The sequence below is a fragment of the Mesorhizobium sp. B2-1-3 genome, assembly GCF_006442495.1.
GTDB lineage: Bacteria > Pseudomonadota > Alphaproteobacteria > Rhizobiales > Rhizobiaceae > Mesorhizobium.
The window spans coordinates 1-109,971 of sequence record NZ_VFWL01000006.1 but is presented as its reverse complement, the minus strand read 5'-3'; the positions used below and the strand labels follow the sequence as shown (position 1 = coordinate 109,971).

The following is a 109,971-nucleotide window of genomic DNA, read 5'->3' as shown; positions in this document are numbered from 1 at the left end:
GAATCCTGGTGGCGACGCGGCGGACCAATGCCGTCGTCGGCTTCTTCCGTGGCATGTTCGCCAGCAAGATGCAGGAACTGTCGTCCGGCGTGCCGGAACTGGATGCCGCCTATGAGTTCCGCACCGACAATGCCGAGGCGGCTCAGCCATTGGTGAGCGGCCGGCTCGCGCAGGCGCTGAAATGGCTGGGCGAAACCTGGCCGGAGGAACCGGCGCGCGTGGCCCTCAACGGCAGCGACGGTTTTCTGCTCCTGCCGCAGGCGAAGAATTTCTTCGAGCTGCCCGCCATTTCGGTGCCACTGGACCACCAAGCCCATGTCGCGCCGATGATATCGGATATGGGCGCGATGCTGGCGACGGCAGCGCTGGTGCGCAAGATCGGGGTGAGGGACGAAGCGGCTTGACCAGCCGGCGTTCCCGTCAGCAGTCGAAGCCGTACTTTTCGCGCATATTGTCCGCCTCTTCTTTCGACATTCGCTTGAACATCACGCAGATCGTGAAGCTGCCGACCTGATGGCCGTCCCGCGTATATCCCCAGTCGGAAATGTCGTCCCTGGTGAATTCTATGTTCTGGCCGAGCACGACGTTGTGCACCGCCTCCGGCTCATTGGCCAATATGCCGACAAACCCTGTCCCGGCACGGCGGAACGGTATGACCCAGAAGTGCTCGGTGACATGCCCATCCCGCACCTTGACCTTCAACTTGAACCTACCTGTGCCGGAGGGAGGCATTTCGGACAGTGCCAGGAATTCATCGAGGCCGGCGAGCGCCTGCGCGGTCGCCGCCGCCATGTCGGGATCGCCCGGAGCGAAGATGATCCCCTTGTCGTCACCCGGATCCACGCCTTGCGCGCCGACCGATCCCGGAGCAAGCGCCAGCATCAAGGCTGCCGCAGTTCGAACCGCTGGTTTCATGGAAGGCCCCCCTTCATCGTTGCGGTCGACACAATGCTGCATCCCCATCCGGTTTGCAACCTTTGCGCGAGTCTTGTCTCTTCAGGTCCAAGGTGGCGGCGACCGTTGATGACAGACCGGGATGGTGACGCCGGTGAAGAAAGTTTCGTCCCTACAGCTTGCTCGGCACCAGGCCAGCCAGCCAGTTGGCTGACCGCTTGGCCATGTCGGCGGTCGCCGATACAGCGCGGCCAAGATCGGTCTTGACGACGGCATAGCCGTTTTTCGTACGATAGAGCACGCCGGTGCCGCCATCGACCACCTGTTCATAGGCGACCGGCCGCGCGGCGGCCGCTTCCATCGCCGTCGTCGGCGAGCCGACCGGGACCGTCGGCCTGTGGCTCAGCTCGGGCGGCAGCGTCGGTTCAACGGCGCGGCTGGCGGGCCTCAGCTCCGGGCGCGAAGCGGTCGCGGCCAGTTGCGAGGAGGACGCGGAACCTTTCGCGCGGCAGATGCCAGAGACGAGCGGATAGTTGAAATTGCGCTCGTGCAGCATCTGGCTCTTCATCGCCGCTTCGCACTCGGCGATGGTCGACCACTTGGCCGGTGTCTCGCCGATATATTCGCAAAGCTTGGCGTCGCAGTCGCAGCCGACGATGGTCATGGCGACAAGGGCGGTCTTGATCACGGTCTCGTCCCCTCGATGTGCCCCTCGGCAGCCCATTCAGGTGCATGTCGCTGTCCAAACCGGTCCCTGAGCGGAGCCCGCGGGCACGCTTTGGGCGACATGCGACAGTCCATCGCCCGCGAACAAGGCGGGATTTGGCCGCGATTGTGAAATGAGCGTGGCGTGGCGCTCGACACGGCCGTTCTCCGCGCAGCGTGGCCGAAAGGCCTCAGTAGTCGTAGACGTGCTCCAGCCTGGCGCCTGACTTGATCAGCGCCGGCAATACCAGATGCAGCCTGGGTACGGCTACGACCATGCCGGTGCGGCGTGTCGATGGATCGGCCGGCAGCGGATAGCTGAACAGGATGCGCATGCCTTCGGGGATGGCGATCGAATCCGTGGAGAGCACGGTGATCATGATCTCGTCATTGCCGCCGATCTCGACGAATGAGACGCCCTTGTCGATCAGGCGCGGGATCATCTCGGTGAACACCTGGTAGCGCTTGGTGACGAAGACGGTGCCGTCGAGGCCGTAGTCGCGTTCGAGCAAGGTGTCGGCTTCGTTGCGCGTCGCTTCGCCGACCGGTCCCTTGGCCCAGACGTGGATGTCGAGCAAGGCCGGATCGGACGTTGCCGCGAGTGCCTGCCTGATCAGGCTGGCATAGAACTGCTTGATGGTGTCGGCGAGGCCAAAGGCAAGCTTTCGTTCGCTGGAGCGCACGGCGCTGTCGCCCGGCGCCGGCTGGACCGCGAAAAGCCCGGCGCGCTTCTCGGCATAGGGAAACTGGTACCACGGCCCCTGGTCGAGGAAGGCGGCGTATTCGGCCGCCACCTTGCCCTGGTAGATGTCAGTCGCCGTGCGCCTGCCCGCAATCGCCTCGGTGATGCGGCCGATCGTGTTTTCATAAGCCCATTGCAGGGCATGCTCGATCGTGTGGCTGGTGCCGATGACGACCGGCATCTGGTGGTTGGCGTAGTTGAACTTGTAGGCGGAGCTGGCGCGGATCACCATGGCGTAGTCCTGCCAGAAGCGGCCGACATAGGCGAAATAGGGAAAGCCGCTCGGCTGGTCCTTGGCGACGAAGCCGGCATATTCGCGCGCAGCATAGACGATGGCCCATTCCGGGTAGGTGAGGAAGGTCGATTCCTCAGGTCGCTGGTAGCCGGGGATTTCGGCGCGCACCCTGGCGGCGAGCGCCGGCGGCGGTGCACCTTCGGCGATACCCGGCAACGGTGTCTTGTCCAGCGACGGCGTCGTCAGGAAACCGTAGGCCAGCCCGGCGATCGGGATCAGGACAATGATGACGATCAGCCAGAGGATCGTCCTGATGATACACTTCATGAAGCGAAACAGGACCATGGCCGGTCAGGCCAGGGCGGCGGCAAGCTTCTGGATCAATGTCATGAAGTATCCCCCTTCAGCGAACCCGCCTGCGAACGCAAACGGACTCTGACAGGGCGATACTAACCGATTTTGGCGCGCGGTGAAGCGGCGCCCGCAACTTCGCCGGGAAGGCGCTTGAGCGGGAGGGAAAAAGACAGTCGGCGCCGGGATTTCTCCCAGCGCCTCCCTGTCAGACCAGGACACAGTCACGGCAGCAACTCCCCTAAAGTCGTCGCACCAAGCCGGCCTTGATTTTGACGGTCCTGCCAGTCGCCGCCCGAAGGCCGCGCCCGTTCCAGACCACGCCGGTCTCCACCCTTGCGGGCTTTGCCCTGCGGCCATCGAAGGTTTTTGCCGTCCTTCATGGCAGCATCGGTCCGCCGTCGGCGTTGGCACGCTTTCCGCGGCCCCGTAGGTCTCGGCTTCCGTCCCTCGAAGCAGGCGAGCCTGCTCTCGCTTCGGGCCGTACGGGCCTCAGGAAATCCGCCTTTCACTTTCGCCTTTCGGCTGGGCGATTGGTAGCCGCCTGAGATGGGTTGAACTTACGCCGGCCAAGGGTGTTGGGGAATGCCCGCGGGCCTGTGGATAGCGGGATTATCGGGGACCATTGCCAGAAGCCTCGGAATTTCAGGCACCAAGGCCTTAGACAGCCTGCCCTGCTTTTTCGGCACGCGAACCGAGAGCGCCTATTGCTCAGCCGACGGGCGCGGGCTTCAATGCCGGCAAAGGATCGGGCAGTGCGTGCCCGGCGCCTTGCGGGGAGGGATGCGCATTGAAGGTCGGGGTGGTGCTCAATCCGATTGCCGGCGGCGGCTGGCTGAAACGGCACTGGTCCGAGGTCGCCGCCTCGTTGAAAAATCACTTCGGCGATTTCGAACTGCGCGAAACGCAGGCCGAAGGCGATGCCGAAAGGCTGGCGCTCGACCTCGCGGCAAACGGGTTCGACCTGGTGATCGCGGCCGGTGGCGACGGCACGGCCAGCGAGGTGGCCGACGGCCTGTTGCAGGCGTCCAAGGAAAACGGCCGCGCGTCCGAACTCGGTCTGCTGCCGTGCGGCACGGGTATCGATTTCGCGCGCGGGCTCGGCCTGCCGAAGGAGGTGGACGCGACGCTGAAGCGGATCGCCGAGGCGAAGGGCAGGGCGGTCGATGCAGGGCGCATCTGCTATATCGACGACCATGGCGCGCTGGCCAGCCGGCACTTCGTCAACATTGCGAGCCTGGGGCTCTCGGGCGCTACCGATCGCGCCGTCAACGCCGACAAGCGCAAGGGCAACGTTGCGGCCAAGACGCTGTTCCTGTGCCGCACCGTGGTCGAATTCGCCCGCTACCGGTTCCAGGATGTAACGATTTCAGTCGATGACGGCGCGCCGGTCGAGGCGCGCATGGCGCTGGTCGCGGTAGCCAATGGCAAATTCTTCGGCGGCGGCATGATGATCGCGCCGGACGCCGAACTGACCGACGGCCAATTCGACATCGTCATCCTGCGGGCTGCCAGCAAGCTGAAGCTGATCTGGGATATCCGCCTGCTCTATGGCGGCAGGCATCGCAACCATCCGGCCATCACCATCCTGCGCGGCAAGAAAGTGGTTGTCGAACCGCTCGGCGACGTGGAAAAGAACGGCGCGCTGGTCGACATCGACGGCGAGTCGCCCGGGCGCATACCAGCGACCTTCGAGATCCTGCCCGGCGCTCTGACGCTCAGATATTGAATCAAGACGTTGCGGCTTTGATTCAGGTCGCTCCGGTCCTGATTCCAGATGAACGCTCAACCTTTTGAAACCGCTTCAAGTTTCCCGGATTCAGATTTCCAGTTTGGACGGAAAACCGGGCGCGCGCAGGTCGGCGCCGACAGCGTCCTCGAGCAATTTGACGATCTGGGTCGACCAGGCGCCGCCGCCGTAAGCCGCCTTGCCCTGCTCGAAAATCGCATTGACGCGCGATGCCAGTTCCACCGGCACACCGAAATCCCGACCCATGCCCAGCGCGAAGCCGAGGTCCTTCAGCGCCAGGTCCATGGTGAAGCCGATGTCGTAGGAGCCGTTCAGGATGAGTTGGCTTTCGGTTTCGTGGACGAAGCTGTTGCCGGAGGAGGCGACGATGGCGTGATAGGCTTGGGCGAGGTCGAGCCCGCCTTGCCTGGCCAGCATCAGCGCCTCACCGGCGGCGACGAGATGGATGAAGGCCAGCATGTTGGTGATGACCTTGATCACCGCCGCCGAGCCGATCGGGCCCATCAGGAACGACTTCGCGCACATCGCATCGATGGCAGGGCGATGACGCTCGTAGAGGGCGGCATCGCCACCGACCAGCGCGGTGATTTTCCCGGCCGCCGCCAGATGCACGCCACCGGTGACCGGGCATTCCAAGGTCTCGATTCCCCTGGCCGAGGCGAGGCTCGCGAGGCGCACGATCTCGTCGCGGCCATTGGTCGACATCTCAATCCAGGTGCCGCCGGCGGGGAGGCCGTTGAGCAGTCCAACAGGCCCGGCGAGAACCGCCTCGCTGGCCTTCGGCGATGGCAGGCAAGTTATGGCATTGCCCGCCCGCTCAGCCGCCTCGGCGGGGCTGCCGGCAGCAATAGCGCCGAGCGCCACGAGGCGCTGGACGGCGGTGGGCTCCCGGTCGAACACGGTGACGGCAAAACCGTTGCGCACCAGGCTGGCGGCAAGCTTGCCGCCGAGATGGCCAAGGCCGATGAAGGCGTAGCGTTCGCTCACGGCATCAGCGGCGTTTGCATCATCTGCAAATGCAGGTCCTTGCCGGTGTAGGGATAGGCGTCGCAGACGTCTTCATTCAGTTCGACGCCGAGGCCGGGCTCCTTTGACGGGATGACATTGCCGTCCTGCCACTCGATCTTCTTCTTGAGCAGCGTCGCGTGAAAACCGTCCCACTGCTTCAGCGATTCCAGGATCAGGAAGTTGGGTAGCGTTACCGCCAACTGGATGTTGGCGGCGCCGACGATCGGGCCGCAATAGCAGTGCGGCGCGATCTGGATGTGGTAGGCCTCGGCCATGGCGGCAATCTTCTTGGTTTCCAGAATCCCGCCCGAACGGCCGAGGTCCGGCTGCAATATGGTCGCGGCGCGGTTCTCGATGACGCGGGCGAATTCGAACTTGGTCGTCAGCCGTTCGCCGGTGGCGATCGGGATGGAGGTCGCGCGGGCGACCTGCGCCATGACTTCGGGCATATCGGGCGGCACCGGCTCCTCGAACCACAAGGGGTCATAAGGCTCGATGGCGCGCGCCAGGCGCAGGGCGCCGGAGGCGGTGAACTGACCGTGCGTGCCGAACAATATGTCGGCACGCGTGCCGACCGCCTCGCGGATCGCCTTGATCATGCGGGTCGAGACATCAATGTCGAGCAGGCGCGGCTGGTGGCCGTCAAAGGCGGTGTAGGGGCCGGCCGGGTCGAGCTTGACGGCATTGAAACCCTGCTCGACATATTCGAGCGCGCAGGCCGCCGCCATTTCGGGGTCGTTGTAGACATTCCTGCCGTCCGGGGCGTCCTCGGAATGGACGCTGCCGGTATGCGGATAGAGATAGGTGTAGGAGCGCAGCGTCTCGTGCACCTGGCCGCCGAGCAGCTTGTAGACGGGTTTGTCCGCTTCCTTGCCAATAATGTCCCAGCAGGCCATTTCCAGCGCCGAGAAGCAGCCCATGCCGGACACGTCGGGCCGCTGCGTGAAGCCGGAGGAATAGGCGCGGCGAAAGAAATTCTCGATGTCGTGCGGATCGCGGCCGAGGAGATAGCGCTCGGCCATGTCCTCGACCATCCTGGCCGTGACATGGGCGGAGAAGGTGGCGTTGTAGGCCTCGCCGTAACCCACCACGCCGCCATCGGTGGTAAGCTTGACGAAGATGAAATACTTGCCGCCGATGCCGGGCGGCGGATTGCCGACAACCCAGGTCTTGACGTCGGTGATCTTCATTCTTGGTCCTCCAGAACCAGTTCGGCGCCTTTCCATCCGGTCAGGATCGAGGCGGCGTTGGTGTTGCCGGTGATGTTGTCGGGAAAGATCGAGGCGTCGATCACGCGCAAGCCTTCTAGCCCATGTACCTTGAGCCGCGGATCGACCACGGCGCGCGCGGGATCGGGTCCCATGCGGCAGGTCGAAACCGGATGATAGACGGTGCCGGAGCGTTTCCTGAAATCCGTGATCAGGTCGGCGTCCGAAGTGATTGATGGGCCTGGCAAAACCTCCTCCGCGATGATCTCGGCCATAGCCGGCATCGAGGCGATCTTGCGCACGAATTTCACCGCCGCCAGCATCTCCTCGACATCGGCATTGGTCGAATAGGCGTTGGCGACGATCTTGGGATGGTCCAACGGATTGCTGGAGCGGATCATGATCTCGCCGCGGCTCGACGGGCGGCAGTTGGACAAGCCGATGGAGAAGCCAGGCCAAGGGTCCGGCGTCAGGATCGGGCGCTCGCCACTCTTCGGGATGACGGTCGAAAACGCCTGGAAATAGAGCTGCATGTTGGGGCGCGAAAAGGCCGGGTCGGTGCGGAAGAAGCCACCGCCGTGGTTCATCGACAGCGACAGCGGGCCAGAACGCGTCAGGATGTATTGCATGCCGACCATGAGCTTGCCCCACCAGGGACGCAGGATCTGGTTGAGCGTCGGCAGCCTGCCCTTGAAGGTGTAGTTGATGCCGACATGGTCCTGCAGATTGGCGCCGACATTCTCGTTGGCGTGAATGACCGGGATGCCAAACCCGTTGAGCAGCGCCGCCGGGCCAATGCCGGAGAGCTGCAAAAGCTGCGGCGAGTTGATCGAGCCGGCGGACAGGATGATTTCGCGGCCGGCGCGGGCCGTCTTCGTCTGGCCCTTCTGCAGATATTCGATGCCGACCGCACGCTTGCCTTCGAAAAGGATGCGGCTTGCCAGCGCGTTGGTCTCGACACGGACGTTTGCGCGCTTCATCGCCGGGCGCAGGAAGGCGCGCGCGGCCGACATGCGGCGGCCGTTGCGGGTCGAGATCTGGTAGACGCCGACGCCTTCCTGGGCAGCGCCGTTGAAATCGGGATTGAACGGCAGGCCGGCCTGCTGGCCGGCGGCGAGGTAGCGCCTCGTCAGCGGGTGGACGGCATCAGACGTATCGCTGATGTGCAGCGAGCCACCTCTGCCACGCCATCTGTCGGCCCCGGCTTCATTGTCCTCCAGCGCCTTGAAGGCCGGCAGCAGGTCGTCATAGCCCCAGCCGGGATTGCCCGCGTCGCGCCAGTCGTCGAAATCCTCGCGCGCGCCGCGGATCCACACCATGGCGTTGATCGAGCTGGACCCGCCAAGCAACTTGCCGCGCGGCCAGTGGTCGACATTGCCGCCAAGACCGGGATCCGGCTCGGTCTTGTAGTTCCAGTTGACCGTGGGATCGAAGAAGGTCTTGCCGTAGCCGAGCGGCATCTGCACGTAGAAGCGGCGGTCGCTGCCGCCGGCTTCGAGCACAAGCACCGAAAAGCGGCCCGAGGCCGACAATTTATCGGCGAGCACCGAACCGGCCGAGCCGGAGCCGACGATGATGAAGTCGTAGGTCTGCATGATGGGTATGGCCGGCTCCGGAAATCTGGCCGCAGCCTAGACGGGGCGGGCTTGCCGCGTCGCTGGGCCTTCCGGCATGCGTTGTGAAAAAAGCGACCGCGATGCCGGATCCAGTTGCGGGGAACCCTTAACAATCCCGCTTGATACGCATGGGGTCGACAGCTTATGCGAGGACATCGGCCAATCTGCGCAAGGCAGGAGATCCCATGCGTGTCCTGTCGGATGCTTTCATTCCCGAACTGCCGGGTCACTACAAGGGCAAGGTCCGCGAGAATTACGACCTCCCGGACGGGAGGCGCATCATCATCGCCACAGACCGCCTCAGCGCCTTCGACACCATCCTGACCTCGATCCCGTTCAAGGGCGAGGTCCTGACGCAGACGGCGCGCTACTGGTTCGAGGAAACCGCCGATATCTGCCCGAACCATGTTCTCGAATATCCCGACCCGAATGTCGTCGTCGGCACCAGGCTCGACATCCTGCCGGTCGAGATCGTCGTGCGCGGCTATCTGGCGGGCACCACCAGCACCTCGATCCTGACCCGCTATCGTCGCGGCGAACGGGACATGTATGGCATGCGGCTGCCGGACGGCCTGCGCGACAATGAGAAGCTGGCCGAACCGATCATCACGCCGACCAGCAAGGCCGCGCATGGCGGCCATGACGAGCCGCTGTCCAGGACCGAGATCATCGAACAGGGCCTGCTCACCCAGGCGCAGTGGGACACCGTCTCGGATTACGCCTTGAACCTGTTCGCCCGCGGCCAGGCGCGTGCCGCCGAACGCGGCCTGATCCTCGCCGACACGAAATACGAATTCGGCATCGACCAAAACAGGACGATCATCCTGGCCGACGAAATCCACACGCCCGACAGCAGCCGGTACTGGATCGCCGGGAGTTACGAACAGGCCCTGGCGAACGGCACTCGGCCGGAAAGTTTCGACAAGGATTTCATCCGATCGTGGGTGACGGCGCGCTGCGATCCCTACAGGGAGCCTATTCCGGAAATCCCGGATGAGATCGTCGAACAGGCCTCCAAAGTCTATGCGCAGGCTTACGAGGCCATCACCGGCAAGACGTTCGTCCCCGACGTTTCCGGGCATACTGTTCTGGATCGCATTCGAGCGAACCTCGAGCGCTATTTCTAGAAGGCCGCGAGCCCTTGCGGGGGGACTCGAAATGAAGGTCCGAGCCGTGGATCGCGATCGTCTCGCGTTGACGCGTTGGCGCCTTGACGATACGGGATCAGGGCAGTCAATCTCTGGGGATAACTCGCATGGTGCATTACGCGGACGGGCGGCCGATCGGCGATCTGACGCTGCGCACGCTGGCCATGCCTTCGGACGCCAATGCCGCCGGCGACATTTTCGGCGGCTGGGTGATGGCGCAGATGGACCTGGCCTGCGGCATCCGCGCCGCCGAGCGCGCCAAGGGCCGCGTGGTGACGGCGGCGGTCAAGGAGATGTCCTTCGCCAAGCCGATGAAGATCGGCGATACGCTGTGCATCTACACCCATGTCGAGCGCGTCGGCCGCACCTCGATGACGCTCAAGGTCGAGGCCTGGGCGCAGCGCTATCTCTCCGACCTGATGGAAAAGGTCACGCACGCCGATTTCGTCATGGTGGCGCTGGACGGCGAGGGCAAGCCGAAGGCCGTTCCGGCCGAAAGCTAAAGCCTGGGACCGCTGTGAAACTGTCTTTCAGCCCTGCGGCGGCGGTGCGGACACGAAGACAATCAGTCAATGATTGCTGAACGACTGTAGAATTTCAGCCATGCAGGCCATCGAATTTCGCACGTGCGGCCCGCACGCGCGTGGTGTTCCTGCGCGCCCATTCGCCGAGCGCGCTGACGGGGACCAGCAGTTCATGGCCGAGTTCGGTCAGCTCGTAGTCGACGCGCGGCGGAATGGTCGGGAACACGGTGCGGGTGACGAAACCGTCGCGTTCCAGCCCTCGCAAGGTGGTGGTCAGCATCTTCTGCGAGATGCCGCCGACAGCCGCGCGCAGCTCATTGAAGCGCAGCGGTCCGTCGCCGAGCTTGCCGACGACGAGCACGGTCCACTTGTCGCCGACGCGCTGCAGGATTTCCGAAACGGCACGGCAGTCTTCGGTGTTGTGCGGGTTCCTCAGTAACAAAAAGGTGCCTCCTTGCGCATGAAGTTGACAGGAACTCATATAGCCCCGGTATCCAAACGATACCAGTCTTACCTGCCCAGGAATTGCTTACCAGGAGAGCCCCTATGTCCAAACCCAAGATCGCCATCATCGTCGGTTCGACACGCGCCGCGCGCTTCGCCGACGTGCCCACCCAATGGATCGCCAAGATCGCCAAATCGCATGCCGATATCGAGGTCGATGTCGTTGACCTGCGCGATTTCCCGATGCCCTTCTTCGATGAGGTCGCATCCTCCGCCTGGGTGCCATCGACCAACGAGGTGGCGCAGCGCTGGCAGAAGAAGGTCGCCGAATATGACGGCTTCATCTTCACCGCCGCCGAGTACAATCACGGCCCGACGGCCGTGCTGAAGAACGCCATCGACTACGCCGCCAATGAATGGAACAAGAAGCCGGCCGGCTTCGTCGGCTATGGCAGCGTCGGCGGTGCCCGCGCTGTCGAGCAGCTGCGCCTCCACGCGGTCGAATTGCAGATGGCGCCGGTCAAGTCGGCCGTCCATATCGCCTGGGGCGATTTCCTCGCGGTGCGCCAGGGCGAGAAGAAGCTCGAGGAGATCGAGCACCTGAACCAGGCCGCGACCGCGCTCGTCAACGACGTCGCCTGGTGGGCCAAGGCGCTCAAGACCGCGCGCCAGGCCGACGCCATAGACGAGGAAATCAAGGCGGCCTGACCGCCTCGAAATCATCCTCCCAAGGATGTGGGGCGGCGCTTGCGCCGCCCTTTTCAATTGCGAAAGGCTGCTTGCTCGTCCCGCCCTGGTCGTGGCCGGATGACGCAGTCGGCAAGGCGATGCTTTTCGTTCAGTTCGTCGGCGTGGTGCTGGCCCCATTGGCACAGCGCCAGCAGGATGGGCTCGAGGCTGAGGCCGAGCGGCGTGGCGGAATATTCGACGCGCGACGGAACTTCGGCGAAGATTTCGCGGCTGACGAGACCGTGCTCCTCCATTTCGCGGAGCTGCTGGATCAGCACTTTCTGGGTGATGCCCGGCATCAGCGCCTTGAGTGCGGTCAGCCGCCTTGGGCCGTCGAAGAGATGGTAGAGGATGACCGCCTTCCAGCGCCCTGCGATCACTTTCAGGGCGCGCTCCGCCGGCAGCATCGGCAGTCTCTTGGTTATTCCCGCCATGGTCACCACCTGGTCAGCAGGGGACAAATGAGTGTGTAGTCGAGGTCTCGCAGATAGTGGCAAACCGCGGCCGATGCCATAGCGATCGGAGTTTGCCATGAAAGCCGCACAATTCAGCCGTTTCGGCGGCCCCGAGGTGCTGGAGACTGTCGACCTGCCGACACCGGAGCCGCAGGCCGGCGAGGTGCTGATCCGCGTTCATGCCGCCGGCATCAACTTCTTCGAGGTGCTGATGCGCGCGGATCGTTATGCGGTCACGCCGCAATTGCCGATGGTTCCCGGCGTCGAGGCGGCGGGGGTCGTGGAGGCCGTCGGGCAAGGGGCGGACGATACGCTGATCGGGACCCGGATCGCGGCGCCTTTGTTTGCCTCGACACGCCCCTTTGGCGGCTATGCCGAGTATGTGACGATCGACGCAGGCTTGGCAGTGCCCCTGCCGTATCCGCTTTCGTTCGAGGAGGCGACGGCGTTGATGGTGCAGGGGCTGACCGCCTTTCATCTGTTGCGGCAAAGTCCGCCGGCGAACAGGACGGTTTTGGTTCCCGCCGCCGCGGGCGGGGTCGGTTCGTTGCTCGTCCAGTTGGCGAAGCGCCAAGGCGCGCGCCGGGTCATTGGGCTCGCCGGCGGCAAGGCCAAGCTCGACGTCGCCATGTCGCACGGTGCCGACATCGCCATCGATCGTCATTCCGGAGACTGGGTGGCCGAAACCAGAGACGCCGCGCAGGGTGGTCTCGATACGATCTATGACACCGTCGGCGGAACGATGACCGGGGACTTCCTCGATATCCTGGCGCCCGGTGGCGAGCTCGTGTTTGCAGCACTTGGCCGCTATGCGCTTGGCGTTGCCCGGCTTGAGGCGATGATCGGCAGGAATCAGTCGTTGAAGGGCTTCGCGCTGCTCCCGCTGTTGTCCCCTGGGGTGCTGAGAGCGAGCCTTTCGGAGCTTTTCGATCTGGCTGCCAGCGGCGACATTGTCGTCACGACTGGCGGGCGCTTTCCGCTCGACCAAGCCGGCGAGGCGCATCGCCTGCTCGAAGAGCACCGCTCGATCGGCAAGGTCGTGCTGATGCCTTAGTGTCGGGCTGCCGGGCAATCCGCTGGGGATGGAAATAGCCTTCGGCCCAAAATCGTGCGTGTCAAACGCCCGCGATCGCGAACAGCCAGGCGAGGATATCGAACAACAAAAGAACCAGCGCGATCTGCAATGCTACCCGAAGCCGCTGGATGATGCGCCAGTTGCTGGCCATGTCCGCCTTGATGCGAAGGGCAAGCGCGCGCTGCATGGCCGATATCTTCAGCGGCCTGTCGCCATCGACATAGTGATGGAGCAGCTCTTCCGGATCGAAGCGGAACGTGTATTTGTGATAGGGCCAAAGCAGGAAGACGATCAGTCCGCCGATGCCGAACAGCAGGGCCACTGCGATCCAATCCCAGAGCCCGAGCCCGTCGGAAAGCGCCCTTGCGCCAAGCAACGAGTTTACAAACGCGGTGGCGAAGATGAGGCTGCCCGCGCGCGTGTTCATGTTCTCGACGAGATTCTGCTGATGATTGAGGCCTCGCACCGCCTCCTGATAGATAAATGCCAGGCGAGGATCGTCGTCGGCAGGATCGCTTGCGACTGCCGTGTTGCTGTCTCCGGCGCCGGTACGTTCAGTCATGAGAATGCTCTATGCCGTATCGGTGATGCGTCACCTTAGCTCAAAATCCCTTGGCGCTAAAACGTGCTGGAGCATCAGTGGCGAGGTGAAACCACTTGGCGTCGCAGAAAAGCCGAACCGGGCGGGAAACGCCATACACGTTTCCTGGAGTTGTTCTAGCCACCCCATGAAAGCGCGAAGCGCCGATCATTGTAGTCTTTGAGATATCGGGAGTGGATCGGCGCGGCGAGATGCCGGGATTTCATGTAGACGTATGCCGAGACAGGCGGCCCGCCATCGACAGGCTCTGCTTCGATCAGCACGCGCAAATTTCCGGGCTTGCCAACGGATTCGATCCTGTCGAGGTTTGCCAAGGCGCGATCGTCCACGGCGTAGAGTTCGCCGCCGACCTGGAAGCCGACGCCTGGTTCATTGAACATCATCGGAGCGAAGCGAGGTCCAGCGATCAGCATCGGGAAGCGCTCTCGCGTCCTGTAGGCGCCCAGAAATGCGGCTTCGGACAAACCCTCGCCGTGAAGGGGAAAGCCTTTCTTCAAGGTACCAAACACGAAGAGTTTCCGCATCATGCGCGGGGAACGCCGGCCAAGCTTGGAAGTTCATCTGTTTTCATCGGCGTTCGGGGCAGCGGAAGTGAGCAAGACAGCGGATTCAGCATGGTATCTGGGCTGAGGCTTGGAGCTGTGAAGGTTGCTTTCGCGCGATGCCGGACCGATACGGGTTGGCCCTCCATGTGTGCGGAGCTGCCATCTGGCTCGGCCGTTCTGCCCTGATATATCCGGCGCGATCCATCACATGAGCAAAGCCCCGTGAAGTCATCCAGCCTGGCAGGCGTCGTTTCCCCCATGATCCCGGTGCTGGTGTGCGCGCTCGGCATCTTCCTTCTGTCGGGGATGGATGCGGCGATGAAGGTTCTAGTCATTGCCGTGGGCGTCTACAACACGGTGCTATGGCGCAGCATGCTGGCGACCGTGGTCGCGGGCGCCGGCTGGTCGGCAGGGTCGCGTTCATTTCCCGCCCTTTCCGTGTTGAGGCTGCATGCGCTGCGTGCCGTTGTTGTCGGCATTGTCTTGCTGTCGTTCTTCTGGGGGCTTGCCAGGCTGCCGCTGGCGGAGGCGATCGGCCTCAGTTTCGTGGCGCCGCTGTTTGCGCTCCTGCTGGCCGCGCTGTTGTTGGGCGAACGGATACAACGGCAGGCGATCTGGGCATCGCTGGCCGGCATTGCCGGTGTCGCAATCATAATAGCCGGGCAGTTCGGGCATGCGACCTATGCCGAGGATGCCCTGCTCGGCACGGCCGCCGTGCTGGTATCGACGGTGTTCTACGCCTACAACCTGATCCTTGCGCGGCAACAGGCGCTGCTGGCCAAGCCGATCGAAATCATGCTGTTCCAAAACCTTTGCGTTGCCATCATCCTCGGTCTCGCGGCACCCTGGCTTGCCATTGCGCTGCCAAGCGAGCTCTGGCTTCCTCTCGCCGGGGTGACGGCGCTTTCGCTCGCCGGCCAATTCCTGATGAGCTGGGCCTACGCGCGCGCCGAAGCGCAATATCTGATCCCGACCGAATACTCCGCCTTTATCTGGGCGATCGCGCTTGGGTGGTTCTTCTTCGACGAGGCGGTGACCTGGACCACGCTGGCGGGAGCGGGCCTCATCGTGGCCAGCTGCCTGATCGCCTCGCGCTCGAACCCGAAGCTTTCCGAACCGATCGAAGCCGCGGTTTGACGGTGTTCCCCTGCGACAAATAGCAGGCACTGCGCCGCCGGCCCGAGGCCTGTTCCCTCGCTCGATGCGCCAGCCCTCGAATTCGCCCATCGCTCCAGAGCGGCAATGTTACGGCCCGCCAGAAAGCCGGAATCGCTTTTTTGTGACCTACGCCAGGCGTGGCAGCAAGTATATCGCCGTTTTCTCGGTATAAGCGAAAATTTTATTAAAAGTTTTACTGACTTCATTACGATTTATAGACCATTTCTTGGCCTCTAGTGCTTTCGTTTCGAAAAATGTCACCCAACAGTCGATGTAATGCTGAACTGTGTGGCAAGCTCCTGGAACGACATCGTGCATGGCAACGTTGCTCCTTAAGCGGTTGCCGTTTCGAATGACCTGAACAGGCGCGAGGAAAGGATTTCCTGATGAGCACCGTCGTGAACGCCAAAGGCATCCCTCTCCCCTACACGGGCACGTCCACCCATTGGTTCTCGGCGACCGGATCCGGGCCGGAATTGCACGGCACCTCCGGCAACGACTCCTTCTGGGGGGACGCCAGCGTCAACGTCACCATCTATGGCGGCGCGGGCGGCGACTACTATCACCTCTATTCCACCAACAACAAGGTGGTGGAGGATCCCGGGGCTGGCATCGACACGATCGACACATGGATGAGCTACAAGCTCCCCGACAATTTCGAGAATCTCGTCGTCACCGGCAACAATCGCTATGCGTTCGGAAATGCGTTGGACAACATCATCAAGGGCGGCTCGGGCCATCAGACGCTGGATGGCGGTCAGGGCAACGACGTGCTGATCGGCGGCAGCGGCGCCGACACTTTCATCATCACCAAGGGCAATGGAAGCGACCTGATCACCGATTTCGGCGCGGACGACACGGTCCGCCTCAATGGCTACGACTTCATGTCTTTCGACGACGTCAAGGCACATATGACCCAGGCAGGAGCGAACCTTCTGCTGAACCTCGGATCCGACGAGGTGCTGGTCTTCAACAACACGACGGTGGACAAGCTGGCGCCCAGCCAGTTCGAACTGCCGATCGACAAGTCCGGAATGACGCTGTCCTTTTCCGACGACTTCAACACGCTCAGCCTTTGGAACGGCCATAACGGCACCTGGAATTCCAATTTCTGGTGGGGAGCGCCGAACGGAAGCACGTTGAGCAGCAATGGGGAGTTGCAATGGTACATCGACGCCAATTACGGCCCGACCAGTTCCGTCCACCCGTTCAGCGTGGAAAACGGGGTCCTCACCATCACCGCGGCGCAAGCGCCGGCAGACATCAAGCCACTGATCAACAATTACGAATACACTTCGGGCATCCTGACGACCCACGAAAGCTTCTCGCAAACCTACGGCTATTTCGAAATGCGGGCGGACCTGCCCGAAACGGCCGGAGCCTGGCCGGCCTTCTGGCTGCTGCCGGAAGACGGCTCGTGGCCGCCGGAACTGGACGTCCTGGAAGCGCGCGGGCAGGATCCGAACACGCTCATCATGACGGCGCACACGAACGAGACGGGACAGCACACCAAGGTCTCTTCCTCGGTGAATGTTTCGGACACCGACGGCTTCCATACCTATGGCCTGCTGTGGACACCGGATACGCTCGTCTGGACCTATGACGGCGTAAAGGTCGCCGAAGCCGCGGCGCCGTCCGACATGCACACGCCCATGTACATGCTGGCCGATCTAGCCGTCGGCGGTTTTGCCGGCGCGCCTCCCGACCATCTCGCCACGCCGGCGGAGATGAAGATCGACTATATCCGCGCCTATACGCTGGATGACCTGCAGCACCACCCCCTGGACGTTGCGGGCGACCACTCGGTCTGAGCGCCGATGTCTCGGGACATGAGCCGCCAAGGGAGCGCGGGAACGATGGGACAGTCAGGTCTGCGGGCGGTCTTGTGGCGCGCCATCGCCGATGTCGGCGTTTTCTCGTTGCTGATCAACGTCCTGCTGCTGGTGATCCCGCTCTATCTGTTGCAGGTGTATGATCGGGTCCTGCCTTCCTCCAATGTCGAGACGCTTGTCTACCTGTCGGTCATCGCGGTTCTCGCGCTGGTCTTTCTGGGCTTTCTGGACGCGGTGCGCTCCATTTACACGCAGCGCGTCGCGGCCAGCATCGACAGCAAGCTCGGGGCGGAGACGTTCGCCGCTTCGCTTGGCGCCGACCACGCCTCCGCAGGCCTGTCGCCATTGCGTGATCTCGCCTCGGTATGCGCCTTCATCAGGTCGCGCGGCGTGGCGGTCCTGTTCGACCTGCCGTTTGCTCCGTTCTTCCTCGGACTGCTCTACCTGATCCATCCCGTGCTGTTCTGGCTCACCCTGGCTGGCGTGGCGATGCTGCTTGCACTGGTCCTGGCAACCCAGCTTGCCATCGGCAGGAACGACGCCTTGTTTTCACGACGTTCGGCGGTCGCCAGCCAGTCGGAGCAGGCCTTTGCCCGCGACGCCGAGACGCTGCGCGCCATGGGCATGGTCCAGAACGCCGCGCGGGCGTGGGGAAAGCACGTCGCCGAAGCGCTGATCGTTCACGACCGCGCGTCGACGGCTAATGCGATCTTCAGCGGAACGTCGCGGGCGGTGCGGATGATGCTGCAGCTGGCGATACTGGGCGTGGGTGCGTGGCTGGTCCTGCAAGGCAAGATGACGGCCGGGATGATATTCGCGTCTTCCCTGGTATCGTCGCGCGCGCTGCAGCCGCTCGACCAACTGATCGGCTCGTGGCGGCAGATCGTCGACGCCAGACGATCGTGGAAACGGCTGGAGGCAACCCTTTCGGCACGTCCGTCCGCGGTGCAAAAACTGGCCTTGCCTGATCCGTCAGGCGCGATTTCGGCGCAGGATCTGATCTACGTCGCGCCGAATACGCCCGGCGGTCCGCCCATCGTCAAGAGGCTGAATTTCCACATCGGGGCCTGCGAGGCGGTGGCGATCGTCGGCCCGAGCGGAGCCGGCAAATCGACGCTCGCCAGATTGCTTGTCGGTGCGCTCCAACCGGTCAGCGGCTCGGTCAGGATCGACGGTGCCGATCTCAGGACCTGGGACGAAAAGCAGCTTGGAAGGCATATCGGCTATCTCGCGCAGGAGGTGGAACTGTTCCCGGGATCGATCGCGGAGAACGTCGGCCGCTTCGACCCCGACGCGGATGACGCCTCGATCGTCGAGGCGGCAAAGCGTGCCCAGGCCCATGAACTGATTTTGACGCAGCGCGACGGCTACCAGACGATGATCGGTCTCTCTGACAGGGCGCTGTCGGGCGGCGAGCGCCAAAGGATCGGGCTGGCGCGCGCCCTGTACGGCAACCCCAGAATTCTCGTCCTGGACGAGCCCAACGCTCATCTCGACGGCGCCGGCGAGGCGGCGCTCGAAGCGGTGCTCTCGGCTGCGCGCGCGGCAGGGACTACCTTGATCGTGATCACGCACCGCCCTTCGATCGCAGCGGCCTGCGACCGCGTGATGCTGCTGCGCGACGGCGTGATCGAAGCCTTCGGCCCGAGCGGCGATTTGCTGCGACAGCCGCTCGCCGGCAATTCTCCCCAGCAGAATACGGTGGTGACGGGGTCGTTCGCCACGACGATCCGCAGTGCCCCGCAAAAAACCCGCTTTGGATCGTAGATGATGGCAGTGCACAGCCTCGCCGGGGAACGCAGCCCGCGCACCGACACAGGGCGCGTGGCATTGGCCGGCTATGCGGCGATAGCGATATTTGCAGGTTGCTTCGGTTATTGGGCGGCCTATGCCCCCTTGTCCGGTGCGGTGATCACGCAAGGCACGATCTCGGCGATGGGCGGGAACATCCTCATCCAGCACCCCGAGGGCGGCATCGTCCAAGAGTTGCTGGTCCACGAAGGCGATCGCGTGCGGCAGGCGCAGGATCTGATCGTGCTGGATCCAACCGCCGCGCAGGCCGAGCTCAACCGGCTGACGAGGCAGTCGATCGCGCTCAGGGCAAGTGCGGCGCGGCTAGAGGCGGAGCGGGACGGGCTGGACAGGCTGGCGCCGATCACAACAGCGGCGCCGGCGCCGCTTCAGCACGATTTCGAAATGCTGGTTCGCGAACAGCAGAAGGAATTCGACGCCAGGCTCGCCCGGTTCCGGTCGGAACGATCCATCCTCGCGCAGCGGGTCGCCATGCATCGCCAGTCCGTGGTGGGATTGAACGCCCAGAAACAAGCCATCCAGCAGCAGGTAGACGTGGTGAAAAAGGAGCTCGGCATCAAGACCAGCCTTTTGGACAAAGGCCTGACCAACCGCACCGAATACTCCCAGCTTCTGCGCAGCGAAGCCGACCTCGTCGGCCAGGCGGGAGCGCTGGAGGCCAGTCTTGCATCGGCCAGCACCCAGATCGTCGAGGCGCAGGAGCAGACCGAGCGCTTGACCACGCAACGGGTGGAGGAGGCGCTGACGAAGTTGGACGAGGTTCGCTCCAACCTGGCCGACGTCGAGGAACAGATCAGGGCGGCCGCGGCGGTGCTGCGGCGCACGACAATCAAGGCGCCGGCAGCGGGCATCGTGGTGTCGTCGACCTACAATTCCAAGGGCAGCGTAGTTGCCCCGGGCGAAAAGATCATGGAGATCCTGCCGACGGCATCGGGATTGGTCGTCGACGCGAAGCTGCGGCCGAAGGACATCGATCAGGTGCGCGTCGGCCAGCCGGCGAAACTGCGATTGTCCGCCTTGAACACGCGGCTCACGCCCGAGGTTCCAGCCACCGTGACACAGGTTTCCGCGGATCGGCTGATCGACGAGGCTACGCGTGAACCCTATTTCCGGGCGAAGCTGAAGATCGACGCCCTGCCATCCCGCGTGAAGCCCGAACAGCTCTATCCCGGGACGCCGGTCGAGGCGTTCATCAGCACTGGCGACCGGACTTTCCTGGAATATCTCGCGCGGCCGATGCTCGATTCGTTCGCCCGCGCCTTCACGGAGCAGTAGGCGCGGACCGGTAGATCGATCGGCCGATGCCCATGGCCGCTCTTGGCCCGAGGCAACGTTGGAAAAGTCAGCGCACCACTTCGCGGTGGCCGCTGGGCAGGCGCGTGGCGATCAGCTTGTCGATGCGGCGGCCGTCGAGATCGACCACCTCGAAGCGCCACCCTTGCGCGTCGACGCATTCGCCGGTCGCCGGCAGATGGTGCATGTGTGACAGCACATAGCCGGCGACGGTCTCGTAGTCGCGGTTTTCCGGCAGGTCGATGCCCAGCACCTCGGCCATCTCGTCGGCCTGCATATAGCCGGCAAGCAGCCATGAGCCGTCGTCGCGCTTGACGGCATTCTCCTCCTCGCCGGCTTCGAGGTCGGAACGGAAGACACCGGTGATGGCCTCCAGGATGTCGGCGGGGGTGACGATGCCTTCGAAATGGCCGTATTCGTCGTGCACCAGCGCCATCGGCACGTCGGATTCCTTCAGCGTCTGCAGCACGTCGAGCGCGTCGGCCTGATCGTGCACGATGGGCGCGGTGCGCACGTGCCGACGCGGGTCGAGCGCGCGGCCGCCCAGCAATGCCGCCAGCACATCACGTGTCTGGACGACACCGATCATGGCGTCGACGCCGCCGTCGCCGGCGGGCAAGCGCGAATGCTGCGTATCCATCAGGAGCTTGCGGATGGTGGCATCGTCGGACTGGAGGTTCATCCAGTCGACCTCGGTGCGCGGCGTCATGACGGCGCGCACGGCGCGGTCGCCAAGCCGCATGACGCCGGCGATCATGCGGCGCTCGTCGGATTCGATGGTGCCGTGATGCTCGGCCTCGGCGACCAGCATCTTGATCTCCTCGTCGGTGACCTTCTCCTCGCTTTCGCCGCGCTGGCCGAGCAACCAAAGCACGGCCCGGCCCGAAATATCGAGCAGGAAGACCAGCGGCGCCGAGACGGTGGCGAGGACGGTCATGGCCGGGGCAGCCCGCACGGCGACCCGCTCGGGATCGCGCAGTGCGATCTGCTTGGGCACGAGCTCACCGATGATCAGCGAGGCATAGGTGATGACGGCCACGACGATGCCGACGCCGAGCGGATCGGCGATGTTTTCGCGGATGCCGTTCGAGGCCAGGAACTGCGCCAGCCTTTCGCCGAGCGTGGCGCCGGAAAAGGCGCCGGACAGCACGCCGACCAGGGTGATGCCGATCTGCACCGAGGACAGGAACTTGCCGGGGTTGGAGCCAAGCGCAAGCGCCCGGCCGGCGCCCTTGACCTCGCGATCGATCATTGCCTTGAGGCGGGCCGGCCGCGACGAGACGATGGCAAGCTCGGACATTGCCAGAAGGCCGTTCACGCAGATGAGGACGACCACGGTGGCGATTTCAACATATAGCATCAGGGGTCAATAGCATTGCCGTGCTGGATTGGAAAATAGTCAGCAGCCGTTTTCAGGAAGATGACAGCGCATGCGGCCCCGTCAGGCGGCATCCCAGGGCGGCGCCGAAAAATGCTCGACCAGCGCATCGACGACGACGCGGACCTTCGGCGTCACTGCTCGCGTCACCGGCCAAACGGCGTGGACGGCAATGTTTTCGACGAGGCGGTCCGACAGCACCATTTCGAGCGCACCGCTCCTGAGGCTGTCCGCCGCCAACCATGTCGGCAGGAAGGTGATGCCGCAGCCGGCAAGGGCGGCGTCGAGCATCGGCTCGCCATTGTCGAGGACCAGCCTTGCCCGCGGTGTGAACTTTCCGATTTGGCCGTCGGCGTGCCTTATGGTCCAGGGATGGGCGACGCCGTTACGGGTGTAGCCGATCAGCTTATGAGCGGCGAGCTCCTCGATCGTTCGCGGCCTGCCGTGCTCCTCGAGGTAGGCGGGGGCGGCCAATACGCACGAGCGTTGGACATAGAGCCGCCGCGCCGCGAGCGACAGGCTGTCGTCGAGCTCGCCCATGCGAACTGCCAGGTCGATGCCTTCTTCGATGAGATCGACGCGACGGTCGTTGAAGGAGATCTCCATCGCCAGATCGGGGAAGCGCTTGGAAATGTCGAACAAAACTGGGGCAACGCAGCGCTGGCCGAAGGCCGACGGCAAATCGACCCGAAGCCGGCCCGAGGGCACCTGCCGGTGCGAGGCAAGCAGCGACTGGGCGGCTTCGATTTCGGACAGCGCCCTGACGCAGGCTTCGTAATAGCTGAGGCCTTCGCTTGTCGGGCTCAGGCTGCGGGTGGTGCGATTGAGCAGACGCACCCCAAGCCGATGCTCCAGCTGTGCGATCGATTTGCCGACCGCCGATTTCGTCACGCGCAGCCGTTCTCCCGCACTGGTGAAGCTGCCGGCTTCGATCGTTTGAACGAAGGCGACAATGCCCTGCAGATCGGCGGATTCCATGGCTGTGCCCCTATTGTAGAATAATGATCTTCAATTCGTTTCCAATTATGCCGCATAGAAGCGCTTTTTTCCATAGTGGAATGACGTAAAGATCTCGCCAGCAACTCAATCCGGAGCAGACGAGATGAACAGAGACATCAACAGATCCTGGCAAATGACCGGTTTTGGCCTGTCCAAGCTGCAACCGGCGCAGGGAAAGGTACCCGCCCCCAGGCCTCATGAGCTGCTGGTGCGGATCAAGGCCATATCGCTGAATTACAAGGATCGAATGATCCTAGACGGGGTGCTGATCCCGGACCTCGTCTTTCCCTTCGTGCCGACATCGGATGCGGTGGGCGAGGTCGTGGCGGTCGGCGGCGGCGTCAGCCGCTTCCAGGCCGGGCAACGCGTGCTGGGCCAAGTGATCGCCGACTGGCCTGACGGCGATGCGCCGCCGGTGCTTCACCAGCACACGCTGGGATTGTCACTGCCCGGCACCTTGTCCGATTACGTGCTGCTTCACGAGGATGCCGTCGTGCTGGCGCCGCCTTCGCTCAGCGACGCCGAGGCATCGACGCTGCCGATCGCGGCGCTGACGGCGTGGTTTGCCTTGGCGGAGGCGACGAAGCCGGTGCCCGGCCAGACCATTCTTATCCAGGGTACCGGCGGCGTGTCGCTGTTTGCACTGCAATTCGCGGCCGCTTTCGGCCTGCGCGCCATCGTCACCTCGAGCAGCGACGACAAGCTCGAACGGGCCAGGAAACTCGGCGCCTGGCAAGTGATCAACTACCGCACCCAGCCGGCATGGGACGAAGCCGCGCGTGACCTGACGGGTGGAACCGGCGTCAACCATATCCTGGAGATGGTCGGCGGCGACAATGCGCGGCGATCGCTCGATGCCCTGGCCGCCGACGGCCGCCTGTCGGTCATCGGCCTGCTGGGCTCGATGGAACTCAGCTTTCCGATCGTGCCGTTCCTGCGCAATCGCATCGTCGTGCAAGGGATATCGATCGGTCATCGCCGCGCCTTCGAGCGGATGAACCAGGCGATCGAGGTGCTCGGTATCCGGCCGGTGGTCGACAAGGTCTTCGGCTTCGAGGAGGTGGAGCAGGCCTTCCAGCATCTGGAGAAGGGACCGTTCGGCAAGGTCGTGGTCGCCACGAGCTGACTTCAGGCATCACGGCAGTTGCTTCAGCACGCCGAGCACGGCCTTGCCGTCGGTGAAATAGGGGTCGCCGCCGCCATTGCGCCCGTGCGTGGTGGCGCCGATGCCTTCCAGGTCGCTGGTTGAGATCAGCATTCCGGCGGCGGTCAAATCCTGCATAAGAAAGTCGCGTTCGGCGTCGATGTCGGGGCCGATATGATGGGTGATGGCGCCGGTGTCGTGGCTCAGGCCCACGCCACGGTCGAAACTGGCCGAGCCCAGCCACAGCGGACGGCCATCGTCGCCGGTGGCATCAGTCTGCCAGAAGCGCACATGGTGACGGCGGTCGGCGCTGCCACCTACCGGCTTCTCGAAGGCAAGATCCTGGGCGCGACCTTCGAACAGCAGCCGGCTCACCGGCGCGTCCGGATAGGGGCGCGAAAACAAGACGCTTTCGCCGATGTCGATCGCTGTCCTCAATGTGATGGCGTCGGCCGTGTCCCAGCCAGCGACGGCGAAGGCATGGACAACCTCCTTTTGCGTGCCGATCAGGCCGACATTGATCGGGTCGCCCGGAATGCCTTGCGGGGTGTGCGTCACCATCTCGAAGCTTTGGCTGCGAAAGCCGCGATCGCGAAACGTCCAGAATTCCGGCGCGGCGACATAGGCCAGCACCAGATAGGTCGCCAGGAGCAACACCAGCCAGGTCGCAGCGCGTCGTCGGAAGCTTCTTTGGCTCATCGATGCCGCTCGAGTTCTACGACGTCACTGTAGGCGGCGAAGCCGCCGCCAGGCAAAGGGATCAGCGGCAGGCGCGATAGCCGCTCTTGCGGTTCTTGATGTCGAAGTGGAAATGGTTGCGGTGGTCGTAGTTGTAGCCGGGGCCGAGCACGGTGGTGAAATACTGGCAGCCGTCGGCGCGCACATTGTTGAGGAAGCCGCGGGTGCGGAAGGCGAACAGGCCGGGCTTGCGCACGTCGATGTCGTCGCCATTGTTGAGTTCGATGCTCATCACGTCGAGCGCGTTGCCCTTGCCGTGTTCCGACAGCACGCCTTCGCCGGCGATGTTGCGGCAGGAATAGCTGGAACCCTGGTGGATGGTCCTGACGCCGGAGAAGTAGCGCCAGCGGGCGGAAGGAACGAGCTCGTTCTTCGTCCACGCGGCGAAGCTGGCGGCCATGTCGCAGGTCAGCGTCGCGGCGGGCTTCATCTCGACGCTGCCGATGGCCGAAACCTTCACCGGATAGTCGATGCCGCACTGGCCTTCATGGATCGGCGCCAGGTCGGTGAAGGTGACGCCAAGGCGCCTCAGCTGCTGACGGCAGTCGGTCTCGCTGGCCGGCATCTGCTCGACCGGCGACATCGGCTCGTCCATGCGTGGATAGGCGGCCTGCGTCATGTAGGGATTGGAAGGAACCAGCCGCTGCATGCCTGAATATTGCGGCACGGCCGCGGTCTGCGCGCCGACATCGACGGCTGGCTCCAGTGCCAGCACGTTGCCGGTGTTGCAGGCCGACACCGCGGCCAGCGCAAGCAGGGCGGCCAGCCCGCCGGCCGCGGCGCGCGCGCGTTTCGATTGCCGCGCAAGCGCCAGCGCGGCACGAAATATCCCGTCCATCGGCAGTCCCTTTCCCGATAGGCGGGATTTTAACGATCAACGGTAAAGGAAAAATCAGCGCCGGCGTTCATGCCTGCGGCCGAATTGCGGCATCGCTTCTGAGCCGGCCCTACTGGCAGAAGGTACCGCCGTGGCGGCGCGGCTCGAGGTCGAGGTGCAAATGCAGCGAATGATCGGCATCGCTGCCCGGGCCCAGCACGGTCTTGAACGGCCCGCAGGCGGCCTTGCGCACCGCGTCGAGGAATTTGGCGTCCTTGTCCGGTGGCGCCGGGCCGACCTCGATCGTCCTGCCGTCCGCAAGTGTGAAGCTGGCAATATCGAGCGCATTGCCGAAGGCATGTTCGGACAGTTTGCGCGTGCCGTTGCGTGGCCGGCACACAAAGGCCGATGCCTGGCCGATCGATTTCAGGTCGGCGCCGAATTCGGCTTTCGCCGTCGGCTGGATGACGTTGCCGGCAAAGCGTGCCGCCGCCTCGGCCATTGCGCAATTGAGCTCGGCGCCCGGGGTAATGGCGATCGACTTGCCAAGGCTCTTCAGCACCAGGGGATAGGGGATCGAACAGCCGATATCGCGATCGCTTTCAGCCTTGTGCTCCTCGAATTCGACACCGAGACCCCTCAGCCGCTCGCGGCAGGCGACTTCCTCGGCAGGCATTTTCGCCTCTGGCAGGTCAGCCGAACGCGGATCGGGAAGCATCTCCTTTTTGTCCGCGTCCGCCGGCTTTGGCGGCGGTGGCGGGGCGAGGGCCGGCGGCTCAACCTCCGGTTCCGCAGTCTCAGGCCTTTGTGTCGGCGTCGGCGCCACGGCTGGCGGCTCCGGTTCGCCTTTCGCATCGGCTGGCGGCTCGGGCCGGGCTTGTTGCTTCCGAGGGGATCCTTCCTCCTGAAACCGGTCGGATGTTGCGGCTGGATTTTGCGTGTTCGGTTCTGGCGCGTCAGCGGGGCGCGGTTCAGGCATGGGGACATCCGCACGTACCGGCTTCGGATTTTGCGTCCTCTGCCGTGCCGGCTTCGGCTTGCGATGCCTTTCGCCGCGCGGTTTCAGCTGCCGGTCAACCCGCGGCGTCAGCGGCTGTTCCACCCGTGGTGAAAGCGGCTCGTGATGCCTGTGACGATGCCTGGCATCGGCCGGCGTCACCAGCAGTGCTGTCACGACCATGACCAATGCAATCCTGTATTTTCGGGAAAAGCTCAGTGTTGCCATCGCCTCGAAACGGTGCCGGGATGCTCGAAGTTGCCTGGAAGGCGCTTAGGCCCGATCACAATCGATTACCGGCGCGTTACGCACCGATCGCTTCCAGCCCTTCCTCCAGCCAATCGGCGAGCAACGGCAAGCCGAGCAGGTATTTGGCCGTGTGCTTGTTGGCGCGCTCGCGCGCGGCGGCGACGGCGTCGGCCCATTCCGAGGCATCGTAGTCGCCACGGCCGACCCAAGCGAGTGCGACGAGCTCGGCCGCCTCGTCGACATTGAGGTCGTTGATCAGCTCGCGCAGTTCCTCTTCGGTCAGGTTTTCCGAGCTTTCCTCGGCGAGTCCGTCATGATGATGATTGTCACGGGTGTTTCCATCGAACTCGATTTCGTGTTCGGCGCCGTCGGCATAGTCTTCATTGATCGCGGCGCTCAACGCCTTGCATTTGAGGATGAACAGCCGCACGGTGTCGGGCCCGATCGTCAAATCCCAGTTCTTTTCAAGCCGTCGCTGCACTGGCGGTCTCCGCTGGCTCAGCTTTCATCGCCGCCGATGATAGCGGATTTCGAGCATCCGTCACCTCATGTTAGCCCCTTGCTTTTTTCCGGGATGAAACCGCCGACACGCTGCGTTAGTGTTGCATTCTCACCCTCCAGGAGGCTCCGATGCATAAAAGAGTGCTGATCCAGGCGGCGAGCGCGCTTCTCGCTCTGCAGTTCCTTGCCGTTCCGGTGTTTGCCGCAGGCAGCGGTGACGACACCAGTACGACCACCAAATGCAAGAAAGGCATGGTCTGGGACAAGAAGAAGAACAAGTGCGTCGCACCCCAGGAAGGCATGCTGGACGACGACAGCATCTATGATGCCGGGCATGACCTGGCGATGGCCGGCCGCTATGACGAGGCGATCGCCGTGCTCAGCCTCGCCGCCAACAAGCAGGACCCGCGCATCCTCAACTATCTCGGCTATTCGCACCGCCATTCCGGCCGCGTCGCCGTTGGCCTCGGCTATTACGAGGAAGCGCTGCGCATCGATCCCAACTACACGCTGGTGCGCGAATATCTCGGCGAAGCCCATCTCCAGATCGGCGACCTGGCCGGCGCCCAGCAACAGCTGATGGAGATCGAAAAGCGAACCGGCAAGGGTTCACGCGAATACGGCATGCTGGCCGAACAGATCGACCATTTCATGAGGAGCTGACCCCCCTCAATGCCTTTTCGAACCGGCCGCGAGCAATCACGGCCGGTTTTTTGTTGCCATGCCGGCTCCTGCGACGGCGCGCGCGAAAACGGTGATGATTTCTTCAGAAACCGATTTTTGGGCGTGAAAAGCCCGCAAAGATTGCTATATTCAGGGAAATTGCGGTGAACGGTTCCGTTAGCCCGAGGCTGCCGGACCGTTTTCTTTTTGCACCATCGATAAGGCTTTCCCCGAAATGCGGGGGTGGCGGCAGGAAAGGTCAGGTATCATGAACAAGGTCCCGATGACAGGCGAGGGGTTCGCGTCATTGAAGGAAGAACTGCGCTGGCGCCAGCAGGAGGAGCGGCCGCGCATCATCGAGGCGATCTCCGAAGCGCGCTCGCACGGCGACCTATCCGAAAATGCCGAATACCATGCCGCCAAAGAGGCACAGAGCCTCAATGAGGGCCGTGTCAACGAGCTCGAGGATCTCATCGCCCGGGCCGAAGTCATCGATGTCACCAAGCTCAGCGGCGACAAGGTCAAGTTCGGCGCCACCGTGGTGCTGGTCGACGAGGACACCGAGGAGAAGAAGACCTACCAGATCGTCGGCGATCAGGAGGCGGACGTGAAGTCCGGCCGCATCTCGATCTCCTCGCCGATCGCGCGGGCGCTCATCGGCAAGGAAGTCGGCGACGCCATCGAGGTCAACGCGCCGGGTGGTGCAAGGGGATACGAGATCGTCCAGGTGCAGTTTATCTAAGGGGTTCGAGGGGCGCTGATCTGCGCGTTTTTAGCCAAGGTTGGCGCCGCCCCTCATCCGCCTGCCGGCACCTTCTCCCCGTATAGTGACGGGGAGAAGACGGCTGAACGCGAAGTCGGCGTCTATTCTGCAAACGCTTAAAATTGGCGCAGTCATCGGTGAAGGTGTCCTTCTCCCCGGCAGGGCGATGAGGGGCAGCGCCAGCTTTCCGATTGAATAGATCAGTTCTTGCCAGCGCCGGCCTGACCATGCGTCTGGTGCTCCAGCAGCCTCTCAGCCTCAGCCACCACCCTCGCGGAAGACACTCGCTCACCGGGCGCGGCCTGCAGCGTCGATGCATAGGGGCCGCGCGGGCCGGTCAAACCCGGCTCCGTGGCTAAAAACACCGCGACCGTCGGCAGGCCGAAGGCGCTGGCGAGATGCGTGAGCCCCGTATCGGCGCCGATTACCAGCCTCGAGCTGCCCAGGATCGCCGCGATGTCGGCCAATGGTGATTTTGGCACGATGCTCGTCGATGGAACTGCCCGGGCGATCGCTTCAGCCACCGCCTGTTCGCGCTCGTCCGACCAGGTCGTGACCGGCGTCATGCCGCGCTCAACCAGCAGGCGGCCGGTTTCGATCCAGTCTTCAACAGGCCACTTCTTGTCCTCGCGGCTGGTGCCGTGCAGCAGGAAGGCCGTGTTGCCGGCTATGCCGGTCAGATTGCCGGGCGGCGGCACAATGCCCGAATCCAGTATCGAAAGATCGGGCCGGTAGCCCAACGCCTGCCCGAAAAGCCGTCGCGTCCGCTCGATGGCGTGCAGGTTGCGGGGGACGGCGTGGCCGACGTCGTAAAGCAGCGTTGCCGAAGGCTCGCGCGCGCTTGAGCGGTCGAAGCCGGCGATCGGCGCCTTCGCCTGCCTGGCCACCAGCGCCGATTTCAACAGGCCTTGCGCATCGATGACCAGATCATAGCGGCACGCACGCAAGGCGCGTCGCAAGGCGGTCGCCTCGCGCCAGGTGGCCTTGTCGAAGAGATGTTTTCGCCAACGCCGGATGGCGACCGTGTGGATGGTTCCGACTGCGGGGTGCAGCGCGACGATGCCGGCGAAAGCCTCCTCGACGCACCAGTCGAAGGCAATATCGGGCCGTGCGCGGCGCGCATCCTGGAGCGCCGGAAAAGTGTGGATGACATCGCCCATCGACGAGGTCTTGACGATCAGCACCTTCATGCGGAGGCCGGGATGTCCAGCAGGCGGTCCGCCGCCGCCATGACCCGTGCGACCTCGAGCGTCTTCAGGCAATTGAGGTGGCCGAGCGGACAGATCTTGCGGTGGCAAGGCGAGCAGGAGAGGCCGAGCCAGACCAGTTCGCGCCGTTCGGCCAGCGGCGGCGTATTCTGTGGCGAGGTCGAACCATAGACGGCGACAACCGGCGTGCCGACCGCCGCCGCAACATGCATCAGCCCGCTGTCGTTGGAGACCGCCAGCCCGGCGGCCGCGATCAGGTCGATGGCGTCCTCCAGCCGCGTCTGGCCGGCCAGGTCGACCACGCCAGGAGCGAGGGCTGCGATCTCCGCGGTCACGTCGCGGTCGTTCTTCGACCCGAACAGCGCGACCTTGAACCTTCTGGCCATGAACTCCCGGGCAAGCCCGGCATAGTGTTCGCTCGGCCAGCGCTTGGCCGGGCCGAACTCGGCACCTGGCATCAGCGCCACGAATTTCTGCGGCCCCAGGCCGAAAAGGTCGAGCAGGGTGGCCTGGTTATTGGCGTCCACCGTCAGATGAGGTGCCCGGAAATCGCCACCCTGTGCAAGGCCGAAATAGGCCTGCGCCGTGCGCCGTTTCACGGCCTCCGGCAGCGGAACGATGTCGGTCAACAGGCCGTAGCGCATTTCCCTGAGATGGCCGAAACGCCGCGGAATGCGGGCAAAGAACGGGATCAGCGCCGACTTCCAACTGCCCGGCAGGATATAGGCGCTGTCGTAACGGCCGCGCAGCAGGCGGCCGAAGCGGCGCCGATGTGCGAATTCGAGCGCGCCGGGTTTCAGCGGGAAATCGATCTGCTGGCGGACCTCAGGCATACGCTTGACCAAAGGGGCCGCCCAGGCTGGCGCCAGCACGTCGATCGCCGCATTTGGATGAAGCTCCTTCAGCGCCGAGAACAGGCACTGCGCCATCACCATATCGCCCACCCAGCGTGGGCCGATCACGAGGATCGCTGGGCTTTCAGCCATTCGACATAGTCTCTGACGCCGGTTTCGACGCTGCGGAATTGCCCGTTGTAACCGGCCGCGCGCAGACGCGACATATCAGCTTGCGTGAAGCTCTGGTAGCTGCCCTTGAGGTGGTCGGGAAAGGGGATGTACTCGATCTCGCCCTTGCCCAGCGTGTCGATGACGGTTTCGGCAATGGCGCGGAAGGGTTGCGCCCGGCCGGTGCCGCAGTTGAAGATGCCGCTCGCGCCGCGCTTCCACAGCCACAGATTGACATCGGCGACATCGCCGACATGAATGAAGTCGCGGCTTTGCTCGCCGGGGCCAAAGCCGTCATGGGCGCCGAACAGCTTTGGATTCTCGCCACGCCCGACCTGGTTGAACAGATGAAAGGCGACCGAGGCCATGGCGTCCTTGTGCGCCTCGCGCGGCCCATAGACGTTGAAGTAGCGCAGGCCCGCGACCTGCGAATGATCGGTATCGAAGACATTGCGCCTGACATAGTCATCGAACAGCTTTTTTGAATAGGCGTAGACGTTGAGCGGCCGCTCAAGCTCCGCGTCCTCGCGGAACTCGGAGCCGCCGCCATAGACCGATGCCGAGGAGGCGTAGAGGAAGGGCACGCGCAGCGCCAGGCAGGCATGCAGCAGCCGCTTCGAATAGGCGTAGTTCACCTCCATCATGAACTTGCCGTTCCATTCGGTGGTGGTCGAGCAGGCGCCCTGATGGAAGACGGCCTCGATGCGGCCGAGCCCGCCGTCCTCGAGGCGGGCCAGGAAATCGTCCTTGTCGAGATAGTCGGCGATCCGCAAGTCAGCAAGGTTGGCGATCTTGTGGCCATCGCTCAGGTCGTCGACGACCAAAATGTCGTCGTGGCCCTCCGAATTGAGCGCGGCGACGATGTTGGAGCCGATCATGCCGGCGCCGCCCGTGACGATGATCATGAACGCCTCTGGTTGCTCGCGATTCCGGTCCTTATAAGGGAGGCTTGCGAAGCTGTCGACAAAGCAGCGTTGCCGGGCGGCACTGGGATCCGCAAGAACAATCGAGGGGTGGACCCGTCCGCGATTGCCCTGCGCGGGGCAGCGCGCCACAGTGGCGCCGCAAAGCTGCCGCTTCAGTCGGCTCGCGCCGCCGGGCGCGATCATGAGGGACCAGGAATGCCGTCGACAGAGCTGCTCGTCGCGTTTTTCGCCACCACGGCGATCTTCGCCTATATTCCAGGCCCGGCCATGCTCTATGCCGCCGCGCAGACGATGGCGCGCGGCCGCTGGTCCGGCCTGACTGCGGCGCTCGGCATTCATCTGGGCGGCTATGTTCACGTCTTTGCCGCTGCCGCCGGCCTGTCCGTGCTTTTCCACGCCGTGCCGCCGCTCTACATGGCGGTCAAGCTCGTCGGCGCGCTCTACCTAATCTGGCTCGGTGTGGCGCTGTTCCGCAAACGCGCGGAAGGCGACATGGCACTGCCGGCGATCGAGCGGAAATCGGCTTGCCGCGCCTTTTTCGAGAGCATCGCCGTCGAGGTGCTCAATCCGAAGACCGCGATCTTCTTCATGGCCTTCCTGCCCCAGTTCATCGATGCCTCTGCCGCATTCCCGGTCTGGCTGCAATTCGTCGTGCTGGGCACGACAGTCAACCTGATGTTCTCCTCGGCCGATATCGTCTGCGTGTTCCTGGCTGGTGCCGTGATCGGCAGGCTGCGCCGCTCCAGCAGCGCCCAGCGCATGATGCAGCGAGCCGGCGGCGCGGTGCTGGTCGGGCTTGGCGTCCATGTCGCCTTGCAGAAGAGTTGACGAGGCCAGCCGGCGTTGCGCTGGCTCGAATTGCGGTATATCGGCATCGCCATGAACGACCGATCCCGGCCAATTTGTCCTCCATGCATCTTCAAAACCGGTTTTTGCGCGTTGCCAGTGACATGACCAAGCACGACCCACTTTCCCCCGAGCCCTTGCACCGCGCCATCGCGCACTTCGGCCAGGCCACCGTGCTGGTGGTCGGCGATCTCATCCTTGACCGGTTCGTCAACGGCATCATCGAGCGGATTTCGCCTGAAGCGCCGATCCCGGTGCTCCATGGGCGCGGCGAGAGCCTGGCGATGGGCGGCGCCGGCAATGTCGTGGCCAACATCATCTCGCTCGGCGCCGCCGCCATTCCGGTCTCGGTGATCGGCTCTGATACGGCAGGCGACAGCCTGGTGCGCATGCTCGGCGAGCTTGGCGCCGACACGACAGGCCTGGCGCGGGAGCGCGGCCGCATGACGTCGTCCAAGAGCCGCTTCAGCGCGCTCAACCAGCAGGTGCTGCGCTTCGACGAGGAAGAGATCAAGCCGCTCGGCGCGGCGGAGCGCGCGGCGCTGGTCCGGCATTTCCGCGCCGCGCTGGCGCACGCCGACATCGTCATCCTGTCGGATTACGGCAAGGGCATCCTGCTCGACGGCGTCGCCGGCGAATTGATCGCGATCTGCCGCGAGGCGGGAAAGCCGGTGCTGGTCGATCCGAAGGGCCGGGATTATGCACGCTATGCCGGCGCGACCGCCATCACGCCCAACCGCAAGGAACTCGGCGAAGCGGTCGAACGGCCGGTGTTCAGCGATGACGAGATCGTGGCCGCGGCGCGCGAGCTGCTTGCGGCGCATGGCTTCGACTTCGTCGTCGCCACGCGCAGCGAAAAGGGCATGAGCGTCGTCGGTCCGACGGAGGCGCGCCACATCGCCACGCAGGCGCGCGAAGTGTTCGATGTGTCGGGCGCCGGCGATACGGTGATCGCGACCTTCGCGCTGGCGCTTGCCGCCGGCGCCGATCCGGCCGCGGCCGCCTCGATCGCCAATGCAGCCGGCGGCGTTGTGGTGGGCAAGCGAGGCACGGCGCGGCTGACGGTCGAGGAACTCAACGGCGCGCTGTTTCGATCGCACGGTCCGAGCGTCCACAGGGATGCCATCCTCGACGCCAAATCGGCCGCACGGCTGGTGTCGGCGTGGAAGGAGGAGGGCCTCAGCGTCGGCTTCACCAATGGCTGTTTCGACATCCTGCATGCCGGCCATGTCAGCCTGCTGCACGCGGCGCGCAGCCAGTGCGACCGGCTGGTGCTCGGCCTCAACAGCGACGCTTCGGTGCGCCGGCTGAAGGGGCCGGAACGGCCTGTCAACGACCAGCATGACCGCGCCTGCGTGTTGGCGGCACTCGCGTCTGTCGACGCGGTGGTGGTCTTCGACGAGGACACGCCGCTGGCGCTGATCGAGGCGCTTCTGCCCGACATACTGGTCAAGGGCGCCGACTACACTGTCGACACCGTGGTCGGCGCGGACGTGGTGCAGAAAGCCGGCGGGCGCGTGGTCCTGGTCGATCTCGTCGCCGGCAAGAGCACGACCGGCACCATCGGCAGGCTGCGCTCGGCCGGTAATAAGAATTGAGGGTTTCATGTCCGAACTGAACGATTACCTGGTCCGCTCGGCGGCCGCGATCACGGCGCTGGTCGAGCGCGATCTCACAGGCGCGATGGAACGTGCGGCGAGCGCGATCGTCGCCGCCCTTTCGTCGGGCAAGGCGCTGCTGATCTGCGGCAATGGGGGTTCGGCCAGCGACGCCATTCACATCGCCGGCGAACTGGTCGGCCGCTTTCTCAAGGAGCGCAAGGGCTACAATGTCATCGCGCTGCCGGCCAATGCCGCGGTGCTGACCGCCTGGGGTAATGATTACGGCTTCGACACCGTTTTTTCGCGCCAGGTCGAGGCGCATGGCGCGGCCGGCGGCGTGCTTCTGGCGATCTCGACCAGCGGCAATTCGCCGAGCATCCTGGCGGCCGCCGAACAGGCACGGACCATGGGCATGACGGTGATCAGCCTGACAGGCGACACAGGCGGCAAGCTCGCGCCGCTCACCGACATCCTGCTCAACGTGCCCTCGACCTCGACGCCGATCATCCAGCAAGGGCATCTGTGCCTCTACCATCACCTGTGCGAGGTGGTGGAAGCGCGCCTCAGCAATGGCTGACAAGGCGCCGCACCCGTTGGCCGAGCCGGGCCTGTGGGTGGAGCGGATAGGCGGCAGGGTTTTTCCCGCCGGCCAGCCGGCGCTGTTCCTCGATCGCGACGGCACCATCAATGTCGATACCGACTATCCCAGCGATCCGGCCGAGATCGAGCTCCGGCCGCAGATGCTGCCGGCGATCGCCGCCGCCAACAATGCCGGCATCCCGGTCGTGGTGGTGACCAACCAGTCCGGCATCGCGCGCGGCTATTTCGGCTGGAGTGCCTTCGCCGATGTGAACCGCCGCGTGCTCGAGCTGTTGCGCGATCAGGGCGTTGTCGTGGACATGGTGCTGGCCTGCGCCTACCACGAGGCTGGCGTGGGGCCGCTGGGCATATCGGATCACCCGATGCGCAAACCCAATCCCGGCATGCTCTTCGAGGCGGCGAAACGCCTCGATCTCGATCTCCGGCGGTCGGTGATCGTCGGCGACAAGCTGGCCGACATGGAGGCAGGCCTGGGCGCCGGCCTGCCGCAGGGCTGGCTCGTCGACGGCGAGGCGCAGCTTCGCTCCGGCTTCGTCATCAGGCCCTTGCGGGACAGCAGCGACCTCGACGGCCTGCTCGCCGCCATAGGGCGGCTCGATGGCCGGGATAAGCGGTCTTGATCCGGACCTGACCGCTCACGCCGGTTCGCTGCCTTGCGAGGCCTCATACAGTTTGGCCTCGGTGGCGAAGGAATAGATCATCACCGACATCGAATAGACGAAGCCGTGCCGGCCGCACAGGAAGTAGCGCTTGGCCAGATAGAATTTCAGGAAGTTGCCGAGCGGCGAAAGCACCAGCCGCACCAGGCCCGGCTTCTTGCCTTTCTCGACCAGGGTGGCCGCCTTGAGGCTGGAATAGGCATTTGCCCGGGCCAGATCCTCCTCGACCGATATTTCGCGGCGATGCAGCAGCACGCCGCTTTCGATCGTGCTGGTCTCGCCGGAAACGCCGAAGGATTCATGGACCCGCGCGGTCACGTCCATGGTCGCACCTTCCCGGCGGAAAAGCCGCAACAGCCTGTTGTGCAGCACCCAGCGATGGGCATAGCCGTAGCCCTTCAGCCAGTCGCGGCGGCGGATGTACCATCCGCTGATGCCGGCATTCGCCGTCTCGACCGCCGCCACGATCGACTGCCGCAGCCGGTCGTCGACGCGTTCGTCCGGGTCGATCGAAAGACACCAGGGCTGCGTGGCGTGGTCGAGCGCGAATTGCCGCTGATGCGGAAAACCCGGCCAGCCATTGTGCAGCAGCTTTATCGGATAGCCCTCAGCGACAAACTGCCGAACGATGTCCAACGTGGCGTCGGTGGAGCCTGAATCGACGATGACGATCTCGGCGCAAAAATCGATGCTTTCGAGGCACGGGCCGATCATATCGGCCTCGTTCATGCAGATGATGAGCGCCGAAATCGGGCTTGCAAACCTGGTCATGGTCCCTTCCACGGCGGATTGTCCTTGGAACTTACGCTGCTTGGGCAAGGAAACCAATCAGGCGCCAAATCGCACAGGACGATCCGGCTGCCTGCGCCTGTCCGTTATCAACGCGGCGGCGATGTGGCGAAATTCCGGAATTCGCTTTGGCCGGGCGCCGCAATCGATCGGCGTCACGGCCGCTCGAACGAGACCAACCCTTCATCCTTGACCCGGCGGATGGTGAGGGCTGTGCGCACCGTGTCGACGTTCGGCGTGGAGGTCAGTTCCTCGATGACAAAGGTCTGGAAGGCGCCGAGGTCGCTTGCCACGCAGTGCAGGAGGAAATCGGATTCGCCCGACACCATCCAGGCATCGCGTACGACCGGCCAGCCGCGCGTGCGCTCAGCGAAGATGCGAAGCTCGGCATCGGCCTGATGGTGCAGGCCGACTAGGCAGAAGGCGACCACGTCGAGACCGAGCGCCGGCGCGTTGAGCAGCGCCCGATAGCCGCGAATGATGCCGGCTTCCTCCAGTCGCTTGACGCGGCGCAGGCAAGGCGGTGCCGAAATGCCGACGCGGTTCGACAGTTCGACATTGGTCATGCGCCCATCTGCCTGCAATTCGCGAAGGATCTTCCAGTCGATTGCGTCGAGGTCGGCCTTGAGCGGCATTTCGGGGCTTTCGATGGTTACGGGTGGCGAAAGAATCTTGCGGGATTTTGTAATTAAACGACTTTGCTGTCCACGCCATCCCCCACGCGGAAATCCACGCAGCACCAGAGCGGTTCGCCCGGTGCGACAAAGCTTTCCGGGGACGAGCGCCAACTTGCCTTGCTGGCGTCGTGGGCAACACTTACATTACGCGCGACATCGACGAGTTTTCCATGCCGCAAACGCCGGCAGCCCTCCGCAGAGGCTTTTCATGACCACCAAGCACGCGCCTGTCCTCATCATCGGTTCCGGCCCGGCCGGTTATACCGCGGCGATCTATGCCGCCCGCGCCATGCTGAAGCCGATGCTGGTCGCCGGCCTGCAGCAGGGGGGCCAGCTGATGATCACCACCGACGTCGAGAACTATCCCGGTTTCGGCGAACCCATCCAGGGTCCGTGGCTGATGAGCGAGATGCTCAGGCAGGCAGAACATGTCGGCACCGACATCATCGCCGACATCATCACCGAGGTCGATCTCAACGTGCGGCCGTTCCGCGCAACGGGCGATTCCGGCACCGTCTACACGGCCGATGCCCTGATCATCGCCACCGGCGCGCAGGCCAAATGGCTTGGCATTCCGACCGAACAGACGTTCATGGGCTTCGGCGTATCGGCTTGCGCCACATGCGACGGCTTCTTCTACCGCGGCAAGGATGTCGCGGTGGTCGGCGGCGGCAATTCGGCGGTGGAAGAAGCACTCTATCTGTCGAACCTCGCCAAGAGCGTGACGGTCATCCACAGGCGCTCGGACTTCCGCGCCGAACGCATCCTGCGCGAGCGGCTCTTGAAGAAGGACAATGTCCGCGTCATCTGGGACACGGTTGTCGACGAGATCACCGGCCGTCCGGGCAAGACGCCACTGCCGCCTTCGGTCGAAGGGTTGAAGCTGCGCAACGTGGTGACGGGTGTCGAGACGCAGCTCGAGGTCGACGGCGTGTTCGTCGCGATCGGCCATGCGCCGGCGGTCGAGCTGTTCGTCGGCAAGCTGAAGCAGAAGCCGAACGGCTATCTGTGGACGGCGCCGGATTCGACCCGCACCGACGTGCCCGGCGTGTTCGCCGCCGGCGACGTGACCGACGATATCTATCGCCAGGCGGTGACTGCGGCGGGGCTGGGCTGCATGGCGGCGCTCGAGGCGGAGAAGTACCTGGCCGGCATCGAGGTGCATCGCGAGGCGGCCGAATAGCGGTTCGCAAACTGTTGAAAGAACGGCTTAGAAACGCCGTGTAAAAGCCTGATTTTTCATTCAGACGCCAAACAGGAACGAGGGGAATCATGGCGTTGGACTGGGACAAGCTACGCGTGTTTCACGCTGCGGCGGAAGCAGGGTCGTTTACACATGCGGCCGAGACGCTGCACCTGTCGCAATCGGCGATTTCGCGCCAGGTCAGCGCGCTCGAGCATGATGTCGGCGTGCCGCTGTTCAACCGCCACGCCCGCGGCCTGGTGCTGACCGAACAGGGCGAGATGCTGTTCCGCACGGCGCATGACGTGCTGATGAAGCTCGAGACCATCAAATCGCGGCTGACCGAGACCAAGGACCGCCCCTCCGGCGTGCTCAGGGTCACGACCACGGTCGGGCTCGGCGCCGGCTGGCTGACCGAACGCGTGCAGGAGTTCATCGAGCTCTATCCTGAAATCAGCCTGCAGCTGATCCTCGCCAACGAGGAGCTCGACCTGACCATGCGCCAGGCCGATTGCGCCATCCGGCTGCGCCAGCCGCAGCAGCCGGACCTTATCCAGCGCCGCCTGTTCACGGTGCATTTCCACCTCTATGCTTCGCCAGGCTATATCGCCAAGCATGGCAGGCCGGCTTCGGTGGCCGAGCTCAAGGCGCATCGCATCGTCACTTTCGGCGTGCCGGTGCCGGCGCATCTGTCGGAGCTGAACTGGCTGGAGACGGTCGGCGATTTCGAGGGCGGCCAGCGCGTGCCGACGCTGCAGATCAACGATATATTGTCGATCAAGCGCGCGGTCCAGGGCGGCGCCGGCATCGCCATGCTGCCCGACTATGTCATCTCCAAGGATTCCGGCCTGGTGCAGCTCCTGCCGGAAACGGAGGTGCCTTCCTTCGACACCTATTTCGCCTACCCCGACGCGATGAAGAACCAGGCGAAGCTGCACGTGTTTCGCGACTTCATCATCGCCAAGGCGCGGAGCTGGTCGTATTGACCCCGGAGATCGCGCAGACTCTCACCTCCGCCAGCGCGTCAGGCGGGGCAGCCAGGCGGGCACGTTGCGGCGGTAGGTTTCGTATTCATCGCCATAGCGGCGTGCGAGCGTCGGCTCCTCGTACAGCTTGACGAAGGTGGCCATGGCCGCGGCTGCCATGGCGGCGTAGGCGACAAGCGTCCAGCTTGAAAACAGCAGTGCCTGGCCGATGATGATCGACAGCACCGCCACATACATCGGATTGCGGACATGGCGGTAGAGCCCGCCGACCACCAGTCTCTCGGTCGGAGCGACCGGAGCAGGCGTGCCGAGGCCTTCAAGCGCAAAGCAGGCGAATGCATGCAGCAGCGCCGCCACGGCGACCGCGATGAGGATCCAGCCAAGAGGGGCAAGACCCGGCAGGCTCGACCATGGCCGGTCCCAGCGATCCGTCAGCAGCCACGGCACGAGGCCGGCGACGATACAGGGTGCCGCGATGAAGAACGCAGCACTGCCGGCGATCGCCGAAAAGGTCCGCATTGCTTGTCTCCCGCCTGAAGCATGTCACGCCCAAACCGATTCCCGCGACGCGCTCAAGTCTTTGTTGTTCACGTCGCTGCCGAACCGAGGACACTTTGCGCGACATGCATTAGTTGCCTCGGAAATAAACGCCTGCTGCCTCATTCCACGCCATTGCGCATTTTTGACATTTCGGGATGAAAACCGAGCGTGATTCGCGATTCCGCCGTGACAATTGTCTCATTGCGGGTTCCGCTTCGGTGATTCTGCTGGTCCTATTGGGTCCAGAAATGGCTTAGACCACAGCCTGCGTCTTTTTGCATGCGTGTGTTGCAAAATAGATGCTTGTTTCTTGGGCATGATGAGCACATATATAGTTCATCTCCTGGGCGCGTTCTCCTCCCATTAGCGCCCTCGAGTGTTCCCCTCTGGAGGTTAGCCTTAACAGGCACTTCCAATCAAACTCAGCCGGATCTTCATTGATCCGGCTTTTTTGTTGCCCGGAGGCTGCCGGAAGGGCGGGAAAATCCACCGAAATAGCCACGTAACAGTGACATGTAACCTCTGGTAACATGTCAAAGGCGTTCGGCTCCTGCTAAGCAGACCATAGGACGCGGTGTGGTCGGACGGGAGATGGGGGCATCACTCGGACGATCCGGGCTCAGGCGGCTACCGCGTCCGAACCTTCTTCCGCCGAAGCGGCGACTTCAAGATGCGGCGGACCTGCCGTTTCTCCTCCCAAGAAAACGGTCCGCAAACAAAACGGCGTCCGGCCCCCCGGGCGTCGTTTTTTGTTTGCGCCCCCTCGAACAAGGTTCGAGAGGGCACTCACCCAAATCTTTGTGGATGTCGATGTCCCAAAGCCGAGATCACTTTAGACGACATGCATCAGAATCAGGCTGCCTTGCCGTTGGCATTCATCGCTTCGTCGGCGAGCCGGCCGGTGAGTTCGGCCATGTGGTCGAAGACGGCGCGGTAGCTGGCGACGCCTGAGGTGGCCGAGCGCAGCTCGATGATCAGATCGCCGATCTCGGATTGCGGCATGGTCGCCTCGACGACATCCCATCCTGGCCAGCCGGGTCGCGCGTCGTAGCCGAGGATCTGGCCGCGCCGCTGCGGGATCAGCGCGATGATCTTCGAGGTCGCATCGGAGGGCGTCACGATCTCGACCTTCATCACTGGCTCCAGGAGCACGGGCGAACAGCCCGCCATGCCTTCCTTCATGGCAAGCTTGGCCGCCATCTGGAAGGCCATGTCGGAGGAATCGACCGCGTGGTAGGAGCCGTCCGACAGGTTGACGGCGACGTCGACGACGGGAAAGCCGAGCGGGCCCGACTTCAGGTAATCGCGTATACCGCTTTCGACCGACTGGATGTAGGTCTTGGGCACCACGCCGCCGGTGATGGTATCGGTGAACTGGAAACCTGCGCCGCGCGGCAGCGGCTTTATCTCGATCACCACATCGCCGAACTGGCCGTGGCCGCCGGACTGCTTCTTGTGGCGGCCGCGTTGCTGCGCCGATTTGCGGATAGTCTCGCGGTAGGGCACCGCCGGCGGATGGCCTTCGACCGGAATCTGGTTCTTGCCCTCGAGCCGTTCGCGTACGACGCGCAGGTGCATTTCTCCATGGCCCGACAGCACGGTCTCGGCCGAGTCCTGGTTATGATGCAGGCTGAGCGAGGGATCTTCTTCGGCCAGCCGTTGGATGGCGGCTGACATCTTCACCTCGTCCTTGCGCTCCTTCGGCCGCAAGGCGAAAGCGAAGACAGGCTGCGGCGGCTCGAACTGGAGCAGCGGCTTCATGCCGCCCTTGGCCGAGGTCAGCGTCTGGCCGGTCTTGACCGCGTCCAGCTTGCCGAGCGCGACCGTGTCGCCGGTCTTCGCCGCGGTGAGCTTCGACTGGTCCTTGCCAAGCATCCTGTAGATGCCGGACACCTTTGCCATGTCGCCGCCGGGCAGCCAGAGCTCGGAGCCATCGGCGACCTGTCCCGAAAGGATGCGCGACACCGACAATTTGCCTCCATGCGGCGTATGGATGGTCTTCATCACCTGAACCACGGTTGCGTTGCCTTCGGGGGCGCCGAGCCGTTTGCGGGTCGCGTCGATGTCGGGCGCATCATGGCGGATCGCCTTCAGGAGACGCAGCACGCCATTGCCTTTCTCTGCGGTGCCGATCAGCACCGGCGTGACGGCGCCGTCGCGCAGATCCGCGGCAAGATCGTCGAAGACCGCGTCCTTGGGCGGCTCGATCTCCTCGAGCAGCTGTTCCATCAACTGGTCGTCATGGTCGGCCAGCCGTTCCAGCATCGAAAAACGGGCTTCCAGCTCACGCGCCTTTTCGTCGCCGGGTATCTGGGCCACCTCGCTCTCGGCATATTCGCGGTAGATGTAGGCGCGTTCCAGCGCCAGGTCGATCGAGCCAATGACGACGCCGTCCTTGCGCAGCGGTATCTGGCGCAGAAGCAACGGCACCGCACTTGCCGGCTGCAGCATCTTCAGCGTGTCGCGCACGCCCGCGATCGCCTTGTCGACCTTGTTGAGAAACAGGATGCGCGGCACGCCGAGATCGTCGAGCTTGCGCATGATGAGCTGGAGGGCGGGGATCTTCTTCTCGTCGGCCTCGGCGACGACCACCGCGAGGTCGCAGGCGGCCAGTACCGGTTCGGCCTCGAAGGAGAATTCGATCGATCCGGGACAGTCGACGAAGGTGAACTGCTCGCCCATGAATTCCGTGGTGGCGAAGGTCGCCTCGACGCTCATGGCGTGGGCGCGCGCCTCGGGCGAATGATCTGAAACGGTGTTTCCCGAGGAAACCGGGTTCTGGCGGGGAATGGCGCCCGTGCGGGCCAATATGGCTTCGAGAAGTGTCGTCTTACCGCTTGCGAAGGGACCGACTATGGCAATGCATTTCGGTCCCGTGCGTCTTCCTCCGGCGCGATTACCCATGACTGACCTCCACTCAGGCGTTTCCCTGGAGACCGACTGGCATTCATGGTTCAGGCCAAGGTCAGTCGGTCCTGAGCGGCGGCCGGCCTGTTCGACCGTCGCGGGCGGGCTTGTCTTCAACCGGCCCAAAGGTATCGTCCCACTTGTTTGCCGGCAGGGCAAGGAAAATAGGTAGCCTCAAGGGCCGAGCGCGGTGCGGTTGCCGCTGATTTGCAAGCCGAACAGACCGGTTGCGTCGACGGCCATATCGGCCGAAACTAGGGTCTCGAAAGAAGAGCGGCGTCGCCGCCGCCCGCATCGCCACCAGTTCCAGGGATCGAACGATGAAGATCATTGCTTGCGGCAGCACGCCGACCGTCATCGCGCCGGAAAAGTACTTCACCGGCCGGGTGCTGCAGACGCCGATCATCGAGAAGGAGGCTCCGGCACGGCTGCGGGCGACATTGGTCAGCTTCGAACCGGGCGCGCGGACCCACTGGCACACGCATCCGCTTGGCCAGACGCTGTACGTCACGTCGGGCGCCGGCCTCGCCCAGACCTGGGGCGGTCTCATCCAGGAGATCAGGGCAGGGGACGTCATCTCGTTCGCGCCAGGCGAAAAGCACTGGCATGGCGCCGGGCCGAAAACGGCCATGACGCATATAGCCATGCAGGAAGCGCTCGAGGGCGTGCATGCCGACTGGCTGGAAGCGGTGACGCCGGCCCAATATGGCGGCTGAGTACCGTGTCGAGCCGATCTAAAAACCCGGCGTTTGGCCGGGTTTTGTTTTCACGATCAGGTTAGTGATGCCGTAAAGCGCTGGATGCGCGTGCACGCCTCCTCCAGCAGCGTCTCCGACGTGGCGTAGGAGATGCGGAAGTTCGGACCGAGGCCGAAGGCCGAACCGAATACCACCGCCACGCCCTCGGCCTCGAGCAGCTCCGAGCAGAAGGCCTCGTCAGTGTCGATCACCTTGCCGGCCTTGGTCTTCTTGCCGATCAGCTGGGCGCAGGACGGATAGACGTAGAAGGCGCCTTCCGGCGACGGACAAGAGATGCCGCGCGCCTGGTTGAGCATCGAGACGACGAGATCGCGGCGCCCCTGGAAGATCGCCTTGTTCTTGGCGATGAAGTCCTGCGGGCCGTTCAGCGCTTCGACCGAGGCCCATTGCGCGATGGTGCAGGCGCCCGACGTCTGCTGGCCCTGGATCATGTCCATCGCCTTGATCAGCTGGACGGGACCCGCGGCGTAGCCAATGCGCCAGCCGGTCATGGCATAGGCTTTCGACACGCCGTTCATGGTCAGCGTGCGCTCATAGAGCTTCGGCTCGACCTCGGCGATGGTCTTGAAGACGAAGTCGCCGTAGGTCAGATGCTCGTACATGTCGTCGGTCAGCGTCCAAACATGCGGATGCCTGAGCAGCACGTCGGCGAGCGACCGAAGCTCGGCCTCGGTGTAGGCGGCGCCCGACGGGTTCGACGGCGAGTTCATCAGCAGCCACTTTGTGCGCGGCGTGATGGCCTTTTCCAGCACAGCGGCAGTGAGCTTGAAGCCATTGTCGATCGAAGTGTCGGCGAACACCGAGGTGCCGCCGCAGATCGCCACCATCTCGGGATAGCTGACCCAATAGGGGCGTGGGATGATGACCTCGTCGCCGGGATTCAGCGTCGCCATGAAGGCGTTGAACAGGATCTGCTTGCCGCCAGTGCCGACGATGGTCTGCTCCGGCTTGTAGTCGAGATTGTTCTCGCGCTTGAATTTCTTCGCGATCGCTTCGCGCAGCGGCGCGATGCCCGACACCGGCGGATATTTGGTCTCACCACGGCGGATGGCCTCGATCGCCGCATTCTTGATGTTGTCGGGCGTATCGAAATCCGGTTCGCCGGCACCCAAGCCAATGACGTCGCGGCCGGCATTTTTCAGCTCGCGGGCTTTCTGCGTCACTGCGATGGTGGCGGAAGGCTTCACGCGGGAAAGGGTGTCGGCAAGGAAGGCCATGACCTTTTTTCTCTCCAGAAAGGATCAGCGCGGCCAGGAGCGGCCGCGGCGCTTCTCATGTCGCATCATTCCCGTGAGTGCAAGCATTGTCGGCTGGGCCAGTGCCGCAAGGAGGTCAATGAGCCGTGATCGGCAACAGAAAGTTCATTAACGGGCGGTAGAGGCTTGCGTGGCAGGATCGTAACCCAATTGCGCCAGTTCGCGGAGCGAGGAACCTTGTCGCGCAGCATCGGGCTTGCCCATATCATCCGTCATGATGACGGCACCTCGTCAGGTGTCTGGGGCATTTATACGTTGCAAAGCGCCTTCCAGCCGATCTTCGCCTTCAGGGAAGGCAAGCTGTCGGTTGCCGCCTTCGAGGGCTTGATCCGGCCGTTCCGCGACGGCGAGCCGCAATCGCCAATGAGCTTCTTCAGCACCTGCCCGGCCGCCGACCGGCTTCATGTCGAGGCGCTGACCAGGACGCTGCATCTGCTGAATGCCGGCGCCTGCCTGCCGCAGGAAGCGTCGATCTTTGTCAATTTCGATCCGTCGGTGTTCACCGAGCGCGCCGTTGCCGACAATGCCTTGCGCGAAATGCGCCTGGTGCTGCACGAGGCCGGCATCGATCCGGGCCGTGTCGTGTGCGAGGTGACCGAGCAGCGTCCAGCCTCGCAGGAGACCCTGCACGGTTTCGTCGCGGCGTTGAAGGGCAACGGCTTTCGCATTGCCGTCGATGACTATGGCGCCGACGATTCCGACATCAACCGCATCAAGGAGTTGAAACCCGACATCGTCAAGTTCGATGCCCACTGGATCACGCAGTTGATGGAGTCCGGCGCCGGCTTCGCGCTGCTGACGTCCATGGTGAAAAGCTTCGAGGCACAAGGCATCCGCACCGTGTTCGAGGGCATCGAGGAAGGCTGGCAGCTGGAGCTGGCCGAGAAATCCGGGGCTTCGATGGTCCAGGGTTTCGTGCTGGCACGGCCGGAACTGGCGCCGACCAGCTTCCGCGTCTTCGGCGAGGACGGGCCATCGCCTGCCGCCGACAGTGCATCTTCCGTCCCGGCAGCCGCGCCGCATACCGCGCGGGCGGCGAAAGCCTTTGGGCGCAGGGGCACACGATGAGGCCCGAGCGACGGCGCGATGTCGGCGATGCGATCTTCATGGACGAGGTCGGTATCGAATATGGCGTTTATGGCGACTTCCGCCTGCGCAGCGCCTACCAGCCGATCTTCGCGCCGCGCGGCCGCTTCCTGCACGCAATCGCGGTCGAGGGCCTGATAGAGCCGCATCGCGCCGGCCGGCCGGGCGCCGCACGGGCGTTCTTCGAAGGCGTCGCGGCCGAGGACCGGCTGTTCGTCGAAACCATGTGCCGCGTGCTGCATCTCAGGAACTTCCGCAACATCGGCGTCGACGGGCTCGATCTGTTCTTCAACTACAATCCATTGGTCAACGCCCATCGGGGCCGGGCCTTGGCCGAAATCCGGCTGATGAGCAGGCATCTCGGCGAGCTCGGCCTGGCCCCCGGCATGCTGGTCTGCGAAATCACCGAACAGGCGGCCGACGACACGCTGCTGGCCAGGCTGGTGCGCGAGATGCGCCGCGACGGCATCCGCATCGCCATCGACGATTTCGGCACCGGCCACTCGACCGAGGAGCGGGTCAGCCTGCTCAAGCCCGATATCGTCAAGATCGACGGTGGCTGGTTCGCGCAATTCTGCCGCCACGCCGCCGCCGAGCGGTTCTTCCGCCCGCTGGTCTCCAGCCTGCACGACCGCGGCGCCAAGGTCCTGGTCGAGGGCATCGAACAGCCCACCCATCTGCGCGTCGCGCTCGATGGCGGCGTCGACCTGCTGCAAGGTTTTCTACTCGCCCGGCCGGCGCTGGCCGGGGTGATCGTCGACGAGCGACCGCTCGCCATCGACGCGCTGCTGGGCAGGGACAGCAAGGTGGTGCCGCTGTTCGGGTAGCGCCGTGTGCTACACATCAGCGGCGCTGATCGTCGCGCCAAAACTAATCATTGGTGAGGACGGCGCGGCTACGATAATCGCGTCTGCACATGGCAGCGCTCGGGGACCAGCGATGATACTTTACAGCATGATCGATAGCGGCAACTGCTACAAGCCGCGCCTGCTGATGGCCAAGCTCGGCCTCCCTTTCACCACTGTCGAGGTGAGTTCGCACACGGGCGATACGCGAAAAGCGGATTTCGTCGCCAAGAATCCGAACGCCATGGTGCCGCTGCTGGAGCTCGACGACGGAAGGCGGATCGCTGAATCCAACGCCATCCTGCTCTACCTCGCCGAGGGCACGCGCTTCCTGCCCGCGGACAAGTATGAGCGCGGGCTCGCCTATCAATGGCTGTTCTTCGAACAGTACAGCCACGAGCCCTATATCGCCGTGCGCAAGGCGCTGCTGACCTTTCCCGAAAGGGCCAAGGACGCGACGCCGGAGCGGCTGGCGGTGACACTGGAGCGCGGCAACAAGGCGCTCGGTGTCATGAATAAATACCTGGAGAACAACGCGTTCTTCGCCGGAAGCGCCTACAGCGTCGCCGACATTGCGCTCTACGCTTATACGCATACGGCGGAGCAGGGCGGCTTCCAGCTCGACGCCTACCCGGCGGTGGCTGCGTGGCTAAAACGAGTGGAAGCGGATCCGGGGCATGTGCCGATGGAGTGGGTGGGGTAGCTTTATCCTCAACCTCGTCGCCGCCTCGCGGCTCTTTGGGGGCGGGGCACGCGTCAACAGGCGCGAGGCCCGGCCGCCCATCGTCCGGGAAGCTGCGCGGGAGCTATTTCAACAGATGGTCGTAGTCGGCATAGGGTGCCGATCCAGAACCAGATCACATCTTCATTGTTGCGTATGGCAACAGCCGGTAGTTTCGTCGACCCGCGCCGACCAATAGCAACCGACCTGCTTGAAATGTAAGGAGGGATGAAAAGGATCGGAACGCAGTCTGAGAAAACTCCCTGTCCGCCTTTGCTTTGATCGACGATGACAGTTTTTCATAAGCCTTCCAGAATGATGGAGAGGCGCCGTGATTCACAGAGGGCGAGTCCGGCCGGCGCGATGGTCAGCCAATGCCTGTTCGGCAAGCTTGTCCAATCGCCCCGCCCTCACGTCGGTCTCGATCTGCCGATCCCACAGGTCCGCCTGGAGCGCCTCGAACCATGCGGCAAACGCCTTCAGCTCCTCGGGGCTCAGTTCGGTGATGGACTTTTCGATTTGCTCAAGCTTGGTCATGGCCGGATAATACCACTCTAGTGGTACCACAGGTGGGACTCCAGGTTCGGCTTTACATGCCTGGAATCCAGGCAAATAAAAAGGCGGGACAATGCCCGCCTTCCCATTTCGGTAGCCTGATCGGGAGCGTCCGGTCCGGGCTGGCAGCTATCTGCTGATCCGGCTTGTCGGGTCTTTCCGCTCCGGCGCGCTTCTCGCGCGACCGTCAGTACATCCGTGACTTGCCGCGCGCCCCGGGCTGTCGCCCGGCGCGCGCCATTTTCAAAATCAGGCTGCCTTGCTCAGAGATCCAGCGGACGACTTGCCAGTGCGGCGGTCCTGCTCGATCTCGAAGTTGATCTTCTGGCCTTCGACCAGGGTCGACAGCCCAGCGCGCTCGACAGCGGAGATGTGGACGAAAACGTCCGCGCCGCCCGCGTCAGGCTGGATGAAGCCGAAGCCCTTGGTGGCGTTGAACCACTTGACCGTTCCAGTTGCCATAAAAATAGTCCTTCACATTTGCTTTGGTTTGACCGAACCGAGGTCCAGCCGGTGTGCATCGAGATTTTGGAGATAGACGTCAGCAAACGCGAAGATCGCGAGGCCCGGATCGATCGGCCGAAATATCAATGGGGCTGATATAGGCTGCTTTCGCACGAAATACAAGACTGCGTGAGAAAGCCGTGATCGAGGGACCGCCCAATGGCCGCCCCAATCCGGTGAAACCGTTGCGTCAGATGGCGCTGTCCGTGAGCCGCGCATCAGGGGAGAGGACCATGAAGACCATTCTGCTGGCAGCATGCCTGACGCTGATTGCCGCCGAGGCGCAGGCGATCTCGCGCTACGATCCGACGCGGATGGAGTGTGGCCGCGTGCAGGCGACGATCGCGCGGCAGGGCGCCGTCATCCTGCGTTACCAGTCGAGGCGGGTACCGGGACTGCCACTCTACGACCGCTATGTGCAGAGCCAGCAATTCTGCACAACGGGCGAGGTGAGGACACGCGCCTATGTGCCGAGCGCCGATACGAAATCCTGCCCGGTCTATAATTGCAAGCGCCCGGACAACGATCGGCATTTCCGCCGGCGGTTTTTTCATAACGACTAGGCCATAGCCTGGCGCGGCGGCTATCGTTTCAAAATCCGAATGAGACCTGCGCGGGCGGCGGCGGGCCGACGCGCACGCCTTCCATGGCCAGCATCTTTTCCTTGGTGGTCGAACCGCCGGGCGCCGAAAAGCCGCCGATCTTGCCGCCGGCCGCGAGGATACGGTGGCAGGGAATGACCAGCGGCACCGGATTGGCGCCAAGCGCGGCACCGGTTTCGCGCGGCAGGCCGGCATGGCCGGCGCGCTTGGCCAGTTCTCCATAGGTGGTGGTTTCGCCATAGGCTAGCTTTCGCGCCGCGCCATAGATGGCGAGGCGGAAATCGTCGATGCCGTCGAGATCGACCGGCACGCCGGAGAAATCGATATCCTCGCCCGCCGCATAGGCCTTGATCGAGGCGATCAGCTCGACCACCCACGGCGGCTGCACGGTAGCGGCCGAAACGCCGGCGTGGCGCATCAGCCGCCGCTCGACCGCCTCGCGGCTGCGTTCGGGCAGGCAGAGCCGGATCAGGCCCTTTTCGCTCCAGGCAATACCCATGAAGCCGATCACTGTTTCTAACACTGCGTGGCCGGCTGTGATCTGCGACGGCGTTTGCATGGCGTGCTCCTTTCGCAAAATAGCCAGAAACCGGCATTCGTGCCGGTACATATCAGGAACAATATGGCATTTCGGCCCGAGTCTCGCCACCCGAAAACCACCTGAGCGCCCCGATTGCTCGCCAGGAATCGCTGGTGTAAGGGATTTCTTAACATCCGACGAACCGGACCCGAACGCGGCTTGCCAGCAAAACAAACCCTTATCGCGCTCGGCGTGATCGCGGCCATGGCCTGCGTCAGCGGTTGCACGTCGACATCGCAGATGAAATCCGCGTCTTCCCTCACCGAAACAGCGACCGTCGCCGGCACCGATGCCGGCTTCACCATACCGTTGCCGGAGACGGTTTCGGTGCTGCCGGAACCGTCGGGGATTACGCCCGTTCAAACCGCTGAATTGCCCGCCGGCCCGACCACACAGGCGGCCGTGGCAACCGCGGCCTTTGCCGGAGCGACCCCAACCGCGCCGGCCGTGATGACCGCCAATGCGTGGCAGGCGCCGCCGCCGGCTGGCGCCGGCGCACCAATCAAGGCGGCAGCCACCTACGCCACCGCCGGGCTCATCGTGCCGGCGATCGCCAGGAACGATCAGAAAGCCATGCCCGGCGTGCAGCAGGCGGCCTATGTTGTGCCGCAGAATCCAGCTGCCCTCGTCCAGTTTCCTGCCGCTCCGGTGCAGGAAGAGCATGCGACCGGCGTGCGCGGCGATATCGACCGGCTGATCGTAAAGTACGCCGCGTTCTATCAGGTGCCGGTCGACCTTGTGCGCCATGTCGTCAACCGCGAAAGCACCTTCAATCCCAAGGCCTACAACAACGGCCATTGGGGGCTGATGCAGATCAAGCACGCGACGGCGCGCGGCATGGGCTATGACGGACCGGCCAGGGGCCTGTTCGATGCCGAAACCAACCTGAAATACGCCGTCAAATACCTGCGTGGCGCCTGGCTGGTGTCGGACGGTAACGCCAAGCGCGCCGACTGGCTCTATCAGACCGGCTACTATTTCGACGCCAAGCGCAAAGGCCTGCTCGAGGCGACCGGCCTCGGCGTCGACCGCAAGCGGCGCCGCCTGCTGCCCGACGCCTGAGCGAAATGCCCGAACCGCGCCCGCCGGCTCCGAACGACATCCGGCTGCGCAAGATCCTCAACGAGACGCTGGTTCCCGCGCACTGGTCGGATGGCTTTGTCATGCGCACCCTCGAGCCCGGCGATGCGCCGGCCTTGCATGCGCTGCTGACCGAAGTGTTCGACGATGGCGCCGACGGCCCGTTCGACGAATGGTGGCCACGCATCTCAGGCGACCCCGAATTCGATTCTGCGCTCTGTTTCCTCGTCATCGACGCCAAGGGCCTGCTGGTGGCGGCGGCGCTGTGCTGGACGAGCGCCTTCGTCAGGGATCTCGCCGTGCATCCGCAGGCGCGCGGCAGGGGCATCGGCGAGGCGCTGATGTGGCACGCCTTCGCCGTCTTTCGCGAACGCGGCGCAGACCATGTCGACCTCAAGACCAACACGGTGGAAAACGCCGCCGCTGTCAGGCTCTATCAGCGGCTTGGGATGAGCCCTGTCGCCTGGGAAGGCTGAAGCCGCGGCCCGGCCCACCGCCGCTCGCGGGCATCGCTCGGGAACCCAGAGCGCCGCTCCGCATTCAAAGAATGGTGGAGGGGTCCGACGAGCTTCCGGAGCCTCGAAGGCTTGCGTCGCCGTTCCGAAAGGAGATCCTCCGCCGCCATGAGGCTCTTTCACGCATTTGCCACGTTGGTCGCTGCAGCGATGATTGCGGCTGTGCCTGCGCGAGCCGTCGAATTGTCGATCGTATCGGGCGACACAGGAATCGGCATCAAGGTGCTGCGTGAAATCCTCGACCGCTATGAGAAGGACAGCGGCAACAAGGTCAGCATCGTCGTCATGCCGGCATCCGGGACCGACCAGTTCGGCCAGTACAGGCTGTGGCTTGCCGCCGGCAATAGCGATATCGACGTCTACCAGACCGATGTGATCTGGGCGCCGCAGCTCGCCAGCCAGCTTGTCGACCTGACCGCGGCGACCAAGGATGTCGTCGGCGCCCATTTCCCCTCGATCATCCAGTCGCAGACCGTCAACGGAAGGCTGGTGGCGCTGCCGATCTTCACCGATGCGCCGGCGCTCTATTACCGCAAGGACCTGCTCGACAAATACGGCGCCCAGGTGCCTGCCACCTGGAAGCAGCTGGCCGACACCGCCAGGCTGGTCATGGACAAGGAACGGGCTGCCGGCAACAAGGATATCTGGGGCTTCGTCTTCCAGGGCAATGCCTATGAGGGGCTGACCTGCGACGCGCTGGAATGGGTGATGTCGAACGGCGGTGGCCAGATCATCGAGCCGGACGGCACCATCTCGATCAATAATCCAAAAGCGGCGGCAGCGCTCGACACGGCCAAAGGCTGGGTCGGAACCATCGCGCCACCCGGCGTGCTGGCCTATCAGGAAGAGGAATCGCGCGGCGTGTGGCAGACCGGCAATGCGGTCTTCATGCGCAACTGGCCCTACGCCTATGCACTCGGCAATTCCGAAGGCTCGCCGATCAAGGGCAAGTTCGACGTAGCGCCGCTGCCGGCCGGCACCGGCGAAGGCGCGCGTCCGGCGGCGGTGCTGGGTGGCTGGAATCTTGCCGTGTCCAAATATTCCAAGCACCCGGACGCGGCGATCGGGCTCGTCAAATTCATCGCCTCGCCCGCGATGCAGAAATACCGCGCGCTGAGGAACTCCAGCCTGCCGACCATCCAGGCGCTCTATGACGATACCGACATCGCCAGACAACAGCCGATCGTTCCGCGCTGGAAGCAGATCTTCCTCAATGCGGTGCCGCGTCCCTCGGCCGCGGCCAGGATCAAGTACAACGAGGCGTCGAGCCAATTCTGGAACGCCGTCCACAAGACGCTGTCGGGCGATGGCGCCGCGGGCGACAATCTGGCCGACCTCGAAGCCATGCTGACCAGGCTGAAGGGGCGTGGCTGGTGACGCCACAACGCGCCTCCATGTCCCGCCCGGCGCGAGGGATGACAGAAGCGGAGCCGAGGACTGAAGCCGTCGCGACCCGCCGCCCGCGCTCGCGCCTGATGCGCCAGCGCGTGCGTTCGGCCTGGCTGTTCCTGGCGCCGATGCTCCTGGTGCTCGCCGCCGCTGCCGGCTGGCCGCTCGCCCGCACCATCTATTTCAGTTTCACCGACGCTTCGCTGGCCGATCTCGACGCCCGCCAGTGGGCAGGTTTCGCCAATTACTTCTCGGTGCTGCGCATGCCGAGCGGCCGGGTGCTCTATGATGGCGTGCTGGCCGATCCGGTCTGGTGGAGCGCCGTCTGGAACACGGTGCGCTTCGCGGTGATTTCGGTGACTTGCGAGACGATCCTCGGCATGGTCGTCGCGCTGGTGCTCAATGCCGAATTCCCGGGCCGCGGCATCGTCAGGGCGGCGATCCTCATCCCCTGGGCGATCCCGACCATCGTCTCGGCCAAGATGTGGCAGTGGATGCTCAACGACCAGTTCGGCATCATCAATGTGGTTCTGCTCAATCTCGGCCTGATCGACACCAAGATCGCCTGGACGGCCAACGCCGACACGGCGATGGCGGCCGTGCTGGTCGTCGACATCTGGAAGACGACGCCGTTCATGGCGCTGCTCATCCTTGCCGCGCTGCAGATGCTGCCGCGCGAGATCATCGAGGTCGCCAGGCTCGACGGCGCCAATCCGTGGCAGATCTTCTGGCGGGTGACCTTGCCGCTGATCCGGCCTGCGGTGATGGTGGCGGTGATCTTCCGCGCGCTCGACGCGCTGCGCATCTTCGACCTAATCTATGTGCTGACGCCCAACAATGTGCACACCAAGTCGATGTCGGTGTTCACCCGCGAGAACCTGTTCGAGTTCGACAAGTTCGCCTACGGCTCGGCCGCCTCGACGCTGCTGTTCCTCATTCTTGCCCTTCTCACCATGGCCTATATCCGGATCGGCCGGATCAGCCTCGAGGGGGGCCGCTGAGATGTGGATCCTGAAGCGGACGGCTCTCTACCTGCTGGTCGGGATCATCGTGCTGGTCGCGGTATTCCCCTTCTATTACGCCATCGTCACCAGCCTGAAATCGGGGACCGAACTGTTCCAGGCCGACCTCTGGCCGAAGACGTTCAGCCTCGGCAATTACAGGAATGTGCTGACAGAAGGCGCTTTCGTGCGCAATCTCATCAACTCGCTGGTGGTCTCCGGCGCGGTCGTCGCGCTCTCGCTGTTGCTCGGTGTCACCGCGGCTTACGCGCTGGCGCGCGTGCGCTTCCGTGGCCGCTCGGCACTGATGCTCGCCATCCTGTCGGTGTCGATGTTTCCGCAGGTGGCGGTGCTGGCCGGGCTGTTCGAACTGGTGCGGATGTTCGGCCTCTACAATTCGCTTCTCGCGCTGATCTTCTCCTACATGATCTTCACCTTGCCGTTCACCGTCTGGGTGCTCACCGCCTCCGTGCGCGACCTGCCGGTCGAGGTCGAGGAGGCGGCGATCCTTGACGGCGCGACGCCGTGGATCATCATCACGCGCATCTTCCTGCCGCTGATGTGGCCGGCGCTGGCGACCACCGGGCTTTTGGCGTTCATCGGCGCGTGGAACGAGTTCCTGTTTGCGCTCACCTTCACCTCCAACAACGCCCAGCGCACCGTGCCGGTGGCGATCGCGCTGCTGTCGGGCAATTCGCAGTTCGAGATCCCGTGGGGCAACATCATGGCCGCATCGGTGATCGTCACCGTGCCGCTGGTGCTGCTGGTGCTGATCTTCCAGCGCAAGATCGTCTCCGGCCTCACCGCCGGCGGCGTGAAGGGGTGAGGAGAAAATGTCGGAACCGGCCGCAGCGGCGCGTCCTTAGGTCTTAGAGCAACCGCGCCGGGACGCCGGCGCTGTGACCAAGGAGCCGATCATGATCACCTTCCCCAACGAATCCGCCAGATACCGCGCCGCCCGCGAAAAGCTGCTGAAGAAGGAAATCGAGCTGCGCCGTGCCATGGAGGATGTGGCCGTGGCGCGCCGCGCGTTGCCGCCGGGCGGGCTGGTGCCACAGGATTACGTGTTTGATGGGCTGGATGCCGAGGGCAGGGCGGCTGAGATAAAGCTGTCGCAACTGTTCGCACCCGGCAAGGACACGCTGATCCTCTACCAGATGATGTTTCCGCGCCATCCGCAGGAGACGCGCGACGTGGCAATGACGGGCGGCACGGCGAAGCTGGCTCGGCCGGACCAGCCATGCCCGTCCTGCACGGCGCTGCTCGACCAGTTCGACGGCGCCGTCGGCCATCTCCAGGCGGCCGGCTTCAACTTCGCCGTGGTGGCGAAAACGGCGCTCGAAAACCTCGTCACGCTCGGCCGCGACCGTGGCTGGAAGAACATGCGGCTGGTGTCGTCGGCCTCCAACAGCTTCAAGCGCGACTACAACGCCGAGGATGCCGACGGTGCGCAGATCCCGCTGCTCTCGGTGTTCCACCGCGACGCTGACGGCATCAGGCATTTCTGGTCGTCCGAACTCGGCTTCGCGCCGCCCGAACCCGGCCAGGACCCGCGCGCCATCGGCACCTGCGAGATCCTGTGGAACCTGATGGATTTCACCCCGGAGGGCCGGTCGAACTGGCACGAGCAGCTGCAATATGGCGAGGCATGCTGCCATTGACGGCAAGGCGCCCGGCGCAACTTCCGTGCATCTGCGGCGTTGGAATCCCGAGGGAACCATTCCGATCGGAGATTGCAGATGAAAACGCTTCTGACCATGACCGCCGCGGCCTTGCTCGCCGCCGCGCCCGCCGCGCTTGCCCAATCCACCGCCCAAACGACGCCGTTGGCGGCCGACAGCAAGGTCGACACGCAGACCTTCATCAAGACGGTGCCCGGCGCCAACGAGTTCGAGATCCAGTCGAGCAAGCTCGCCGAGCAGAAATCGGCGTCGGCCGACGTCAAGGCCTTCGCCAAACAGATGATCGAGGACCACACCAAGGCCGGCGAGGACTTCAAGGCGGCGCTCGCGCAGGGCCAGACCACCGCCTCGACCAAGCCGGCCGGCCCCGCGCTGCAGCCGAAAGAACAGGGCCAGCTCGACGAGCTCAAGGCCGCCAGCGGCAAGGACTTCGACACCAAATACATCATGATGCAGACAGCCGCTCACAAGGACGCCGTCGCGCTCTTCAGCACCTACGCCCAATCGGGCGACGACCCGGCGATGAAGGAATTCGCCAAGAAGACGCTGCCGACGCTGAAGATGCACGAGAAGCACGTGAAGGAACTGGGCGCCGCGCATCAGGGGTGAGGGCGGTCGAGAGGGAGCTGAACCGCAGACGATAGCACTCTACGGCGCCCCCCTCTGTCCTGCCGGACATCTCCCCCACAGGTGGGGAGATTGGCTGTCGCGAATGCTTTCGCTAATCTTCAGCGCTGGAAGAAAGAGCGCCGTCGCCGAAGCTGCCAATCTCCCCCCTTGAGGGGGAGATGTCCGGCAGGACAGAGGGGGGCGCCGTAGGGCGCGACGGCTCACATCTCGCCACAGGGTTCTTCCCATGCCTGCGTGGGACTACACTGCCGCACCACCCACCCGGGGAAGTACCCATGCCCAAACTCGACCTCGCATCCCTGCCCCTCCGCAAGGGCTCGGGCTATCCCGCGCCCTTCGATGGCCCTTGCGCCGGCCGCAGGCGCCGCAGGCTTGGCGATGCCGGCGGGCTCACCGATTTCGGCGTCAACCTGATGACATTGCCGCCCGGCGGCTGGTCCAGCCAGCGCCACTGGCACAGCCATGAGGACGAGTTCGTCTATGTGCTGGAAGGCGAACTGACGCTGGTCGAGGATGGCGGCGAGACGCTGCTCAGCGCCGGCGACTGCGCCACCTTCGCCAAGAACAGCGGCAATGGCCACCATTTGATCAACCGCTCGTCCACGCCGGCGCTCTACCTCGAGGTCGGCTCGCGCAACCCTGACGATGTCATCACCTGCTCCGACATCGACATGATGAGCCCGAGTTCGGACGGACGCTTCCTGCACAAGGACGGCACGCCTTATCCGGGGCAAGGGTGAAGGCTGGACAACGCGTCGGCGCCAGGGGGAGCGCCCTACGAGATTTCGCAGGCGAGGGACGAGTTCCGGCTCTGGACTGCGGGTCGGCGCTGGCGTTCCCCGGCCGGCACTATAAGCTCCCCCAAACCCAGGGAGCATCACCATGAAAAAAGAAATCATCGAAGTGCCCGTCATGTCGGACAAGGTGCGGGCGCTCGGCCTGCCCTGTTCGACGGCGGTGAAGGCCAACGGATTCGTGTTCATCTCGGCGACGCCGCCGGTGGACATGGTGACCGGCGAGATGGTGCGCGGCGACATCGAGGTGCAGACCGAGGCGTCGCTGAAGGCGCTGAAACACTGCCTGGAAGCGGCCGGCACCTCGCTGGACAATGTGGTGATGGTGCGCATCTACGCCGTCAATTCCGGCTTCTACAACGCGATTAACCGGGTTTATGCCAGGTACTTCTCGACCAACCCGCCGGCGCGGAGTTTCGTGCCGGTGGCTTCGTGGCCGATGGAGTTTGATATTGAGATTGAGTGTGTGGCGGTGGCGTGAGTGGGCTCCAATGGCCTGCATCCAAGTGAAGAGTAACCCCACTCCTCTACCTCGCCAAGGGGGAGAGGTTTTCTCTGTCACAGATACAGCAGATTCTAGATACGCTCGGTCAATGGTCGAAGCAAATTGAAGGTGTTTCTAAAACGAACCGGAATAAACGTTTGCAAAGAACAGTGTCGATTCGTCTGCCGACTATTTGATAGCGCTTAAGAATCCGAGGAGAAAGTGACCTTTGATTTCTCGTGGGTGTCATCGTCTCGGAATTTTTCACTGATTGGCTGTCGCCTTAAGCAAAATACTCCTGCAGCGGCCGCACCTCCAAGCTCCCAGCCTTCAGCGCCGCGATCGCTTCGGCCACCGCGGCGGCACCCGACAGAGTCGTGTAATACGGCACCTTCTGCATCAGCGTCGCTCGCCGCAACGACTTCGAGTCCGACACCGCCTTCTGGCCATCCGTGGTGTTGAAGACGATCTGGACCTGACGGTTGCGGATGGCGTCTTCGATGTGGGGGCGGCCTTCGAGCACCTTGTTGATTTTCTCGGCGACGACGCCGTTTTCGGCGAGGAAGCGGGCGGTGCCTGACGTGGCCATCACCTTGAAGCCGAGGCCGGCGAGGCGCTTGACCGCCGGCAATATGCCTTTCTTGTCCTCGTCGCGCACCGAGACGAACAGCGTGCCGGAGCGCGGCAGGTCGACGCCGGCGCCCAACTGGCTCTTGGCGAAGGCAAGCGCGAAATCGCGGTCGAGGCCCATGACCTCGCCGGTCGAGCGCATTTCCGGGCCGAGCAGGATGTCGACGCCGGGGAAGCGGGCGAAGGGGAAGACGGCTTCCTTGACCGCGATGTGGCCGGGATTGCGCGGGTCGGGCATGGCGCCGTAATGGGCGAAGGCGTCTTCCAGGCTCTCGCCGGCCATGATGCGGGCGGCGATCTTGGCAATGGGGCGGCCGATGGTCTTGGCGACGAAGGGCACGGTGCGGGATGCGCGCGGGTTGACCTCCAGCACATAGACCGTGCCGTCCTTGATCGCGTACTGCACGTTCATCAACCCGCCGACATTGAGCGCGCGGGCAAGGGCTGCCGTCTGGCGCTCCAACTCGTCGACCAGCTCCGAAGGCAGCGAGTGCACCGGGAGCGAGCAGGCCGAGTCGCCCGAATGGATGCCGGCCTCCTCGATGTGCTCCAATATGCCCGACACGAAGGTCGCCTTGCCGTCGCAGAGGCAGTCGACATCGACCTCGATGGCGCCACTGAGATAGGTGTCGAACAGCAGCGGGTTCTTGCCCAGCAGCGTGTTGATCTGGCCAGTCTTGTCGTTGGGGTATTTCTGCTTGATGTCCTCCGGCACCAGGCCGGGCACGGTGTCGAGCAAATAGGATTGCAGCATGCCCTCGTCATGGATGATCTGCATGGCGCGGCCGCCCAGCACATAGGAGGGGCGCACCACCAGGGGGAAGCCGAGCTCGCCGGCGACGAGGCGGGCCTGCTCGACCGAATAGGCAATGCCGTTCTTCGGCTGGCTGAGATTGAGCTTGTGCAGCAGCTTCTGGAAGCGGTCGCGGTCCTCCGCCAGATCGATCATGTCGGGCGAGGTGCCGAGGATCGGGATGCCGGCCTTCTCCAGCGCATCGGCGAGCTTCAGCGGCGTCTGGCCGCCGAACTGGACGATGACGCCGACCAGCTCGCCCGAGACCTGCTCGGCGCGCAGGATCTCCAGCACGTCCTCCGCCGTCAGGGGATCGAAATAGAGCCGGTCCGACGTGTCGTAGTCGGTCGACACGGTCTCCGGGTTGCAGTTGATCATGATCGCTTCATAGCCGGCGTCGCGCAGCGCAAACGCGGCATGGCAGCAGCAATAGTCGAATTCGATGCCCTGGCCGATGCGGTTCGGACCGCCGCCGAGGATAACCACCTTCTTGCGCGACGACACCTGCGCCTCGTTGGCGAGCGCGCCGGCGAAGGGCACTTCATAAGTGGAGTACATGTAGGCGGTGGGCGACGCGAACTCGGCCGCACAGGTGTCGATGCGCTTATAAACTGGATGAACGTCGAGCTTTTCGCGAATCTTCTGAACGACTTCCACGTCGGTCCTCGTCAGTGACGCGAGGCGGGCGTCCGAAAAGCCCATGGCCTTCAACATGCGCAGATTGGCGGCATCCTCAGGCAGGCCGTGCTCGCGGATGCGGGCTTCCATGGCGAGGATGCCCGCGATCTGCTCTAGGAACCAGGGGTCGATCTTGCACATTGCGTGCACGTCTTCGAGCGAGGTGCCCATGCGGATCGCCTGCGCCACCATGCGCAGCCGGTCGGGCGTCGGCGTGCCGAGTGCTGCACGGATGGCGTTGCGGTCGTCAGTGCTGTTGGCCGAGCCGAGGCCGGGGATCTCGATCTCGTCGAGACCGGTGAGGCCGGTTTCCAGCCCGCGCAGCGCCTTCTGCAGGGATTCCTGGAAGGTGCGGCCGATGGCCATGACTTCGCCGACCGACTTCATGGCGGTGGTCAGCACAGGCTCGGCGCCGGGGAATTTTTCGAAGGCAAAGCGCGGGATCTTGGTGACGACGTAATCGATAGACGGCTCGAACGAGGCCGGTGTCGCGCCGCCGGTGATATCGTTCTCCAGCTCGTCCAGCGTGTAGCCGACGGCAAGCTTGGCGGCGATCTTGGCGATCGGGAAGCCGGTCGCCTTCGAGGCCAGCGCCGAGGAGCGGGAGACGCGCGGGTTCATCTCGATGACGACAAGGCGGCCATCGGCCGGGTTGACGGCGAACTGAACGTTGGAGCCGCCGGTCTCGACGCCGATCTCGCGCAGCACCGCGATCGAGGCGTTGCGCATCATCTGGTATTCCTTGTCGGTCAAGGTCAGCGCCGGGGCGACGGTGATCGAATCGCCCGTGTGCACGCCCATCGGGTCGATGTTCTCGATCGAGCAGACGATGATGCAATTGTCCGCTCTGTCGCGGACGACCTCCATCTCGTATTCCTTCCAGCCGAGCACGCTCTCCTCGATCAGCACTTCGGTGGTCGGCGAGGCGTCGAGGCCGGACTGGACGATGTCGAAGAATTCGGCCCTGTTGTAGGCGATGCCGCCGCCGGTGCCGCCCATGGTGAAGGAGGGGCGGATGATGGCGGGCAGGCCGACATGGTCGAGCGCCTGGGCGGCGATCGCCATGGCGTGACTGATGTAGCGCTGCTTGCGGTCGCCTTCGCCGAGGTTCCAGCTTGTCTCCAGCGCGTCGAGCGCGGCGTCGAGGTTGTCGGGCTTTTCGGCCTTCAGTGCCGCGCGTTCGGCCTCATGCGTCTTGCGGTCGGCGTTCTTGACGTCGGTGGCGTTGGCCAGCATCGACTTCGGCGTTTCCAGGCCGATCTTCTTCATCGCCTCGCGGAACAGCGCCCGGTCCTCGGCCTTGTCGATGGCCGTGGCGTCGGCGCCGATCATCTCGACATTATAGCGCTCCAGCACGCCCATGCGGCGCAGCGACAGGGCGGTGTTGAGCGCGGTCTGGCCGCCCATGGTCGGCAGCAGCGCATCGGGCCGTTCCTTGGCGATGATCTTGGCCACGACCTCGGGGGTGATCGGCTCGATATAGGTGGCATCGGCCAGTTCCGGGTCGGTCATGATGGTGGCCGGGTTGGAATTGACCAGGATGACGCGGAAACCTTCTTCCTTCAGCGCCTTGCAGGCCTGGGTGCCGGAATAGTCGAACTCGCAGGCCTGGCCGATGACGATGGGGCCGGCCCCGATGATCAGGATCGACTTGATGTCGGTGCGTCTTGGCATCTTTATGAATTCCGTTCGGCGAGCGGCTTGCACGAAAAACCGGGACGGGAGACCCGGCCGGTTGTGCTTGCGATTCTGGTATCAGGCTAGGAGGGCCTTATAGGGAAGAGTTTTGCGGGATGTAACCCCGAAAATGAGGGCAGTAGGGCAGTAGGGCAGTAGGGCAGTAGGGCAGTAGGGCAGTAGGGCAGTAGGGCAGTCACTCCAGGCACTTCACATATTGCCTTACTGCCCTACTGCCCCATTGCCTTCCAAACTAATGCCCAAACGCCACGGCATCCGTAATCTCGAATCGCTCCGAGATGCCGACGCGGATCATGCTGAGGCTGCCTTCGCGGGTGAAGCGGAAATCGCTGTCGCCGTCGGAGCCGGCGGGCAGTCCGCCATAGAAGGAGATGACGCGGCTGCCGCCGTCCGGCCAGGTCACGGTGACGTCGGCCTTGTCGCTGCCCTTGTGCTCGACGCTTGCCGCGCAAAGGGTCATCGGCTGGCCGACATTGCGCGCACAGGGAATTTCAATGGCGGCGCCTCCGGCGGTGGCCTCCGCCTGTGCCGGATTCTCCCCAGTGCGCGGTTCATTCGCCACCAGCGCCAGGCCGTAAGCATCCTGCATGGCGATCACCGCGGCGGATTTCGGCGTGGTTGCGGGGGCAGCCGCATTGTCGGCTCCGCCTAGCCGCGCCGTCAGGTCGGGCGGCTGAGCGGCCGCGGGGCTGGCGGCGCCGAGCGCCTGGCCTGCATTGTTGGTCGCGGCAGCGGCCGCATCCGCCTGATCCGGATCGGGCGGCGAAGCCGGATTGACGGGGTTCAGGTAGCGGGCAGGGGTCCAGCCGCTGATTTTCGGGTTCTCGGCCTCGACCTTGCACCATTGCCGGCCGTCTACGTCGATGCAGCCGAGATTGTTCACGCTGGCGCCATTGGCCAGACGCGCCTCGGTCTTGCCGATCGGCGATGGCTGGGCGCGGACGTTGAGGAGATCGTCGGGGGCGAGGCCGGTGACGATGGAGATGAACGGCCCCTCTTCGGCATGGGCCACCGTCAGAAGCACAGGAGCGGCGATCAGCGCGAAGAGCGTCGTTCGGAGCGTAGACCAGCGCTTCATCACTTCGCCGTGGCCGATAGATTGCATTACCAAAGGCACCGCCAGATACGAAAACGCCGCCACACGCGAAGCCGATTTTATAGGCGACGACGCTGCGCCATGTCCAGAAGCGAGATTTTCTTCCGGCAGGGACGGAGCTGCGTGAGGGCGATGATCGGAGAGCGGGGAGAGAGCTCAGCCTGGCATGCGCTTGCTCGCGGCATGAATGCAAAAAGCATTCAGCCGGGCGGCATGAATGCAAAAAGCATTCAGCCTGACATGAAGCCGGTTCGCAGCGCATGGGCCCATTCGGGCCGTCCCGCCTGTTCGGCCTGGCCAGCGGCCGCCTCGTGATCGTAATCGACGGCGATGGCCTCGAAACGGTCGGGCCGGCCGGGCTCGCCTGAAGTGACGATGCCATAGCGCGCATGCGGCGCGCCCTGCTCGGAGGAATGCGCCGGCGGCGTCGAGTCTTCATAGGCGGGACAGCCGACGCTGCCCGGGTTGAAGATCACCGGACCGCCGGGCAAGCGGATCAGTTCGGCCCGGTGGCTATGGCCGCACAGGGCCAGGCGGCAGGCCGGATCGAGCGCCTTCAACCGCCGCCGGATCGCCGCCAGCGGCGCACGCACCAGCCGGCCGTCGGCGATCGCATCGAGCAGGTATTTCTCGTCGTGATCGGGCCTGGCATGAAAAGCGATCACGCCGGGCGCGATCTCCAGCGTCAGAGGCTGGGCGAACAGCACCTCGCGCTGCGCCCCGGTCAGCCGTTCCTGCGCGTAGATGTCGGAGGCCCACATGGTCTCATCGGCCGGATCGGCGGCGACGCGGCGGTCATGATTGCCGCGCACGGTCGGCAGGTCCAGCGCTTCCAGCCGCGCAAACGTCTCGCGCGGCCAGAGCGGACCCGAAACGCTGTCGCCGAGATTGACCGTGATATCCGCGCCGCCGCGCCGCTCGAGGTCGGCGAGCACGGCGTCAAGCGCCAGCACATTGCCGTGGATATCGGCGAGGACAGCAATGCGCATGGGGAGCTCCGGTTGTGAGGCAGCGTTTCCTCTCCCCACTTCCGTGGGGGCGAGAACCCAGATCCCGCGAGTCAGGCCGTCACTTCGATATCATGGCCGCCGACCGCCGGCAGCGCCGGATCGTCGCCTGCGGCGGCAATAATGCTGTCGAGCAGGCCGGGGAAGCGGGCATCGAGATCGGCGCGGCGCAGCGTGATCATGCGGTTGGTGCCGGCCACTTCTGCGCGAGTCACGCCGGCCTCGCGCAGCTTTGCCAGGTGGTAGCTCAGATTGGTCTTGGAGGCGAGATCGAGGAATTTGCTGCAGTTCAGCGGCACGCCTTCCTTGCTGGCGAGATAACGCACGATCGCCAGCCGCGTCGGGTCGCCGAGCACGGCGAGCACGATCGGCAGGCTGATCTGGTCCGTATTAGGATGTGGCAGGCTCATGGCTGCAACCTAAGCACAGTTCCGGCCGATTTCAACGCACCCGCTCCGCGTCTGCCGTGCACACCGCTCTCCCTTTCACGACCGTGCTGACACAGGGCTGTCAGGATGGTTGTGCTATTTTTCCCTGGCTTCATTGACATCCTGCCGGGTTATGTCCAATTGTTCAATAACTTTTGAACTAAGGACACATCGCCATGGACAAGCGGATCTTCTGGCTTGCGCTCGGATCGTTTGCGATCTCGACCGAAGGCTTCGTCATCTCCAGCCTTCTGCCCGACATCGCCTGGGATGCCGGCATCTCCGTTCCGCTCGCCGGCACGCTGATCACCGCCTTCGCGCTCGCTTATGCGGTCGGCACGCCGATCCTGGCGACGCTGACCGGCGAATGGGACCGGCGCCGCGTCATCCTGTGGACGCTGGTGTTCTTCGTCATCGGCAATGTTGCCGCGGCCTTGAGCTCCTCCTTCGAAGTGCTGCTCGCCGCGCGCATCATCATGGCGCTGTCGTCTGGCCTGTTCGCGGCGACCGCGCAAGGCACGGCGGTGGCGCTGGTCGATGACCATCACCGGGCCCGCGCCATTGCCGTCGTCGTCGGCGGCACCACGGTGGCGGTGGCGGTGGGCGCCCCGCTCGGTGCGCTGGTCGCGGCGATAGCCGGCTGGCGCGGCACGTTCTATGCCATCGCAGGCCTCGGCGCGCTCGCCGGCGTCATCCTCTGGTATCGGCTGCCGCGCGGCATCATCGGCACCAAGCTGCCGCTGAAGCGCCGGCTGGCGGCGGCAATGCGTCCCGGCGTGATGCCGATCCTGGTGACGACCACGCTTGCCCTCATTGGCGCCTTCACCGTGTTCAGCTTCATCGCGCCGCTGGCCATCGAAGCCAGCGGGCTCTCCCCGATAGCGCTGCCCGGCATGCTGCTCGCTTTCGGCGTTGGCGCCGTCATCGGCAACATCGCCGGCGGCCAGGCCGCGGACCGCTTCGGCGCTACGCGCACCGTCGGCTGGTCGCTGGCGCTGAGCGCTGCCATGCTCGTCACCTTCTCGCTGATCCCGGCCTTCCTGCCACATCATCTCGCCGGGCCGGCGCTGATGGGCATGATGGTGCCATGGGGCATCGTCGGCTGGGCCTTCCCGCCGGCGCAGGCGAGCCGCATCATCAAGCTCGCCCCCGACGCTGCCCCGATCGTGCTGTCGCTCAACGCCTCGGCGCTCTATCTCGGCGTGGCGCTCGGCGCGGTGGTTGGCGGCGCCGTGCTGCGCTATGGCGGTCCGGCCGATCTGGGCCTCATCGCGGCCGTCTTCCCCGTCGTCGGGCTCGGCATCGTGCTGGCCGGCCGGATGCTGGCGCGGCCGGTCGCCATGCCGGCGGAGTAGAGGGCGCCGAGCTTTTCGTCACTGGTTCTTACGCGGCCGCTTCAACTGGAGGGAGCGGCCGCCGGCGTTTCGAGGTCCAGAGAGGCCACATCATCCAGCGTCGCACGCAGCTTCGCGGCTTGCTCCGCGCCGATCATCTCCTCGAAGCGCTGCTGGGCGACACTCCACAGCCTGATCGCCTCTTCGAGCTTGGCCTGGCCGTGCGGCGTCAGCCGGACGCGCTTGACGCGGCGATCGTCCTTATCGGGGAAGGTTTCGACATAGCCGTCGCGGACCAGCGGCTTCAGCGTATGGCCGAGCGCCGAGAGATCCATGATCAGCGCCTCGGCAACGGTCCCCATCGCCGGTTCGCTGCTGGCACTGATCTGAAAGAGCAGGCCAAATTGCGTGCCTTTCAGCCCGGAAGGCGCAAGCGCGTCGTCGTAGAAGCGGCCGAGCCTGCGCGCGGTGCGCCGCAAGGTGGCATTGTTGCACCGGCTGAATCCCGGTTGCTGAAGATCGGTCATGTCAACTCCTCGCTGGCAAAGCCTGTGCCAGCCTGCCGCAGAAATAGTTTTCGCGGCCGCCGTTGACAAGATAGTGGCATATACCTACTTCGCCGAAAGTGGCATATGCCACCAATTGACGATCGAGAAGCTCGGCAGCCGGCGCATCCGTCGAAGCCGAACCAGAGCGAAGAGCGCGAAAGGAACAGGACAATGAGCAAGAATGAGAAGAAGGGCACCGCCGTCATCACCGGCGCTTCCTCCGGCATCGGCGCTGTCTATGCCGACCGGCTGGCGGGGCAGGGATATGATCTGGTGCTGGTGGCGCGCCGCGCCGACCGGCTCGAGGAATTGGCTGAAAGGCTGCGCTATGCCTATAGCCGCAAGGTCAGCGTGATCAGTGCCGATCTGGCCGACGACGATGATGTGCGGCGGGTGGAGCGGGCGGTATCGACGGATGACAGCGTCACGCTGTTGGTCAACAATGCCGGGCTTGGCGGTGCGCAGGTGGTTGCGACGGCGGACGCCGATGCGGCTGAACGCATGATCAAGGTCAATGTGATCGCCCTGACGCGGTTGACGCGTGCTGTGCTGCCGGGATTTCTCGCGCGCAACCGCGGCGCTATCGTCAACATCGCCTCGGTGCTGGCCTTCGACACCTCATTCGGCGGCATCTACAGCGGCACCAAGGCCTATGTCGTCAACTTCACCGAAGCCCTGCAGCGCGAGGTCGCCGGCACCGACGTCCAGGCGCAGGTGGTGCTGCCGGGGGCGACCCGGACCGATTTCTGGGAAGCCGCGGGAAGCGATATCGACCAGCTTCCGAAGGAAATCATCATGACCGCCGACGATATGGTCGATGCTGCCCTTGTCGGCCTGGCCAGGGGCGAAGCCGTCACCGTGCCCGCGCTTGCCGATACGGCCAAGCTGGACGCCTTCCTTGGCGCCCGGCAGACCTTCTACGGCAGCCTGCACGCCGACAAGCCAGCCGCACGCTACGCGGCTTGACAGGATTCGGGTTCCTCGCCTCGCCTTGCGGGGGCGAGGAACCCAGGTTCTGCAGGCCCATCTTACGCCTGCCGCCACATCGGAATGATCGATGCCGCCAGCACCAGGCCGAGCAGGATATTGAGCGCGCGCCATTGCTGCTCGGTCTTCAGCAGCCGGGCGAGCAGCATGCCGGCCACACACCATAGCGACAGCGAGAAGGCGGCGGTGAGGCCGAAGGTGGAGCCGAGCAGCAGGGCCAGCCGCGCCGGCCCGTCGGCGAGTGCGGCGAAGGATGCCGCGGCTCCAAGCCCCATCGCCCAGCCCTTGGGGTTCAGCCACTGAATGCCGGCACCGCCGAGAAAACTGTTCGGTTTGATCATCGTCACATCGAGCTTGGGCGCCCCCGCACGGCCAATCTTGAGCGCCAGCCAGACGAGGTAGAGTGAGCCGGCGATCTTCATGGCAAGCTGCAAGGACGGCATGGCGAGAAGCAGGCCGGCCAGTCCGGCGGCCGCCGCCCCGGTGACTGTGGCCAGGCCGGCCGCGCTGCCAACCACCAGCGGGATGGAGCGGCGAAAGCCGAACTGCGCGCCCGACGCCGTTGACAAGGTGGTGGCGATGCCGGGCGTGCTGGTCGCCACCAGGGCGAACAGGATCAGCGGGATGACGGGTTGGAGCATGCGGCGTCCTCTGTCGGAGGCCTCATGTTAGATGCAGCCGCATATCAGTAAATGCAATGTTTACGATGACAAGCATTAGCATCTATAATGCAGGACATGATCCGCAACCTCGATACGACGCTCATGCGCACCTTCGTCACCGTCGCCGACAAGGCCAGCATGACGGCGGCGGCCAATGCGCTGCACCTGACGCAAGGCGCCGTCAGCCAGCAAGTCCGGCGGCTGGAGGAGGCGCTCGGCCGCAGCCTGTTCGAGCGCGACCGGCGCGGCTTGCGGCTGACCTCTGCCGGCGAGCGGCTGTTCGGCAAGGCAAAGCGGCTGCTCAGCCTCAACGACGAGATCTGGGCCGAAATGGCTGCCAATGCCGTGGCCGGCCAGGTGCGGTTCGGCGTGCCTTACGACCTCGTCGGCACGACGCTGGCGCCGGTGCTGAAGGCCTATGCGCAAACCTATCCGCAGGTCGAGATATCGCTGGTCTGCGCCTCCTCGCCGGAACTGGCCGCGGCGCTCGCGGCCGGCACCATCGACCTGGCGGTCATCGAGGAACGGGTGGGGGCGTCGGATGGCGAGTGCCTCGCCATCGATCGGCTGGTGTGGGTCGGCGCCAAGGGCGGTCTCGCGCGCGCCAAGCGTCCCCTACCGGTCTCGATGGTCGCCGACAGCTGCGCCTTCCGGCCGGTGGTGCTTTCGGCGCTCCACGAGCATGGGCTGGAATGGCGCACCGTGTTCGAGAACGGCAATATTGACGCGACGACCGCAACGGTGCGTTCCGATCTGGCCGTCACAACCTGGCTGGCCTCCACGGTGCCGGCCGATCTCGACATATTGCCGTCCGAATCCGGCCTGCCGCCGCTGCCGAATTTCTCGATCAACCTGCATCTGCCGAGGCACGGCGTCGGCCCGGCGGCGCAAGCGTTCGCACGGCACATACGCGACGGGCTGGCGCGCCGGCCGCAGGCGGCTTGAGGGACTTCTCAGAACCTGGTTTCTCTCCTCCACGAACGTGGAGGAGAGGAAAAGAAGCGTTTACTTCCAGGTCCTGCGCCGCTCGAGCTCGGCGTCGGATGGCTCCCCCGTGACAAAGGAACCGGTCTTGATTTCGCCGGCGCGCTCGTAGATCGCCATGATGACGCCGGTGCTGGAAGTCTGCGAGCGGGTCAGCTTGAAGGCAGCCGGCATCGCGTCATCGCCGAACAGCCGCTTGCCCTTGCCCAGCAACAGCGGGAAGATCATCAGCCGAATCTCGTCGATCAGCCCGTTGGCGAGCAAGGTCTGGATCAGATTGGCCGATCCCTGGATGAGCAGGTCAGGTCCATCTTCCTGTTTGAGGCGGCGCAACGCCGGGACGATATCAGGCCCAAGCGATTGCGTGTTCTGCCAGGTGAGCGAGTCCGGACGATGCGTCGCCACATATTTGTTCGCAGGGTTGAAGGCATCCGCGATCGGATCTTTCTGATACGGCCAGTACGCGGCGAATATGTCGTAGGTTCTGCGGCCGAGCAAGAGGGCGAAGGGCTTGGAGAATAGTTCATCCATCGCCGCGCCCGCCACTTCGTCAAAATAGTGGAACGTCCAGCCGCCGAACTTGAAGCCGCCGACGGGATCCTCCTCCGGGCCGCCCGGCGCTTGCATGACGCCGTCGAGGCTGACGAATGTCGCCGCTATGATCTTTCTCATGGGATGCTCCTCCTGTTTCGATCCATGCCGTCAGGGCCGGACTTCAGTCCAAGGACGGATGACTGGCTGGCCGTCCGACAGGCCCTGCCGAATTTCGGTTCGTCAGCCCCGAGGCCGCGCATCGAGGCTGCGTGACGAAAACCAGACATGCTCAAAGATCGCGGTGGCGGTGCGGTCCGGCAACTTGTCCGCCGTCAGCCAGATCGAGCGGCTGCGCGCGGCCTGGTCGCGCGTCGGGATTTTTGCCGCGGGGCTTGCAATCGACGCGCCGGAGCAAGGGATGAACCAGGAGCGCATGAAAGGGTCGCAGGCAAAACCTTTTTCGGTGCGGGTCACCAGAACGGCCAGGGGAACGCGCTCGGCCGGGCGCCACGGGAAGATCATGCGGCCGTCCGGCTTCAGCGCCTTGAGCCAGCCGGGTGGAGGTGCCGCGACGCCGGCATTGACATAGATGGCATCCGATGGCGGCAAGTCCGATGTGACGGCATCGCCAGGAATGACAGTGACATTCTCGTAGGCCGCAAGGTTTGCCTTTGCCCGCGAGGCAAGATCGGCGTCCAGTTCGAAGGCGGCAACGGTGCCACCAGGTGAAACCAACCTGGCCAGCAAAGCGGTGTAGTAGCCGGTGCCGGCGCCGATGTGAGTGACAGCCTCGCCGGGCCTGGGCGCGAGTTTCCCGATCCACATGGCGTGCAGGAACGGCTCGCCATTGTTGATGCCCTTGTCGGCATCGAGCACCACCAGCACGTTCTGGTAGATGAAGCGCGGGTCGGCGCTCGGCGTCTCGATAACGCCTTTGCCGGCGACGATCGTCCATGGGCCGGGACCGAGAAACGCCTCGCGCGGCACGGCCGCGAACACCTCTTCAAGACGCGGATCGGCGGAATGCGCCTGGGCAGCCATCAGCTTGGCATAGAAGCTTCGGGATTGGGCTATCGTCGTCATGACAGACCGAAAAATAGCGCGGGTCGCGTCTTTGTCGCGGCCGATCTCAGCCGATCCCGAATAGCGTGTCGTAGAGCAGCTTGAAGTTGAGCACCAGGATGATGGCGGCGACCACCCAGGCGAGCGCCGCAACGCCGCGCGGAATGGCGAGATTGCCCATCTTCTTCCCGTCGGAGACGAACTGGACCAGCGGGATCACCGCGAAGGGCAGCTGCATCGACAGGATCACCTGGCTGAACACCAGCAACTGGCCAGTGCCCTTTTCGCCGTAGAGCGCGGTGACGACCACGACGGGGATGATGGCGAGGCCGCGCGTCAGCAGGCGCCGCGCCCATTGCGGGATGCGCAGGCGCAGGAAGCCTTCCATGATGATCTGGCCGGCAAGCGTGGCGGTCACCGTCGAGTTCAGGCCGGAGGCAAGCAGCGCCACGGCAAACAGGATCGAGGCGATGCTCAGGCCGAGCAGCGGCGACAGCAGTTCGAAAGCCTGGCCGATCTCGGCGACGTCGTGGTGGCCGGTGTTGTGGAAGGCGACCGCCGACACGATCAGGATCGAGGCGTTGACGAACAGGGCCAGCATCAGGGCGATGGTCGAGTCCGTCGTTGCCCATTTGATGGCGTCGCGCTTGCCCTTGTCGGTGCGTTCATAGGCGCGGGTCTGCACGATCGAGGAGTGCAGATAGAGATTGTGCGGCATGACGGTTGCGCCGATGATGCCGATGGCGATGTAGAGCATCGCCGGATTGGTGACGATTTCGGATGACGGCACGAACATCGAATGCAGGATCGTGCCGGCCGGCGGCGCGGCGACGAAGATCTGGATGGCAAAGCAGCTGAAGATGATGATCAGAAGCGCGATGACGAAGGCTTCGAGATAGCGGAAGCCCTTGTTCATCAACAAAAGCACCAGGAAGGCGTCGAGCGCGGTGAGCATGGCGCCGCCGATCAGCGGAATGCCGAACAGGAGCTGCAGCGCGATCGCGGTGCCGATCACTTCGGCGAGGTCGCAGGCGATGATGGCGAGCTCGCAGGCGATCCACAGCACGAAGTTCACCGGACGCGGGTAGTAGGCGCGGCAGGCCTGGGCGAGGTCGCGGTCAGTGGCGATGCCGAGACGCGCGGCCAGCGCCTGCAGCAGGATCGCCATCAGGTTGGACAGCATGATGATGAACAGCAGCGTGTAGCCGAACTGGGCGCCGCCGGCGAGGTCTGTCGCCCAGTTGCCCGGGTCCATATAGCCGACCGAGACCATGTAGCCCGGCCCCATGAAGGCAAACAGGCGACGGAACCAGACGCCCGAATTCGGCACGGCGATCGAGGAATTGACCTCGCGCAGACTCGGCTGCTCGTCGCCTGGCCTGTCGAACCGCCACGCGGGTCTGGCTATGGCGGTGGCGTCGGTCTCGGACATGGCGAATTCCGCTTGATGCAATGGATGATGTCTCCTATCTATGTCGCGGCTCAACATTATGCAATATGCTATATTTCATTGATCATGCTTTTGTGATGTGATCGATCGTGCTCCGACGCGGCGGCGATGCGGTTGCGCCTGGGCCCGAATGCAAATAAACGCCAGGATTGTGGGGGCCCGTGCTATGAATGCGGGCCGATTCAATCTTCGGGCAGCCAAGGAGGAGCGCATATTGGCGCTGAAGAACAGACCGGTCCCGCGTGAGCCGCTGCCCGATGCCGATGTCCATTCGGAAGGGTTCCGGCAGACGCGCGAAGCGCGCCGCAGCGCGCTGGTCGAGGACTATGTCGAGTTGATCGCCGACCTGATCGAGGACGGCAACGAGGCTCGCCAGGTCGACATCGCGGCCAGGCTGGGGGTCGCCCAACCGACAGTGGCCAAGATGCTGACCAGGCTGTGTGCCGACGGGCTGGTCTCCAGAAAGCCTTATCGCGGCGTGTTCTTGACCGAAGCAGGTCGCAAGGTCGCGGAAGAGAGCCGCATTCGCCACCAGACGGTGGAGGCTTTTTTGCGTTCGCTCGGCGTCAGCGCCGAGACGGCGCGCATCGATGCCGAGGGCATAGAGCACCATGTCAGTGCCGAGACACTGGAAGCGTTCCGCAAGGCGATGACGGCGGGCTAGGGACTTTGCCAAGCCGTTGGCTCGTTTCGCCGGCGATGCCATAGACATTCCACAGTCGCGGCCAGAGCAGCGGAGCCAACATGCCAGCACGGCCACGGCTGCGAAAAATGCTGTGACTTGGCGCAACCATTGAGATAATTGTTTATGAGGTGGAGCCGGCCTCGCGCCGGATCGACCAGTAAATTCGCAGCGCGGGGAGTTGCCATGCTCTGGAGAGGCCGTCGTCAGAGTGACAATGTCGAGGACCAGCGCAGCAGCGGCGGCGGCGGATTTGGTGGCGGCGGACCCGGCCAGTTCCGCATTCCGATCGGCGGCAGCAGCGGCGGCGGCATGTCGATCTCGACCATCATCATCCTCGTCGTGCTCTATTTCGGCCTGAAAGCCTTCGGCATCGATCCGATCCAGGTGCTGAGCGGCGGCGGTGGAGGCCTGCTGCCTGGCGGCGGCGAGATAACGGACAACAGCGGCAGCCAGGGCGGGGGCACCGGTGCGCCGGCTTCCGACGAGATGAAGCAGTTCGTGGCAACCGTGCTGGCCGAGACCGAGGACACATGGACAGGCATTTTCAAGGCCAACGGACTGACCTATGAGGACCCCAAGCTGGTGCTGTTCAGCGGGCAGATCCGCTCGGCCTGCGGCTTCGCCTCGTCGGCGGCCGGACCGTTCTATTGCCCCGGCGACCACAAGGTCTATCTCGACATGACATTCTTCCAGCAGCTGGACCAGCAGTTCGGCGCCTCGGGCGAGTTCGCGCGGGCCTATGTGATCGCGCATGAGGTCGGCCATCACGTGCAGAATCTGACCGGCATCATGTCCAAATTCAACCAGATGCGGCAAAGCATGGGCGAGGCCGAAGCCAATCAAATGTCGGTGCGCGTCGAGCTTCAGGCCGACTGCTTCGCCGGCGTCTGGGCGCATTACACGGCGCAGAAGGGCATATTGGAGCAAGGCGATATGGAAAGCGCGCTCAATGCCGCCAGGCAGATCGGCGACGATACGCTGCAGAAGAAGATGCAGGGCTACGTAGTGCCGGAAAGCTTCAACCACGGCACGTCGGCGCAGCGGCAGACCTGGCTGGCGCGCGGCTACAAGAGCGGCAAGCTTTCCGACTGCGATACGTTCAACAACCCGATCTGAGCATCCGGTTCTTTCACGGGTGACCTGACGGCAAGGATGTCGTCAGGGGGTGTCAGGATGCGAACGTCCTGCTTGTTCCCTCATTGTTCCTGACGGCCTGCTCGCCTATAAGTGCCTCCGCCTGCGCGCCAGGCGCCGGGAAGGAGCAGACGAAACCATGATCGATCCCAAAACCGCCAAGCGGGGGCTTGCGCTCGTCTTCACGACGCTGCTCCTCGACATCATCGGATTCGGCATCATCATGCCGGTGCTGCCGGCCTACCTGCAAGAATTGACCGGCGTCGGCGTCTCGGAGGCGGCGATCGAGGGCGGATGGCTGTTCTTCGTCTATGCGGCCATGCAGTTCTTCTTCGCGCCCGTCATGGGCGGGTTGAGCGACCGGTTCGGCCGGCGGCCGATCCTTCTCGCCTCCGTGCTGACGTTTTCCATCGACAATCTGATCTGCGCCATAGCCTGGTCCTACCCGATGCTGTTCATCGGGCGCGTGCTGGCCGGCATTTCGGGCGCCAGCTATTCGACCACATCAGCCTTCATCGCCGACATCTCGAACGATGAGAACCGGGCCAAGAATTTCGGCCTGCTCGGCATCGCCTTCGGCGTCGGCTTCGTCATCGGGCCCGTCCTTGGCGGACTGCTCGGCACCTTCGGGCCGCGCGTGCCGTTCTATTTCGCCGCCGGACTTGCCTTGGTGAACTTCCTGATCGCGCTGTTCCTGCTGCCCGAAACGCTCGATGAAAAGCACCGCCGCCGCTTCGAGTGGAAGCGCGCCAACCCAGTCGGCACGCTTCTGCAGATGCGCCAATATCAAGGCATTGGCTGGATCGGGCTCGTCTTCTTCCTGATGACGCTCGGCCACATGATGTATCCGGCGGTCTGGTCGTTCGTCTCCAACTATCGCTATGGCTGGAACGAGCAGCAGATCGGTTTTTCGCTCGGCGCTTTCGGCCTGTGCGGAGCCATCGTCATGGCAACGGTGCTGCCACGCATCATTCCCAGGCTTGGCGAGTGGAGGACGGCGGTGATCGGTCTGGCGTTCACGGCGCTCAGTGCTTTCGGCTACGCCTTCGCGACGCAGGGTTGGATGATTTATGCGGTGATCGTCGTCGGCTGCCTGGAAGCGCTGGCCGACCCGCCGCTCAGGAGCCTCGCCGCCGCCAAGGTGCCGCCTTCGGCGCAGGGTGAATTACAAGGCGCGATGACGTCGATCTTCTCGATCACATCGATCGTCACGCCGCTGCTCTATACCGCGATCTTTTCCTGGTTCACCGGGCCAAGCGCGCCAGTGACCTTCGGCGGTGCGCCTTACCTGGTTGGCGCGGTTTTCCTAGTGCTGGCGCTCGTTGTCTTCGTTACGAAAGTGGCGAGGCCTGCGGCACTCGGAACCGTCACCAAAGGCGTCGCGGAAGATGGGGCACGAATATGAGGATCTGTCGGAACTAAGCCCGTTCGGCCAGCAGTTCCTCGCCGCGCTTTTCGCGGATCAGGTTGACGAAGCGGCGGAACAGATAATGCGAATCCTGCGGGCCGGGCGAGGCCTCGGGGTGGTGCTGGACCGAGAATACCGGCCGGCCTGTCAGCGCGATGCCGCAATTCGAGCCGTCGAACAGCGAGACATGGGTTTCCTCGACGCCTGACGGCAGCGAGTCGGCGTCGACGGCAAAGCCGTGGTTCATCGAGACGATCTCGACCTTGCCTGTAGTGTGGTCCTTGACCGGATGGTTGGCGCCGTGATGGCCCTGATGCATCTTGGCGGTCTTGCCGCCCAGCGCCAGCGCCAGCATCTGGTGGCCGAGGCAGATACCGAACACCGGAATCTCGGTCCTGAGCAGGTCCTGGATGACCGGCACGGCGTAGGCGCCGGTGGCTTCAGGGTCGCCGGGGCCGTTGGACAGGAAGATGCCGTCCGGCTGCATGGCGAGGATTTCCTCGGCGCCGGTCTTGGCCGGAACCACGGTCACCTTGGCACCAAGCCCCGCAAGCAGGCGCAGGATGTTGCGCTTGACGCCATAGTCGATGGCGACGACATGCATGGAGGGCTCGTCCTGTTCGCCAAAGCCCTCGTCCCACACCCAAGGCGTCTCGCGCCACACCGAGGACTGGCCTGACGTGACCTCCTTGGCGAGGTCGAGGCCGATCAGGCCGGACCACGCGGCGGCGCGGCGTTTCAGGTCGTCAAGATCGAAGACGCCGTCGGGCGCATGCGCGATAACGGCGTTGGGCATGCCCTTTTCGCGGATCAACGCGGTCAACGCGCGGGTGTCGATGCCCGAGAGGGCGACGATGCCGCGCTTCTTCAGCCATTGATCGAGATGGCCGGCAGCGCGGTAGTTGGAGGGATTGGTGACATCGGCCTTGAACACGGCGCCGACGGCACCGGCGCGAGCAGCCGGATTGAGGTCCTCGATGTCTTCGCCGTTGGTGCCGATATTACCGACATGCGGGAAGGTGAAGGTGACGATCTGGCCGGCATAGGACGGATCGGTCAGGATCTCCTGATAGCCGGTAAGCGCGGTGTTGAAGCAGACCTCGGCGACCGCCGAACCCGTTGCGCCGAGACCGCGACCCTCAATGACGGTGCCGTCGGCCAGCACCAGCAATGCCGTCGGTTTCTCGGTGGCCCAAGCGGGGGTGGACGCGGTGTCGGCCATGGCGGCACTCCTATCAGGCCGCGCGCTTCAAACAGGCCCGGCGGGCTATTTGCGCGGCAAACGGCGCGGAGCGGCGAATTCGCTGCCTCCACGCACTCAAGCTTCAGTTCATGCAAGGCCCAGTACATAGGGGAAGGGAGCAGGTCGGTCAATGATGATGGGAAATGCCGCTACGATTTATTTCATTGAGCAATATCATAGGCTTGCCTCGACATATCAGGGTTTGCGTTGGTCCGCACCGGGCGCTATTGTCCGCGCCGACCGAAGGAGAGAGCACGATGCGCGCAAAAATCGCCGAATCCCTGAAGAGCGCGATGAAGGCGCAGGACAAGCACCGGCTGCCGACATTGCGGCTGATCCAAGCCGCCATCCACGATCGCGATATCGCCAATCGCGGTGCCGGCAAGGAACCGGCCAGCGACGAGGCGATCCTGCAGATCCTGGCCAAGATGGTGAAGCAGCGCGAAGAATCGGCCAAGGCCTTCGAAGACGGCAAGCGTCCGGAACTGGCCGCGCAGGAGCGCAGCGAGATGGAGATCATCCGCGATTTCCTGCCGACGCAGCTCGACGATGCCGCCATCACCGCCGCGGCGCGCGAGGCGATCGCGGCGACCGGTGCCGCCAGCCAGAAGGACATGGGCAAGGTGATCGCGGCACTGAAGCAGAAATATGCCGGCCAGATGGATTTCGGCAAGGCAAGCGGCATCATCAAGGGGCTTTTGCAATAGTCGGCGCGTCGAGCGCGAGCGCCAGCGCTCGCCTGCCTATAAAACAACCTTCTGGGGCTCCAACGCGTGGCGCAATGCTGGCGCCTCCTGCTGGATATGATCCCACAAACGGTTGGCGACCGGCCCGTGGGGACGGTCGCGGCGACGCGCAACCACCAGTTCGTCGGTGCGGCCCGGCATATGAGGGCCGGCGATGGACCGCAGGCGTCCATCACGCAGCTCCTCCTCGATCAGGAAGCGTGGCAGGTGGCCCCAGCCGAGGCCCTGCAGGATGATCTCCTTCTTCATGCCCTGGTCGGCGACCAGGCATTGCGGCGCGCCTTCGACCATGAAGTAGTCTTGTTGCGGTGAATGGCGGGCAGTGTCGCGCATCACGCATTGGGTGAGCGCCTGCATCTGGTCGGGTGTGATCGGCGGCTCGATGCGCTCCGGCAGAAAGCCCGGTGCCACCACGGGAATGAACGGCACCTTGCACAAATCGATCCATTCCACCCGCGCATCGCCCTTGTCGATCCAGTGCAGGACCAGATCGGCCTCGTCGTCGAAAAGGCGTTCCCAAGGGCCGCCGACGGCCTCGAAGTGCAGGTGCAGACGCGTGCCGGGACATTGCGCGAAGAACCGCCCGAGCAGGCCCAGCACCTGCGGTCGTGGGCATAGGTCGCCGATCACCACATGAATTTCGCTTTCTTCGCCCATCGAGAGCTGGGCGGCATGCACGCGCAGGCCTTCCAGTTCGCGCAGCAGCGATTGCGCCCGGCGGTGGAACGACAGCCCGGCCTCGGTCGGGCGCACGCGATAGCCGCTGCGGTCCAGGAGAACGAGGTCGAGCTGCCGTTCCAGCTTGGCGACAGCGGCGAATACAGCCGGGTGTGAACGATGCAACAGGGCCGCCGCCGGCTGAAAGCCGCCGGTGCGGATCACGGCGTCGAAGCACTGCAGGTCGTGCAAGGTGAAGTCAGCCATGTCAGCTTTGATTACAGAGATTGTCCTGACTTTGTAATATCAACAAAACAACGACATGGCTACGCTCTGTCTCATTCAACCCTTCCAGAAGGATCTTTCATCATGAATGAGGCGAATTTCGTAACTGTTGGCGATGGCACGCGCATCGCCTACCGCTTCGACGGCGATGCGGCAAACCCGGTGCTGATGCTGTCGAACTCCATCGGCACCACACTGCATATGTGGGATGGACAGGTCGGCGAGCTGTCCAGGCATTTCCATCTTCTGCGCTATGATTTTCGCGGCCATGGCGGATCGAGCGTGCCGGCCGGCGCCTATTCGCTCGATCGGCTCGGCGGCGACGTGATCGAGCTGCTCGACGCGCTCGGCCTTGGCCGCGTGCATTTCCTCGGCCTGTCGCTGGGCGGCTTCGTCGGGCAATGGCTCGGCATCCACGCGCCGGAGCGGATCGACCGGCTGATCCTGAGCAACACCTCGTCGCATCTCGGACCGGCAAGCTATTTCGACGATCGCATTGCCGCCGTCCGGCAGGCGTCCGATATGGCAGATACCGCCGAAACGTTCCTCAACAACTGGTTCCCGGCAAAAATGGTGGCGGCCAACGAGCCCTTCATCGAGGAATTTCGCGCCATGCTGCTCACCATCGACCGACAAGGCCTGGCGGGCCTCTTTGCGGCGGTGCGCGACGCCGACCTTCGCCGCACCGTGGCGCTGATCTCGCGGCCGACGCTGGTGATCGCCGGCGAGCACGACACGGTGACGGCGGCCAGCCACAGCGAACTGATCGCCGCGGCGGTGCCCGGCGCGAAGCTGGTCGTCCTGCCGGCGGTTCACCTGTCGAATGTCGAATATCCATCCGGTTTCATGCAGGCGGTGTTCGATTTTCTGCGCTGAGGGATGCGATCCCGTAGACCCCGCATCCCCGGAGCCGGGACGGACCTCACGGCTCCTTGCAGATCGGCACCGGCTGCGGCGGCGGTGCCGGGTGGTCCTTCCTGTATTGGGCAATGATCGGCTCGAGCGTCTTTCGCGGCCAGAATTTCGGCGTGCCGATTTCCTTCAGGCAGGATGCGTTCCAATAGGGGCCAGCGTCCGACAGCGAACGGCCCGCCGCCACGATTTGCGCAACGGCGGCGATGTCGCGCGATTCAGGGTAGATGTAGAGCGTAGTCGGATTGTCCTTCACCATCGGGATGATCTGCCGCGCATCCGCCGCCGACCAACTGGTGCAGCCATTGCTGCGGCCGCCGGCATAATCCACCAGTTTGCCGAACGGCACGTAGCCGTCATGGTCGGCATGCGAGCTGGCCGGGTCTTTGCGAAGACACATTCCCTTCAGCACTTCCGCCGGATGCCCGCCGATCACGCGCTGCCTGGCGTTCGCGGCCTCGCCCTCGCCATCGAACTGCACGAAGGTACGCATGAAAGCCACGTCCTGCTTCGCTGCGGTGCGATAGTAGCCCTTGAACGAGGTTTTCGCCTCGCCGGTCATATAGGCGCCGCCGGCGGTCAGTGACGAATCCAGCGCATTGCCGAAGTTCTTCGCGCAGCGCTTGCCATTGGCGAAATCTGCGACGCCCTTCAGATTCCGGCCGCTGCCGTGGCCCGCCGAAACGGCGCGAAACGCCTGGCTGGCCTCGCAGATGATGTAATAACGGTGACCCAGTTTGTTGTTGCCCAGATCGCTAGGGCGCGTCGCATCCATGGCGAAGTAGCAGGGATTGTTAACGGCTCCTGCGCCGACTTTCTTCAGGTAAAGCGCTCGGGCCCGCTCCAGGACCACAGTTGAGATCTGGCCATCACCTTCGCCGACATGGGCCTGCAGCCAGGCCGGAATGGCCGAGGGCGCGGCAAAGGACCGTGCCGTCAAAGCGACGACAACGAGGAAGAGGCTGGCGACGACACCCAGCGGGATAGATCTCAACCGCACCAGACCCGTTCTCCTGTCGAAGCGTTTGTGTTTTGGCGGTGAATCACCCCGGCACGATCATAAATCGGCTTACGCCGGCCGGCGAAACACATCTTGTTCAGCATTCCCGGCACGTATGCGCGTTTTCGACCCGCCAGCATTAGGGTATTGTCTGATTCCGGCGCGCCCACGCCTCCTCCCTCCGTCGGGAAAGCATCATTCATGCGGGGCAATCCGATCATCGAACCGACTGTTCGAGCACCAGGCATAAGGAGGGGTTGCGAAGACTGCTCGCACCAGGAGGTTTGCGATGATTGCGCCCATTTACAATCTGAAGCGTCAAGCCAGGCTGTTGTCCCGCGAGGAGAAGATTCCGCTCCATCAGGCGCTTGACCGTATTGCAGCCCGCGAAGGTTTTGCGAGTTGGAGTCTGCTTGCGGCTAAGGCAGCCGAGACGACGGCCGCCGGCAGGCTGTTCTCGCGGCTGATGCCCGGCGACCTGGTTCTGGTCGGTGCGCGACCAGGCCACGGCAAGACGCTGATGAGCCTCGAACTCGCGGTCGAAGCCATGAAGCGTGGCCATCGCGGCGTGTTCTTCTCGTTGGAATACACGCATCGCGATGTGCTGGACCGGTTTCGCGCCATCGGGGCGGACCCCGCCCAGTTCGACCGATTGTTCGCGTTCGACACTTCCGATGGCATCAGCGCCGACTACATCGTCGAGGTGTTGGGATCGGCGGCGCGCGGGACGCTCGCTGTCATCGACTATCTGCAACTGCTCGACCAGAAACGGGACAATCCGGAGCTGATGGATCAGGTCCGCACGCTGAAAGCTTTTGCGCGTGACACGGGCGTGATCCTGGTCTTCATCTCGCAGATCGACCGCTCCTACGATCCGTCGACGAAGCCGCTTCCCGATCTGAATGACGTTCGGCTGCCGAACCCGTTGGATCTGTCGCTGTTCAGCAAGGCATGTTTCCTCAACAGGGGCGCGATCCGGTTCCAGCCCGCTTGAGCGTTCCAGTGGCCATCGCTATGCCTGCTTGCTTGCAAGGAAGCATGGATCATGATCGAAATCATCAAGCCCGGGCTCAAGCATCTGGCGTCCTACAAGGCTGCGCTCGAGCGCGGCTGGTCGCCCGACAATGTACGGCTCATGGAGGCAGCTCGCGAGCAGCTTGCCGCAATCGAGGAGGATCCGGCGGCGTTCCTGGCCAGCCTCGATGATCCCGAGGCCAAGGGGCCGCCGATCACCTTGCCTGACGGCAGACAGGTCCCGCGCCTGCCGGGCTTCAGGCGCTGGATGTGGGACGGCGAGACGTCAGGCTCGATCGGCCTGCGCTGGCAGAAGGGCACGTCGGCGCTGCCGCCGCACGTGCTTGGCCATATCGGCTACGCCGTGGTGCCGTGGAAACAGCGACGCGGCTACGCGACGGAAGCGCTGCGGCTTATGCTGGATGAGGCGAGGGCGGTCGGCCTGGCTCATGTCGACATCACCGCAAAACCTGGCAATCCGGCCTCGCACAAAGTGATCCTGGCCAACGGCGGCAGACTGGTCGAACGTTTCCTCGAAGATGCCGCCTATGGCGGAGCGGAGAGCCTGCGGTTCCGCATCGATCTGTAATGCGTTGGAGCTGCGCAGCCGCCGGGCGAGACATGACTGTTCATCGCGTCGTGCTTGCGCCGGTGGACGCCCGGATCAGGCATGATCGGTGGTGGATGTCCTGACGCGGATAATCTACTCAGCCGCTGCCGTCAGCGGTGGCGTGGCGTTGCTGCGCCACTCCCAGATGTGCGAGGCGAGCGCCACCGCGACTGCGACGAGCATCGCCACAGCGCCAAGCAGCGGCAGGCTGCGATAACCGTAACCGCCATTGAGCATGGCGGCACCGAGCGATGCCGCGAGCGCTATACCGACATTGAAGCCGGATGGGATCAGCGAGGAGGCCAGGTTCGAGGCATCCGCAGTCCAGGACAGGATGCGGGTCTGGATCGGCGTACCGATGGCAAAGTTGAGGCCGCCCCAGATGACGATCGCCACGACCATCGGCACGGGATAGGGGCTGACGGCATAGATCACCGCAAGCGTCACCGCCTGCAGGGCCAGCATGGTGATCAGCGAGGGCATCAGCTTCCAGTCGGCTAGCCTGCCGCCGAGGAAGACGCCAAGCGTGGCGCCGACGCCATTGAGCAAGAGCACCCAGGGCACCAGGTTCTCGTCGAGGCCGGTGATCTCAAGCAATGTCGGGGTGATGTAGGTGAACAGGCCGAACTGGCCGATCATCAGCATCAGCATCAGGATCAGCGAGGTCCAGACCTGCTGGCGGGCAAGCACGCGGACCTCGCGGGCGAGGCCGGCGGGTTTGGCCTGATAGCCTGCGGTGCGCGGCAAAAGGGCTGCCATGGCAAGCGTGGCCGCCACGCCCAATGCGCACATAACCCAGAAGGTCGCGCGCCAGCCCCAGATGTTGCCGATGGCAGTGCCCGCTGGCACGCCGATCACGTTGGAGACAGTGAGGCCCGACAGGATGACGGCCACCGCCATGCCGCGCTGGTCCCCGCGCACCAGCCCGACCGCAACCACCATGGCGACGCCGAAATAAGCGCCATGCGCGACTGCGACGGCAATGCGCAGAAGCAGCATCGAGGTGAAGTCGGGCGCCAGCGCGCAGGCCGCCTGACCGATGGTGAAGGCGACCGCGAGGCCGAGCAGCAAGGTTTTGCGCGGCAAGGACTTGGTGGCAAGTGCCAGAAGCGGACCGCCGATGGCGATGCCGCAGGCATAGCCGGAGACGAGATAGCCCGATGTCGGAACCGAAACGCCAAGCCCTTGCGCCACCTGCGGCAGCACGCCGGCGATGACGAATTCGGTGGTGCCGAAAGCGAAGGCAGCGATGAACAGGGCGATGAGCGGAAGCGACATGGCGGGAATTAAATCCTCGAATGCAGGCCTCAAACCACGGATGCGCGCTGCCGGCAATCCAGAAATTTTTGTCGCCGCTTTAGCTTTTCTTGATCTCCGGGTTCAAAATCTTGACCCCGGGTTCAGAACGGGGTCTTGCGTCCATAAGGAACCTTCAGCCATGCCCGCTCATGAAAATAATAGAGCAGCGACTTGGTGAAGACTTCTGTCACGCCGATGGCGGCCGCCAGCTTGACGCTTCCGGTCACCACCAGCGAGATGATCATCGTATCGATGGTGCCGGTCACGCGCCACGAAAGCGCCTTGGCGAAACTGCGCGAATGGGTGTCCATCGATCTCCTCCGAAAGCTTTGGCTGATATGCCTAGCCCGAGCGATGGAAACGCGGCAATGGCAATTTTGCCGCCGAAGGACCGACGCCATGCAATTCTGCCGCAATACAATTTTTTCGACAGAGTGCGGCGCTCTTCCTTCTGCCCTTGTTTGTTGGGAGGTGGCGTCGCAAAGCGAGGTGGGATGAGGTGTCTCAAAGAAGGGAGAGATGTCGTTGATCAGCTCGCCTTCAACCTGGATCCGCCGAGGAGGCCGCGTTCTTCCAGCACGGGATAGGCCATCGATGCCAGCAGCGAGTTGATCTGTTTGAGATCGCGGATGGTGTCGAGGTGGATCGAACTGGTCTCGACGCTTTTGGCAGTGCCTTCGCGCAGCCGCAGGAAATGGCTGGCGCTGGTCTCTTTTTCGGCGTCGCGCAGCCGTTCCTTCTCCAGCACCAATTGGCGAGCCGTCTCGGCATCGCGCGACACCAGCACGTTGAAGGCAAGCCGCGCATTGGCGAGCACCGAAGCGTGGAAGGCGCACAGCTCGCTCCAACCCTCGTCGGTGAATTCCAGTCCACGGTCGAACTTCTTCTTCACATGTACCAGCATGTTGCGCACGATGATGTCGCCGACCTGCTCCAGCTTGACGCAGGCGCCGATCAGTTCCTGGCAGCGCAACGCCTCGTCCTCGGTCAGCGGGTTCTTGGTGACCTTGGCGAGGTAGAGCTTGATCGCCGCGTGCTTGCGGTCGACGCGGTCGTCAAGGGCGGCCAGCGCCTTGATCTTGTCGGCATCGGCGCTCTCGTAGAGCTCGATGATGCGCTTGAGCATGATCTCGACCGTCTCGCAGACCCGCACCACCTCGCGGGTGGCATTGGCCAGCGCCTGGCTCGGCACGTCGAGCGCGCTTTCGTTGAGCGCCGAGAGTTCGACGACGTCGAGCGTGGCGGCTGGCGTCTTGGTGCCGAGCGCGACGATCTTCTCCGAGGCGCGGTAGACGAGACCCGCCAGCGGCAGGCCGGCGAGCAGGATCAGCACATTGAACAGGATGTGGGCATTGACGATCTGGTCCGCTGCCGTCGCGCCAAGGAACGCGAAATGCGGCCTGAAGATCATGACCAGGATCAGCATGACCAGCGAGCCAAGCCCGCGCATCAAGAGGTTGCCGATCGGCACGACGCGCACTTCGGGGCCGGAGGAGCGGGTCAGCATGGGCGCGATGATCGACGAACCGAGATTGACGCCCAGGATGAGGACGACGCCGAGTTCGGGCGTGATCAGGCCGCGGCCCGCCAGCGTCGCCATCAACAGGACCGCGGCGATGCTCGATTGGAACAGCCAGGTGATCAGCGCCGCCAGCAGATAGGCGGTGATGGAATCGCCGGAGAAGTAATTGATGATGACCGGCATCAACTGGCTGTTGCGCAGCGGCTCGGATGCCTGACCGATCATTTCCAGCGACAGGATCAAAAGGCCGATGCCGACCAGGATGCGACCGGTCTGGCGCCAGTCGCGCCGCTCGGTGGCCATGAACATGACCGTGCCGGTGATCAGGCAAAGCGGCACCAGCAGCGTGAGATCGAAGGTGAGCAGCTTGACCACCAGAGCCGAACCGATCTCGGCGCCGCGCACGGCCAGTTGCCCGGCCGCGCCCGAGACGATGCCGGAGCCCGCGAAGGAGCCGACCAGCAGCGTGACGGCGGTGGAGCTCTGCAGCGCTATAGCGAGGCCGGTGCCGGCCAGCACCGCCATGACAGGATTGCGCATGGTGGCGCGCAGCTTGTGGCGCAGCACGTCGCCATAGGCGCGCTCGACGCCGGTCTTCACCATGCGCGTGGCAAACAGCATCAGCGCCACGGCGCCGGCCAGATGCAGAAGAACCACGGAGCCGCTCATTGCGGCGCACCGATACGGACAAAGCCGGCGACACGGGCAGCGCGGCGGCCGGGGGAAGGACGAGGGGTGCGAATCATGATCATGGCGTTGACCGATAATAGCTCGAATATTTTAGCCGGATAATAAAAATTTGTCGATTTCAAGGGCTGCCGGCGCGCGACGGGGCGTGTCGGAGAATGGACGGATGCTGAAATGGTTGCATGAGCCCCGCCGCCCTGACGCCGCGGATCGGCCGATGTTGCCCCCCGCCCTTCGCCCGGAATTTGCGAGGATGTTCAACCAATCGGCCTAAAGCTTCGGATTTATTACGGAATTGTAATGCTCATGTTCAGTTTCGGTTCATTCTTCGACGGCTATTTCTGCGGCATTGACAACCAAGGAGATTCCTTCATGAAGCGCATTGTTCTTTCCGGTCTTGCTTTCTCGATGCTGGCCGCCACGTCCCTGACGGGCCAGGCCGCACCGCTCAATGCGCCGGTCGCGCCGCAGTCGAACTATACCAATGTCGATTGGCAGAAGCCCACCAACCGGGATGTCAGGAAGCGCGTCATCCAGAAGCGCGTTATCCAGAAGCGTATCATTCAAAAGAAGGTCGTCGTGAAGCGGAACAACTGGCGCAATGGCCAGAAATATTCCGGCTGGCGGCAGCATCACCCGGTCCGCGATTATGGTCGCTACGGCCTGCATCGTCCTGGCCGTGGCCAGGAATGGATCCGCGTCGGCAACGACTATGTGCTGGTCGGCGCCCTCTCCGGCATCATCTTTGGCGCCATCGCCGCGCAGTAAAGTCCCGATAGTGCCAGACTGGAGGAAGGGCGGCCCGCAACGGCCGCCTTTCCTTTTGCCCTGTGGAAACCGGGCATCGTCAGCATTAGGGGTCGCCGGACTTCGCGGGCATGATTATATGGGGGATAAACGAGTTCCCCGATGCGCTTTCCGCCCGCCTTCCTCGACGAGATACGCGACCGCGTGCCGATTTCGCAGGTCATCGGCCAGCGCGTCGCCTGGGATCGCAAGAAGACCAATGCGTCGCGCGGCGATTATTGGGCCTGTTGCCCGTTTCATGGCGAGAAGAGCCCGTCCTTCCATTGCGAGGACAAGAAGGGCCGCTATCATTGTTTCGGCTGCTCGGTCTCGGGCGATCACTTCAAGTTCCTGACCGAACTTGACGGACTGAGCTTTCCCGAGGCGGTCGAGAAGATCGCAGACATGGCCGGCGTGCCGATGCCGGTTCGCGACGTGCAGGAGGAGCGGCGCGAGAAGGAACGCGCCAGCCTTACCGACGTCATGGAAATGGCGACTGCTTTTTTCCAGGAGCGGCTACAGGGCGCGGAGGGCGCCAAGGCCCGTGCGTATCTGCGCGACCGCGGACTGACGCCCGCGACGCAGCATGCGTTCCGGCTGGGCTATGCGCCCGACAGCCGCAATGCGCTGAAGGAGCATCTGGCCGCAAAGGGCGTGCCGAAGGCCGATATCGAGGCCTGTGGGCTGGTGCGCCATGGGGATGACATTCCGGTCTCCTATGACTGGTTCCGCGACCGCATCATGTTCCCGATTCCGGATTCGCGCGGCAAGATCATCGCTTTCGGCGGGCGAGCGCTGGCGCCGGATGCGCTCGCCAAATATATGAACTCGCCCGATACCGAGCTCTTCCACAAGGGCAACGTACTCTACAATTTCGCCCGCGCGCGAAAAGCGCTGGCCAAGGGCGGCACGGTCATCGCCGTCGAAGGCTATATGGATGTCATCGCATTGGCGCAGGCCGGCTTCGAGAATGTCGTGGCGCCACTCGGCACGGCGCTTACCGAAAACCAACTCGAACTGTTGTGGCGTATGGCCGCCGAGCCGGTTCTGTGCTTCGACGGCGACAAGGCCGGGCTGAAGGCCGCATGGCGGGCCGCCGACATGGTGCTGCCCGTAGTCCAAGCCGGGCGCACGGCGCGTTTCGCGCTGCTGCCGGAAGGCAAGGATCCCGACGACCTGGTCAAGGCGGAGGGGCCGGATGCCTTCCGTGCCGTGCTGGCGGAAGCGCGTCCTCTTGCCGATCTGTTATGGATGCGCGAGACGGCGGGCGGCGTCTTCGACACGCCGGAGCGGCGGGCCGAACTGGAGAAGCGGCTGCGCGAACTGACCAGCCGCATCCGTGATGAAAGCCTGCGATATCACTACCAGCAGGAGATGCGCGAGCGCGTGCTGAGCTTCTTCGGTTCTCAGCGCGCAACGCGGCAAGGTCGTCCGGACTGGAAACCGGGGCAGGGCAAGGCGCCCGCTCCCGGCGGACAATTCGCTAAAGCCGGCGGTGGTCGCATCGCCATCACGGAAAGTCTCGGCCAGTCGGCACTGGTCAAGCGCGGCAACGAAGGAATGTCGGTGCGCGAAGCGACGATCATCGTGGCACTGGTCAACCACCCGGCGCTGATCGACGAGAATTTCGCCCATGTCGAGTTCCTTGATCTCGCCAACCCCGAGCTGAGGCGGCTGCACGGTGCCATCCTCGACGCGATGGCACATGACATGGCCAATGACCGCCACGCCGTGGTGGCGACGATCGAGCGCGCCGGCTGCGCCGAGATCTGGGAGCGTGCCGTCAGCCTGATCAGGCGGGCGCGGCAGTGGCCGGCGCTGGAGACGGCGGCGCTCGAGGATGCCCGCGACGCTCTGAACCAGGCGCTGCACTTGCAGCGTAGCGCGCGCACCTTACATAAGGAGCTGAAACAGGCGGAAGCGGCGATGGATGCGGATCCTTCGGACGAGAATTTCCGCCATCTGATCGAAATTCAAGCGCAATTTCGGGATGTACAAGCGACGGAAGCGCTGATCGAAGGCTTCGGTGTTTCGTCGGGCAGGGTTGGTCGGGCCTGAAGCATGGTTCCGAAAAGCGGGACCCGGTTTTCGGGAACGATCCTACTCCAGTAGTAGAAGAAAGGCGGAGCTCATTTCGGCCCGAGGGTTGGGACGGGCTCATGCCAGCAAGTGCAGGAAAGACGGCGTTGTCATGGATCTTCTAGAGCCGGACCGCGCTAAGTCGGGTAATTGATTCGCTTTTTTCATGCGAATCATGCGAGAGGCGCTTGACCTTCCGGCAGAATGGCGGAATCAGGACGATTCGAAACGTTAACCCGCACCCGCGTCGACGGGAAAAGCAGCGATGTGAGGTCTTGGTCACTGGACAGGCAGCCAGCCTGCCACAGATATCAGGGTTAATCTGGACTTAATGCATGTCGCCCAAAAATGGAAACCGGTTTTGGGCGACGACAGGGCACCAACAAAGAGATGATGCAGTTATTGGCCCGGTGAAGCGCGTTGCAAAAGCGAGCCCAGCCGATTTGACCGGTCCGACAGCTTGCGCGGCCTCGATGTCGGGCCGCTAGGAGAAGATAAAGACTATGGCGACAAAGGAAAAGGAAGAGGTCGAGACCGAACGCGAAGGCGCCACCGATGGCCCTCTGCTCGACCTTTCCGATGATGCTGTCAAGAAGATGATCAAGGCCGCCAAGAAGCGCGGCTATGTCACCATGGACGAGCTGAATTCGGTGCTGCCCTCCGAGGAAGTGACCTCCGAGCAGATCGAGGACACGATGGCGATGCTGTCCGACATGGGTATCAACGTCGTCGAGGACGACGAGCAGGGCGAAGAGGCCGAGGCCGGCGACACCGCGGCGGATGCCGAGGAAGACGCCAACGAACTGGCCGAGCAGACCGGCACCGCCGTCGCCGCCACAACCACGAAGAAAGAGCCGACCGACCGCACCGACGATCCGGTCCGCATGTACCTGCGCGAAATGGGTTCGGTCGAGTTGTTGTCGCGCGAGGGCGAAATCGCCATCGCCAAGCGCATCGAGGCCGGCCGCGAGACGATGATCGCGGGCCTGTGCGAAAGCCCGCTGACCTTCCAGGCCATCATCATCTGGCGCGACGAGCTCAACGAATCCAAGATCCTGCTGCGCGAGATCATCGACCTCGAAGCCACCTATGCCGGCCCCGAGGCCAAGCAGGCGCCAGTGGTGGAGCGCGTCGAGGAAGCGCCTAAGGTCGAGGAAAAGCCGCGCCGCGGACGCGACGATGAAGACGACATCACCAATGTCGGCGCTGACACGCGCGGCATCGGGGATGACGACGAGGAGGACGAGGACGAGGCCAGCCTGTCGCTGGCGGCAATGGAAGCCGAGCTGCGCCCGCAGGTCATGGAAACGCTCGACGTCATCGCCGACACCTACAAGAAGCTGCGCAAGCTGCAGGATCAGCAGGTCGAGAACCGGCTGGCCGCGGCCGGCACGCTGTCGCCCAGCCAGGACCGCCGCTTGAAGGAGCTGAAGGACCAGCTCATCAAGGCGGTGAAGTCGCTGTCGCTCAACACGGCGCGTATCGAGGCGCTGGTCGAGCAGCTTTACGACATCAACAAGCGCCTGGTGCAGAACGAGGGCAAGCTATTGCGTCTCGCCGAAAGCTATGGCGTGCGCCGCGAGGAGTTCCTGAAGGAATATCAGGGCTCCGAGCTCGACCCGAACTGGACGCGCTCGATCGCCAATCTGACCTCGCGCGGCTGGAAGGAGTTCACCAAGAACGAGAAGGACGCGATCAGGGATCTGCGCGCCGAGATCCAGAATCTGGCCACGGAAACGGCCATCTCGATCCTGGAATTCCGCAAGATCGTCAACCAGGTGCAGAAGGGCGAGCGCGAAGCGGCGATCGCCAAGAAGGAAATGGTCGAGGCCAATCTGCGCCTCGTCATCTCCATCGCCAAGAAATACACCAATCGCGGCCTGCAGTTCCTCGACCTGATCCAAGAAGGCAATATCGGCCTGATGAAGGCCGTCGACAAATTCGAATATCGCCGCGGCTACAAGTTCTCGACCTACGCGACATGGTGGATCAGGCAGGCGATCACGCGTTCGATCGCCGACCAGGCGCGCACCATCCGCATTCCGGTGCACATGATCGAGACGATCAACAAGATCGTGCGCACCTCGCGCCAGATGCTGCACGAGATCGGCCGCGAGCCGACGCCGGAGGAACTGGCCGAGAAGCTCGCAATGCCGCTCGAAAAAGTGCGCAAGGTGCTGAAGATCGCCAAGGAGCCGATCTCGCTCGAAACGCCGGTCGGCGACGAGGAGGATTCGCATCTGGGCGACTTCATCGAGGACAAGATGGCGATCCTGCCGATCGACGCGGCGATCCAGGCCAATCTGCGCGAGACCACCACGCGCGTGCTCGCCTCGCTGACGCCGCGCGAGGAGCGTGTGCTGCGCATGCGCTTCGGCATCGGCATGAACACCGACCATACGCTCGAGGAAGTCGGCCAGCAGTTCTCGGTCACCCGCGAGCGTATCCGCCAGATCGAAGCCAAGGCATTGCGCAAGCTCAAGCACCCGAGCCGCTCGCGCAAGCTCAGAAGCTTCCTGGATAGCTGAGGCCTACCGATTGCGAAGAGATCAAGGGCGCCCATCGTGGCGCCCTTTTTCTTTGGCGCTCGCCATTGCGGCACGCGCCCTTAGGGAGGATAATTTGGTGTCGGATGCATTTTTCTGGGCGACAACCCGGGAAGCCCGCCCCGGTCAAGGCCGTGTCGACATCTCCATGGCCTGAGTACCGTGCTCCGTGGCCCCGGAGGAGGCGTGCCATGACGACTTACATCATGCTGATGAACTGGACCGAGCAGGGCGCGAAGAACGTGCGCGAATCCCCCAAGCGCCTCGATGCCGCCAAGACGCAACTGGGCGAGATGGGGGGATCGTTCAAGTCGTTCTACCTGACCATGGGGGAATTCGACATGGTGGCGGTGGTCGAAGCGCCCGACGATGCGGTGCTGGCGCGTTTCGCGCTGATGCTGGCCGCGGGCGGCAACGTCAAGTCACGGACCCTGAAGGCTTTCCCGGAGCTTGCTTACCGCGAGATCATCTCGTCGCTTGGATGATGCAAATCGGGACGTTCCGGAGCCGATGAGCAGGTGCCGGCTCGACGGCGCCTTGCGGCAAGACAGTGCGCTTCATCGTGATAGAATGCAGCCAGCGGAGATCGCGATGAAGACAGTTTCGATATTGGCTATCAGCCTTGCCGCGTAGTCGTCGATGCCGATCGATGCCGACACTGCCCCGCAAAAACCGGTCGGCATGTCCAATCCCGCATCGGTTCATTGCGGAGAGATCGGCGGGCGCCTGGTGATCAAGAAGGACAAGGCCGGCAATGAATATGGATTTTGCCGGCTGTCCCACCAGCGGCTATGCGAAGAATGGGCGCTGTTTCGCGACAACAAATGCGTAGGGCCGAAGATGGCGATGGGCCTGAAGTGATCGATAGCAGAACCAGGCCCTTGCTGACCGTCTGGTACAACACGCGCTGCCCGGTCTGCGATGCCGGCATTACCAGGCAGAAGCGGCGGCTGATCGAGGTGGTCAAGGCCGGGCGGATCGAATTTCGCGACATCAATCATGAACCGGAAGCACTGGCCGGATTTGGCGCTTCGCTGGAAGACATCCGCCGCCGGCTGCACGCGACCGATGCTCAGGGCAGGCTACTGGTCGGCGCCGATGTCGCCATCGCCGTGTGGGCGCTGACGCCGGGCGAGGGCTGGCTGGCAAAGTTGCTCGGCAACGCCCTTACCCTGCCGCTCGCTCGCTTCGGCTACGACCGCTTTGCCGACCTGCTCTATGCCTGGAACCGACGCAATGGCCGCTGGTAACGCCGGCTACTCCAACCATGGTGAAGATGTTCGCGCGCGACCGGCGGGTCGGCGTCCGACAGATGCTGTTCGCTTCCGGCCCGATACATCGTAAGATATGTCTTGACTCCATGCTGGCGTGCGCCTAGCTAAGATATATCGTAAGATAGAACTCAAGGAGCAATCAATGCACAGACACAATCATTTTGGCGATCGCGCCGAGCGCGTCTTCATGCACATGGCCGGCAAATTTGGCGGCAGAGGCGGGGGCGGCGGCTTTGGCCCGTTCGGCCATGGCAGGGGCGGCGGACGCGGCGGCCCGGGCGACATGTTCCGCGCCGGGCGCATGCTGGCCGACGGCGACCTCAAGCTGATCACGCTGTCGCTGCTGGCCGAGGCGCCACGCCATGGCTATGACATCATCAAGGCCTTGGAGGAGCGCACCAGCGGCATCTACAGCCCGAGCCCGGGCGTGGTCTACCCGACGCTGACCTTCCTGGAAGAGGCAGGCTATGCCGTGTCCTCGAGCGAAGGCAACAAGAAGGTGTTTTCGATCACCGAGGCCGGGCAGGCGCATCTTGCCGACAACCGTGAGATGATCGACGGCGTGCTAGACCATCTCGAGCGCTTCGGCCGCAAGATGGCCAAGGCGCGCGACTGGTTCGGCTGGAACGACGATAGCGAGGATCGGCGCGACGGCCGAGGCGGCCGTTCGGAAAAGCGCGACGAATTCCGTGCGCTGCGCCACCGGCTGCGCGCCGCGCTGAGCGACATCGTCGATGCGCCGGCGGACAAGCAGGCCGAGGCGATGAGCATCCTCGAAGACGCCGCCGCGGCGCTCGAAGCGCTGTCGCGCAAATAACCCGGCTTCGGTCCAACCGGCACGGCCCTTGCCCGTTCAGGCAAGGAGCGATAGTGAAATTCATCCCGCGCCAGATTATGTGGTGCGGGATGAATGCTGTTGGAGGAAGTCCGATGTCTTTTCTGAAGCGTCTTTTCGGCGGTGGCGGTGATGAAGCGGCCGAGCCAAAGAGCGCCGCACCGGCCAAGCAGGTCGAGCACAAGGGTTTCACGATCAGCGCCACGCCCTACAAGGCCGATGGCCAGTACCAGACCTGCGGCGTCGTCTCCAAGGATGTCGACGGCGTCCTGAAGGAACACAGATTCATCCGCGCCGACCGCTTCGCCGGGTTGGACGATGCCGTCGACATCTCGATCAAGAAGGGCATCCAGCTCGTCGACGAGCAGGGCGAGCGGATGTTCGGGTAGGCGCCGACGAACAGCTCAAGAATTCGACAGACCCGAGGGCCGGCCCAGATCCTGGGCCGGCCCTTTCGTTTGCTCCGCTATGCCGGCTGCAACGCTCTGCGCGGCAGTGGCGGGAAGGCGATGACGATGCCTGCCGCACCCAGCCCGATGAGGGCCGAACCGATGAACAGCCAATGGTAGTTGGCGTAGGCGTCGAACACCATGCCGCCGGCCAGCGGGCCGAGCGCCATGCCGAGGCTGGACAGCATGGTCGCGGCGCCGAACACGGTGCCCAGGATGCGCTGGCCGAAATATTCGCGCGCCAGCACCGCGTAGAGGGGCATGACGCCGCCATAGGTGGCGCCGAAGATGACGGCCAGCATGTAGAACTGGTCGAGCTGGCTGACCGAGAGATAGGCGGCGATCACCACGGCCTGGATCAACAAGCCGGCGATCAGCACCGGCTTGACGCCAAGCCTGTCGGCGAGCACGCCATAGAGCAGACGCCCGCCAAGCCCGGCAAGGCCCTCGACGCTGTAGATCGAGACGGCGGCCATGGGCGCCACGCCGCACAGCATGGCATAGCTGACCATGTGGAAAATCGGCCCCGAATGCGCCGCGCAGCAGGCGAAGAAGGTCAGCCCCAGCACGATGAATTGCGGCGAGCGCAGCGCTTGGCCGACGCTCAGGCCGGCGCCCTCGGCAACCGGCGAGGAGCCGGTGTCGGTCACGACAGGCTTCGGTGGCTGGCGCACCAGAAGCACCGCCGGCAGGAGCAGCACCCAAGCCATGATGCCGATGTCGAACATGGCGGTGCGCCATTCATAGGCCGAGATCAGCCAGCGGGCGAAGGGCGAGATCGTCATCGGCGCGACGCCCATGCCGGCCGAGACCAGCGACACGGCAAGGCCGCGATTGGTGTCGAACCAGCCTGTTGTAAGCGCGATCATCGGTGCGAAGAAGGCGCTGGCCGCGAGCCCGACGAGCACGCCAAAGGTGATCTGGAAGGTGATAAGCGAGCCCGCGCGGCTGGCCAGCACCAAGGCCAGGCCGAGAAGCAACGCGCCGATCGTGACGACGATGCGGGCGCCGAAGCGGTCCGACAGCGCGCCCCAGGCGAAGCCGCCAAGGCCCATGACCAGGAAATTGAGCGTCATCGCGCTCGATATGCCGGCGCGTGACCAACCGGTATCGAGCGCCATCGGCTCGAGGAAGATCGCCAGCGAAAACATGGTGCCGATGGCGACACAGGACATCAGCGCGCCGGCCGCGACAATGACCCAACGATAGGAAAGGTTCATGGTTTTCTCCCATGCCGTAAGGCATTTGTTGTGCGGCACGGCCTGACTTGGCCTGCCGCTTGCGTCCGAAGGACGCCGGCGCCGGCACCAATCCTACAATCCGGTTGCATTTTTTATCCAGTCCGGGATGGGCCATTCCCCGGCGCCTAGATCGGCAGTTCCGATGTGTATTTGATGGTCTGGCTGGGAACGTCGGTCTTGACGTTCTGCACGCCCCTGATGCGGCTGAGATGTTCCGACTGGAAGCGGCGGTAGTCGTCGATGCCGGCCGCCACCACGCGCACCATGGCGTCGCAGTCGCCGAGCATCAGATAACATTCCATCACCTGCGGCAGCTTGGCCACTTCGGTGGCGAAATGCTCGATCGTGTCTTCGTCCTGCGCTTTCAGCCAGATGCGGGTGAAGAAGGTCAGGCCCTTGCCGATGCGGGCCGGATTGAGCACTGCGACGTAGCGGTCGATGACGCCGGCCTCCTCCAGGAGCTTGACGCGACGCAGGCACGGCGACGGCGACAGGCCGACTTCAGCGGCCAGTTCATTGTTGGCCATGCGCCCGTCGCGCTGCAGTGCCCGCAGGATGCGCCTGTCGATCTCGTCAAGTTTCATGGCTCTAAATTCCGTTTATCTGTTGATTCATGGCATAAGATGCCAAAATCTGGTAAAAGACAACAATCTTCGCAACCAAATTGCGAGGCCTGGCGGCTATGGTTGCCCTGACATCAGCGGCATCCGACGGAACCGGCAGAGGCGGCCGCGCGGCGCGGCCGGAGGAAGATCATGAGCATTGCAGAGACCAGATCGGCGGCGGGCGGCGGACTGAACTCCGAGTTCCGGCGCGGCGTGGCCTCCTGCGCGCCCGTGCTGTTCGGCACCATCCCTTATGCGCTGGTGCTTGGTGCACAGGCCACACAAAGGGGGCTCAGCACCGCAGAACTGTCGCTGCTGACGGGACTGAACTTCGCCGGCGGCTCGGAATTCGCGGCGATCCAGCTGTGGACGTCGCCGCCGCATGTCCTGCTCATCGTCGCCATTACCTTCCTGGTCAACAGCCGCCATCTCCTGATGGGGGCGGCACTGGCGCCGTTCCTGCGCGACCTGCCGCGGCGCAAGGCGTTTTCCGCGCTGTTCTTCATGTGCGACGAAAGCTGGGCGCTCGGCCTGGCCGACGCCAAACGGCGCGCCGCCGACGGCGTCGCGCCAGCCTTCAGCCCGCGCTACTATATGGGCGCGGCAGTGGCGATGTACCTGACCTGGGTGGCCTTCACCACAATTGGCGCCTTGCTCGGGCCGGTGCTGGGCGAAGCCGAGACCTACGGCTTCGACATGGCGTTCGCGGCCGTCTTCCTGGTACTGCTGCGCGGCATGTGGAAGGATGTTGCCGCTGCGCGGCCGTGGCTGGTCAGTCTGATCATCGCGGCGCTGACCTACCTTTTCGTTCCCGGCGCCTGGTATGTAGCGGCGGGCGCGCTGGCGGGGCTGGTCTCGGCCTGGCTGTTGTGGAGGGATGAGGCATGATCGACGCGCAGACGCTTCTCACCATCGTGCTGATGGCCGGTGTCACGTACCTCAGCCGCGTCGGCGGCTATGTCGTGCTGCGCAATCGGGTGCTCAGCGCGCGGGCAACGGCCGTGATGGAGGCGGCGCCCGGCTGCGTGCTGATCTCGGTGATCGCGCCTGCCTTCGTCTCGAAAAACCCGGCCGATCTTCTGGCCCTGGCCGTCACGCTGATTGCCGCCACGCGATTTTCGATGCTGCCGACCGTGCTGATCGGGGTCGCTTCGGCGGGACTGCTGCGGCACATCATTGGATAGGCCAAAAAAGGCAGGCGCGGGCGCCTGCCTTCGATCTGGTTGGCAATCAGAGCTTTTACGCGGCTGCCGCGACATCCCGGCTGGCAGCCACCACGGCGTCGACCTTGGCGGTTGCCTTGGCGAGCGCTTCGCTTACTGCATCAGGACCCTTGGCGACGCCTTCGATGCGGATGACGTCGACGTCGGTCATGCCGATGAAGCCGAGCACCGAGCGCAGATAGGGAACGGCGTGATCGAACTGCACGGCCGCGCCTTCCGAGTAGATGCCGCCGGATGCCAGCACGATATAGACCTTCTTGCCGGTGACGAGGCCTTTGGGGCCATTTTCGCCGTAAGCAAAGGTTTTGCCGGAACGGGCGACATGGTCGACCCAGGACTTCAGCGTCGAGGAGATGTTGAAGTTGATGAAGCCTGTCGCCAGGATCACCGTGTCGGCGGCAAACAGTTCGTCGAGCACGGCATCCGAGACTCCGACCACTTCGGCCTGACGCGGCGTGCGGGCTTCGGCAGGCGTATATATGCCGGTCGCATAGTCGGTATCGATATGCGGCAGCGGATTGGCGACAAGGTCGCGCACGACAAGCGTGTTCGACGGGTCGGCTGCGAGCAGCTTCTGAGCGAATTCGGTGGCGATACGGGTCGAGTGCGAGGCAGCGCCGCGCGGGCTCGACGTGACGAGAAGAATGGACATGTTGGGTCTCTCCAGTGGAATTGGACTGTCCCGCTACATATGGGCTATTAACCCATCAGATAAACCGGTATATTTTATATATGATCCATCCATTAATTAGATACGATGATGCAGCCTAATCCGACACTCGACCAGCTTCAGATCCTCGTGGCCGTTGCCGACACCGGCAGTTTTTCCGCCGCCGGCCGCAAGCTCAACCGGGCGCAATCCGTCATCAGCTACGGCATCGCCAATCTCGAGGCGCAACTCGGGCTGAAGCTGTTCGAGCGCGAGGGCACGCGAGAGCCGCAGCTGACCGAGATCGGTCGGGCGATGCTGGAAGACGCGCGGCGGATGATCAGCGTGCTGCACCGCATACGCTCGCGCGTCGATGGTCACCATCGGGGGCTGGAGGCGGAAGTCGCGCTGTCGGTGGATGCGGCGCTGCCTTCGCCAGTGCTGGTGCGGGTGCTCAAGGCGTTCGAGGCGCAATTTCCGACCGTGATGCTGCGCCTGCACATCGGCACACTCGGCGTGATCCCCGACCATGTTGTCGGTGGCCAGGCCGATCTCGGCATTGGCGGCCTGCTGGGCGATGTCGACGTCCACCTGGTGGGCATAGGCTTCATGTCGATAGTGCTGGCGGCCGCGCCCACCCACCCGCTGGCGCTGCTGCCCAAACCGGTCGCGATCGAGGACGCGCGCGAACACACACAACTCGTCGTCACCGACCAGTCCGAGCGTACCAAGGGGCGCGATTTTGGCGTCTTCGCCTACCGAACCTGGCGACTGACGGACCTGCGCACCAAACATATGTTGATGCGTGAGGGGCTGGGCTGGGGCGGGCTGCCGCGTTGGCTGATCGCTGACGATCTGGCTACCGGCCGTCTCGTGGAACTCGACCTCGAGCCTTTCAGAGAGGTGCGTTCGCCGCTTTATGCCATGCACCGCGCCGACCGCAGCCCGAAGCCGGCGGCGGCCTGGCTGATCGACCAGTTCAAGCGCCAACTTGGCTGCTTCAACGAGTTCGAGCCGGGCGAGGTGCCCGACGAAGAGTCGGAAATTTCCAGCGCACAGATTTGATTCCAACCTTTGCCCTGGATCTCATCGGCGGGAAGCCTCGGATCACGCGCGGGACAACCCATCGATCAGTGCCGTGAGAACGGTGCGGTAGTCTTCGGCCGAACCGCCCGCCTCAATGGCAAGTGCCGCGCGGTCGAAGGCGGCGGCGAGCAGGGCGGTCGTCGCTTCGGCCGGAAGCTTCTTTATGGTCCGCGCCCGCATCGCCGCGACCAGCCCTTCGCGCAGCGAGCGATTGCCATGGCGGTTGTCGATGGCGTCCATTTCGGCGCGGCCGAGCACGGCCGGGCCGTCGAGCAGCAGTAGCCGCGTGCGGCCGGGCGCGCGCATGGCGGCAAGATAGGCGTCGGAGCCGGCAATGAGCGCGTCGCGGGCATTGAGCGAAGGCGGCGCTGCGCCCTCGATCTCCCGCGCCACGGCCTCTGCCTCCTGCTCGACGACGGCGCCGAACAGCGCCTGCTTGTCGGAGAAGTGGTGGTAGAGCGCGCCGCGCGTCACGCCGGCCGCGGCGACGATCTCTGGTGTGCCGGTCTCGGCGTAGGATTTTTCGATGAACAGTTTTCGCGCCGCGGCGATCAGATCGGCGCGTGTCGCCTCGGTGCGGTCACGGTTGGAACGGCGCGCTGATCTCTGTTGCATACATGCAGCCTGTATGTTAATTCAATTTACATGCAGACTGTATGTTGCTTGACGGGAGAAGGAAAGTTGAAGACGACCAGCTATTATCCGGTGCTGATGACCGGGGACGTTGCCGGCACAGCGGCGTTCTATGTCGAACATTTCGCCTTCCGGCCGCTGTTTACGAGCGACTGGTACGTGCATCTGCAATCGGTGGAGAGCAAGCGCGTCAATCTCGGTATCGTGCAAGGCGACCATGAGACGATCCCGGAAGAGGGACGGGGTCGGAGCTCGGGCCTGCTGATCAACTTCGAAGTCCGTGATCCCGATGCGGTCTATGAGCGGATCACAGCCGCCGGCCTGTCCATCCTTCGGTCCCTGCGCGACGAGCCTTTTGGCCAGCGCCATTTCATCACCAGGGATCCCAACGGCGTCCTGATCGATGTCATCAAGCCGATCCCGCCAAGCGAGGAATTCCTGGCACAGTATGCGCAGGGTGCAGTGAGCGCCTGAGTGGAAACCCTCAACCAGCCCTTGCCACTGGCGTCACTGTCACCTGGCTGACACCGGTGCGGCGCACCACCGTGCACCGCGTCTCGCGGCCGATCCGCTCGGCGTCGAGCAAACGCACCAGGTCGTCGACGCCGGTGACCGGTCGGCCGTCTATCGCGGCGACGATATCGCCTTCCCTGAGGCCGGCCTTGGCCGCAGGGCCCTCCTTCTCGACGCCGCGCAGCCGAACCGCGGTCTTGCTCGACACTTGCGACAGAAGGGCCGCGCGACGGGGCAGGTTGACGGTGTCGGCCGACACCCCGATGAAGGCGCGGCGTACGCGGCCGAAACGGATGATCTCCGAAATGACGAAGTTGGCGGTGTTGGAGGCGACGGCAAAGGCAATGCCTTGCGCGCCATGGATCATGGCTGTGTTGACGCCGATCACCTCGCCCGCCGAGGATACCAACGGTCCGCCGGAATTGCCGGGGTTGAGCGCGGCGTCGGTCTGGATGACGTCGTCGATCAGCCGCCCGGTGGAAGCGCGCATCGAGCGGCCGAGCGCCGAGACGACGCCCGAGGTGACGGTCCATTCGAAGCCGAGCGGGTTGCCGATGGCTATGGCGATCTGGCCGCGCCGCAGGCGCTTGGAATCGCCCAGCGGAGCGACATCGGCAAAGCTGCCGTCGGCGCGCACCAGCGCTATGTCGGTGTCGGCGTCGCGGCCGAGCACGCGGCCTTCGCTGGAGGCGCCGTCGGGCATCGACACGCGCACCGTTTTGGCATCGCCGACGACGTGGAAGTTGGTGACGACGAGCCCATCATGCGCAATGACGAAGCCCGACCCATGCCCGCCCTGGCCACCGATGCGCTCGATGCGGCAGACAGCCGGGCCGATGCGGTCGACAGCATCGGCCACCGTCGTCGAGTAGGCGTCGAGCAGCGCGTCGTCGGATTGGAATTTGGCGGCAGCAACGGCCATTGGCAGGCTCCATGTTTTCAGGCGCAACGATGACTATATGTGCGGAGCGGCTTCATCCGCCGCGACCTGACCAGATGGCCAGTCGCCCGGCCGACTAGCCGTCAGGCGAGTATCTCCAAGCGCGCTGCCGCGCGATATCTGGGGCATGGATGAACCCAGGAGACTGCTATGAGCGAATTCAATCTAAGTGCCTTTTCGGAAGCCATTGCCGATCTGGCAGCCAAGGCGGCGCCGGCGACCGCGAGCTTCACCACCCACAATCATCGCACAGCGAGCGCTTTCCATTGGCGCGACGGCTACTTCGTTGCCGCCGAGGAAGCCGTCGAGGCCGGCGAGGAGATCGAGCTGACGCTGGCTTCGGGCGAGACGGTGAAGGCCGATCTTGTCGGCCGCGATCCCTCGACCGGCGTCGCCCTGCTCAAGCCGGCCGGTGCTACCAATGCCGAGCCGTTGGCCAGGGCGGATGCGGTGCGGCCCGGCAACATTGCCGTCGCCATCGGCAACAGCCGGGGTTCGGCGTTGGCAGTTTCAGGCTCGGTCGGCGAAGTCGGCCCGGCCTGGCGCTCAATGCGCGGCGGCACCATCGACCGGCGCATCAACCTGGCGGTGGGCGCCGGCGGCCGTTTCGAGGGCGGCCCGGTGCTCGATGCCAAGGGCGCGCTGATCGGCATGCTGTTGTTCGGGCCGCGCGGCCGCGCGCTGGTCATGCCTTACGAGACGATCGAGCGGGCGGTCGCGACGCTGCGAGAGAAAGGCCATGTCGCCCGCGGCTATCTCGGCGCCGGCTTGCATCCGATCCGCGACGGCGAGGCCCGCGGCGCCATCGTCATGAGCCTTGATGACAACGGTCCGGCCAAGGCCGCCGGCCTTTCCCTCGGCGACATCATCGTCGCCTGGAACGGCGAGGCGGTGAGCGGCCCGCGCGAGCTGATCCGCAGGCTCGGGCCCGACAGCGCCGGAGCTTCGGTTACGCTCGGTGTCGTGCGCGGCGGAGAACAGCGAGACGTGGCGCTGACGATCGGCGAAAAGCCGCTCAACTGAGAGGATTGATGGACGCGATCGCGACAGGCGAGATGACAGGAAGCGGCACCGGCGAGCGGCAGCTGGTCGTGCTGGTGGCGCTCGGTGATGCCGCGCGCGCCGAGCGGCTGTCCGCGTCGCTTGCCGCGACCGACGATCTGCTGCCGGTGACGCCGGGCAGCAGCGAAGCGGTCGATGTCGCCATCGTCGACGAGACCGCCGGCCCCACGGGTGCGGGAACAGGGAAGGGCGACGCCGTTCCCGCCGCGACCGCGCGGGTGCTGTTGTCTTCGCAGGCCGGCCTGGCACGGCCGCAGGGGCAGGTGTTCGCCGTGCTGCCGACGGCGGCGGATGCAATGCTGATTGCGGCCGCCGCCAGGCTGGCGGCGGCCGGCTACCGCGTCTTTGGCGACAGCGGATCCGTTCCTGGCCGCCGCGATGATTTCCAAGGCGGCGATATTGGCGGCGACGGCCTTTTCGACGAGGAGCATCCCGACGAGCATGCCGCCCGCCCGACGCTGTCGCCGCGAGAAGCGGAAGTGCTGGCGCTGCTGGCCGAAGGCGCGCCCAACAAGGTGATCGCGCGGCGGCTCGACATTTCCGTTCATACGGCGAAGTTCCATGTCGCCGCGATTCTGATCAAATTGGGCGCTGCCAACCGCACGGATGCCATCGCCATTGCGATGCGGCAGGGGCTGGTGCTGGTCTAGGGTGACGTCTCAGCCAGGATTTGACGATCATCGTCAAAGTCAGCGCTGCCCCTATAGCTCCAGATCATTTACAGCGGCAAGGAACGGACCCTCCGCAGCGTCACCGTCAGCCGCTGCCGCAAGCTCTTGTATCCGGGGACCGCCACAGGCAAGGATCACGCCACCGGACAATGCAAGCGGAGGAAAAATGTCGCTCAAGGGAAAGACGCTGTTCATCTCCGGCGGGTCGCGCGGCATCGGGCTGGCGATCGCTTTGCGCGCCGCGCGCGACGGCGCCAATGTGACGATCGCGGCCAAGACCGCTGAGCCACATCCGAAGCTGCCGGGCACGATCTACACCGCCGCTGAAGAGATCGAGCAAGCCGGCGGCAAGGCGCTGCCGGTCCTGTGCGACATTCGCGAGGAGGCGCAAGTGGCCGAAGCGGTGTCGAAGACGGTCGAAAAATTCGGCGGCATCGATATCTGTGTCAACAATGCCAGCGCTATCCAGCTCACCGGGACCCTGGAAACCGACATGAAGCGTTACGACCTGATGCACCAGATCAACACGCGCGGCACGTTTCTCGTTTCCAAAATGTGCATTCCGCACCTGAAGTTGGCCGGGAATCCTCATATCTTGAATCTGGCGCCGCCGCTCGACACGAAGGCCAAGTGGTTCAAGAACCATGTCGCCTACACCATGGCCAAGTTCGGCATGTCCATGTGCACGCTGGGCATGAGCGCGGAGTTCGCCAAGGACGGCATCGCGGTCAATTCGCTGTGGCCGATCTCGACCATCGATACCGCGGCGGTGCGCAATCTTCTGGGCGGCGCGACGGTGGCCGCGATGAGCCGTTCGCCCGAAATCATGGCCGATGCCGCGCATGCCATCTTCATGCGGCCATCACGCGAAGCGACCGGCAATTTCTACATCGACGAGGAAGTGCTGCGCGCCGAGGGGATCAGCGATTTTTCGGTGTATGCGCCGGGTGCGGCCGGGCCGCTGGCCGGCGACTTTTTTGTCCCGGACGAGGTGTTTGCCAATTCCGACACGAAGATCAGGACGGCTTTCTAAAGATGTATCGAGGCGCAAATTCCGGATGGAACTCGGTTTCAGACATTCCTGGAGTTGCTCTGAGCAAAAAGCCCCGCCGGAGAGGGCCGGCGGGGCTCAGTGCGTCCCGCTGGAGTCGGGACGGGGCAGGGAACGCCCGATCCTGAATCTGGGGTAGGCCATCTCGCGATTCAATGAGCGGGACCCGACGCCAGGACAATTCTTGTTGAACTTGGGCCGTTGCCGCGATCTCGCCCATCCCGGCGAAACCGGGATGGGCTTTTTACCGATCCGATTCCAGAAGCCTGCTCAAGCGCCTGGAAATGCAGACATTTGTGGACCATGATCTTTTCCGAAAGCCGGTTTCCGGCTCCCGGATCGTGGTCAGTTGTTGCTCGCCACCGGCGCCACCAGCGAGGTGATGCGGCGGATGGCGACACGCCGGTTCTCGCGATTGGGGCCTGAGGTGTCGACCTTCAGATATTCCTCGCCATAGCCCTGCGTGGTCAGGTTTTCAGGCGGTATGCCGAAGGCGTTGGTCAGCGCTTCGGCCACCGCTTCGGCGCGGCGGTCCGACAGAGCGAGGTTCGCCTCCGGTGTGCCGACAGCGTCCGTGTGGCCTTCGATAAGGAAGGTCTCGGCCGGGTTCTTCTTCAACAGCTTCTCCATGGCCGTGGCGACACCCTCGAGCTTCTGCACCTCGGCATCGGAGATCGAGGAAGAGCCGAATTCGAAGTTCAGCGTGTCAAGATCGATGCGTCGGGCAATGTCGCGCACCCGTGCGGAACGCTTGACCTCGTTGATCGAATAGAGGCGCTGCACCTTCTCCACCGGCGGTTGCTCGAGGAAGGTGTAGTAGTCGTCCGGGCTTTCGACCTCTTCGGAGTCAAGGATGTAGTCCCGGCGCGGAATGGTCAGCCGCATCGGTGGTAGGTCGTCGCCCGGATCGCGCCAATCGTTATCGTCGTCGTAGCTTCGTTCGTCGACATAGCTCAACACATACTCATGACCGTCGGGCATGATGCGCGACCGCTGGATGATGTCGCCGTAGCGGTTGCGGATGGTGACGATCTGCACGCCGTTGTCGCGCTCGACTGTCTCGCGCGTGCGGCCTTGCGACAGATCCTCATAGTAGACATCCTTGGCGCCGCGGGTCAGGCGCGGCCGGTCACTGCTCTGAACGTATGTCTGATCGTTGAGCTGGATGATGACGCGATCGCCGATCTCCTTGAGCACGTCGACACCCTTGGGGCGGCGGCGGTCGCGGATGTTCTCGTCCGGTGCGCGCTCGAGGCGTTTGCCCTTCTCCTCGGTAACCGGGACGATTTTTTCCGGTTTGATCTCCTGCTGAGCAGCTCTATCGTCGGTCGGGGGCGGACCCTGGTCGACGGGAGCGACCGCGGGTTGGCGGCCCTGAGCACCGCCCTGCCGGGCGTTTTGCCCACCATTCTGCTGCTCGCCATTTTGCTGCTCGCCATTCTGGTTGGCGGGGTTCCTGCTGGCTTGGCCGTTCTCGCCGCGGCCGCGGCGTCTGGCATCCTTCTGGCTGTCGAGAATGGGGGCAGCGTTCTTGTCGGCGGACGTCTCGGCCTGCTCGGGGTTTTGCCCCTGGACAGGCGCGGCCTTGCCGGCACTGGGCTGTTCACCCGTGGCCGGCTGCTCGCCCGTTGCAGGCTGCCTGCCGGTTTGCTGTTGTTCGCCATTGGCCGGCTGCTGTTCGCCATTGGCCGGCTGCTCGCTAGCCGGTTGTCTGGCGTTCTTTTTCCTCTTGTCCTGGGGTTGTTCGCCCTGGGCTGCCGGCCGCTCGCCTGAGGGTGCCGGTTCTGCCTTGGGTGCTTCTGCGGCAGGTGCTTCCTTCGGTGTCGGCACGGCGCTGGGCTCGGCCTGCTGCTCCTGTTTGCGCTTCTTGCGCTGGTTGTCGTTGGCAGGTTCCGTTTGGCCCGCCGGTGCCTGTTCGGTCTGCTGTTGTTGGTCGCGCTTCTTCCTGCGCGGCTGCTGTTCCTCGGTGGCGGGTGCTGCCTCACCGGCTGGCGCCTGCTCGGTCTGCTGCTGCTGGTCGCGCTTCTTCCTGCGCGGCTGCTGTTCCTCGACGGCGGGCGCGGCTTCACCGGCGGGCGCCTGCTCGACCTGCTGCTGGTCGCGCTTCTTCCTGCGTGGCTGTTGTTCCTCGGCAGCTGGTGCGGCCTGCTGCGCGGGGGCCTGTTCGGTCTGCTGTTGCTGATCGCGCTTCTTCCTGCGCGGTTGTTGTTCCTCGACGGCGGGCGCGGCTTCACCAGCGGGCGCCTGTTCGACCTGCTGCTGATCGCGCTTCTTCCTGCGTGGCTGTTGTTCCTCGGCGGCTGGCGCGGGCTGCTGTGCGGGTGCCTGTTCGGTCTGCTGTTGTTGCTGATCGCGCTTCTTCTTGCGTAGCAGTTCCTGGTCGCTCTGCTGTGCATCGTCAGTCTGGGTGTCCTGGGCCAGGACCAGCGGCATTGCGCTGTCTCGCATGGGGCCGAACGCGGCACTTCCCTGAAGCGGGGATGCGCCCAACGGCGCGGATGCCATCAGCAGGCCGAGTGCGGTGCCTGCCAGAATCCGTGGTTGGCGTTTCATCGAAATTCTCCTTGTGGGGTCCCATCCTTGCCGAAACCGATTTTAACGAAATTGGTTCCGGCGGCTCATGGTTAGGGACCGTACGGGGCGATTGGCCGGCCTTTTGAAGGCAACTTCATGTCTTTCGACGGGGGTGCCGCCCCATTCCAGCCTTTGCCCTGCTTGACCTTCGCGGCGGCTGGGGCCACATGCCGGAGATGGAAACGCCGTTCTGGAAAACAAAGACGCTGGAAGCAATGAGCCCGGCCGAGTGGGAATCGCTCTGCGACGGCTGCGGCAAATGCTGCCTGTCGAAGCTCGAGGACGAGGATACTGGCGACATCTACTGGACCAGCGTCGGCTGCCGCCTGTTCGACGCGCAGACATGCCGCTGTTCGGACTATCACAACCGGCTGGCGCGCGTTCCCGATTGCGTCGGGCTGACGCCGCAAAATGTACGCACCATCAGTTGGCTGCCCAGCACCTGCGCCTACCGGCTGGTCGCGGAGGGGCACGATCTCTACTGGTGGCACCGTCTGGTGTCGGGCAGTGCCGAGACGGTGCATGAGGCCGGCATGTCGATGCGCGGCCGGGTCAAGGCCAACGAGACGGATTTGGCCGAGCCGGAGGATTATTTCGACTATATGCTTGACGACGAGCCATAAGCTCGCATCGGGACGAGGAACCATAGCTCGCATCGGGATGACGAGCCCTGAGGCCGGTGTCCGCAAGGGCGCGCAGGAACCAGGAACCATGCGAGACGTTTGGGGCACATTGTTGGAAAACCCGTAGAAGCTTCCTTTTTCCGCCACATGAACCGCCGATGAACGGCAGGTTCGTAAATAGTTCAGACAGGCGGGTGCATTCTCCCATCATCGATTTCAAGAGGACGGGCGAGAGCCCGCAACAAGGAGAGAAGACCATGTTCAACTCGGTGAAAACGGCAGCCCTTTCGGCCCTCGTCGGCCTCGGCACGCTGGCGGCCGTTCCCGCCCATGCCGACAGCCTTTACCTGGGCTTCGGCAACAACAACGATCCGCGCTTCGGCGTCTATGCCGGCGATGACGGCTATCGCCACCGCCGCGATGAACGCCGCGACGACTGGCGCCGCGGCTGTTCGCCCGACTGGGCCCTGAACAAGGCCGAACGCATGGGGCTGCACCGTGCCCGCGTCGTCGACGTCAGCCGCCGCACGGTCAAGGTGATGGGCCGCCAGTATGGCGACCGCGTCGTCATCGTGTTCGCCAATGAGCGTGGTTGCCCGATCATCAACCGCTGAGCCTCTTAAGGCGCGACCTTCTGCGAGGGTTGGTAGCGGCATGATCCTCTGCGGGGTCAGTCGGCAGACACCCACCCTCTGCGAAGATCGATCCTGTCAGGATCAGTCTGGAGACACGACCTTCTGCGAAGGTCGGTCTGGAGTAGTGGAGCCGCTTTCCTTCGGGAAGAATGCGGCTCAAAAAACCCGCGGGAGCGATCCCGCGGGTTTTTCATGCACCACGGCGGACGGTTCAGGGTCGGGCTCGGCCATGGACCATCGAAGACGCTTATTTCAGTTCGAAGGTAACGGTGACCTGGACATTGTAGGCGTTCTCGCCGGCCTGCACCGGAGCAGCACCGACGGCCGCGTCGAAGGCCTTGGCGTTGATCGGCATCGGTGGCGGCGCGATGTTCTGGTCAGTGATTTCGATCACCCGGCCTATACTGACGCCGGCTGCTTCCGCCAGCGTCTTGGCCTTGGCCATGGCATCGGCCACCGCCTTTTTGCGCGCTTCGGTGACGGTGGCAGCCGGATTGTCGTTGGTGAAGACGATGCCGCCGCCCTGGTTGACGCCCAGCGACACCGCCTTGTCGAGGATCTCACCGGTCTTGTCGACGTCGCGCACGCGCACCGACAGTGTGTTGGTTACCTGGTAAGCAATCAATTCGGCCTCCTGGCCGCCGTCGGGCTTGTTTGTGTAGTTATAGCGCGGATTGATCTGGATGCCCGCGGTCTGGAGGTCGCGGTCCTTGATGCCGGCCGACTTCATCGCGGCGATCACGGCCGCCATGGCGTCGTTGTTGGCATCCAGTGCGGCGCGCGCCGTCTTGGCTTCGCGCATGACGCTGAGCGTCAGGACCGCCAGGTCGGGCGCTACAGTCGCCGCCCCTTCGCCCGAAACCACGATACGGGGCGGTGTCGGCGACTCAGCGGCCGCGGCCAGCGTCGGAAAGGCGATGGCGGCGGCGAGTGCGAGGGGCAAAAGAGGTCTGGTCATGAAATCTCCTCGGGTAAGCATATCCGCGCCCAGCGGGCGCACGCGGCTCCTTATGGCGCGATTATGGGCTGATTTGGACGATTGTGACCAGCGGTCCCGGAAAGCCTTGTGCCGCGATGCGAAAAACATTAATCCAGCCCGCGTGGGGCCTGTAGCTCAATGGTTAGAGCCGGCGGCTCATAACCGCTTGGTTGGGGGTTCGAGTCCCTCCGGGCCCACCATCGTCCTCTATGTACGGCCCGGAGACATAGGTAACAGAATGTACCTAAGACATGGGTGACAACCTCGTGCCGAACGGGTTGTCGATGGTCTGCAAGGTCCTCTGTTCCAAGTCGATATACCCCAGATCATAGTGCATGAAGGAGACGAGCCAAATGCCGTCGTCGACTTCGCTGATTCCGAGCCTCTGGCCGGCGAGCACGGTGGAGATGTTGATTTTCTTCCTGTGCATGCAGATGCGGCCGCAGGCGGTGACGAGGATGTCCTTGTCATGGAAGGGATATTCCAGCCCGGGTAGACCTTGATAGGCTCTTGAAGAAGCTGTGTAGAGCTCGGCTGGCACCTTCATGCCGATGGCCTCGTGGGGCCTCTCGTCATTGAATTCGCTCATGAAAGCATCGAACCTGGCCTGCTGCTGGAGGGTGTTCATGCCCGGCGGCCGGGTCGTTTCGGCCTTGAGCGTGCGGTGCATGCGCTCATGGCGAGCGTTCTCGTGCGGGTTGCCAGGCCGGATGCGCTCGATGGCGATGCCGAGCCTCAGCCAGAACACCGACAGCCTCGATAGATTGTAGAGGCCGTTGGGGCTTGCGAAGGGAAGGCCATTGTCGCTTCTAATCGCTTCCGGCAGGCCACGTTCCTTGAAGAGCCGGACGAAAGCCTCGATGACTGGAACCTCCTTTGTCGCTTCAAGGGCTTCGCAGGCCAGCAGATAGCGTGAAGCCTGGTCGGTGACGGTCAGGGGGTAACAGTAGCGGCCGTTGCCGAGCTTGAACTCGCCCTTGAAATCGGCGCACCAGAGATCGTTGGGCTGCATCGCCTGTGACAGTTGCGTGCCCGCGGCCTTGTTCGCCCGGTTCCTCTTGCGGGCCTAGCTCACAAGGCCGTGGCGGTCGAGCACGGCATGAACTGTGCTCTTGGCCGGAATGCGCACGTCGCCGGCCAGTTTCCTGATCAGCAACTCCCTGATCTTCCTGGCGCCCCAGTGCGGCTTCTCTTGCTTGTTTTCCACAATCATCCGCTCGATCTGGACCGGCAGTTGGTTGGCATAGCGCACCGGCCGCCGAGAGCGGTCCGTCAGTGCCTCAAGGCCCTCATCCTTGTAGCGATTGAAGATCTTGTAGCCCGTCTTGCGCGAGATGCCGAACTCCCGGTACACATCGCTCATGCCTTCCCCGTCCAGAAGACGGGCCACGAAGCGTAGACGTTCCTCCATCACCGAACACTCTCTCCACGGCATCAACACCTCCGGCCAAAAGCCAAAAGTGTTACCCATGTGTCCGGTACAAAACGTCACCTATGTCTCGGGTCGCTCAATAGACCCCTTGTAAATCCTACAAACTGCTGTTTCCAAGCGCTTTCCGCCCTGTATGGTTCCAACATTGGCTCCAACATTTGGGTGGTTTTGGGTGGCAAAAGTCGCTGGTCTGATAAGAAAGAAGAGCGCCTATTTTTACGTGCGCAGGATATCCTTGTGTTGAAGCCGCTAACCGCGCGGCGGGAAGGGATCGTTGCCGTAAGAGTTCGAGTCGCGGATCTGCCCGTTGGGGCGATGGATCACCACCTCGCTGTGCTGGTTGATGGCGATGTCTCTTGCCGAGGCGATCGCACCGGCTTGGGTCGGATGAAGCGAAGTGGCGCGGTTATTGCCGGCGCCGAGCACCGCCCACTGACCGTCGCGAGGTACGACATGCTGATTTTTGCCCATGAAAGTCTCCGTTAAGGTTCGTTTGTCCGTCGGCAGGCAGCAGCGGTGCGCCATCATGTGCTCGGAAACGCTTTGGTGGCGCTGCCACAGGAGAATCGTCGCGAATTATCTGATCAGTCGTGGCGAGTCCGCGCCGCCGCGGCATCGGAGACGCGCAAGGTCGGGTGTGTGAGGCGGATGTTCGGCTTGCGCCGGGTTTTGTGCAGTCCTGCATTTGAATAGACGTGCTTTGCCTGCACCAGCCGCCCATCAGGGTGCGGAACTGAGCCAATTCATGAAACCTTGCTGGAAGCGCCGAGGCACTTCGGCCTCTGGCACGTTCCACGAATTGAAGAGACGCTTGCCTGCTTCGGGTCACTGCACGAGCATGCTCGCATCGGTGTGGAGGTCCGATCGACCAGCCGGGCATACTACCAACCGATGCTAGGGATAGCGTCCAAAAAAGCGCCTAAGTTCGAAGTGCTACTGCATCTCTCCACTTCCGCGACTATGTGAGAAGGATTCAATCTCCTCCAAGTCAATCCTGCCATCGCCGTTCTCGTCGACGACGTCAAATATCCTCCCGATCACATCCTGGATCTCGCTCTGCGAAAGTGCTCCATCGCCGTCGGCGTCCATTATCGCAAACATTATTTTCATCCTGGCCGCGTGCATCATGCGAGGCCCCATGCGATCAGGCTTTCGAGCTATCCTGTCCCCATCGTGCGGCCCTTGCCCTATGTCCCGGTGCCAATCTTGCCGATGCGGAGGCCTTTCTTCGGGGCCGCGATCTCCCTGCAGCTTGTCCTGTAACATCTCGTCCATCATCTGCCGCATCATCTCACGCGTCTGGTCTTCTGTCTGTTTGTTAGGGCCTGGCAGTGGTGTGGATCCAGACTGCTGCGGCGGCGGCTTAAGCTCCGGTGTCCCACTCGTCTGGGCCAGCGCCGGCAAGCTTAACATGACCAAAGCAGCGGCAGCTGCCGTCGTCCCACATTGTACTTTCATCGGATTCTCCTTCCTTGAATGGCCATGCCAAACTTCGGCATTCACGGCCAAACTTGCTCCTCAGACTTTGGTTCCGGATGCAAGCTGCACAATAGAAGCTCAAATCGTGAGGTTCGGCAGCTGAAGTACGATGCAGCGATGTCGAGCGACAACATCTTCGGTCATTTGATGGGCCGCCTCGCTCACGGCTGCGGGGTACTCACCGTTTGGCGGGCGCCGACGACGCAAACCGCCGCCGAACTGGAAGCGATTGCATCTTCACACGGCTGGACGCCCGAACCCGTGTTGAGGAACTGTCGGCTTCGGAGACTGTCAGTGGCGCGGCCATCAGACGATTTCCAGACTGCCGACCTTCGCTTGGGTGAGACGCGTAAAGGCTATCGAACGCGCAATCGAGGAACACAAACCACGGTGATCGTTGCTGCCGAAATGGTGAGATAGAGAATGCTCGCAGGCTGCTCCTAAAAAGATGATCGAACGCCGCTTGGAATGGAACATGCGCTCCCACCACTGCTTGGCGCTCCGCCGGCATGCATTGTAGAGCTTGGCACAACGGGAACCTGCGTTGCAGTCGAAAGTTCTTGATGATGGCAAATCGCCCGATCACGAGCGTGCTCACCTCAATTGGCACGTTGACCTCTCGGCCGGCAGCATTCCTGGTGCTGCTGGCTTACGCGGCCCTTTGGCTATTTCTCGACAGGGCGAGTTTGAACTGGCACGGCGCGGCGACCCTGTTCACCTGGGCCATGACA

111 protein-coding genes, 1 tRNA gene and 3 pseudogenes (1 of these 115 only partly in view) are annotated in these 109,971 nt (G+C 63.8%); 63 read left to right on the top strand and 52 right to left on the bottom strand.

The features are described 5' to 3' along the window. Positions 1-404: the 3' portion of a DUF3137 domain-containing protein gene (locus tag FJ973_RS12665; RefSeq protein WP_181170899.1), read on the top strand. The gene continues 547 nt to the left of window position 1, outside the view; 404 of the gene's 951 nt are visible here — the last part of the coding sequence; the start codon falls outside the window, past its left edge; the stop codon is at positions 402-404. A 16-nt stretch (positions 405-420) separates the two neighbouring features. On the opposite strand, the gene FJ973_RS12660 is transcribed toward FJ973_RS12665, so the two are convergent. From FJ973_RS12660 to FJ973_RS12650, 3 genes are all read right to left on the bottom strand, one after another. Further along, positions 421-915 carry a DUF2314 domain-containing protein gene (locus FJ973_RS12660; RefSeq protein ID WP_140495986.1) on the bottom strand — a complete coding sequence of 165 codons (495 nt, stop codon included), beginning with the start codon at positions 913-915 and terminating at the stop codon, positions 421-423. Positions 916-1,066: 151 nt separating this feature from the next. Continuing rightward, positions 1,067-1,582 carry a hypothetical protein gene (locus tag FJ973_RS12655; protein ID WP_140495985.1) on the bottom strand — a complete coding sequence of 172 codons (516 nt, stop codon included), beginning with the start codon at positions 1,580-1,582 and terminating at the stop codon, positions 1,067-1,069. 208 nt (positions 1,583-1,790) lie between these two features. Continuing rightward, a complete protein-coding gene (locus tag FJ973_RS12650) occupies positions 1,791-2,903 on the bottom strand; it encodes a hypothetical protein (RefSeq protein WP_246675872.1) in 1,113 nt (370 codons plus the stop codon). A gap of 814 nt (positions 2,904-3,717) precedes the next feature. On the opposite strand from FJ973_RS12650, the gene FJ973_RS12645 reads away from it, so the two are divergent. After that, entirely contained in the window at positions 3,718-4,656 is a 939-nt protein-coding gene (locus tag FJ973_RS12645) for a diacylglycerol kinase family protein (RefSeq protein ID WP_140556055.1), read from the top strand. A gap of 90 nt (positions 4,657-4,746) precedes the next feature. On the opposite strand, the gene FJ973_RS12640 is transcribed toward FJ973_RS12645, so the two are convergent. The 3 genes from FJ973_RS12640 to FJ973_RS12630 are packed head-to-tail and all read right to left on the bottom strand — an operon-like array spanning position 4,747 to position 8,488. Beyond that, positions 4,747-5,664, bottom strand: a complete 918-nt coding sequence (locus FJ973_RS12640; RefSeq protein WP_140556053.1) for an NAD(P)-dependent oxidoreductase — start codon at positions 5,662-5,664, stop codon at positions 4,747-4,749. Next, positions 5,661-6,875 carry a mandelate racemase/muconate lactonizing enzyme family protein gene (locus FJ973_RS12635; protein WP_140556051.1) on the bottom strand — a complete coding sequence of 405 codons (1,215 nt, stop codon included), beginning with the start codon at positions 6,873-6,875 and terminating at the stop codon, positions 5,661-5,663. Before FJ973_RS12635 ends, FJ973_RS12640 begins: the two co-directional genes overlap by 4 nt. After that, positions 6,872-8,488, bottom strand: a complete 1,617-nt coding sequence (locus FJ973_RS12630; RefSeq protein ID WP_140556049.1) for a GMC family oxidoreductase N-terminal domain-containing protein — start codon at positions 8,486-8,488, stop codon at positions 6,872-6,874. The genes FJ973_RS12635 and FJ973_RS12630 overlap by 4 nt, the downstream gene beginning before the upstream one ends. A 206-nt stretch (positions 8,489-8,694) precedes the next feature. On the opposite strand from FJ973_RS12630, the gene FJ973_RS12625 reads away from it, so the two are divergent. Beyond that, a complete protein-coding gene (locus FJ973_RS12625; protein ID WP_140556048.1) occupies positions 8,695-9,636 on the top strand; it encodes a phosphoribosylaminoimidazolesuccinocarboxamide synthase in 942 nt (313 codons plus the stop codon). A gap of 128 nt (positions 9,637-9,764) precedes the next feature. Next, the gene (locus tag FJ973_RS12620) at positions 9,765-10,160 is read left to right on the top strand and encodes an acyl-CoA thioesterase (protein ID WP_091579483.1); all 396 of its coding nucleotides are present in this window, start codon (positions 9,765-9,767) and stop codon (positions 10,158-10,160) included. A gap of 94 nt (positions 10,161-10,254) precedes the next feature. On the opposite strand, the gene FJ973_RS12615 is transcribed toward FJ973_RS12620, so the two are convergent. After that, a complete protein-coding gene (locus tag FJ973_RS12615; RefSeq protein ID WP_181165214.1) occupies positions 10,255-10,623 on the bottom strand; it encodes a helix-turn-helix domain-containing protein in 369 nt (122 codons plus the stop codon). A gap of 104 nt (positions 10,624-10,727) precedes the next feature. Here FJ973_RS12615 and FJ973_RS12610 point away from each other — a divergent pair, with 104 nt between their 5' ends. Next, the gene (locus FJ973_RS12610; protein ID WP_140495977.1) at positions 10,728-11,333 is read left to right on the top strand and encodes an NADPH-dependent FMN reductase; all 606 of its coding nucleotides are present in this window, start codon (positions 10,728-10,730) and stop codon (positions 11,331-11,333) included. Between the two features lie 53 nt (positions 11,334-11,386). Here FJ973_RS12610 and FJ973_RS12605 read toward each other — a convergent pair whose 3' ends face one another. Beyond that, positions 11,387-11,788: a helix-turn-helix domain-containing protein gene (locus FJ973_RS12605; protein WP_140495976.1), complete on the bottom strand. Its 402-nt coding sequence runs from the start codon at positions 11,786-11,788 to the stop codon at positions 11,387-11,389. A 97-nt stretch (positions 11,789-11,885) separates the two neighbouring features. Here FJ973_RS12605 and FJ973_RS12600 point away from each other — a divergent pair, with 97 nt between their 5' ends. Next, positions 11,886-12,863: a zinc-binding dehydrogenase gene (locus FJ973_RS12600; protein ID WP_140556046.1), complete on the top strand. Its 978-nt coding sequence runs from the start codon at positions 11,886-11,888 to the stop codon at positions 12,861-12,863. A 61-nt stretch (positions 12,864-12,924) separates the two neighbouring features. Here the strand turns inward: FJ973_RS12600 and FJ973_RS12595 are convergent, their stop codons facing one another. Together FJ973_RS12595 and FJ973_RS12590 are read right to left on the bottom strand one after the other, a co-directional pair. Continuing rightward, positions 12,925-13,446 carry a hypothetical protein gene (locus FJ973_RS12595; protein WP_181170898.1) on the bottom strand — a complete coding sequence of 174 codons (522 nt, stop codon included), beginning with the start codon at positions 13,444-13,446 and terminating at the stop codon, positions 12,925-12,927. Between the two features lie 155 nt (positions 13,447-13,601). Beyond that, complete coding sequence (locus FJ973_RS12590) at positions 13,602-13,994, bottom strand: gamma-glutamylcyclotransferase family protein (RefSeq protein ID WP_246674162.1); 393 nt, start codon at positions 13,992-13,994, stop codon at positions 13,602-13,604. Positions 13,995-14,288: 294 nt separating this feature from the next. Between FJ973_RS12590 and FJ973_RS12585 the strand changes: the two genes are divergently transcribed. From FJ973_RS12585 to FJ973_RS12570, 4 genes are all read left to right on the top strand, one after another. Beyond that, a complete protein-coding gene (locus FJ973_RS12585) occupies positions 14,289-15,167 on the top strand; it encodes a DMT family transporter (protein ID WP_140556201.1) in 879 nt (292 codons plus the stop codon). A gap of 407 nt (positions 15,168-15,574) precedes the next feature. Further along, complete coding sequence (locus FJ973_RS12580) at positions 15,575-16,999, top strand: family 16 glycosylhydrolase (protein WP_140556045.1); 1,425 nt, start codon at positions 15,575-15,577, stop codon at positions 16,997-16,999. Positions 17,000-17,044: 45 nt separating this feature from the next. Beyond that, positions 17,045-18,787, top strand: coding sequence for a type I secretion system permease/ATPase (locus FJ973_RS12575; RefSeq protein ID WP_140556043.1), 1,743 nt, complete (start codon positions 17,045-17,047; stop codon positions 18,785-18,787). 3 nt (positions 18,788-18,790) lie between these two features. Then, on the top strand, positions 18,791-20,107 hold the full coding sequence (locus FJ973_RS12570) for an HlyD family type I secretion periplasmic adaptor subunit (protein ID WP_140556041.1): 1,317 nt from the start codon (positions 18,791-18,793) through the stop codon (positions 20,105-20,107). Positions 20,108-20,174: 67 nt separating this feature from the next. Here the strand turns inward: FJ973_RS12570 and FJ973_RS12565 are convergent, their stop codons facing one another. Next, positions 20,175-21,485, bottom strand: coding sequence for a hemolysin family protein (locus tag FJ973_RS12565; protein WP_140556040.1), 1,311 nt, complete (start codon positions 21,483-21,485; stop codon positions 20,175-20,177). 81 nt (positions 21,486-21,566) lie between these two features. Further along, a complete protein-coding gene (locus tag FJ973_RS12560) occupies positions 21,567-22,481 on the bottom strand; it encodes a LysR family transcriptional regulator (protein WP_140556038.1) in 915 nt (304 codons plus the stop codon). A 124-nt stretch (positions 22,482-22,605) separates the two neighbouring features. Between FJ973_RS12560 and FJ973_RS12555 the strand changes: the two genes are divergently transcribed. Next, the gene (locus tag FJ973_RS12555; RefSeq protein WP_140556036.1) at positions 22,606-23,628 is read left to right on the top strand and encodes an NAD(P)-dependent alcohol dehydrogenase; all 1,023 of its coding nucleotides are present in this window, start codon (positions 22,606-22,608) and stop codon (positions 23,626-23,628) included. 9 nt (positions 23,629-23,637) lie between these two features. Here FJ973_RS12555 and FJ973_RS12550 read toward each other — a convergent pair whose 3' ends face one another. From FJ973_RS12550 to FJ973_RS12535, 4 genes are all read right to left on the bottom strand, one after another. After that, a complete protein-coding gene (locus FJ973_RS12550; protein WP_140516822.1) occupies positions 23,638-24,345 on the bottom strand; it encodes an LssY C-terminal domain-containing protein in 708 nt (235 codons plus the stop codon). A 61-nt stretch (positions 24,346-24,406) separates the two neighbouring features. Beyond that, complete coding sequence (locus FJ973_RS12545; RefSeq protein ID WP_140495967.1) at positions 24,407-25,222, bottom strand: extensin family protein; 816 nt, start codon at positions 25,220-25,222, stop codon at positions 24,407-24,409. A 109-nt stretch (positions 25,223-25,331) separates the two neighbouring features. Next, positions 25,332-25,877 carry an extensin family protein gene (locus FJ973_RS31380; protein ID WP_224684619.1) on the bottom strand — a complete coding sequence of 182 codons (546 nt, stop codon included), beginning with the start codon at positions 25,875-25,877 and terminating at the stop codon, positions 25,332-25,334. Positions 25,878-26,502: 625 nt separating this feature from the next. Beyond that, positions 26,503-26,928 (bottom strand): DUF3775 domain-containing protein, encoded by a 426-nt coding sequence (locus FJ973_RS12535; RefSeq protein ID WP_140524880.1) that lies wholly within the window; start codon positions 26,926-26,928, stop codon positions 26,503-26,505. Positions 26,929-27,077: 149 nt separating this feature from the next. On the opposite strand from FJ973_RS12535, the gene FJ973_RS12530 reads away from it, so the two are divergent. Beyond that, on the top strand, positions 27,078-27,611 hold the full coding sequence (locus FJ973_RS12530; protein WP_140495965.1) for a tetratricopeptide repeat protein: 534 nt from the start codon (positions 27,078-27,080) through the stop codon (positions 27,609-27,611). Positions 27,612-27,879: 268 nt separating this feature from the next. Beyond that, positions 27,880-28,353 (top strand): transcription elongation factor GreA, encoded by a 474-nt coding sequence (greA, locus tag FJ973_RS12525; protein ID WP_008877613.1) that lies wholly within the window; start codon positions 27,880-27,882, stop codon positions 28,351-28,353. 221 nt (positions 28,354-28,574) lie between these two features. Here greA and waaC read toward each other — a convergent pair whose 3' ends face one another. Genes waaC through rfaD form a run of 3 tightly spaced genes read right to left on the bottom strand, consistent with a single transcriptional unit; the run spans position 28,575 to position 31,491 of the window. Next, positions 28,575-29,564: a lipopolysaccharide heptosyltransferase I gene (waaC, locus tag FJ973_RS12520; protein WP_140556034.1), complete on the bottom strand. Its 990-nt coding sequence runs from the start codon at positions 29,562-29,564 to the stop codon at positions 28,575-28,577. Next, a complete protein-coding gene (gene waaF, locus FJ973_RS12515; protein ID WP_140556032.1) occupies positions 29,561-30,568 on the bottom strand; it encodes a lipopolysaccharide heptosyltransferase II in 1,008 nt (335 codons plus the stop codon). Before waaF ends, waaC begins: the two co-directional genes overlap by 4 nt. Next, a complete protein-coding gene (gene rfaD / locus FJ973_RS12510; protein WP_140495962.1) occupies positions 30,541-31,491 on the bottom strand; it encodes an ADP-glyceromanno-heptose 6-epimerase in 951 nt (316 codons plus the stop codon). The genes waaF and rfaD overlap by 28 nt, the downstream gene beginning before the upstream one ends. 216 nt (positions 31,492-31,707) lie before the next feature. On the opposite strand from rfaD, the gene FJ973_RS12505 reads away from it, so the two are divergent. From FJ973_RS12505 to gmhB, 4 genes are all read left to right on the top strand, one after another. Then, on the top strand, positions 31,708-32,340 hold the full coding sequence (locus FJ973_RS12505) for a LysE family translocator (RefSeq protein WP_140524876.1): 633 nt from the start codon (positions 31,708-31,710) through the stop codon (positions 32,338-32,340). 122 nt (positions 32,341-32,462) lie between these two features. Next, a complete protein-coding gene (gene rfaE1 / locus FJ973_RS12500) occupies positions 32,463-33,956 on the top strand; it encodes a D-glycero-beta-D-manno-heptose-7-phosphate kinase (protein ID WP_140556030.1) in 1,494 nt (497 codons plus the stop codon). A 7-nt stretch (positions 33,957-33,963) separates the two neighbouring features. Then, positions 33,964-34,536: an SIS domain-containing protein gene (locus FJ973_RS12495; protein ID WP_140556028.1), complete on the top strand. Its 573-nt coding sequence runs from the start codon at positions 33,964-33,966 to the stop codon at positions 34,534-34,536. After that, on the top strand, positions 34,529-35,179 hold the full coding sequence (gmhB, locus tag FJ973_RS12490) for a D-glycero-beta-D-manno-heptose 1,7-bisphosphate 7-phosphatase (protein WP_140556027.1): 651 nt from the start codon (positions 34,529-34,531) through the stop codon (positions 35,177-35,179). Before FJ973_RS12495 ends, gmhB begins: the two co-directional genes overlap by 8 nt. A gap of 15 nt (positions 35,180-35,194) precedes the next feature. Here the strand turns inward: gmhB and FJ973_RS12485 are convergent, their stop codons facing one another. Both FJ973_RS12485 and FJ973_RS12480 read right to left on the bottom strand, forming a co-directional pair. Next, on the bottom strand, positions 35,195-35,989 hold the full coding sequence (locus tag FJ973_RS12485; protein ID WP_140556025.1) for a glycosyltransferase family 2 protein: 795 nt from the start codon (positions 35,987-35,989) through the stop codon (positions 35,195-35,197). A 173-nt stretch (positions 35,990-36,162) separates the two neighbouring features. Then, positions 36,163-36,642, bottom strand: coding sequence for an Lrp/AsnC family transcriptional regulator (locus tag FJ973_RS12480; RefSeq protein WP_140495956.1), 480 nt, complete (start codon positions 36,640-36,642; stop codon positions 36,163-36,165). A 250-nt stretch (positions 36,643-36,892) separates the two neighbouring features. Here FJ973_RS12480 and trxB point away from each other — a divergent pair, with 250 nt between their 5' ends. Together trxB and FJ973_RS12470 are read left to right on the top strand one after the other, a co-directional pair. After that, on the top strand, positions 36,893-37,867 hold the full coding sequence (gene trxB / locus FJ973_RS12475) for a thioredoxin-disulfide reductase (protein WP_140495955.1): 975 nt from the start codon (positions 36,893-36,895) through the stop codon (positions 37,865-37,867). Between the two features lie 89 nt (positions 37,868-37,956). Next, entirely contained in the window at positions 37,957-38,853 is an 897-nt protein-coding gene (locus FJ973_RS12470) for a LysR family transcriptional regulator (RefSeq protein ID WP_140495954.1), read from the top strand. Positions 38,854-38,874: 21 nt separating this feature from the next. On the opposite strand, the gene FJ973_RS12465 is transcribed toward FJ973_RS12470, so the two are convergent. Further along, positions 38,875-39,372, bottom strand: a complete 498-nt coding sequence (locus tag FJ973_RS12465) for an isoprenylcysteine carboxylmethyltransferase family protein (RefSeq protein ID WP_140556023.1) — start codon at positions 39,370-39,372, stop codon at positions 38,875-38,877. Positions 39,373-40,245: 873 nt separating this feature from the next. Further along, entirely contained in the window at positions 40,246-42,297 is a 2,052-nt protein-coding gene (locus FJ973_RS12460; protein ID WP_140495952.1) for an elongation factor G, read from the bottom strand. A gap of 323 nt (positions 42,298-42,620) precedes the next feature. On the opposite strand from FJ973_RS12460, the gene FJ973_RS12455 reads away from it, so the two are divergent. Next, positions 42,621-43,016: a cupin domain-containing protein gene (locus FJ973_RS12455; RefSeq protein ID WP_140495951.1), complete on the top strand. Its 396-nt coding sequence runs from the start codon at positions 42,621-42,623 to the stop codon at positions 43,014-43,016. A gap of 56 nt (positions 43,017-43,072) precedes the next feature. Here FJ973_RS12455 and FJ973_RS12450 read toward each other — a convergent pair whose 3' ends face one another. Continuing rightward, positions 43,073-44,275 (bottom strand): pyridoxal phosphate-dependent aminotransferase, encoded by a 1,203-nt coding sequence (locus FJ973_RS12450; RefSeq protein ID WP_140516803.1) that lies wholly within the window; start codon positions 44,273-44,275, stop codon positions 43,073-43,075. 216 nt (positions 44,276-44,491) lie between these two features. Here FJ973_RS12450 and FJ973_RS12445 point away from each other — a divergent pair, with 216 nt between their 5' ends. The 3 genes from FJ973_RS12445 to FJ973_RS12435 all read left to right on the top strand — a co-directional run bounded on the left by FJ973_RS12445 (position 44,492) and on the right by FJ973_RS12435 (position 46,948). After that, a complete protein-coding gene (locus FJ973_RS12445) occupies positions 44,492-45,382 on the top strand; it encodes an EAL domain-containing protein (RefSeq protein WP_140556021.1) in 891 nt (296 codons plus the stop codon). Beyond that, on the top strand, positions 45,379-46,227 hold the full coding sequence (locus FJ973_RS12440; RefSeq protein ID WP_140556019.1) for an EAL domain-containing protein: 849 nt from the start codon (positions 45,379-45,381) through the stop codon (positions 46,225-46,227). Before FJ973_RS12445 ends, FJ973_RS12440 begins: the two co-directional genes overlap by 4 nt. A 112-nt stretch (positions 46,228-46,339) precedes the next feature. Then, positions 46,340-46,948 carry a glutathione S-transferase family protein gene (locus tag FJ973_RS12435; protein WP_140556017.1) on the top strand — a complete coding sequence of 203 codons (609 nt, stop codon included), beginning with the start codon at positions 46,340-46,342 and terminating at the stop codon, positions 46,946-46,948. Between the two features lie 354 nt (positions 46,949-47,302). On the opposite strand, the gene FJ973_RS12425 is transcribed toward FJ973_RS12435, so the two are convergent. Further along, entirely contained in the window at positions 47,303-47,503 is a 201-nt protein-coding gene (locus FJ973_RS12425; protein ID WP_140556015.1) for an iron-containing alcohol dehydrogenase, read from the bottom strand. A gap of 267 nt (positions 47,504-47,770) precedes the next feature. Then, positions 47,771-47,983, bottom strand: a complete 213-nt coding sequence (locus FJ973_RS12420) for a cold-shock protein (protein WP_010910991.1) — start codon at positions 47,981-47,983, stop codon at positions 47,771-47,773. Positions 47,984-48,258: 275 nt separating this feature from the next. Here FJ973_RS12420 and FJ973_RS12415 point away from each other — a divergent pair, with 275 nt between their 5' ends. After that, positions 48,259-48,588 (top strand): hypothetical protein, encoded by a 330-nt coding sequence (locus FJ973_RS12415; protein ID WP_140516797.1) that lies wholly within the window; start codon positions 48,259-48,261, stop codon positions 48,586-48,588. A gap of 28 nt (positions 48,589-48,616) precedes the next feature. On the opposite strand, the gene FJ973_RS12410 is transcribed toward FJ973_RS12415, so the two are convergent. Next, positions 48,617-49,186, bottom strand: coding sequence for a methylated-DNA--[protein]-cysteine S-methyltransferase (locus FJ973_RS12410; protein WP_140495944.1), 570 nt, complete (start codon positions 49,184-49,186; stop codon positions 48,617-48,619). A 180-nt stretch (positions 49,187-49,366) separates the two neighbouring features. On the opposite strand from FJ973_RS12410, the gene FJ973_RS12405 reads away from it, so the two are divergent. From FJ973_RS12405 to FJ973_RS12365, 9 genes are all read left to right on the top strand, one after another. Further along, complete coding sequence (locus FJ973_RS12405; RefSeq protein WP_140556014.1) at positions 49,367-50,269, top strand: lytic transglycosylase domain-containing protein; 903 nt, start codon at positions 49,367-49,369, stop codon at positions 50,267-50,269. Positions 50,270-50,274: 5 nt separating this feature from the next. Next, the gene (locus FJ973_RS12400; protein WP_140556012.1) at positions 50,275-50,763 is read left to right on the top strand and encodes a GNAT family N-acetyltransferase; all 489 of its coding nucleotides are present in this window, start codon (positions 50,275-50,277) and stop codon (positions 50,761-50,763) included. 147 nt (positions 50,764-50,910) lie between these two features. Beyond that, positions 50,911-52,179: an ABC transporter substrate-binding protein gene (locus FJ973_RS12395; RefSeq protein ID WP_140556010.1), complete on the top strand. Its 1,269-nt coding sequence runs from the start codon at positions 50,911-50,913 to the stop codon at positions 52,177-52,179. A gap of 98 nt (positions 52,180-52,277) precedes the next feature. Next, positions 52,278-53,192 carry a sugar ABC transporter permease gene (locus FJ973_RS12390; RefSeq protein ID WP_181167250.1) on the top strand — a complete coding sequence of 305 codons (915 nt, stop codon included), beginning with the start codon at positions 52,278-52,280 and terminating at the stop codon, positions 53,190-53,192. A gap of 1 nt (position 53,193) precedes the next feature. Then, positions 53,194-54,018 carry a carbohydrate ABC transporter permease gene (locus tag FJ973_RS12385; RefSeq protein ID WP_140556006.1) on the top strand — a complete coding sequence of 275 codons (825 nt, stop codon included), beginning with the start codon at positions 53,194-53,196 and terminating at the stop codon, positions 54,016-54,018. A 91-nt stretch (positions 54,019-54,109) separates the two neighbouring features. Continuing rightward, positions 54,110-54,853: a DUF899 family protein gene (locus FJ973_RS12380; protein WP_140556004.1), complete on the top strand. Its 744-nt coding sequence runs from the start codon at positions 54,110-54,112 to the stop codon at positions 54,851-54,853. 78 nt (positions 54,854-54,931) lie between these two features. Beyond that, positions 54,932-55,483, top strand: coding sequence for a DUF4142 domain-containing protein (locus FJ973_RS12375; RefSeq protein WP_140516783.1), 552 nt, complete (start codon positions 54,932-54,934; stop codon positions 55,481-55,483). A gap of 296 nt (positions 55,484-55,779) precedes the next feature. Further along, on the top strand, positions 55,780-56,244 hold the full coding sequence (locus FJ973_RS12370; RefSeq protein WP_140556002.1) for a cupin domain-containing protein: 465 nt from the start codon (positions 55,780-55,782) through the stop codon (positions 56,242-56,244). Between the two features lie 142 nt (positions 56,245-56,386). Beyond that, the gene (locus FJ973_RS12365; RefSeq protein ID WP_013530107.1) at positions 56,387-56,779 is read left to right on the top strand and encodes a RidA family protein; all 393 of its coding nucleotides are present in this window, start codon (positions 56,387-56,389) and stop codon (positions 56,777-56,779) included. Between the two features lie 286 nt (positions 56,780-57,065). On the opposite strand, the gene carB is transcribed toward FJ973_RS12365, so the two are convergent. From carB to FJ973_RS12345, 4 genes are all read right to left on the bottom strand, one after another. After that, positions 57,066-60,557, bottom strand: coding sequence for a carbamoyl-phosphate synthase large subunit (gene carB, locus FJ973_RS12360; protein ID WP_140556000.1), 3,492 nt, complete (start codon positions 60,555-60,557; stop codon positions 57,066-57,068). A 256-nt stretch (positions 60,558-60,813) separates the two neighbouring features. Then, entirely contained in the window at positions 60,814-61,659 is an 846-nt protein-coding gene (locus FJ973_RS12355) for an SH3 domain-containing protein (protein WP_140555998.1), read from the bottom strand. Between the two features lie 248 nt (positions 61,660-61,907). Beyond that, positions 61,908-62,666, bottom strand: coding sequence for a metallophosphoesterase family protein (locus tag FJ973_RS12350; RefSeq protein WP_140555996.1), 759 nt, complete (start codon positions 62,664-62,666; stop codon positions 61,908-61,910). A gap of 71 nt (positions 62,667-62,737) precedes the next feature. Continuing rightward, complete coding sequence (locus FJ973_RS12345) at positions 62,738-63,094, bottom strand: helix-turn-helix transcriptional regulator (RefSeq protein ID WP_140495932.1); 357 nt, start codon at positions 63,092-63,094, stop codon at positions 62,738-62,740. 194 nt (positions 63,095-63,288) lie between these two features. On the opposite strand from FJ973_RS12345, the gene FJ973_RS12340 reads away from it, so the two are divergent. After that, positions 63,289-64,467, top strand: a complete 1,179-nt coding sequence (locus FJ973_RS12340; protein WP_140495931.1) for an MFS transporter — start codon at positions 63,289-63,291, stop codon at positions 64,465-64,467. A 41-nt stretch (positions 64,468-64,508) separates the two neighbouring features. Here FJ973_RS12340 and FJ973_RS12335 read toward each other — a convergent pair whose 3' ends face one another. Then, positions 64,509-64,973 carry a MarR family winged helix-turn-helix transcriptional regulator gene (locus FJ973_RS12335; protein ID WP_140495930.1) on the bottom strand — a complete coding sequence of 155 codons (465 nt, stop codon included), beginning with the start codon at positions 64,971-64,973 and terminating at the stop codon, positions 64,509-64,511. 192 nt (positions 64,974-65,165) lie between these two features. Between FJ973_RS12335 and FJ973_RS12330 the strand changes: the two genes are divergently transcribed. Further along, positions 65,166-65,960, top strand: coding sequence for an SDR family oxidoreductase (locus FJ973_RS12330; protein WP_140495929.1), 795 nt, complete (start codon positions 65,166-65,168; stop codon positions 65,958-65,960). 62 nt (positions 65,961-66,022) lie between these two features. Here FJ973_RS12330 and FJ973_RS12325 read toward each other — a convergent pair whose 3' ends face one another. Further along, a complete protein-coding gene (locus tag FJ973_RS12325; RefSeq protein ID WP_140495928.1) occupies positions 66,023-66,622 on the bottom strand; it encodes a LysE family translocator in 600 nt (199 codons plus the stop codon). An 87-nt stretch (positions 66,623-66,709) separates the two neighbouring features. Here FJ973_RS12325 and FJ973_RS12320 point away from each other — a divergent pair, with 87 nt between their 5' ends. Beyond that, a complete protein-coding gene (locus FJ973_RS12320; protein ID WP_281405509.1) occupies positions 66,710-67,588 on the top strand; it encodes a LysR substrate-binding domain-containing protein in 879 nt (292 codons plus the stop codon). Between the two features lie 60 nt (positions 67,589-67,648). Here FJ973_RS12320 and FJ973_RS12315 read toward each other — a convergent pair whose 3' ends face one another. The 3 genes from FJ973_RS12315 to FJ973_RS12305 all read right to left on the bottom strand — a co-directional run bounded on the left by FJ973_RS12315 (position 67,649) and on the right by FJ973_RS12305 (position 70,655). After that, the gene (locus FJ973_RS12315; RefSeq protein WP_140495927.1) at positions 67,649-68,299 is read right to left on the bottom strand and encodes a dihydrofolate reductase family protein; all 651 of its coding nucleotides are present in this window, start codon (positions 68,297-68,299) and stop codon (positions 67,649-67,651) included. Positions 68,300-68,401: 102 nt separating this feature from the next. Next, positions 68,402-69,244, bottom strand: coding sequence for a protein-L-isoaspartate O-methyltransferase (locus FJ973_RS12310; RefSeq protein ID WP_181169820.1), 843 nt, complete (start codon positions 69,242-69,244; stop codon positions 68,402-68,404). A gap of 46 nt (positions 69,245-69,290) precedes the next feature. Then, positions 69,291-70,655, bottom strand: a complete 1,365-nt coding sequence (locus tag FJ973_RS12305; RefSeq protein WP_140555994.1) for an Nramp family divalent metal transporter — start codon at positions 70,653-70,655, stop codon at positions 69,291-69,293. A 232-nt stretch (positions 70,656-70,887) separates the two neighbouring features. Between FJ973_RS12305 and mntR the strand changes: the two genes are divergently transcribed. The 3 genes from mntR to FJ973_RS12290 all read left to right on the top strand — a co-directional run bounded on the left by mntR (position 70,888) and on the right by FJ973_RS12290 (position 73,897). Beyond that, positions 70,888-71,337 (top strand): manganese-binding transcriptional regulator MntR, encoded by a 450-nt coding sequence (gene mntR / locus FJ973_RS12300; RefSeq protein ID WP_181165236.1) that lies wholly within the window; start codon positions 70,888-70,890, stop codon positions 71,335-71,337. 204 nt (positions 71,338-71,541) lie between these two features. Then, entirely contained in the window at positions 71,542-72,474 is a 933-nt protein-coding gene (locus tag FJ973_RS12295; RefSeq protein WP_140555992.1) for a neutral zinc metallopeptidase, read from the top strand. A 121-nt stretch (positions 72,475-72,595) separates the two neighbouring features. Then, positions 72,596-73,897 (top strand): TCR/Tet family MFS transporter, encoded by a 1,302-nt coding sequence (locus tag FJ973_RS12290; protein WP_224680421.1) that lies wholly within the window; start codon positions 72,596-72,598, stop codon positions 73,895-73,897. A gap of 13 nt (positions 73,898-73,910) precedes the next feature. Here FJ973_RS12290 and carA read toward each other — a convergent pair whose 3' ends face one another. Further along, entirely contained in the window at positions 73,911-75,122 is a 1,212-nt protein-coding gene (gene carA, locus FJ973_RS12285; RefSeq protein WP_140555988.1) for a glutamine-hydrolyzing carbamoyl-phosphate synthase small subunit, read from the bottom strand. A 278-nt stretch (positions 75,123-75,400) separates the two neighbouring features. Here carA and FJ973_RS12280 point away from each other — a divergent pair, with 278 nt between their 5' ends. Continuing rightward, the gene (locus FJ973_RS12280; RefSeq protein ID WP_140524847.1) at positions 75,401-75,850 is read left to right on the top strand and encodes a GatB/YqeY domain-containing protein; all 450 of its coding nucleotides are present in this window, start codon (positions 75,401-75,403) and stop codon (positions 75,848-75,850) included. A gap of 36 nt (positions 75,851-75,886) precedes the next feature. On the opposite strand, the gene FJ973_RS12275 is transcribed toward FJ973_RS12280, so the two are convergent. Then, positions 75,887-76,813: a LysR family transcriptional regulator gene (locus FJ973_RS12275; RefSeq protein ID WP_140555986.1), complete on the bottom strand. Its 927-nt coding sequence runs from the start codon at positions 76,811-76,813 to the stop codon at positions 75,887-75,889. Between the two features lie 102 nt (positions 76,814-76,915). On the opposite strand from FJ973_RS12275, the gene FJ973_RS12270 reads away from it, so the two are divergent. Then, positions 76,916-77,707, top strand: coding sequence for an alpha/beta fold hydrolase (locus FJ973_RS12270; RefSeq protein WP_140495920.1), 792 nt, complete (start codon positions 76,916-76,918; stop codon positions 77,705-77,707). A gap of 46 nt (positions 77,708-77,753) precedes the next feature. Here the strand turns inward: FJ973_RS12270 and FJ973_RS12265 are convergent, their stop codons facing one another. Beyond that, on the bottom strand, positions 77,754-78,743 hold the full coding sequence (locus FJ973_RS12265; protein WP_140495919.1) for a hypothetical protein: 990 nt from the start codon (positions 78,741-78,743) through the stop codon (positions 77,754-77,756). 289 nt (positions 78,744-79,032) lie between these two features. Here FJ973_RS12265 and FJ973_RS12260 point away from each other — a divergent pair, with 289 nt between their 5' ends. Together FJ973_RS12260 and FJ973_RS12255 are read left to right on the top strand one after the other, a co-directional pair. Then, positions 79,033-79,737: a DNA helicase gene (locus FJ973_RS12260; protein WP_140495918.1), complete on the top strand. Its 705-nt coding sequence runs from the start codon at positions 79,033-79,035 to the stop codon at positions 79,735-79,737. A gap of 51 nt (positions 79,738-79,788) precedes the next feature. Then, positions 79,789-80,346 (top strand): GNAT family N-acetyltransferase, encoded by a 558-nt coding sequence (locus tag FJ973_RS12255; protein ID WP_140495917.1) that lies wholly within the window; start codon positions 79,789-79,791, stop codon positions 80,344-80,346. A 114-nt stretch (positions 80,347-80,460) separates the two neighbouring features. On the opposite strand, the gene FJ973_RS12250 is transcribed toward FJ973_RS12255, so the two are convergent. From FJ973_RS12250 to FJ973_RS12240, 3 genes are all read right to left on the bottom strand, one after another. After that, a complete protein-coding gene (locus tag FJ973_RS12250) occupies positions 80,461-81,645 on the bottom strand; it encodes an MFS transporter (protein ID WP_140555985.1) in 1,185 nt (394 codons plus the stop codon). 122 nt (positions 81,646-81,767) lie between these two features. Next, positions 81,768-81,977: a DUF2061 domain-containing protein gene (locus FJ973_RS12245; protein WP_140495915.1), complete on the bottom strand. Its 210-nt coding sequence runs from the start codon at positions 81,975-81,977 to the stop codon at positions 81,768-81,770. Between the two features lie 218 nt (positions 81,978-82,195). Continuing rightward, complete coding sequence (locus FJ973_RS12240) at positions 82,196-83,857, bottom strand: Na/Pi cotransporter family protein (protein ID WP_140495914.1); 1,662 nt, start codon at positions 83,855-83,857, stop codon at positions 82,196-82,198. A 390-nt stretch (positions 83,858-84,247) separates the two neighbouring features. Here FJ973_RS12240 and FJ973_RS12235 point away from each other — a divergent pair, with 390 nt between their 5' ends. From FJ973_RS12235 to FJ973_RS12200, 8 genes are all read left to right on the top strand, one after another. After that, positions 84,248-84,643, top strand: a complete 396-nt coding sequence (locus tag FJ973_RS12235; protein ID WP_140555983.1) for an RcnB family protein — start codon at positions 84,248-84,250, stop codon at positions 84,641-84,643. Between the two features lie 141 nt (positions 84,644-84,784). Next, positions 84,785-86,719, top strand: coding sequence for a DNA primase (dnaG, locus tag FJ973_RS12230; protein WP_140555981.1), 1,935 nt, complete (start codon positions 84,785-84,787; stop codon positions 86,717-86,719). Between the two features lie 524 nt (positions 86,720-87,243). Next, entirely contained in the window at positions 87,244-89,268 is a 2,025-nt protein-coding gene (rpoD, locus tag FJ973_RS12225; protein ID WP_140495911.1) for an RNA polymerase sigma factor RpoD, read from the top strand. A gap of 209 nt (positions 89,269-89,477) precedes the next feature. Beyond that, positions 89,478-89,771, top strand: a complete 294-nt coding sequence (locus FJ973_RS12220) for a GYD domain-containing protein (RefSeq protein ID WP_140495910.1) — start codon at positions 89,478-89,480, stop codon at positions 89,769-89,771. A gap of 154 nt (positions 89,772-89,925) precedes the next feature. After that, positions 89,926-90,147 (top strand): DUF333 domain-containing protein, encoded by a 222-nt coding sequence (locus tag FJ973_RS12215; RefSeq protein ID WP_181167697.1) that lies wholly within the window; start codon positions 89,926-89,928, stop codon positions 90,145-90,147. A gap of 20 nt (positions 90,148-90,167) precedes the next feature. Further along, positions 90,168-90,536, top strand: coding sequence for a DCC1-like thiol-disulfide oxidoreductase family protein (locus tag FJ973_RS12210; protein WP_140556197.1), 369 nt, complete (start codon positions 90,168-90,170; stop codon positions 90,534-90,536). Between the two features lie 166 nt (positions 90,537-90,702). Beyond that, positions 90,703-91,377 (top strand): PadR family transcriptional regulator, encoded by a 675-nt coding sequence (locus tag FJ973_RS12205; RefSeq protein ID WP_140555979.1) that lies wholly within the window; start codon positions 90,703-90,705, stop codon positions 91,375-91,377. Between the two features lie 113 nt (positions 91,378-91,490). Continuing rightward, complete coding sequence (locus FJ973_RS12200; RefSeq protein WP_140495907.1) at positions 91,491-91,784, top strand: HlyU family transcriptional regulator; 294 nt, start codon at positions 91,491-91,493, stop codon at positions 91,782-91,784. Between the two features lie 77 nt (positions 91,785-91,861). On the opposite strand, the gene FJ973_RS12195 is transcribed toward FJ973_RS12200, so the two are convergent. After that, positions 91,862-93,064, bottom strand: a complete 1,203-nt coding sequence (locus FJ973_RS12195) for an MFS transporter (protein WP_140555977.1) — start codon at positions 93,062-93,064, stop codon at positions 91,862-91,864. A gap of 146 nt (positions 93,065-93,210) precedes the next feature. After that, the gene (locus FJ973_RS12190; RefSeq protein ID WP_140524836.1) at positions 93,211-93,669 is read right to left on the bottom strand and encodes an Lrp/AsnC family transcriptional regulator; all 459 of its coding nucleotides are present in this window, start codon (positions 93,667-93,669) and stop codon (positions 93,211-93,213) included. A 171-nt stretch (positions 93,670-93,840) separates the two neighbouring features. Between FJ973_RS12190 and FJ973_RS12185 the strand changes: the two genes are divergently transcribed. Continuing rightward, positions 93,841-94,578: an AzlC family ABC transporter permease gene (locus FJ973_RS12185; RefSeq protein ID WP_140555975.1), complete on the top strand. Its 738-nt coding sequence runs from the start codon at positions 93,841-93,843 to the stop codon at positions 94,576-94,578. Then, positions 94,575-94,874: an AzlD family protein gene (locus FJ973_RS12180; RefSeq protein ID WP_140495903.1), complete on the top strand. Its 300-nt coding sequence runs from the start codon at positions 94,575-94,577 to the stop codon at positions 94,872-94,874. Before FJ973_RS12185 ends, FJ973_RS12180 begins: the two co-directional genes overlap by 4 nt. Positions 94,875-94,929: 55 nt before the next feature. Here the strand turns inward: FJ973_RS12180 and FJ973_RS12175 are convergent, their stop codons facing one another. Further along, a complete protein-coding gene (locus tag FJ973_RS12175) occupies positions 94,930-95,565 on the bottom strand; it encodes an FMN-dependent NADH-azoreductase (RefSeq protein WP_140495902.1) in 636 nt (211 codons plus the stop codon). 108 nt (positions 95,566-95,673) lie between these two features. Here FJ973_RS12175 and FJ973_RS12170 point away from each other — a divergent pair, with 108 nt between their 5' ends. Then, complete coding sequence (locus tag FJ973_RS12170; RefSeq protein ID WP_140555974.1) at positions 95,674-96,627, top strand: LysR family transcriptional regulator; 954 nt, start codon at positions 95,674-95,676, stop codon at positions 96,625-96,627. Between the two features lie 42 nt (positions 96,628-96,669). Here FJ973_RS12170 and FJ973_RS12165 read toward each other — a convergent pair whose 3' ends face one another. Further along, a complete protein-coding gene (locus FJ973_RS12165; protein WP_140555972.1) occupies positions 96,670-97,263 on the bottom strand; it encodes a TetR/AcrR family transcriptional regulator in 594 nt (197 codons plus the stop codon). A 66-nt stretch (positions 97,264-97,329) separates the two neighbouring features. Between FJ973_RS12165 and FJ973_RS12160 the strand changes: the two genes are divergently transcribed. Beyond that, a complete protein-coding gene (locus FJ973_RS12160) occupies positions 97,330-97,755 on the top strand; it encodes a VOC family protein (protein WP_140555970.1) in 426 nt (141 codons plus the stop codon). A 10-nt stretch (positions 97,756-97,765) separates the two neighbouring features. On the opposite strand, the gene FJ973_RS12155 is transcribed toward FJ973_RS12160, so the two are convergent. After that, positions 97,766-98,716, bottom strand: coding sequence for a trypsin-like peptidase domain-containing protein (locus FJ973_RS12155; protein WP_140555969.1), 951 nt, complete (start codon positions 98,714-98,716; stop codon positions 97,766-97,768). Between the two features lie 168 nt (positions 98,717-98,884). Here FJ973_RS12155 and FJ973_RS12150 point away from each other — a divergent pair, with 168 nt between their 5' ends. The 3 genes from FJ973_RS12150 (at position 98,885) to FJ973_RS12140 (ending at position 101,500) form a co-directional block, all read left to right on the top strand. Further along, positions 98,885-99,757 carry a S1C family serine protease gene (locus tag FJ973_RS12150; protein WP_140555967.1) on the top strand — a complete coding sequence of 291 codons (873 nt, stop codon included), beginning with the start codon at positions 98,885-98,887 and terminating at the stop codon, positions 99,755-99,757. An 8-nt stretch (positions 99,758-99,765) separates the two neighbouring features. Beyond that, complete coding sequence (locus tag FJ973_RS12145; protein ID WP_140555966.1) at positions 99,766-100,446, top strand: helix-turn-helix transcriptional regulator; 681 nt, start codon at positions 99,766-99,768, stop codon at positions 100,444-100,446. A gap of 187 nt (positions 100,447-100,633) precedes the next feature. Next, the gene (locus tag FJ973_RS12140; RefSeq protein WP_140555964.1) at positions 100,634-101,500 is read left to right on the top strand and encodes an NAD(P)-dependent oxidoreductase; all 867 of its coding nucleotides are present in this window, start codon (positions 100,634-100,636) and stop codon (positions 101,498-101,500) included. 363 nt (positions 101,501-101,863) lie between these two features. On the opposite strand, the gene FJ973_RS12135 is transcribed toward FJ973_RS12140, so the two are convergent. Then, positions 101,864-104,071, bottom strand: coding sequence for an OmpA family protein (locus tag FJ973_RS12135; RefSeq protein WP_140495894.1), 2,208 nt, complete (start codon positions 104,069-104,071; stop codon positions 101,864-101,866). Positions 104,072-104,268: 197 nt separating this feature from the next. Between FJ973_RS12135 and FJ973_RS12130 the strand changes: the two genes are divergently transcribed. Both FJ973_RS12130 and FJ973_RS12125 read left to right on the top strand, forming a co-directional pair. Next, on the top strand, positions 104,269-104,715 hold the full coding sequence (locus tag FJ973_RS12130; RefSeq protein ID WP_140524949.1) for a YcgN family cysteine cluster protein: 447 nt from the start codon (positions 104,269-104,271) through the stop codon (positions 104,713-104,715). A gap of 257 nt (positions 104,716-104,972) precedes the next feature. Beyond that, complete coding sequence (locus tag FJ973_RS12125; protein WP_140516721.1) at positions 104,973-105,329, top strand: hypothetical protein; 357 nt, start codon at positions 104,973-104,975, stop codon at positions 105,327-105,329. A gap of 268 nt (positions 105,330-105,597) precedes the next feature. On the opposite strand, the gene FJ973_RS12120 is transcribed toward FJ973_RS12125, so the two are convergent. Further along, on the bottom strand, positions 105,598-106,308 hold the full coding sequence (locus tag FJ973_RS12120; protein ID WP_140495892.1) for an SIMPL domain-containing protein: 711 nt from the start codon (positions 106,306-106,308) through the stop codon (positions 105,598-105,600). Between the two features lie 145 nt (positions 106,309-106,453). On the opposite strand from FJ973_RS12120, the gene FJ973_RS12115 reads away from it, so the two are divergent. Continuing rightward, positions 106,454-106,529, top strand: a tRNA-Ile gene (locus FJ973_RS12115). 44 nt (positions 106,530-106,573) lie between these two features. Here FJ973_RS12115 and FJ973_RS12110 read toward each other — a convergent pair. Then, a pseudogene (locus FJ973_RS12110) lies at positions 106,574-107,764 on the bottom strand (helix-turn-helix domain-containing protein). Between the two features lie 246 nt (positions 107,765-108,010). Next, a complete protein-coding gene (locus FJ973_RS12105; RefSeq protein WP_140555962.1) occupies positions 108,011-108,232 on the bottom strand; it encodes a DUF2188 domain-containing protein in 222 nt (73 codons plus the stop codon). 25 nt (positions 108,233-108,257) lie between these two features. On the opposite strand from FJ973_RS12105, the pseudogene FJ973_RS31370 reads away from it, so the two are divergent. Beyond that, positions 108,258-108,362, top strand: a pseudogene (locus FJ973_RS31370) (DUF488 family protein); the annotation flags it as partial. Between the two features lie 332 nt (positions 108,363-108,694). Here the strand turns inward: FJ973_RS31370 and FJ973_RS12095 are convergent. Next, on the bottom strand, positions 108,695-109,219 hold the full coding sequence (locus FJ973_RS12095) for an EF-hand domain-containing protein (RefSeq protein WP_140555960.1): 525 nt from the start codon (positions 109,217-109,219) through the stop codon (positions 108,695-108,697). 222 nt (positions 109,220-109,441) lie between these two features. On the opposite strand from FJ973_RS12095, the pseudogene FJ973_RS31365 reads away from it, so the two are divergent. Next, positions 109,442-109,628, top strand: a pseudogene (locus FJ973_RS31365) (serine/threonine protein kinase); the annotation flags it as partial. Between the last annotated feature and the right edge of the window lie 343 nt (positions 109,629-109,971).

Excerpts from the sequence above, each read along its gene's own strand:
- FJ973_RS12610 (WP_140495977.1), top strand. The coding sequence starts at position 10,728 with ATGTCCAAACCCAAGATCGCCATCATCGTCGGTTCGACACGCGCCGCG.
- FJ973_RS12355 (WP_140555998.1), bottom strand. The coding sequence starts at position 61,659 with ATGAAGCGCTGGTCTACGCTCCGAACGACGCTCTTCGCGCTGATCGCC.
- FJ973_RS12455 (WP_140495951.1), top strand. The coding sequence starts at position 42,621 with ATGAAGATCATTGCTTGCGGCAGCACGCCGACCGTCATCGCGCCGGAA.
- FJ973_RS12320 (WP_281405509.1), top strand. The coding sequence starts at position 66,710 with ATGCAGGACATGATCCGCAACCTCGATACGACGCTCATGCGCACCTTC.
- FJ973_RS31380 (WP_224684619.1), bottom strand. The coding sequence starts at position 25,877 with ATGCCTGCCGAGGAAGTCGCCTGCCGCGAGCGGCTGAGGGGTCTCGGT.
- FJ973_RS12460 (WP_140495952.1), bottom strand. The coding sequence starts at position 42,297 with ATGGGTAATCGCGCCGGAGGAAGACGCACGGGACCGAAATGCATTGCC.
- FJ973_RS12345 (WP_140495932.1), bottom strand. The coding sequence starts at position 63,094 with ATGAGCCTGCCACATCCTAATACGGACCAGATCAGCCTGCCGATCGTG.
- FJ973_RS12260 (WP_140495918.1), top strand. The coding sequence starts at position 79,033 with ATGATTGCGCCCATTTACAATCTGAAGCGTCAAGCCAGGCTGTTGTCC.
- FJ973_RS12280 (WP_140524847.1), top strand. The coding sequence starts at position 75,401 with ATGCGCGCAAAAATCGCCGAATCCCTGAAGAGCGCGATGAAGGCGCAG.
- FJ973_RS12580 (WP_140556045.1), top strand. The coding sequence starts at position 15,575 with ATGAGCACCGTCGTGAACGCCAAAGGCATCCCTCTCCCCTACACGGGC.
- FJ973_RS12120 (WP_140495892.1), bottom strand. The coding sequence starts at position 106,308 with ATGACCAGACCTCTTTTGCCCCTCGCACTCGCCGCCGCCATCGCCTTT.
- waaF (WP_140556032.1), bottom strand. The coding sequence starts at position 30,568 with ATGGCTGAAAGCCCAGCGATCCTCGTGATCGGCCCACGCTGGGTGGGC.
- FJ973_RS12335 (WP_140495930.1), bottom strand. The coding sequence starts at position 64,973 with ATGACCGATCTTCAGCAACCGGGATTCAGCCGGTGCAACAATGCCACC.
- FJ973_RS12450 (WP_140516803.1), bottom strand. The coding sequence starts at position 44,275 with ATGGCCTTCCTTGCCGACACCCTTTCCCGCGTGAAGCCTTCCGCCACC.
- FJ973_RS12410 (WP_140495944.1), bottom strand. The coding sequence starts at position 49,186 with ATGCAAACGCCGTCGCAGATCACAGCCGGCCACGCAGTGTTAGAAACA.
- FJ973_RS12620 (WP_091579483.1), top strand. The coding sequence starts at position 9,765 with ATGGTGCATTACGCGGACGGGCGGCCGATCGGCGATCTGACGCTGCGC.
- greA (WP_008877613.1), top strand. The coding sequence starts at position 27,880 with ATGAACAAGGTCCCGATGACAGGCGAGGGGTTCGCGTCATTGAAGGAA.
- FJ973_RS12155 (WP_140555969.1), bottom strand. The coding sequence starts at position 98,716 with ATGGCCGTTGCTGCCGCCAAATTCCAATCCGACGACGCGCTGCTCGAC.
- FJ973_RS12565 (WP_140556040.1), bottom strand. The coding sequence starts at position 21,485 with ATGCTATATGTTGAAATCGCCACCGTGGTCGTCCTCATCTGCGTGAAC.
- FJ973_RS12425 (WP_140556015.1), bottom strand. The coding sequence starts at position 47,503 with ATGACCAAGCTTGAGCAAATCGAAAAGTCCATCACCGAACTGAGCCCC.
- FJ973_RS12175 (WP_140495902.1), bottom strand. The coding sequence starts at position 95,565 with ATGTCCATTCTTCTCGTCACGTCGAGCCCGCGCGGCGCTGCCTCGCAC.
- FJ973_RS12295 (WP_140555992.1), top strand. The coding sequence starts at position 71,542 with ATGCTCTGGAGAGGCCGTCGTCAGAGTGACAATGTCGAGGACCAGCGC.
- gmhB (WP_140556027.1), top strand. The coding sequence starts at position 34,529 with ATGGCTGACAAGGCGCCGCACCCGTTGGCCGAGCCGGGCCTGTGGGTG.
- FJ973_RS12190 (WP_140524836.1), bottom strand. The coding sequence starts at position 93,669 with ATGAAACTTGACGAGATCGACAGGCGCATCCTGCGGGCACTGCAGCGC.
- rfaE1 (WP_140556030.1), top strand. The coding sequence starts at position 32,463 with ATGACCAAGCACGACCCACTTTCCCCCGAGCCCTTGCACCGCGCCATC.
- FJ973_RS12440 (WP_140556019.1), top strand. The coding sequence starts at position 45,379 with ATGAGGCCCGAGCGACGGCGCGATGTCGGCGATGCGATCTTCATGGAC.
- FJ973_RS12105 (WP_140555962.1), bottom strand. The coding sequence starts at position 108,232 with ATGGGCAAAAATCAGCATGTCGTACCTCGCGACGGTCAGTGGGCGGTG.
- trxB (WP_140495955.1), top strand. The coding sequence starts at position 36,893 with ATGACCACCAAGCACGCGCCTGTCCTCATCATCGGTTCCGGCCCGGCC.
- FJ973_RS12150 (WP_140555967.1), top strand. The coding sequence starts at position 98,885 with ATGAGCGAATTCAATCTAAGTGCCTTTTCGGAAGCCATTGCCGATCTG.
- FJ973_RS12465 (WP_140556023.1), bottom strand. The coding sequence starts at position 39,372 with ATGCGGACCTTTTCGGCGATCGCCGGCAGTGCTGCGTTCTTCATCGCG.
- FJ973_RS12530 (WP_140495965.1), top strand. The coding sequence starts at position 27,078 with ATGCATAAAAGAGTGCTGATCCAGGCGGCGAGCGCGCTTCTCGCTCTG.
- FJ973_RS12435 (WP_140556017.1), top strand. The coding sequence starts at position 46,340 with ATGATACTTTACAGCATGATCGATAGCGGCAACTGCTACAAGCCGCGC.
- FJ973_RS12170 (WP_140555974.1), top strand. The coding sequence starts at position 95,674 with ATGCAGCCTAATCCGACACTCGACCAGCTTCAGATCCTCGTGGCCGTT.
- FJ973_RS12625 (WP_140556048.1), top strand. The coding sequence starts at position 8,695 with ATGCGTGTCCTGTCGGATGCTTTCATTCCCGAACTGCCGGGTCACTAC.
- FJ973_RS12235 (WP_140555983.1), top strand. The coding sequence starts at position 84,248 with ATGAAGCGCATTGTTCTTTCCGGTCTTGCTTTCTCGATGCTGGCCGCC.
- FJ973_RS12545 (WP_140495967.1), bottom strand. The coding sequence starts at position 25,222 with ATGGACGGGATATTTCGTGCCGCGCTGGCGCTTGCGCGGCAATCGAAA.
- FJ973_RS12205 (WP_140555979.1), top strand. The coding sequence starts at position 90,703 with ATGCACAGACACAATCATTTTGGCGATCGCGCCGAGCGCGTCTTCATG.
- FJ973_RS12575 (WP_140556043.1), top strand. The coding sequence starts at position 17,045 with ATGGGACAGTCAGGTCTGCGGGCGGTCTTGTGGCGCGCCATCGCCGAT.
- FJ973_RS12630 (WP_140556049.1), bottom strand. The coding sequence starts at position 8,488 with ATGCAGACCTACGACTTCATCATCGTCGGCTCCGGCTCGGCCGGTTCG.
- FJ973_RS12635 (WP_140556051.1), bottom strand. The coding sequence starts at position 6,875 with ATGAAGATCACCGACGTCAAGACCTGGGTTGTCGGCAATCCGCCGCCC.
- FJ973_RS12595 (WP_181170898.1), bottom strand. The coding sequence starts at position 13,446 with ATGACTGAACGTACCGGCGCCGGAGACAGCAACACGGCAGTCGCAAGC.
- FJ973_RS12340 (WP_140495931.1), top strand. The coding sequence starts at position 63,289 with ATGGACAAGCGGATCTTCTGGCTTGCGCTCGGATCGTTTGCGATCTCG.
- FJ973_RS12195 (WP_140555977.1), bottom strand. The coding sequence starts at position 93,064 with ATGAACCTTTCCTATCGTTGGGTCATTGTCGCGGCCGGCGCGCTGATG.
- FJ973_RS12200 (WP_140495907.1), top strand. The coding sequence starts at position 91,491 with ATGTCTTTTCTGAAGCGTCTTTTCGGCGGTGGCGGTGATGAAGCGGCC.
- FJ973_RS12145 (WP_140555966.1), top strand. The coding sequence starts at position 99,766 with ATGGACGCGATCGCGACAGGCGAGATGACAGGAAGCGGCACCGGCGAG.
- FJ973_RS12555 (WP_140556036.1), top strand. The coding sequence starts at position 22,606 with ATGAACAGAGACATCAACAGATCCTGGCAAATGACCGGTTTTGGCCTG.
- FJ973_RS12400 (WP_140556012.1), top strand. The coding sequence starts at position 50,275 with ATGCCCGAACCGCGCCCGCCGGCTCCGAACGACATCCGGCTGCGCAAG.
- FJ973_RS12325 (WP_140495928.1), bottom strand. The coding sequence starts at position 66,622 with ATGCTCCAACCCGTCATCCCGCTGATCCTGTTCGCCCTGGTGGCGACC.
- FJ973_RS12270 (WP_140495920.1), top strand. The coding sequence starts at position 76,916 with ATGAATGAGGCGAATTTCGTAACTGTTGGCGATGGCACGCGCATCGCC.
- FJ973_RS12135 (WP_140495894.1), bottom strand. The coding sequence starts at position 104,071 with ATGAAACGCCAACCACGGATTCTGGCAGGCACCGCACTCGGCCTGCTG.
- FJ973_RS12130 (WP_140524949.1), top strand. The coding sequence starts at position 104,269 with ATGGAAACGCCGTTCTGGAAAACAAAGACGCTGGAAGCAATGAGCCCG.
- FJ973_RS12390 (WP_181167250.1), top strand. The coding sequence starts at position 52,278 with ATGCGCCAGCGCGTGCGTTCGGCCTGGCTGTTCCTGGCGCCGATGCTC.
- carB (WP_140556000.1), bottom strand. The coding sequence starts at position 60,557 with ATGCCAAGACGCACCGACATCAAGTCGATCCTGATCATCGGGGCCGGC.
- FJ973_RS12305 (WP_140555994.1), bottom strand. The coding sequence starts at position 70,655 with ATGTCCGAGACCGACGCCACCGCCATAGCCAGACCCGCGTGGCGGTTC.
- FJ973_RS12255 (WP_140495917.1), top strand. The coding sequence starts at position 79,789 with ATGATCGAAATCATCAAGCCCGGGCTCAAGCATCTGGCGTCCTACAAG.
- FJ973_RS12315 (WP_140495927.1), bottom strand. The coding sequence starts at position 68,299 with ATGAGAAAGATCATAGCGGCGACATTCGTCAGCCTCGACGGCGTCATG.
- FJ973_RS12365 (WP_013530107.1), top strand. The coding sequence starts at position 56,387 with ATGAAAAAAGAAATCATCGAAGTGCCCGTCATGTCGGACAAGGTGCGG.
- FJ973_RS12125 (WP_140516721.1), top strand. The coding sequence starts at position 104,973 with ATGTTCAACTCGGTGAAAACGGCAGCCCTTTCGGCCCTCGTCGGCCTC.
- FJ973_RS12240 (WP_140495914.1), bottom strand. The coding sequence starts at position 83,857 with ATGAGCGGCTCCGTGGTTCTTCTGCATCTGGCCGGCGCCGTGGCGCTG.
- FJ973_RS12600 (WP_140556046.1), top strand. The coding sequence starts at position 11,886 with ATGAAAGCCGCACAATTCAGCCGTTTCGGCGGCCCCGAGGTGCTGGAG.
- FJ973_RS12505 (WP_140524876.1), top strand. The coding sequence starts at position 31,708 with ATGCCGTCGACAGAGCTGCTCGTCGCGTTTTTCGCCACCACGGCGATC.
- FJ973_RS12165 (WP_140555972.1), bottom strand. The coding sequence starts at position 97,263 with ATGCAACAGAGATCAGCGCGCCGTTCCAACCGTGACCGCACCGAGGCG.
- FJ973_RS12385 (WP_140556006.1), top strand. The coding sequence starts at position 53,194 with ATGTGGATCCTGAAGCGGACGGCTCTCTACCTGCTGGTCGGGATCATC.
- carA (WP_140555988.1), bottom strand. The coding sequence starts at position 75,122 with ATGGCCGACACCGCGTCCACCCCCGCTTGGGCCACCGAGAAACCGACG.
- FJ973_RS12370 (WP_140556002.1), top strand. The coding sequence starts at position 55,780 with ATGCCCAAACTCGACCTCGCATCCCTGCCCCTCCGCAAGGGCTCGGGC.
- FJ973_RS12395 (WP_140556010.1), top strand. The coding sequence starts at position 50,911 with ATGAGGCTCTTTCACGCATTTGCCACGTTGGTCGCTGCAGCGATGATT.
- FJ973_RS12095 (WP_140555960.1), bottom strand. The coding sequence starts at position 109,219 with ATGAAAGTACAATGTGGGACGACGGCAGCTGCCGCTGCTTTGGTCATG.
- FJ973_RS12550 (WP_140516822.1), bottom strand. The coding sequence starts at position 24,345 with ATGAGCCAAAGAAGCTTCCGACGACGCGCTGCGACCTGGCTGGTGTTG.
- rfaD (WP_140495962.1), bottom strand. The coding sequence starts at position 31,491 with ATGATCATCGTCACGGGCGGCGCCGGCATGATCGGCTCCAACATCGTC.
- FJ973_RS12375 (WP_140516783.1), top strand. The coding sequence starts at position 54,932 with ATGAAAACGCTTCTGACCATGACCGCCGCGGCCTTGCTCGCCGCCGCG.
- FJ973_RS12215 (WP_181167697.1), top strand. The coding sequence starts at position 89,926 with ATGCCGATCGATGCCGACACTGCCCCGCAAAAACCGGTCGGCATGTCC.
- waaC (WP_140556034.1), bottom strand. The coding sequence starts at position 29,564 with ATGAAGGTGCTGATCGTCAAGACCTCGTCGATGGGCGATGTCATCCAC.
- FJ973_RS12660 (WP_140495986.1), bottom strand. The coding sequence starts at position 915 with ATGAAACCAGCGGTTCGAACTGCGGCAGCCTTGATGCTGGCGCTTGCT.
- FJ973_RS12485 (WP_140556025.1), bottom strand. The coding sequence starts at position 35,989 with ATGACCAGGTTTGCAAGCCCGATTTCGGCGCTCATCATCTGCATGAAC.
- FJ973_RS12330 (WP_140495929.1), top strand. The coding sequence starts at position 65,166 with ATGAGCAAGAATGAGAAGAAGGGCACCGCCGTCATCACCGGCGCTTCC.
- FJ973_RS12180 (WP_140495903.1), top strand. The coding sequence starts at position 94,575 with ATGATCGACGCGCAGACGCTTCTCACCATCGTGCTGATGGCCGGTGTC.
- FJ973_RS12185 (WP_140555975.1), top strand. The coding sequence starts at position 93,841 with ATGAGCATTGCAGAGACCAGATCGGCGGCGGGCGGCGGACTGAACTCC.
- FJ973_RS12585 (WP_140556201.1), top strand. The coding sequence starts at position 14,289 with ATGATCCCGGTGCTGGTGTGCGCGCTCGGCATCTTCCTTCTGTCGGGG.
- FJ973_RS12250 (WP_140555985.1), bottom strand. The coding sequence starts at position 81,645 with ATGTCGCTTCCGCTCATCGCCCTGTTCATCGCTGCCTTCGCTTTCGGC.
- FJ973_RS12560 (WP_140556038.1), bottom strand. The coding sequence starts at position 22,481 with ATGGAATCCGCCGATCTGCAGGGCATTGTCGCCTTCGTTCAAACGATC.
- FJ973_RS12495 (WP_140556028.1), top strand. The coding sequence starts at position 33,964 with ATGTCCGAACTGAACGATTACCTGGTCCGCTCGGCGGCCGCGATCACG.
- FJ973_RS12380 (WP_140556004.1), top strand. The coding sequence starts at position 54,110 with ATGATCACCTTCCCCAACGAATCCGCCAGATACCGCGCCGCCCGCGAA.
- FJ973_RS12310 (WP_181169820.1), bottom strand. The coding sequence starts at position 69,244 with ATGACGACGATAGCCCAATCCCGAAGCTTCTATGCCAAGCTGATGGCT.
- FJ973_RS12570 (WP_140556041.1), top strand. The coding sequence starts at position 18,791 with ATGGCAGTGCACAGCCTCGCCGGGGAACGCAGCCCGCGCACCGACACA.
- FJ973_RS12605 (WP_140495976.1), bottom strand. The coding sequence starts at position 11,788 with ATGGCGGGAATAACCAAGAGACTGCCGATGCTGCCGGCGGAGCGCGCC.
- dnaG (WP_140555981.1), top strand. The coding sequence starts at position 84,785 with ATGCGCTTTCCGCCCGCCTTCCTCGACGAGATACGCGACCGCGTGCCG.
- FJ973_RS12220 (WP_140495910.1), top strand. The coding sequence starts at position 89,478 with ATGACGACTTACATCATGCTGATGAACTGGACCGAGCAGGGCGCGAAG.
- rpoD (WP_140495911.1), top strand. The coding sequence starts at position 87,244 with ATGGCGACAAAGGAAAAGGAAGAGGTCGAGACCGAACGCGAAGGCGCC.
- FJ973_RS12650 (WP_246675872.1), bottom strand. The coding sequence starts at position 2,903 with ATGAAGTGTATCATCAGGACGATCCTCTGGCTGATCGTCATCATTGTC.
- FJ973_RS12420 (WP_010910991.1), bottom strand. The coding sequence starts at position 47,983 with ATGGCAACTGGAACGGTCAAGTGGTTCAACGCCACCAAGGGCTTCGGC.
- FJ973_RS12140 (WP_140555964.1), top strand. The coding sequence starts at position 100,634 with ATGTCGCTCAAGGGAAAGACGCTGTTCATCTCCGGCGGGTCGCGCGGC.
- FJ973_RS12480 (WP_140495956.1), bottom strand. The coding sequence starts at position 36,642 with ATGCCGCTCAAGGCCGACCTCGACGCAATCGACTGGAAGATCCTTCGC.
- FJ973_RS12350 (WP_140555996.1), bottom strand. The coding sequence starts at position 62,666 with ATGCGCATTGCTGTCCTCGCCGATATCCACGGCAATGTGCTGGCGCTT.
- FJ973_RS12245 (WP_140495915.1), bottom strand. The coding sequence starts at position 81,977 with ATGGACACCCATTCGCGCAGTTTCGCCAAGGCGCTTTCGTGGCGCGTG.
- FJ973_RS12275 (WP_140555986.1), bottom strand. The coding sequence starts at position 76,813 with ATGGCTGACTTCACCTTGCACGACCTGCAGTGCTTCGACGCCGTGATC.
- FJ973_RS12415 (WP_140516797.1), top strand. The coding sequence starts at position 48,259 with ATGAAGACCATTCTGCTGGCAGCATGCCTGACGCTGATTGCCGCCGAG.
- FJ973_RS12470 (WP_140495954.1), top strand. The coding sequence starts at position 37,957 with ATGGCGTTGGACTGGGACAAGCTACGCGTGTTTCACGCTGCGGCGGAA.